The following is a 111,734-nucleotide window of genomic DNA, read 5'->3' on the forward strand; positions in this document are numbered from 1 at the left end:
GCATCGCTCGCTGACCGAGCCGATCTTGATGGGCGGTGCACCGCGCACCGTGGCGATTGCCAACGGCACGCTGGCCGCCGCCGTCGGGCTGGGCCTGCAACTGTGGATTCCGGGCGTGGTGCTCTGGATCGTCGGCCACGCGCTGGCGGTCTGGGGTGCGCGTGTCGATCCGCAGTTCATGGCCGTGTTTGCCCGGCACATCAAGCACCGCCCGCTGCTGGACGTGTGAGGGGACGCCGCCATGCTGAACCTTGCCGAATACCGCCAGCGGCCCGCGCTGCTGGCCGACTGGCTGCCCTGGGCCGGGCTGATCGCGCCGGGCGTCGTCTTGAACAAGGACGGCAGTTTCCAGCGCACGGCGCGGTTTCGCGGGCCTGACCTCGACAGCGCCACGCAAGGCGAGCTGATCGCCACGTCGGCCCGCTTGAACAACGCGCTGCGCCGGATGGGCTCGGGCTGGGCGCTGTTCATCGAGGCCGAGCGCCGCGCTGCGGCCGACTACCCACATTCCGACTTTCCCGAACCGTTGTCTTGGCTAGTGGACGAGGAACGCCGGGCAGCGTTCGAGGAATCGGGCAACCATTTCGAGAGCGGCTACCACCTGACGCTGGTGTACCTGCCGCCCGAGGAATCCCGCGCCCGCGCGGCGGGCATGTTGTACGAGAACCGTCCCACCGAAGGCGTGGACTGGCGCGAGCGACTGACCGCCTTCATCGCGGAAACAGATCGCGTCTTTGACCTGCTTGATGGCGTGATGCCGGAGATTGCCTGGCTGGACGACAGCCAGACGCTGACCTACCTGCACGCGGCTATCTCGACGCGGCGCTACCGTGTGGGCGTACCTGAAGTGCCGTTTCACCTCGATGCGCTGCTGGCCGATGCCCCGCTGGTCGGCGGCCTCGCGCCGATGCTGGGCGACCAGCACCTGCGTATTGCGACAGTGCGGGGCTTCCCGACCTCGACCTGGCCGGGGATTCTGGACGACCTCAACCGCCTGGGGTTTGCGTACCGCTGGAGCACGCGCTTTCTCTGCCTCGACAAATCCGAGGCGGAAAAAGAACTCGCCCGCCTGCGCCGCCAGTGGTTCGCCAAGCGCAAGAACGTCATCGCGCTGCTGCGCGAAACGATCTTCCAGCAGGAAAGCCCGCTGGTGGACACGGATGCCAGCAACAAGGCCGCCGACGCGAACGCCGCCTTGCAGGAGCTGGGCAGCGATCAAGTGGCCTTCGGCTACCTCACCGCCACGGTAACGGTGCTCGATGCCGATCCCGCCGTGGCAGATGAAAAGCTGCGCATGGTGGAGCGCGTCATCCAGGGGCGCGGCTTCGTCACCATCCCCGAAACGCTCAACGCCGTGGATGCGTGGCTGTCCTCGATTCCGGGGCATGCCTACGCGAACGTGCGCCAGCCCATCGTCTCGACGCTGAATTTGGCGCACCTGATGCCGGTGTCCGCCGTGTGGGCCGGGCCGGAGAAGAACGAACACCTCGACGGCCCGCCGTTGATCGTCACGCGCACCGAAGGCGCGACACCGTTCCGGCTGGTGACGCACATCGGCGACGTGGGCCACACGCTGGTGGCCGGCCCGACCGGCATGGGCAAGTCGGTCTTGCTCGCCACCCTGGCGATGCAGTTCCGCCGCTATCGCGGCTCGCGCATCTTCGCGTTCGACATGGGGCGCTCGATGCGCGCCACGATCCTGGGCCTCGGCGGCGAGCACTACGACCTCGGGCTGGATGGCGAGATCGCTTTCCAGCCCTTGGCGCGCATCGACCGCGATGGCTACCGAACCTGGGCCGCCGAATGGATCGAGGGCCGCTTGCTGCACGAAGGTGTCGCCGTCGGCCCCGAAGAAAAGGCGGCGGTCTGGTCGGCACTTGGCAGCCTTGCCGGTGCGCCGGTGGAACAGCGCACCATGACCGGCCTGTCGGTGCTGCTGCAATCGAACGCGCTGCGCCAGGCGCTCGCGCCCTATGTGCTGGGCGGTGCCCACGGCAAGCTGCTGGACGCCGACCGCGACCGACTGGGCATGGCCGACGTGCAAGGCTTCGAGATGGAAGAGCTAATGCACAGCAAGGCTGCGGTGCAGGCGGTGCTGCGCTATCTGTTCGCCCGCTTCGATGAGCGCTTCGACGGGGCGCCGACGCTGCTGATCCTCGATGAGGCGTGGCTGTTCCTCGACGAGCCCGCGTTTGCCGCGCGCATTCGCCAGTGGCTCAAGACGCTGCGCAAGAAGAACGTCAGCGTCATCTTCTCCACGCAGTCGCTCGCGGACATCAAGGATTCGAGCATCGCGCCGGCCATCATTGAGAGCTGCGCCAGCCGCATCTTCCTGGCCAATCCGCAGGCGACAGAACCGCAGATTCGCACGATCTACGAAGGCTTCGGCCTCAACAGCCGGCAGATCGAGATCGTCGCCACCGCGCAGCCCAAGCGCGACTACTACTACCAATCCCGTCTCGGCAATCGCCTGTTCGACCTTGACCTGGGGCCGGCGGTGCTGGCCTTCGCGGGCGCTTCCACGCCGCAAGACCAGCGCGACATCGACGCGGTGCTCACCGTGGCTTCCACCGCTTCTTCCACGTTCGCAGCCGCATGGCTGCGCCACCGCAGCCTCGATTGGGCGGCCGAGCTGCTGCGTGACTTCCCCGGCACGCCGCCGGGCGCCGCCTTTGTTCCCACCCATCCGCAGGAGAACCACCCATGAAAACCCATGCTCCCAAGCTCGCCGCGTTGACCGCCGCCTGCGTGCTCGCCTTCGGCATCGCGCAGCCCGCGCACGCGCTGTTCGGCGTCGGCGACATCGTGCTCGACCCGACCAATCTGGTGCAGAACACGCTCACCGCCGTTCGCACGCTGGAGCAGATCAACAACCAGATCCGCCAGCTCCAGAACGAAGCGCAGATGCTCATCAACCAGGCGCGCAACTTGGCCAGCCTGCCGTCCAGCGTGGTGGGCCAGTTGCGCGCGAACCTGGCGACCACCCAGCGCCTCATCGCGCAGGCCAAAGGCCTGGCCTACGACGTGACGAACATCGACCGCGAGTTTTCGCGCCTGTACCCCGAGAAGTACGCCGCCACGGTGAGCGGCAATCAGATGTACCTCGATGCGCAGGAGCGCTGGAAGAACACGCTCAACGGCCTGCAGACCACCATGCAGATGCAGGCCCAAGCGTCGCAGAACCTGAGCGACGACGAAAGCGTGCTGGCCGACCTCGTGGGCAAGAGCCAGTCGGCGGAGGGCGCGTTGCAGGCGATGCAGGCCATGAACCAGTTGCTCGCCCTGCAGGCCAAGCAGTCGATCCAGACGCAGCGGCTCCAGATCACGCAAGACCGGGCCGCCTCGCTGGAGCTGGCGAGGCAGGCCGCGGCCACGGAGCGCGGGCGCGAGGTGACGCGCCGCTTCCTGGGCGAAGGCACGCCGTACACGCCGCAGCCCGTCCATTTCTACAACCGCTGACGGGGACGGCCATGAAGAACGCGCCCGTCCTGTTCGCTCTCACGTCCCTGTTGGCCGGCTGCGACCGGCCGCCCGCGGTGGATGCACTGGCCGCTGACCCGTCCCGGCTGCACACGCTGCGCGCGCAATGCCGTGCGGGCGAGCACGGCGGCGCGTTCTGCGCGCAGGTGGCGCAAGCCGACCTGCGCCGCTTTCTCTCCGGCAAGGCCGGCCCCGGCGAGTACCAGACGCCCGCCGACCTGCCGCCGATTCCGCCCAGCTTCGATGAGCCCGCCGATGGCAACGGGCCAGGGCAGGAGGACTCGCCATGAACGACGTGACCATCATCGACCGTTTTCTCGATACGTTCTCGCGCTACATCGACTCGGGCTTTGGCCTGCTGCATGGCGAGGTGGCCTTTCTCACTGCCACGCTGATCGTCATCGACATGACCATCGCCGGGCTCTTCTGGGCGATGGGACATGCCACCGGCCAGGGCGAGGACGTGATCGCCAAGCTGATCCGCAAGGTGCTGTACGTCGGCGCCTTCGCCTACATCATCGGCAACTTCAACTGGCTGGCCGGCATCGTGTTCCGTTCGTTCGCGGGCCTGGGCCTGACCGCCAGCGGCTCGACCCTGAGCATGGAGAACTTCCTGCAACCGGGCAGGCTGGCCAAGGTCGGCATCGACGCCGGGGCGCCGATCCTCAAGCAGATCGGCGACATGGCGGGATTTCCTGAGGTGTTCGTGAACATCACGCCCATCGTCGTGATGTTCCTCGCCTGGCTGATCGTCCTGCTGTGCTTCTTCGTGCTGGCGATCCAGCTTTTCATCACGCTGATCGAGTTCAAGCTGACCACGCTCGCGGGCTTCGTGCTGGTGCCGTTCGCGCTGTGGAACAAGACCGCGTTCCTGGCAGAAAAGGTGCTGGGCAACGTGGTGTCCTCGGGCATCAAGGTGCTGGTGCTGGCCGTCATCGTGGGCATTGGCTCGGGCCTGTTCGCCGAGTTCCAGGTGCAGCCGGCCGAGCCATCCATCGACCATTCGGTCGTTGTCATGCTGGCCTCGCTGACCCTGCTGGCGCTGGGCATCTTCGGGCCAGGCATTGCGGCCGGGCTGGTGTCGGGTGGCCCGCAGCTCGGCGCGGGCGCGATGGCCGGTGCCGCGCTGGGCGCGGCCGGCGCTGCGGTTGCCGTGGGTGCAGCGGCCACGGGCGTCGGCGGTGCTGTCGCAGCCGGCGCGCGCATGGCTCCGGCTGCGGCCAAGCTGGCCGGCAGCGGTGCACGTGCCGCCGTCGGGGCCGCCAGCAGCGCGAAGTCGGCGTTTCAGGCCGGCTCCGCGTCCGCTGGCGGTGGCTTCAAAGGCGCAGCCGCCGGCGTGGGCAATGTCGCCAAGACCGGCGCGCAGGCCGCCGGGCAGAAGGTGGCCGATGGCGCGCGCTCGATGAAGGAGCGTGTCGCCGCTGCCTTCCGGCCGGATGACGCCCCTGCATCCAGTGGCCCGCAGAGCGCAGCCGATTCGGCAGCGCCTACCGCTGCCGAACAGCCCGCCTGGGCCAAGCGCCTGCATCGCAGGCAGCAACTGACCCATGCCGCGACGACTGCCGCCCACACGCTGCGCGGTGGCGATGGCGGCAGCTCCAGCCAAGGCCCCAGCCTGCGCGATTCCGACTCATAAGGAGATAGACCATGCGATTCAAAAGACCCCAGGTGCGCTACGCCGACACGTCGCAGCCCGCCACGCCGTACCAAGCCGCAGGCCAGGTCTGGGACGAGCGCATCGGCTCGCCGCGCGTGCAGGCGAAGAACTGGCGCCTGATGGCCTTCGGCTGCCTCGCTCTCGCATTGCTGATGGCCGGTGGCCTGGTCTGGCGCTCGGCGCAGTCCATCGTGACGCCCTATGTGATCGAGGTCGATCAGGCTGGGCAGGTGCGTACCGTGGGCGAAGCCGCCACGCCGTACCGGCCCAGCGATGCGCAGGTGGCCTACCACCTGGGCCGCTTCATCGGCCTGGTGCGCTCGCTGTCCATCGACCCCATCGTGGTTCGGCAGAACTGGCTCGATGCCTACAACTACACCACCGACAAGGGCGCCGTGGTGCTAAACGACTACGCCCGCGTGAACGATCCGTTCGCGCGCATCGGCAAGGAGTCGGTGACGGTGCAGATCACCAGCGTGACCCGCGCCAGCGACACGTCTTTCAACGTGCGCTGGACGGAGACGCGCTACGTCAACGGCGCCCTGGATCGCACCGAGCGCTGGAACGCGGTGATTTCCATCGTGCAGCAGACCCCGCGCACCGAGCAGCGCCTGCGTAAGAACCCCTTAGGCATCTACGTCAACGGACTGTCGTGGAGCCGCGAACTGGAAGGAAACGAAGGAGCAAAACCATGAATGCGATTTTCCGTAAATCCGCCTTGCCGCTGATCTTGCTGGCATCCAGCGTCTTGTTCTCGGGCTGCGCCACGCAGGGCAAGCCGCCGCCGGTCATCTCGCTCGACGAGCCGGTGCAAGCCCAGCCGCTGCCCGAGGCGCCGAAGCCGGTGGAGGTCGTGACCGTGCCCGAGGTGTTGCCGATGCCGGCGCAGATGAAGCCCGTACCGGATGCCAAGTCTGCGGTGGAACCCGCCGATGAAACCGTGCGCGTGGCCCGCGCCAATGCCGAGGCGCGCATCGCGCCCACGCGCGAGGGCTACGTCAATGCGATTCAGGTGTGGCCCTTCACTGATGGCGCGCTGTACCAGGTCTATGCGGCCGTGGGCCGTGTGACGGTGATCGCGCTCCAGCCCGGCGAGGAACTGGTGACGGTCGCCGCTGGCGACACGGTGCGCTGGATCGTGGGCGACACATCGAGCGGCAGCGGTGAGGCGTTGCGCGTCAACGTGATGGTCAAGCCGATCCGCTCGGGCCTGAAGACGAATCTCGTCATCACCACAAGCCGACGCACCTACCTGCTGGAGCTGACCTCGACCGAGAAGACGTGGATGGCGTCGGTGTCCTGGGAGTACCCCAAGGACAAGATGCTGGCCCTGCAGCGCCAGGCGCAGGCGGCCAGCGCCGCTGCGCCGGTCGATGCGGGCCTGTCGCTGGAGAAGATCCGTTTCCGCTACGCGGTCAGCGGCAGCAATCCGCCGTGGAAGCCCCTGCGTGCCTTCGATGACGGTGAGAAGGTCTACATCCAGTTTCCGCCGGGCATTGCCCAAGGCGAGCTGCCGCCGCTGTTCGTGATCGGCGCGCAGGGCGACGGCCAGCTCGTCAACTACCGATTCCGCTCACCGTACTACATCGTGGATCGGCTGTTTGGCGCGGCCGAACTGCGCCTGGGCGGGGACAAGGGCGACGTGGTGCGGATCGAGCGCACGGATGGCACGCGGAGGAACTGACCATGAGCCAGGACGACATTCCCGACCATGCCGCGCCGCAGACCGGCAAGGTGGCGCCCGAGGCAATGGCGCTGCGCGCGCAGCCGCGTCCGGTGACTCGGTTGAATCGGCGCACGCTAGCCATCCTCACCGGCGGCCTGTCGGTCGCCGTGCTTGGGGCCACGATCTGGTCGTTGCAGCCGCATCGGCGCGGCGCGGGCGAGCAAACCGAGCTGTACAACGTGGATCGCGTCTCGAAGTCCGAAGGGCTGGACGGCCTGCCTTCCGACTATTCCAAGCTGCCGGCGAAGGTGCCGGAGCTGGGGCCACCGCTGCCGGGCGACCTCGGCCCGGCCATCGTGAAGTCACAGCAGCCGGTGACACCGGCCTATGCGCCGCCAGGCCACGACCCGGAGGATGCTCGGCGCAAGGAAGCCGATGCCGCTGCGGCCTCGACGGTGTTCTTCCGCTCGGGCAATCCAGGCAAGACCGCTGCACCGGCGACTGCGCAAGCCGCTGCGGCGGGCCCGGCATCGGCCTTGGCGGGCTTTGATCCGCTCGCCGCCGGGCCGGCCTCGACGGCGGCACAAACTCAACAATCCGCGTCCGACCCGACCGCCGTGCAGAACCGACAAGACCAGAAAGAGGCTTTCCTGAAAGGCGCTTCTACGGAAACCCGCAATTCCGGCCAACTGACCCTGCCGGCTTCGCCGTACCAGGTCATGGCCGGAACGGTGATCGCTGGCGCGCTGGTGACGGGTATCAAGTCCGACCTGCCGGGCGACGTGATCGGCACGGTGACGGAGCCTGTCTACGACTCGGCCACGGGTAAGTTCCTGCTGATCCCGCAGGGTTCGCGCCTCATGGGCAAGTACAACAGCCAGGTGAGCTACGGGCAGAGCCGCGTGCAGGTGGTGTGGAACCGCATCATCCTGCCGGACACGTCTTCGCTGACGCTCGACAACCTGGCGGGTACCGACCCGGCCGGCTATGCCGGCCTGGAGGATGGGGTCGATTGGCATTGGGATCGCGTTTTTGCCGGCGCGGCTCTGACCACGCTGCTGGGCGTGGGCGCCGAGCTGGCCGCGCCGCAGAACCGGCAGGACGGCAACCGCGTCATCATCGCCGGACAGGGCAGTTTGCAGGACAGCGTGAACCAGGTAGGCCAGGAGATGACCCGGCGCAACATGAACATCCAGCCGACGTTGACCGAGCGGCCGGGCCTGCCGGTTCGCATCATCGTGAACCGCGATCTCGTGCTTCGGCCGTACCAACCGTTGTTCTTCAACCGGGGAGCGATGCGATGAGCACGACCAAGAAGCTGCGGCTGGGGCCGCTGCCGAAGACCGAGAGTGTCAAGCTGACCTTCGCATGTCCCGCTGGCTTGAAGACAGACCTTGACCGCTATGCCGCGCTACATGCGCAGACCTACGGCGAAACGGTCGATGCGGCGACGCTGATCCCGCACATGCTGGAGGCATTCATGGCGGGGGATCGTGGATTCAGGAAAGGAACGACCGCCAAGGTCGTTCCGCAGAAACAGACCTGACGACCTTGCCGCCACTTCAACGACAAAGCGCAGCCTGAGGCTGCGCTTTGTCGTTCCGGGGGCAGTTGGGCTACTATAGAGAAAGGAGAAAGGCAAGTCGGCCTGCTGTTGGGAAACGTCCCCCGATGCAACGCGCTCCGGCTTTCTTCCTCATCGCTCTTATGTGGCACCTAGCCCACAACGCAGCAGTCAATCCAAACTGCCCGAAACAGAGCTAACCTCGCGTCCCATATAGAGTTTCAAGCCCTGGGCGATTTGCGCTCAGGGCTTGACACGAGCAGTTTTTTATTGCCGATTACAGCAGCGGGATCGAGTAGCTGACGATCAGGCGGTTTTCGTCCTGGGAACGGGTGTTCGCCAGGTCGGTACGCCACATGGCGTTTTTCCAGGCGAAGCCCAGGTTCTTCAGCGGGCCTTCCGGAATGACGTAGGCAACGGTCAGGTCGCGTTCCCACTCGGTCTTGCTGCCCAGGGAGGTATCGATGTTGTTGCCACGCAGGTAGACCGCGTTGGCGGTCAGGCCAGGCACGCCGACCTTGGCGAAGTCATAACCGTAGCGAACTTGCCAGGTGCGCTCGCCAGCACGGGCGAACTTCTGGATCTGCATATCGGTGATGGTGCTGTTGGACGAGCCGTCACCCTGGTTCAGCCAAGGGAAGTCGCTATCGCCCTTGGTGTACTGGTAGCCGGCACCGAAGGTGTGGCCTTCGACCGAGTACAGGGCCAGGTAGCTGTACAGGTCGTTGTCGACCTTGCCTTTGGTGACCTTGTCGCCGTAGTAACCCGTGGTGTAGTAGCCCGCGGTGTCGCCATTACGACCGTCGTCGCGGCTGCGGTAGTAGCGCAGGTCGCTCTTCAGGACGCCCGGGCCGATTGCCCAGTTGTGCACCAGGCCGAGGAAGTTCTGGTTGTAGAAGTTCTTCAGCTCACCGAAGTAGTACGAAGCCGTCAGATCCTTGGTGATCTTGTAGTCGGCACCGGCGTAGTAGAACTTGTTGCTGAACTCGCCTTTCGGGTAGTTCGAGCCAGCGTTGGCGCCCGCGATGGACAGACCTTCGTTGTTGCTCGAGTTACGGCCCTTGGGGATGGTCTGAAGTAGCCATGTATTTCCCCGGCATACCACCTAGCGCAACTTTTAAACTCGCCAAATGATCAAAAAACAATCAATTCGACGAGTATTTCTTACGTTTTCGCCACCCGGACCCCACTCCGGTGGCCATTTCCCGCATTACAGGCGCACCTCTCCTGCATTCGTCAGTAAATGTCGGCGCGCCATCCACAGGTTCGACAGAGCGAACAGTGTCACCAGTTGCGCCGTGTTTTTGGCCAAGCCGCGAAAGCGCACCTTGGTGTAACCGAACTGGCGCTTGATTACCCGGAACGGATGCTCGACCTTGGCGCGCACCTGAGCCTTGGCCTTTTCAATCTTGCGCTTGGCTTTGTACAGCACGCTGCGCTTATCGAGTTTTTTGTAGGTGCTGCGGCGTGCCGCCACCTGCCAGATAACTTCACGTCCTTCATGCTCGGGCCGCTTTTCGACACCGGTGTAGCCTGCATCGGCGCAGACCACGTTTTCGTCGCCATGCAGCAATTTGTCCACCTGGGTGACATCCGCCACATTGGCCGCCGTGCCCACTACGCTGTGCACCAGACCCGATTCGTCATCGGCGCCGATGTGGGCCTTCATGCCAAAATAATACTGGTTTCCCTTCTTGGTCTGGTGCATTTCCGGGTCGCGCTTGCCGTCCTTGTTCTTGGTCGAACTGGGCGCATTGATCAGCGTTGCATCGACGATGGTGCCCTGGCGCAGCGACAGGCCGCGGTCGCCCAGATAGCCATTGATGACAGCGAGGATGCCGGCCGCCAGCTCGTGTTTCTCCAGCAAGCGGCGGAAGTTGAGAATGGTGGTTTCGTCGGGGATGCGCTCCAGGTTCAGCCCGGCAAACTGGCGCAGGATCGTGGTTTCGTACAGCGCTTCCTCCATCGCTGGATCGCTGTAGCCGAACCAGTTCTGCAGCAGATGCACACGCAGCATCGCCATCAACGGGTAGGCCGGACGGCCACCTTCACCTTTCGGATAATGTGGCTCGATCAAAGCAATCAAGCCCTTCCACGGCACCACCCGATCCATCTCGATCAGGAACAACTCCTTGCGGGTTTGCTTGCGCTTGCCAGCGTACTCGGCGTCGGCGAAGGTCATCTGCTTCATCGGGAAACTCGGTGGGTGGGGTCGCGGTATTTTGCCAAATCAGAAAGTCTTTTTCAGAGTTTCCTTGGCGCGCTCGACCTGGCCTGCGGTCAGGGTCAGGTCCTTGATTTCGTTCGAGGTGATCTGGCCGCCCTGGAAGGTTTGTGGCAGCAGGCGACCGTCGTTGTACTTGATCACCGGGTTGTTCGGCAGCAGGGTACCGACCTTCAGCTCGGTCTGGGAAACCTTGACCTTACCGGTCAGGCCCAGGCTGGCGAAGTCATTGACCGCCTTGTTGCCGTCGCTTGGGAAGATGGTGCCGCCGGAAGCGGTGCCGCCAGAGTTGCCGCTCTTGGCCGGCGAGGAATCCAGGCGCAGGCCATACAGCGCAATGGCATCAACGCCGAACTGGACAGTACCCTGGGTGTAACCCGAGGTGAAACGCAGATCGAAGCCTTGGCCCCACTCTTCGTTCTTGTTCGGGCCAGTACCGTCACGGTTATCGGTGTTGATGTAGAAGTTACGCAGCCCCAGGGTGGCCTTGCTGTCTTCGATGAAACCAGCGGCGCCTGCCTGCTGCGCCAAAACCCCTACGGCCACAGCCAGGGCCAAGGTGGACTTGTTCATGTATCGCTCCTCTCGTTTTCTAATTCTTGTGGTTCCTGGCCCCAGATCGAAACGCCCGGGTGCCGCAGATGCGCGATTAGCGCCAGACCGTGACTGATAAGTCAATCGTAACGATCTGTGTCTTCGACCAATGTCTAATCGCAGTTATTTGGTCCATGCAGGTTAATGAATTCCTCATAAACCCAAAAAGAATTATTCCATTCTTTCTCATACCCTTCAGGAATAAAGCTCGCCATCCGCCAGCCAAAAGCTCCAGCGTAGACGCCTGCGAGCCTATTCCTGAAAAATATTTTCCCGCCGCTATTTCTTCCAGGCCCTCGGCCAGATCAATAAATAACGTCATAAGGGATCAAAAAAGCGACGCAATCATGGCTAAGAGCCTATCCTCCCGTCAATTTGTTACAGTTTTAGTATCGAAATGAAATTATTCTGAAATACACAAGGCCGCGCTTCGATTCCAAACCGAAGCGCGGCCTTGTCATTCCGGACACTATTTCACAGGGCTTTTTCGAAGATCTTCGAATTGCGCTGGTAGTTGTACAGCGAGGCTCGGGCCGATGGCAGGCGCTCGACACTGCTGGGCACGAAGCCACGCTCACGGAACCAGTGGGCCGTCCGCGTGGTGAGGACGAACAGCGTCTTGAGGCCCTGGGCCCGGGCACGAGTCTCGATCCGCTCCAGCAGCTCGTCGCCACGCTTGCCATGCCGGTACTCAGGATTGACGGCCAGGCATGCCAGCTCGCCCGCATCGGAATCGGCGATCTGGTACAGCGCCGCGCAGGCGATGATCATGCCTTCGCGCTCGACCACGCTGAACTGCTCGATCTCGCGCTCCAGCACTTCGCGGGAGCGACGTACCAGGATGCCCTGCTCTTCCAATGGGCTGATCAGCTCCAATAGCCCACCAACGTCTTCGATCGCCGCTTCGCGCACCCGCTCGAACTGCTCCTGGGCAACCAGGGTGCCGCCGCCATCGCGGGTAAAGAGCTCGGTCAGCAAGGCACCATCCTCGGCATAGCTGACGATATGGCTGCGCCCTACCCCACCCCGGCAGGCCTCAGCCGCCGCATCCAGCAACTCGGCCTGGTAGTTGGCGCCCAGGCGCTGCAAATGAGCAGGAACCTGCTGCGGGCGTAGTTCACGCACCAACTTGCCATCCTCGTCCAAAAGCCCTGGGTCTGCACCGAACAGCAGGAGCTTGTCGGCGCCCAGGTCGATGGCGGCACGGGTAGCCACGTCTTCACAGGCCAGGTTGAAGGTTTCCCCGGTAGGCGAGTACCCCAGGGGCGAGAGCAGGACGATGGAACGCTCGTCCAGCAGGCGATTGATACCCTTGCGATCGACCCGGCGCACCTCGCCGGTGTGGTGGTAGTCGACGCCTTCGAGCACACCGATCGGACGAGCGGTCACCAAATTGCCGCTGGCCACCCGCAAGCGCGAGCCCTGCATTGGCGAGGACGCCATGTCCATGGACAGGCGCGCTTCGATGGCGATACGCAACTGGCCCACGGCGTCGATCACGCATTCCAGGGTCGCCGCATCGGTGATCCGCAGGCCGTGATGGTAATGGGGCGTCAGGCCACGGGCGGCAAGGCGCGATTCGATCTGCGGGCGGGAACCGTGCACCAGCACCAGGCGCACCCCCAGGCTGTGGAGCAGCACCAGGTCGTGGACGATATTGCCAAAGTTGGGATGTTCAACGCCGTCGCCGGGGAGCATGACTACAAAGGTGCAGTCGCGGTGAGCATTGATATAGGGAGACGCGTGGCGGAGCCAATTGACGTATTCGGGCATGAACCTGAGCCTGTAAATAAAAAGCAGCCTATGAAAGGACGAAACGGAAAACGCACTGCGGGCTGATGGTTATCGTCGGAACAGGCTTGGCAACACGCTTACTCTCCTCATGGGTACGGACAGGAATACCGGCAATTTACTGAAATTGGGCCGGCGTCAGGCAGTAATGTTCAATCAATTCACGCAATAGCTGCACGGTAGGCTGCAAGCGTGACATTTCGAGGTACTCCCCCGGCTGGTGGGCACAGGCGATATCCCCGGGCCCCAGCACCAGGGTCTGGCAACCAAGGCGCTGAAGATAAGGGGCTTCTGTGCCAAACGCCACTGCTTCGGCACGATGTCCGGTCAAGCGCTCCGCCACTCGCACCAATTCGGCATCCTCGGGCTGCTCGAACGGCGGTACGGCAGGAAACAACGGGGCATAGTCGATCTGCACATCGTGCCGTTCGGCCACTGGCCTGAGCCTCTGCCGGATCGCCTCGCGCAGGGCCTGAGGGTCCATGCCCGGCAAGGGACGCAGGTCGAACTCCAGAGAGCACTGGCCACAGATGCGGTTGGGGTTGTCGCCACCGTGGATGCAGCCGAAGTTCAGGGTCGGCTGCGGCACGCCAAATTGCGGATTACGAAATTCACGCTGCCACTGCAGGCGCAGGCCACGCAGTTCGCCGATGGCATCGTGCATGGCCTCCAGGGCGCTGCGGCCAAGGCTCGGGTCCGACGAATGGCCGCTACGACCGAGAATGTCGATACGCTCCATCATCACGCCCTTGTGCAAGCGGATCGGCTTGAGCCCGGTCGGTTCGCCAATCACTGCCGCTCGCCCCAGGGGACGTCCGGCGTCAGCCAGGGCCCGGGCTCCAGCCATGGAGCTTTCCTCGTCGCAGGTGGCCAGGATCAACAGCGGCTGCTTGAACGGCCGCTCGAGCAACGGCCTTACAGCCTCGATGGCCAGGGCGAAGAATCCCTTCATGTCGCAACTGCCAAGGCCGACCCAACGCCCATCGACCTCGGTCAGCTTCAGTGGGTCGGTCTGCCACAGCGCCGCGTCGAATGGCACCGTGTCACTGTGCCCGGACAGCACCAGGCCCCCAGGGCCCGTGCCAAAGCTGGCCAGCAGGTTGAACTTGCCGGGGCTGACCTGCTGGATATCGCAGGTGAAGCCCAGATCGCCCAGCCAGCCAGCGAGCAGGTCGATGACCGGACGGTTGGACTGGTCCAGTGCAGGTTGGGTACAGCTCACCGAGGGGGCGGCGATCAGTGCGGCGAACTGCTCCTTCATGGACGGCAATGGCATGAGCTGGCTCCGGAAATCCCAAGACAAGGCCCATCATAGGGGCTGTTGCCCCGTCGAAGGAACCGCGGCGGCACCTCCAGGCGCCTTGTCCTGTACACTGCACGGCCTTGGCAGCCAATTTTCCCCCGGCTGCGCTCCCGATCCTGGATTGTCCGGCCATGCAGAAAGAAACCGAAATCAAACTCCGTGCCAGTCGCGAGACCCTCGTGGCCCTGCGCGAGCACCCGCTCCTGAAAAAACGCAACAAAAGTGGCTGGGAACGCCGTGAACTGATGAACCAGTACTTCGACACCCCGGACCGCGACCTGGCCCAGGCCAAGGTGGCCCTGCGCATGCGCCGCGATGGCGATGTCGTGATCCAGACCCTCAAGACCCGTGGCCAAAGCGTCGCCGGCCTGTCCGAGCGCAACGAATACGACTGGCAGCTGCCCAAGGCCAAGCTCGACCTGAAGAAACTCGACGGCCAGTGCTGGCCCGAGGCCCTGGCCGAACTGGACAAGAAAACCCTCAAGCCGATGTTCACCACCGATTTCGTCCGCGAACGCGCGGAAATCGCCTGGGGCCGTGGCAAGGCCAAGGTGGTGATCGAGGCAGCCCTGGACCTGGGCCAGGTGATCGCCGGCAAGCACAAGGAAGAAATCTGCGAACTGGAGCTGGAACTGCGCGAAGGCGAGCCGGCGGCCCTGCTGGAGCTGGCAGCGGAGCTGGCCCTCACCCTGCCACTGATGCCCTGCGACATCAGCAAGGCCGAACGCGGCTACCGCTTGTTCGATGCCGGCAGCTATTCCCTGAGCCTGCCAGCCCCACAACTGAGCGCCGAAACGTCGCTGGACGAAGCCTTCGCCGCCCTCGCCTGGCACCTACTGGGCAGCAGCCAGCGCCTGGCCGAACAGTACCGCTTCAACGGCCACTGGCGCCTGCTGCAGGATTGGGTGGACAGCCTCGCCGAATTGCGCGCCCTGGTCAGCAGCCTGGGCCAGGCCGCGCCACGCCAGTCCAGCGCCGAACTGCGCAGCGCCCTGGATGCCCTGCTGGAAGACTGGCGCCCGCTGGTGCAGGCCGGCCTGGATGACGAAGACGTGCGCAAGGCCGCTCCAGAGCAATTCATCGAAGAACTCCAGGACGTGCGCTGGGGCCTGTTCTCGCTGAACACCTCACGTTGGCTGCTGGACCGTACCTGGGCCGCCGAGCGCAACACCCGCGGCAATCGCCAAGGGGCCGCCCAACTCTCCAGCTGGCTGCCGCGCCTGCTGGCCGATGAGGCCTCGTCCCTGCAACTGCCACGCTACCAGCAGCAGCCCGAAGACCTGGCCGAGCAACTGCCGCGTATCGAGCGCATCCAGGCCTGGCTGCACCATGCCCGCAGCGTGCTGGAAATCCCCGAGCTGGATCGTCTCTATGGCGAGTTGAACAAACTGGCACAACTGGCCAACGAGCCCATCACCGAGGACGCCCTGGTCGCCCGCAAGCAGCAAGCCATCGCGGTGTTCCAGAACCGTGCGTGGAAAACCCTGCTGCGCATGTGATCCACGGCGCTCAGCGCAATACCGGCAGGCTGGTGGTGGACTTGATCTCCGACAGGGCAACGATCGAGTTCACCTCCTGGATTCCCGGCACCATGGACAGCTTCTCGAAGAAGAAGCGTTCATAGGCCTCGATATCCGCCGCTACCACCCGCAATAGAAAATCCACCGCCCCCATCAGCACATAGCATTCCAGCACTTCCGGGAAACCACGGATCGCCTCGGTGAACTCGGTGAAGTTGGAGCGGCCGTGGGCATTGAGCTTGATCTCGGCAAAGATCTGCGTGTTCAGCCCGATCTTCTTGCGATCGAGCAAGGTCACCTGGCCCCGGATCACCCCCTCGTCCTTCAAACGCTGGATCCGCCGCCAGCATGGCGACTGGGACAATCCCACCTGCTCGGCGATTTGTGCGCTGGAAAGCGAAGCATCTTCCTGCAACAGCGCGAGAATCCGGCGATCATAAGCGTCCAGCTCGCTATGCATGATTAATCCTCAAATAGGCATATATGCGAATTATTCAATTCAATAAATATAAAAACAGACTCATCTTAGATAAGAAATACCCAGAATCGAATGTAAAAATTTCTCCACTCACCTGGAGATCGCCATGCCCCTTCTCGATACCCCTGGCCAATCGTTGCGCCCCGATGCCTGGAGCCCCAACCAAGCCCATTGCCGCGTGCAATATCAGCTACTGGCCGATATCGAAGCCGACATCCTGTGCCGGGTACTCAACCACTTCGCCTTGCAGTTCCTGATTCCGCAGCGAGTCTCGGTGCAGCAGCAAGAGTCGACCCTGCAGGTGGAAGTGGAACTCGATGGCTTGAGCTGGCATCGGGCCGGGGTCATCGCGGACAAGCTGCGCAACCTGATCAGCGTCAGCTCGGTTGAACTGGCAATGGTTGAGCCATCGCGCCTGCAAGCCGCAGGCTGATCCCCGGTAAAACCCTGCAACCCTTGGCCGACAGGCTCCCGGCCTGGGCTGGCTATCCTTGGCTGTTCGTGGCTGGGCAACCGCGCCTCGTCCATAGCCCAAGGAGGCCAGCATGGCCGCCGTGCACATTCCCCAGGACCGTTGGCTGGAGCTGACCGAACTACTGCGCGACCTGCTGGCCCAGGGCCGTATCAGCCAGGACGCCGCCGAACAGGCGATGACAGCTCGCCACTTGGCAACCGACATCGCCTCGCATCCGCTGGAAACCATCGCCGCCCGCCAGTTGCCGGACCTGCAGCGCCCCGGCCACAGCCTGGACCTGGACAGCCTCACGGCCTGGCTCGCTCGCCAGGCTGGCCTGCCCTACCTGCACCTCGACCCGCTGCAGATCGATGCGGCCAGCATCACGCCCCTGATGTCCTGCGCCTTTGCCCAGCGACATGCAATCCTCGCAGTGGCCGTGGATGCCCAAAGCGTGACGGTGGCCAGCGCCCAACCGTACGTCACGGCCTGGAAAGCCGACCTGGCCCACGTTCTCAAGCGCTCCATAAGACACGTGATCGCCAACCCGGCGCAGATCCGCCGCCTGACCCAGGAGTTCTATCGCCTTGCGCGATCGGTCAGTGGCGCCAGCAACGAGCAGCGAGCCAGTACTCCGGGCGATTTCGAGCAGTTGCTGAAGCTGGGAAGCAGCGACCCGGCAGCGGACACCGACGACGCCCACACCGTCCATATCGTCGACTGGCTGTTCCAGTACGCCTTCGAGCAACGAGCCAGTGACATCCATATCGAACCTCGCCGCGAACAGGGCAACCTGCGTTTTCGCATCGACGGCATGCTGCACCACGTCTACGCGTTTCCAACCCAGGTGACCCTGGCCATCATCAGCCGCCTCAAGAGCCTTGGGCGCATGAACGTCGCGGAAAAACGCCGCCCACAGGACGGTCGGGTCAAGGCCCGCACGCCATCGGGCAACGACGTCGAGCTGCGCCTGTCGACCCTGCCCACGGCCTTCGGCGAGAAACTGGTGATGCGCATCTTCGACCCCCAGGTCCTGCTCAAGGACTTCGACCAGCTGGGCTTCTCCGGCGCGGACATGGAGCGCTGGCAGGCCATGACCACCCAGGCCCACGGCATCATCCTGGTCACCGGGCCCACAGGGTCGGGCAAGACCAGTACCCTCTACGCCACCCTGAGGCAGCTGGCGACACCTGAAATCAATCTCTGCACCATCGAGGACCCGATCGAAATGCTCGAGCCGGCGTTCAACCAGATGCAGGTGCAGCACAACATCGACCTGGACTTCTCCAGCGGCGTCCGCGCCCTGCTGCGCCAGGACCCGGACATCATCATGATCGGCGAAATCCGCGACCTGGAGACCGCCGAGATCGCGATCCAGGCCGCGCTGACCGGCCACCTGGTGCTGTCCACCCTGCACACCAACGACGCCCCGGGCGCCATCAGCCGCCTGCTGGAGCTGGGCGTACCGCATTACTTGATCAAGGCCACGCTGATCGGGGTCATGGCCCAGCGCCTGGTACGTACCCTGTGCGGCCATTGCAAGCAACCTGTGGATCTTAACGCGGACCAATGGCAGAGCCTGGCGCCTGCCGAGCGGCTGCCGGTACCCCTGCACGCCTACTGCGCCATTGGCTGTGTCGAGTGCCGAGGCACCGGCTACCGAGGGCGGGTCGGGGTCTATGAAATCCTGCGCATGAACGATGCCCTCAAGCCCCTGATCCAGCCTGACCTCGACTTGGCCGGACTGCGCCGCCAGGCCGCTGCCGACGGTATGCGCAGCCTGCGCCTGGCCGCCTCGTACCAGGTGACACAAGGGCTGACCAGCCTGGAGGAAGCCCTGCGGGTCACGCCCTGTAACGAGTCCCGATAGCGCCGCCAAAGCGCGCCTCTAGGGCTGGACTACGCTGTAGGCACAGCCAAAACGTGCAAGGAGCCGGGCATGAACATCCGCCAGAACATGATCACCTCGGGCGCCATCAGCCTACTGGCCATCGCCCTGGTGGCCGGCATCGGTCTCTGGGGCCAATCGCGCCTGGCCAGCGCCCTGCACGACAACGAACTCAATGCCAGCGCCCTGCGCAACCACCTGGAAGCCGACATGATGCATGACGCCCTGCGGGCCGATGTGCTGCAAGCGCTGAGCAGCCAGCCTGGTGATGAAGCGGCGGGCAATGAGGTGCGCGACAGCCTGCGCGAGCACGGCGACTGGTTCCGCAAGTCCCTGGCCGAGAATGCCCGGCTGCCACTGGCGTCGGAGATCCGCGAGGCCATCGGTGAACTGCAGCCGGTGCTGGAGAACTACATCCGGGCCGCACAGGACATTGCCGGGCTGGCCCTCAAGGATCCCCAGGCCGCGCGCCTGCAGATGCCGGAGTTTTCCCAGCGGTTCACTGAAGTGGAAACCCGCAACGAGGCCCTGAGCAGCAAGATCGAAGCCAGCAGCGCCCAGACCCGCGCCCGCAGCGAAACGGCGGTACGCCAGGCCGCCGGGTGGCTGATCGGCGGTAGCCTTTGCGCCGCGCTGGCCTTGTGCCTGCTGACCCGGCAACTGCTCAACCGCGTGCTCAAGCCCCTGGAGAAGTCCGTGGCCACGGCCCGGGCCATTGCCCAGGGCGACCTGACCCGCAGCATCAGCGTCGACAGCCATGACGAAGCCGGCCAACTGCAACAGGCTTTGGGCGAAATGCAGAACAACCTACGGCAGATGATCACCACCATCCGCCATGAAAGCGAGGAACTGCGCGGCCGCTCCCACAGCCTCAGCGGCACCTCGTCGCACATCGCCGACGGGGCCAGCGAGCAGGCCGATGGCGCCACCGACATGGCAGCAGCCATGGAACAGATGATCAGCAATATCGCCCAGGTCGCCGAACATGCGCGCAATGCCCAGAGCATTTCGTCCCAGTCCGAATCCCTGGCCGATAGCGGCGGCCAAGTGATACTCGGCGTGGTGGACGGCATGAGCCAGATTGCCGAGGCGGTCAACCAGTCCTCTGAAAGCATCACCGCCCTGGGCCAGTCCTCCGAAGAAATCCACTCGATCATCCAGGTGATCAACAGCATCGCCGAACAGACCAACCTGCTGGCGCTCAACGCCGCCATCGAGGCTGCCAGGGCCGGCGAGGCCGGGCGCGGGTTCGCCGTGGTCGCCGACGAGGTGCGCAACCTGGCGGCCCGTACGGCGCAATCGACCCAGGAGATCACCGGCATGATCCAACGCATCCGGGAAACCACCGAACAGGCGGTCAGCGGCATGCAGACCGGAGTCAGCCGGGTGAACGACGGGGTGAACATGGCCCAGCAGGCGGGCACCTCGATCAACGAGATCCGCCAGGGAGCCCAGCGCTCGGCGCTGATGGTCCAGGAGATCTCCCACACCATCGGCGAACAGTCCAAGGCCAGCGGCGAAGTCGCCCAGCGAGTGGAAATGATCAGCGAGGTGGCCCGGCGCAACAGCCAGGCCATGCGCGACCTGATCCTCACGGTGGAACAGATGGAGAGTTCGGTTGCCACCCTGCAGACCTCGGTCACGCGTTTCCAACTGTGAAGCCAAGGTCGAGACCTCATTGACCCATAGATGAACAGGTGAGCCTGATGCAGATCACAAGCGTGCTGCTACTTTTCGTCGCCCTGGCCGTGGCCCTGGTGTTCATGGGATTCAAGGTGGTACCCCAGGGCTACCAGTGGACCGTGGAGCGCTTCGGGCGCTACACCAACACCCTCAGGCCGGGGCTGAACATCATCATTCCAGTGATGGACCGCATCGGGCGCAAGATCAACGTCATGGAGAACGTGCTGGATATCCCGCCCCAGGAAGTCATCACCGCCGACAACGCCACGGTGCAGATCGACGCCGTATGCTTCTTCCAGGTGGTCAATACCGCCCAGGCCGCCTATGAGGTCAACAACCTCGAGCACGCCGTGCGCAACCTGCTGCAGACCAACATCCGTACCGTGCTCGGCTCCATGGAGCTGGATGCGATGCTCAGCCAACGCGATGCGATCAACGAGAAACTGCTGAAGACCGTGGACGAGGCCACCGCGCCCTGGGGCATCAAGATCACCCGGATCGAGATCAAGGACATCAGCCCACCGGCCGACCTGATGGCCGCCATGTCCGGGCAGATGAAGGCCGAACGGGTCAAGCGCGCGCAAATCCTGGAGGCAGAAGGCCTGCGGGCCGCCGCCATTCTCACCGCCGAAGGCAAGAAACAGGCGCAGATCCTGGAAGCAGAAGGCGAGCGCCAGGCGGCGTTTCTCGAATCCGAGGCCCGGGAGCGCCAGGCCGAAGCGGAAGCCAGGGCGACCCAAGTCGTGTCCGAGGCCATCGCCAATGGCAATGTCCAGGCCATCAACTATTTCGTGGCCCAGAAATACGTCGACGCCCTGGGCAAGCTGGCCTCGGCCAACAACAGCAAGGTGGTCCTGATGCCGCTGGAGGCCAGCCAGGTGATCGGCGCGGTGGGTGGCATCGGCGAAATCGTCAAGGCCACGTTCGACGGCAAGAAACCCTGAGGCAGGCTCCATGGCGACATTCCTGCAAGCACTGTCGTTCTGGGACTGGCTGGCCCTGGGCACCGTCCTGTTGATCCTCGAAGTGTTTGGCGCTGGCGGCTACCTGCTGTGGATCGGCCTGGCGGCAGCCTGTGTCGGGGTGCTGGCCTTCCTGCTCCCGGGCCTGCCGGGGGAAGCGCAGGTCTTGCTGTTCGGCCTGGTATCGGTACTGACCGCCCTGTACTGGTGGTACCGTCAACGCCGCGTGATTCGAACCAGCGACCAGCCGACCCTCAACCTGCGGGGCCAGGAGCTGATCGGCAAGACCTTCGTCGTGCACCAGGCCATCGCCAACGGCCGGGGGCGGATCAAGGTTGCCGACGGGGTATGGATTGCCAAGGGTGCAGACGCGCCGGTGGGCGCCCGGGTCCGGGTGATCGGCCAGGAAGGAAGCATCCTGCTGGTCGAAAACCTTGACTGACAGGCTACGGAACTCAGCCAGGGAATCTAGAATCAAACGGTGTAATTCCCCCTAGTCGGAGTCACCCATCATGCGTCTGAAAATAGCTGTCGTCACACTTGCCCTGCTGTCGTTGCCCATAGGTTCGGCAATGGCCGATACCTTCTGGCGCAACGTCATCTCCTCCGGTGCGACCACAGGCTCTACCTACCTGACCTTCAAGGACCACAAGTTGATCGTCGCCGCCCAGGACGATGCCGGCAGCTTCGTCGCCAGCAACGGCAGTATCCGTGGCCCCTACCTCGAAGCCGCCATGCAGAAGGTCCGTGCCGACAATCCCGGCCTCAAGGCCACCGACATGGAACTGGCCAATGCCATCCTGGCGAAGAATGCCGTCGCCCAGGAATAAACCGGGTCCAGAGATGGCCGATAGGAAAAACGCCGACCCTGGGGTCGGCGTTTTTTTATCCGCGCACCAACAGCGAATCAGCGATAAGCCTCCAGCGGTACGCAAGCACAGAACAGATTGCGATCACCGTAGACATTGTCCACCCGGTTCACCGCGGGCCAGTACTTGTGGGCCCGGGCATGGGCGCTGGGCAGCACCGCTTGCTCGATGCTGTAGGAACGCGCCCAGACCCCAGTGATATCCGCCAACGTATGGGGTGCGCCCTTGAGCGGATTGTCCTCGGCCGGCCAATGGCCGTCCTGCACCTGGGCGATTTCGGCGCGGATACTCAGCATGGCCTCGACAAAACGATCCAGCTCGGCCTTGGATTCGCTTTCGGTGGGTTCGACCATCAATGTTCCCGGTACCGGGAACGACATGGTCGGGGCGTGGAAGCCGTAGTCCATCAGGCGCTTGGCGACGTCTTCCTCGGTAATGCCGGTCAGGGCCTTGAGTGGTCGTAAATCGAGGATGCATTCATGGGCCACGCGACCGTTGCGCCCGCTGTAGAGCACCGGGAAGGCGCCACTGAGCTGGACGGCCAGGTAGTTGGCCGCCAGGATCGCCACCTCGCTGGCGTCGGCCAGCTGCGGCCCCATCATGGCGATGTACATCCAACTGATGGGCAAGATGCTCGCACTGCCCCAGGGCGCCGCACTGACCGCGTCGTTCTGTGGCAGCGGGCCGTCGATCGGCACCACCGGATGGTTGGCGACAAAGGGCGCCAGGTGGGCACGCACGCCGATCGGCCCCATGCCCGGGCCACCGCCGCCGTGGGGAATGCAGAACGTCTTGTGCAGGTTCATGTGGGAGACGTCGGCGCCAATGTCCGCGGGCCGGGCCAGGCCCACCTGGGCATTGAGGTTGGCGCCATCCATGTACACCTGGCCGCCATGCTGGTGGATGACTTCGCAGATCTGGCGAATGCCTTCTTCATAGACGCCATGGGTCGAAGGATAGGTGGCCATCAGGCATGACAGTTGTTCGCCAGCCTCCCGGGCTTTGGCCGCAAGGTCCGCAAGGTCGACATTGCCTGCCTCGTCGCATTCGACGATCACCACCTGCATCCCGGCCATCTGCGCCGATGCCGGGTTGGTGCCATGGGCCGAGGACGGGATCAGGCAGATATTGCGTTGCCCTTGCTGACGGCTCTCGTGATAGCGGCGGATGGCCAGGAGCCCGGCGTACTCGCCCTGGGCACCCGAGTTGGGCTGCATGCAAATGGCATCGAAACCGGTGATCGCGCACAACCAGCGTTCCAGCTCGTCGATCATCAGTTTGTAGCCAGTCGCCTGCTCCCGGGGCGCGAAAGGATGCAACTGGGCGAACTCCGGCCAGGTGATGGGGATCATCTCGCTGCTGGCGTTGAGCTTCATGGTGCAGGAACCCAGGGGGATCATCGACTGGTTGAGCGCCAGGTCCTTGTTCTCCAGCTGCTTGAGATAGCGCAGCATGCGGGTCTCGCTGTGATGGGCACTGAACACCGGATGGCTCAACACCGGGGTGCGACGCAGCAACTCGGCGGGTAATCCGGACTCCAGGTCCTCGGCATCCAGCGCGGCTACGTCCAGTCCGTGATCGGCCCCCAGGAATATATCCAGCAACCGAGCGACGGTGCTCTCGTCGCAGGTTTCGTCCAGGCTCAGGCCCAGCCGGCCACGCCCGAGAATCCGCAAGTTGATCCGCTGCGCCCTGGCACTCTCGATGATCGCGGTCTGGCTACCGCCTACTTCCAGGGTCAGGGTGTCGAAGAAATGTCGGTTGACCCGGACAATGCCGTGGCGTTCGAGCCCAGCGGCGAGGATGCAGGCCAATCGATGCACGCGCTGGGCGATGCGCTTGAGGCCCTGCGGGCCATGGTAGACCGCATAGAAGCCGGCGATGTTGGCCAGCAGGACCTGGGCGGTACAGATGTTGGAGTTGGCTTTTTCGCGGCGGATATGCTGCTCGCGAGTCTGCAGGGCCATGCGCAGGGCCACCTGGCCCCGGGCGTCGCGAGAGGCACCGATGATGCGCCCGGGCATGGCCCGCTTGTACTCGTCGCGACAGGCGAAGAATGCGGCATGGGGCCCACCGTAGCCCATGGGTACGCCAAAACGCTGGGACGAGCCCAGCACCACATCTGCGCCCAGCTCGCCGGGCGGGGTCAGCACCAGCAGGCTCAGCGGGTCGGCAGCGACGCAAGCCAGGGCCTGCCGAGCGTGCAGTTGCTCGATCAACGGGCGCAGGTCGCGGATCTCGCCGTGGGTGTCCGGGTACTGCAGCAGAGCGCCGAAGACCTCATGCCCGGACAGCCGGTCCACGGTATCGACGATCAGCTCGAAACCGAAGGCCTCGGCACGGGTGCGCACGACGGAAATGGTTTGCGGATGGCAGTGTTCATCGACGAAGAACCGGTTGCTCCTGGACTTGGCCACGCGCCTGGCCAGGGCCATGGCCTCGGCCGCCGCGGTAGCTTCGTCCAGCAGCGAGGCATTGGCCAGGTCCAGGCCTGTGAGGTCGATGGTCATCTGCTGGAAGTTCAACAAGGCCTCCAGCCGGCCTTGGGCAATTTCTGGCTGGTAAGGGGTATAGGCGGTGTACCAACCTGGGTTCTCCAGCACGTTACGCAGGATCACCCCCGGGGTCAGTGTGCCGTGGTACCCCATGCCGATCAGGCTGGTCCAGACCTGGTTCTGCGCGGCATAACCCCTGAGCCGGGCCAGGGCTGCTTCCTCGTCGAGAGCCGCTGGCAAGTCCAGTGCCCGATTGAAGCGGATGGCCGGCGGCACCGTCTGCTCGATCAACTCGACCCGACTGCCGAGCCCAAGGCTGGCAAGCATGGCTTGCTGCTCCTCGGCATCGGGCCCCAGGTGCCGGTTGAGAAATGCGTTGGGCTCACGTAGCTGGCTCAGGGATGGCGACCGGGACATGGCAGGCTCCTCCGATAAACGGCGCTCAGCGTCGATGCGACTGGGTGCCAAGCAGCATAGCAGTCGATTTTGCCCATCGACGCTCTAGCATCCCGGGACAATCGGGACCATCATGCGCAGCGTCAACGCACCAAGCCCGGTGCGCCTCAACCCATGCTCTTATCGTCCGCTTATCGGGTGTCCCATCGTCATGAGCCAACTACCTTTCCTGCCGTTCTCCAAACCCACCATCGATGAGTCCACCATCGCCGCCGTCGGCGATGTGTTGCGCTCGGGGTGGATCACCAGCGGGCCCAAGGTCCAGGCCTTCGAAGCCCAGCTCTCGGAATTCTTCGGCGGGCGTACGGTGCGTACCTTCAACTCCGGCACCTGCACCATGGAGATCGCCTTGCGCATCGCCGGCATCGGCCCTGGCGATGAAGTCATCACCACGCCCATCTCCTGGGTGGCCACCGCCAACGTGATCCTCGAAGTGGGCGCCACTGCGGTGTTCGCCGATATCGATCCGGTGACCCGCAACATCGATCTGGCCCAGGTCGAAGCTGCCATCACCCCACGCACCAAGGCCATCATCCCGGTCTACCTGGCCGGCCTGCCGGTAGACATGGACCGCCTGTATGCCCTGGCCAGCAAGCATGGCCTGCGAGTGGTGGAGGATGCCGCCCAGGCCCTGGGCTCGAGCTGGAACGGCCAGCGCATCGGCGCCGGTGGCGACTTCGTGTCCTTCAGCTTCCAGGCCAACAAGAACGTCACCTCCTCCGAAGGCGGCTGCCTGGTGCTCAATACACCGGAAGAAGTGCGCCTGGCCGAGAAGTACCGCCTGCAAGGGGTAACCCGCAGTGGCCAGGACGGCCTGGACGTGGATGTACTGGGTGGCAAATTCAACATGACCGACGTTGCCGCCGCCATCGGCCTCGGACAGTTCGCCCATATCGAGGCGATCACTGCCCATCGTCGCGAACTGGCCCGGCACTACTTCGAATGCTTCGGCAGCGACTTCCAGGAACGCTACGGCGCCCAGCTGCCACCAGCGGACTTCAACAACAGCAATTGGCACCTGTTCCAGCTGGTACTGCCGGAGCGCAAGGACGGTAAGCCCGCACGTGCCACCTTCATGGAGCAGATGCAGGAACGGGGAATTGGCATCGGCTATCACTATCCGCCGATTCACTTGCTGAGCCTGTACCGCGAGCGCGGCTTCAAGGAAGGAATGTTCCCGGTAGCGGAACGGGTTGGTCGCCTGATCGTGTCGTTGCCAATGTTCACGGCGATGAACAAGAGCGATGTGGAGCGCGCGGTAGCCGCGGTGAAGGAAGTCCTGCAAGGTTGAACCCGCGGCCGGCCTGGCATGCCAGGCCGGCCGCAATGCAGCTTACTCGCCGATGGAAGCCTTGTAGCCTGCGGCGTCCAGCAGCTTTTCCAGGTCGGCTGGGTTGGCTGGCTTGAGCTTGAAGATCCAGGCGTCGTACGGCTCGCTGTTGAGCAGTTCAGGGCTGGCGCTCAGCTCCTCGTTGACCTCGATTACTTCACCCGCCACCGGGGCATAGATATCGGAAGCGGCCTTTACCGACTCCACGACTCCGGCCTGGTCCCCTGCCCCGAACACCTTGCCGACTTCGGTCAGCTCGACGAATACCACGTCGCCCAGAGCCTCCTGGGCATGGTCGCTAATACCCACGGTCACGCTGCCATCGGCTTCCAGGCGGGCCCATTCGTGGCTTTCGGCAAAACGCAGGTGGGCAGGGATATCGCTCATGTTCTATGTCCTCAAGAAGAAATGATCAGCGGCGCAACGCCCGCTGCAAAATGTTAGATCAAGGTTTTGCCATGGCGCACGAAGGTCGGCTTGACTACCCGCACCGGGTACCACTTGCCACGGATTTCCACTTCGGCTCGATCACCGGTGGCCATCGGCAGCCGCGCCAGGGCAATCGACTTACTCAGCGTAGGGGAGAAACTACCACTGGTGATCTCTCCTTCGCCAACATCAGCGATACGAACCACCTGGTGCGCCCGTAGAACCCCACGCTCTTCCAGGACCAGACCCACCAGTTTCTGCTTCACGCCGGCCGCTCGTTCGGCCTCCAGGGCAGCACGCCCGATGAATTGGCGCGAGGCCGGTTCCCAGGCGATGCTCCAGGCCATGTTCGCCGCCAGGGGCGAAACCTCCTGGTGGATATCCTGGCCATAGAGGTTCATGCCGGCCTCCAGGCGCAAGGTGTCCCGGGCACCCAGGCCAATGGGCGAGATGCCCGCGCCTACCAGGTCGTTGAAAAATGCCGGGGCCTGTTCGGCAGGCAGGACGATTTCCAGCCCATCCTCACCGGTATAGCCAGTACGGGCGATGAACCAGTCACCGTCGGTGCGCCCCTGGAAGGGCTTGAGTTGCTGGATCAGGGTGGCCCGCGACTGGCTCACCAGCTCGGCGATGCGCTGCCGGGCCTGAGGCCCCTGGATCGCCAGCATGGCCAGTTCCGGGCACTCGCGCAGCTGTACCTGGAAGCTCCCCAATTGCGCTTGCATCCAGGCCAGGTCCTGCTCGCGGGTGGCCGCATTGACCACCAGGCGATAGGTGTCGTCGAGACGGTAGACGATCATGTCGTCGACGATGCCGCCCCGCTCATTGAGCATGGCGCTGTACAACGCCTGGCCGGGGCTGTGCAGGCGTTCGACGTCATTGGCCAATAGATGCTGGAGCCAGGCCTTGGCCTGGGGGCCGTCGACATCGATCACGGTCATGTGGGATACATCGAACACCCCGCAGTCACGTCGCACCTGATGGTGCTCCTCGACTTGCGAGCCGTAGTGCAAGGGCATATCCCAACCGCCAAAATCGACCATTTTCGCGCCAAGGGCGAGATGCAGGTCATACAGAGGCGTACGCTGTCCCATGGGTTTCTCCTTCCGGGCGTGGCGAGGGTGCGGGCTGGCGCTGCAAAGGTGAAAGCCTTGAAAAACAAGGCCTACAGCCGGTTTCAGCGTCCCGGCCAAACAACAGACCGCACCGAATGCCGCGCATTGTAGCCGCAAGGTGCAGGGCTGGCACCTAACCGATTCGATGGGCCGAGCGGCGGATCAGGCCGATCACCGGCAACAGCCCCACCAGCACCAGGGTCAGGGCCGGCAGCGAAGCCCGTGCCCATTCCCCTTCACTGGTCATTTCAAAGATCCGTACCGCCAGGGTGTCCCAGCCGAACGGGCGCATGAGCAACGTAGCGGGCATTTCCTTGAGCACGTCGACGAACACCAGCAGGGCGGCGCTCAAGGTCCCGGGCAACAGCAGCGGCAGATACACTTTGAAAAACAGTCGCGGACCACCGACCCCCAAGCTGCGAGCGGCCTCAGGCAGCGACGGGCGAATCCGTTCCAGGCTGGTTTCCAACGGGCCATAGGCCACGGCAATGAAGCGCACCAGATAAGCCAGCAGCAATGCACAAAGGCTGCCCAGCAGCAAAGGCTTGCCAGCGCCCCCCAGCCAACTGGAAAGCGGGATCACCAGTTCACGGTCCAGGTAACTGAAAGCCAGCATGATCGATACCGCCAGCACCGAGCCCGGCAACGCATAACCGAGGTTGGCCAGGCTCACGCCACTGCGGATGCCACGGGTTGGCGCCAGGCGCCGGGCAAAGGCCAGCATCAGCGCGACGCTGACGGTAATCAGCGCGGCCATGCCCCCCAGGTACAGGGTATGGACGATCAACCCGGCATAACGCTCATCCAGGTCGAAGCGACCGCGCTGCCAGAACCAGGCCAGCAATTGCAGCAGCGGGATCACGAAGGCACAGGCGAATACCAGCAGGCACCAACCCGTGGCCGCCAGGGCCTTGATGCCACGCAGCGGATACAAGGCCTTGCCCCGGGGCCGTTCGTTACCCGTGCGGCTGGCGCCCCGGGCGCGCCGTTCGCCATACAGCACCAGCATCACGGCCAGCAGCAACAGGCTGGCCAGTTGGGCGGCACTGGAGAGGCTGAAGAAGCCATACCAGGTCTTGTAGATCGCCGTTGTGAAGGTGTCGAAGTTAAAGACCGCCACCGCGCCGAAATCCGCCAGGGTCTCCATCAGGGCCAGAGCTACCCCGGCGCCGATGGCCGGTCGGGCCATGGGCAGCGCCACGCGCCAGAACGCTTGCCAGGGCGATTGCCCGAGCACCCTCGCAGCCTCCATCAAGCCCTTGCCCTGGGCCAGGAAGGCGTTGCGCGCCAGCAGGTAGACATAGGGATAGAACACCAGGACCAGGACCAGGATCACCCCACCGGTGGAACGCACCCTCGGCAACCTGAGGCCACTACCGAACCACTCCCGCAACAGGGTCTGCACCGGCCCGGAAAAATCCAGCAGGCCAACGAAGACAAAGGCCAGCACATAGGCCGGGATCGCAAACGGCAGCATCAGCGCCCAGTCCAGCCAGCGTCGCCCCGGGAACTCGCAGAGGCTGGTGAGCCAGGCCAGGCTCACTCCCAGCAACGTGACCCCGACGCCGACCCCGAGCACCAGGGTCAGGGTATTGCCGAGCAGACGCGGCATCTGGGTTTCCCACAGGTGGGACCAGATCTGCTGGTCGACGGCCTGCCAGGAAAACAGCAGCACACTCAGAGGCAACAGCACCAGGGCCGCGACGGCAAAAACCAGGGGATACCAGCGACGTTGGGCAGGGTGGGCCACGGAAAACTCTCAGGTCAGGGGAAGGGCTTCAAGGCTGGGCCGCGAAAGAAAACGCCCCGCAAAGGCGGGGCGCAGTATAACGGCAGGCTCAGTTCCAGCCCGCGCGGTCCATCAGGCGAATGGCCTCGGCCTGGCGCTTGCCGGCAATCTCCACCGGCAGGGTATCGGCGACGAACTTGCCCCAGCTGGCCACTTCCGCAGACGGTGCCACCGCTGGGTTGGCCGGGAACTCCTGGTTGACGTCGGCGAAGATCTTCTGCGCTTCAGGGGTGGTCATCCACTCCACCAGCGCCTTGGCGGCCTCCGGATGCGGTGCATGCTTGGTCAGGCCGATCCCCGACAGGTTCACGTGTACCCCACGATCGCCCTGGTTCGGCCAGAACAGTTTCACCGCCAGGTTCGGCTTCTGCTTGTGCAGGCGGCCGTAGTAGTAGGTGTTGACGATCCCCACGTCGCACTGGCCAGCGTTGATGGCTTCCAGCACGGCGATGTCGTCGGAGAACACGTCGGTGGACAGGTTGTTGACCCAGCCCTTGAGGATCTCCTCGGTCTTGTCCGCGCCATGGGTCTCGATCAGCGTGGCGGTCAGCGACTGGTTGTAGACCTTCTTCGCCGTGCGCAGGCACAGGCGGCCTTCCCACTGCTTGTCGGCCAGGGCTTCATAGGTGGTCAACTCGCCCGGCTTGACCCGTTCGGTGGAGTAGGCCAGGGTCCGCGCCCGCAGGCTCAGGCCGGTCCAAGCGTGGTTGGAGGAGCGGTATTGCAGGGGAATGTTGCTGTCGATGACCTTGGAGGTGAAGGGCTGCAGGATGCCCATCTGTTCGGCCTGCCAGAGGTTGCCGGCGTCCACGGTCAGCAGCAGGTCGGCGGTGGCGTTCTCACCCTCGGCCTTGATGCGCTGCATCAGCGGCGCTTCCTTGTCGGTGATGAACTTGATCTTCACCCCGGTCTTCTGGGTGTAGGCATCGAACACCGGCTTGATCAGCTCGTCGATACGGGAGGAGTAGACCACCACTTCGTCGGCGGCCTGGGCAGTGCCGGCGATGAGGGTGAGTGCCAGGGCGGTCAGTAGACGCTTCGGTGCCAACATGGGAGCAGTCTCTCGTATGCAAAGTGAGGCGAAATGATAAGGACTACCATTTGCTGGCTCAACCGAACCCGGAGCCGAGGAGTAACCAGATGTTGCGCGGGAAAAACGCGACCCGCCTTGCAGCGGCGCCTGCCCCGGCAGGCACCATCGGGGGCCCGGATCACTCGGCCCGGGCCAGCTCCGGCAGGTCGCCACTCAGGCCCAGTGCCTGGCGCACGAACAGGGCCTTGGCCTCGGGCATCTGGTCGACCACCTTCAAGCCGGTGTTGCGCAGCCAGCGCAGCGGCAACGGATCGGCCTGGAACAGCCGCTCGAAACCCTCCATGGCAGCCATCAGCGCCAGGTTATGAGGCATGCGCTTGCGCTCGAAACGGCTCAGCACCTTGACCTCGGCCAGGCGCTCGCCACGTCCGGTAGCCTCCAGCAACACCTGGGCCAGTACCGCGGCGTCGAGGAACCCCAGGTTGACCCCCTGCCCCGCCAGCGGATGGATGGTGTGGGCCGCATCGCCGATCAGCGCCAGGCCCTCGGCCACATAGCGCTTGGCATGGCGCTGGCGCAACGGCACGCAAAGCCGTGGATCGGCGCCGAGCACCTGGCCCAGGCGCCCCTCAAAGGCCCGTTCCAGCTCGGCACAGAAGCTTGCGTCGTCCAGCGCCATCAGGCGCTCGGCCTCGGCGGGCGTGGTGGACCAGACGATGGAGCACCAGTCGTGCTGGCCATCCCGCACCAGAGGCAGGAAGGCCAGTGGGCCGGTGTCGGTGAAGCGTTGCCAGGCCGTCAGTTGGTGAGGCTGGCTGCTGCGCACGCTGGTAACGATGGCGTGGTGCAGGTAATCCCATTCGCGGGTGGCGCAACCGGTGAGGCGGCGCACCGCCGAGTTGGCACCGTCGGCAGCGACCACCAGTGGCGCCCGCAGCGTGCGGCCATCGGCCAGGGTCAGCAGCCAGTCTTCGCCGGAGCGGCGCATCTGCTCCAGCCGCGCATTGGCCAGCAGACCGATATCACACTCATGCAAGCGCTCTAGTAGGGCATCCTGGACTACCCGGTTCTCAACGATGTGCCCCAGCACTTCGGCATGCACGCTGGCCGCCGAAAAGTGGATCTGGCCAGTACCACTGCCGTCCCAGACCTGCATATCGCGATAAGGGCTGCTGCGCCGGCCAGCGATGCCATCCCAGGCGCCGAGACGCTGCAAAATCCGCTGGCTAGCCGCCGACAGGGCACTGACCCGGGGTTCGAATGGCGACTGCTCGTCGAAAGGCTTGACGCTCAGGGAGCCGCCATCGAGCAACAGCACTTCCAGACCGCTACCCTGCAACGCCAGGGCCAGGGCACTGCCGACCATGCCGGCTCCGACAATCAGCACATCTGCGCGCATTTCCATGCCTTAGGCCTATCTCGCTTGCGGCTTGAGCCGCACATAAAGGGTTTTGTCGACCCGCGCCACCAGGGTGCCGGAGCCATCGTGAATCTCTACCTGCAACTGCGGCAGGTACTTTTCTCCGGCAGCGGTGTGCTGGCGGATCTGGTCGATCAGGGCCTGGTCGATGTTGAACCGGGCGAACACCGGGCCCTTGCCCGGCGCGATGAAATCAATGGCTGCGGCCTTGTCCCAGACGATGTAGTCGCGCCCCAGGTTCTCCATCAGCATCAGCATGAAGAACGGGTCCACCATCGAATACAGGCTGCCGCCGAACTGGGTGCCGACATAGTTGCGGTTGTACCAGCCCAGGCCCATGGACACCTGGACCTCGCGAAAGTCCGCGGCGATGTGGCCAATCCGCACTCCTGCCCCGAAATAGGGTGGGTACAGGTTCAACACCCAACGCAACAGGCGCGCCTTGCCGACGCGTCGGGCCAGCCACTCACGCATCCGGACGAACGCCCAGGCCCATGGCCTGGCGGGCGAACCAGCGCTTGGCCGGCGGCAGCAGGTCCAGGCCGAGCAAGCCCAGGTTACGCCCCACCGAGAGCAGTGGCAGCTTGCTGCCGAACAGTCGCGTCACCTGGTCCGAGAATCCCACGGTCAGGTTCTGGTCCAGGCGCTGGCGCTCACGATAGGCCTGCAGGACCGTAAAGTCGCCCGGCGCACGCTCGCTGCCGAGCAGGGCATCGGCCAGGGCCTGGGCGTCACGCAACGACAGGTTGAAACCCTGGCCGGCGATCGGGTGCAGGCTATGGGCGGCATTGCCCAGTACCACCAGGTGCGGGCGCACCTGTTCCTCGGCCTCCACCAGGGACAACGGGTACAGGTGCCGGGCGCCCACTTGCCTGAGGGTGCCCAGGCGATAGCCGAATACTCCCTGCAACTCACTGAGGAAGCTGCGTTCGTCCAGCGCGGCCAGGCGCTGGGCGTCCATCCCCTGGCGGGTCCAGACCAGCGCACAGCGGTTTTCCGGCAGCGGCAGCAAGGCCATCGGGCCATCATCGGTGAAGCGCTCGAAGGCCATGCCCCCATGGGCTTCGCTGGGCGTGATGTTGGCGATCAATGCGCTCTGGTCATAGGGTCGGTTCCTGACCCCGATACCCAGTTGCTCGCGCAAACCGGAACGACCGCCATCGGCGAGCACCGCAAGATCGCACTCAAGGGTGGTTTCGTCATTCAGGGTCAGGCGGTAGCCACCTTCCAGCGGCTCCAGGCGAGTCACCTCGGCCGGACAGCGCCAACTGATCACATCCTTGTCCAGCCCCTGCCACAGGCATTGGCCGAGCCAGGCGTTTTCCACTACATAGCCCAGGGCCGGAACGCCTTCTTCCATCGCCGACAAGCGCGCAGTGGAGAAACGGCCACGGTCGGACACATGAATCTGCTTGATCGGCTCGGCGCGCCGGGAAATCGCCTGCCACAGGTCCAGGCGCTGGTAGATCTGCCGGGCGCCGAAGGACAACGCCGAGGAGCGTGCGTCATAGCTGGGCTGGAAACTGTCGCCAGGAGCGAATGGCTCGATCAGCACGATCTTCCAGCCACGAGCCTTGGCCCCGGCCTGCAGGGCCAAAGCCAGGCTGGCACCGACCAGGCCGCCACCGATGATGGCCAGGTTGACCCGGCTCATGATGCCCGGACCTGGGCAGCGGCCATCAGCGCCTCGATCTCGGCGACGCTCTTGGGCACGCCTCCTGTCAGAATTTCACAGCCCTGCTTGGTCACTACCACGTCGTCCTCGATGCGCACGCCAATGCCGCGCCACTTCTTCGCTACTTGCTGGTTGTCCGGGGAGATGTAGATGCCCGGCTCCACGGTCAGCGCCATGCCGACCTCCAGTACCCGCCACTCGCCGCCGACCTTGTACTCGCCGACATCGTGTACATCCATGCCCAGCCAGTGCCCGGCACGGTGCATGTAAAACGCCTTGTAGGCCTCGCTGGCGATCAGCTCGTCAACATTGCCTTCCAGCAGGCCCAGCTTCACCAGACCGTTGGTGATGACCCGAACCGTCGCTTCATGGGCCTGGTTCCAGTGTTTTTCCGGGGCGATCTCGGCGAAGGCGGCTTCCTGAGATGCCAGCACCAGTTCGTAGATCGCCTTCTGCTCCGGGGAAAACCGGCCATTGACCGGCCAGGTACGGGTGATATCGCTGGCATAGCAGTCGATTTCACAACCGGCATCGATCAGCACCAGGTCACCGTCCTTGAGCAACGCATCATTTTGCTGGTAGTGCAGGATGCAGCTGTTACGACCCGCCGCGACGATGGAACCGTAGGCCGGCATCTTCGCCCCGCCCTTGCGGAACTCATAGTCCAATTCGGCTTCCAGGCTGTACTCATGCAACCCTGGCCGACCGGCCTGCATCGCCCGGATATGCGCCTGGGCGGAAATCCGCGCGGCCTCGCGCATCACCTTCACTTCCGCCGCCGATTTATACAGGCGCATGTCGTGCAGCAGATGATCCAGGGCAACGAATTCGTTCGGTGGCTGGGCGCCGAGATGGGCCTTGGAACGGATTACGTTGATCCAGTCCATCAGGTGGCGATCGAACTCGGGGTTGCTGCCCATGGCCGAATAGACCCGGTCGCGCCCCTCGATCAAACCAGGAAGGATGTCGTCGATATCGGTGATGGGAAAGGCATCGTCCGCCCCATAGTCGCGGATCGCGCCTTCCTGGCCGGCCCGCAGGCCATCCCAGAGCTCGCGCTCGGCGTTGCGCTCACGGCAGAACAGCACGTATTCGCCATGCTCGCGACCGGGCATCAGCACGATCACCGCCTGGGGCTCGGGGAAGCCGCTGAGGTACTGGAAGTCGCTGTCCTGGCGGTAGACGTGTTCCACGTCGCGGTTGCGAATGGCCACGGCCGCCGCCGGCAGGATCGCGATGCTATTGGGCTCCATCTGCGCCATGAGCGCCTTGCGGCGCCGACTGTATTCCGCTTTCGGGATATGAATCATGGGCAGGCCGGCTCCCGTCAGATCAATGCAGAGACGGCTTGGCGGCCGGTACGGCGGCCTTGTTGGTTTCGGTGAACAGCAACAGCGGCGCGACCCGCAGGTACTCCATCACTTCCATGTAGTCGTTTTCACCGTCGTCGGATTCTTCCAGGGCGTCCTGGACCTGAGCGATGGCTGCAAGGTCCTGCAACACTTCCGTAGCTTCGGCGCTCAGGGCGCTGCTATCGCGGGAGTTGAGGCCAAAACCGGCGAGGAATCCCTGGCACCATTGGCCCAGGGCAGCGGCGCGTTCGGCCAGCGGCGCGTCATCGCTGGGCAGCAGCAGGACCACGGTCATGTCGTCGCTGGTCAGCTCGCCTTTGACCATTTCCTGCAGGCCGATCAAGGCATTACGTACGTTATCCTGAGGCTCGCCTTCGAGCAGCTCGGTGGCATCCACCAGCCAGCCGTCGGCGTCGAACCCGGCGCCGGCACAGCTACGACCTAGCAACAGGCCGTGCAGTTCGGCAGGGGAAACAGGATGGCCATTGCTGCTGAGCAGGGTGGCGAAAGCACTATAAGGGGAGTTCTGAATGGGCATGGGCAGCTAGGCGCCAAGCGGCGCAATGTCTAGAATGAAGGCCTTGTATCGTAGGGCGTGTCACCGTTCATTGCCAGCGTCGCGTTGTGCTTTGCGCCCCGCTACAACGGTCCACAGGGCCTCGGGCAAGGGACAGTCCACCGACCGGCAGCACCAGACGGCCAGGAGCGTCCAGGTTGTCCGGGGGCAGCCAAGCCAGTTGCCACTCATCAGACCAAATTCAGTGGGACACAATGGAAGACACCGACCTGCACGCACTGATGGCCAGACTCGAACTGCTTATTACCCGGGTCGAGCAACTAAAGAGTCAAAACGCACTCTTATTAGCTCAGGAAAAAACCTGGCGCGAGGAACGCGCGCACCTCATTGAAAAAAACGAAATCGCCCGGCGTAAGGTCGAATCGATGATTTCGCGCCTCAAGGCCCTGGAGCAAGACTCATGAGTTCAAGCAATAGCGTTACCGTGCAGATCCTCGACAAAGAATATTCGATCATCTGCCCCCAGGAAGAACGTAGCAATCTGGTGAGCGCCGCCCGTTACCTGGACGGCAAGATGCGCGAGATCCGCAGCAGCGGCAAGGTCATCGGGGCCGACCGCATCGCCGTGATGGCCGCCCTGAACATTACCCACGACCTGCTGCACCGCCAGGAACGCCCGGACGTCCAGAGCAGCGGGACGACCCGCGAGCAAGTGCGCGACCTGCTGGAGCGTGTCGACCTGGTCCTGGCCACCGATTCGGACACAAGCAAAGCTGATTCCTGACAGCGGTTGCGGTATACTCCCGCCACTCCCTGGGGTGCTTGCCAGTTGGCGATGTCCCTGAGCCGATTTGCACTACCCTGGAAGTTGCACGTTGGGCTGGTGTGCATGTCCGCTAGACGGAAAGCCTTAAAGCCTGCTGCATCTCCCGCCTTGAACTCTCGGGTTCAAGGGCTAAGTCGACAGCGGTTCGCCTGGGGAGCCTGAATTGCCAATCAATGCCAGTTAGCCAAGCTGGCATTGGTTTTTCCGGGTAGGCTGTCCTGCCATCCCGACTGCCAATAGCTGCCTCCATGACCGAACCTGCGCCGCTCTCCCGCCCGCAACTTCGCCGCATGCTGCGTAAAACCCGCCGTGCCCTGACCCCTGCCCAGCAGCGCCAGGCCGCCCGTGGTTTGTATCGACAGTTGGCGCAAGACCCGGTGTTTCGTCGCGCGCGGCACCTCTCGCTGTACCTGCCCACCGACGGAGAGATCGATCCACGTCTACTGTTGCGTGCCGCCCAGCGCCGGGGCAAGGCCACCTACCTGCCGGTACTCAGCGCCTGGCCACGGACCAAGATGGTCTTCCAGCGCATTCGGCCAGGAGAGCAGCTGCGCCCCAATCGCTTTCGTATCCTCGAACCCAAAATCAATGTCGCCCGGCAACGCAAGGTCTGGGCCCTGGACCTGGTACTGCTGCCCCTGGTGGGGTTCGATGAAGAAGGTGGGCGCCTGGGAATGGGCGGGGGCTTCTATGACCGCAGCCTGGCCTATCTCGCGCGCCGCCAGAGTTGGCGCAAGCCGAAGCTGCTGGGGCTGGCCCACGAGTGCCAAAAGGTCGGGAAACTGGATCAGGCCAGTTGGGATGTACCGCTACACGGCACGGTGACCGATCGGGGATGGTACGGGGCCAGGTAGGCACCGAACCCGATCAGTAGCGATTCAACGCTTGAGAGGTTGCGATTGCTGCTGTGCGATCTCGACGGGAGCATCGGTCTTGCTGGCCCATAAGCTCTGCGCATAACCGGTGGTCACAACGCCCAAACCGAACAAAATAACCAAAATCCATAGCAAATCCGGTTGGCGTTTCATCGATTGCCCCCCCTCAGGCAAATCACACACTGGTGGTAACGGCGTCCATGACAGGCCGAACAGCAGCGTCAAGCTTAAAATCCCGGCATTTTGCGATAACGTGAACCGACACGCAAATGCTGGCGTCAACCGACCGTCGGTTTGTCATAAAATTGCCAGATCACCCGTTCACTCACCTTGTCGGAGGGCAAGAACATGGCCTATTGGCTGATGAAATCCGAGCCGGACGAGCTCTCCATCGAGGGTTTGCAAGCCCTTGGCCAGGCCCGCTGGGACGGCGTGCGCAACTACCAGGCACGCAACTTCCTGCGCGCCATGGCCGAGGGCGACGAGTTCTTTTTCTATCACTCAAGTTGTCCCGAACCGGGCATTGCCGGGATCGGTCGGATCGTCAAGGGCGCCTACCCGGACCCGACGGCCCTGGAGCCGGAAAGCGTCTATTTCGATCCCAAGTCCAGCGCCGAGAAGAATGCCTGGAGCGCTATCGACGTGGCCCATGTACAGACCTTCGGCAGGGTCCTGCGCCTGGACTATCTCAAGCAACAGGCGGCCCTCGCCGACATGCCCCTGGTGCAAAAAGGCAGCCGCCTGTCGGTCATGCCCGTGACTGCCGAGCAATGGGCCGCGGTACTCACCCTGCGCTGACCCGCGACACTGCCACGGCCATGCAAGCCATGGCAGCATCGGCGGTTTTTTGCCTGGCACCCCATGCAGCCCGCGAACAATGGGGTTAGGCTAGCGCCCTTTACATTTGACGAGCATCAAGCCGCCCAGGCCCAGGGTTCGTCAGACTAGGACGCTATAGCCGCAGGACGCAGAACCCATGTCGACGAACCATCGTTCTTCCCGCCTCTTCGCTGTTTCCCTCTTGATTCTGTTGCTCGCCGCCGGTGGTTTCGGCTACTGGAAATCCCTCCAGGACCGCCTGCCCGAAGGCCTGAGCATGGGTAACGGCCGGCTCGAGGCCACTGAAGTACAGATCGCCAGCAAGATTCCGGGGCGCCTGGCCGAGGTCCGGGTCCATGAAGGTGACAAGGTGCTCCAGGGGCAGTTGCTGGCGCGCATGGATACTCGCACCCTGGAGGCCCAGCGCGCCCAGGCCGAGGCCGAAGTGGCCCGGGCCCGGGAAAACCTCAGTGCCGCCGAAGCTAACGTGCAACTGCGCCAGAGCGAACTGCTGCTGGCCAACCAGGAGCTCAAGCGCTCACAGGAATTGTTCCGCCGTGGCTTCGCCAGCCAGCAGATCATCGACCAGCAGCAAGCCCGCCTGAGCACCGGCAACGCCGCCGTGCTGGCGGCCCAGGCCCAGGTCGCAGCGGTCAAGGCGGCAATTGGCGCGGCCCAGGCCCAGGTGGCCCAACTCACCAGTGAAATCGACGACAGCAGCCTGCGGGCCCCCATCGACGGCATCATCCAGCTGCGCCTGGCCGAACCTGGCGAAGTGCTGGGCGCCGGTGGCCGGGTACTGTTGCTGATCGACCCCAACGACCAGTACATGAATCTCTACCTGCCGGCTTCGGTCACCGGTCGCCTGACCGTTGGCGACGAAGCGCGGATCATGCTCGACGCCCTGCCCAACCAGCCATTGCCGGCGAAGATCAGCTTTGTCGCGGCCAAGTCGCAGTTCACTCCCAAAGAAGTGGAAACCCGGGATGAGCGCCAGAAGCTGGTGTTCCGGGTCAAGGTGCACCTCACCCAACCTGCTGCGGTACCACAAGCCAAGCCAGGCATGCCTGGCGCCGGCTATGTGCGCACGGCTCCCGTGGACTGGCCGGCCAACCTGAAATGAGCGCCCTGGCGCTGCACGCGACGGGCATCGGCCATCGCTACGGTTCCCAGCAGGCGCTGGTGGACATCGCCTTCAGCCTCCCGGCAGGTACCCGCTGCGGCCTGATCGGGCCTGACGGCGCCGGCAAATCCAGCCTGCTGGGGCTGATCGCCGGGGTCAAGAAACTCCAGCAGGGCGATCTCCAGGTACTCGGTGGCGATATTACCCAGCGCCGCCATCGCAGCAGCCTGTATCCGCGCATTGCCTTCATGCCTCAGGGCCTGGGCGGCAACCTGTACCCGGAGCTGTCCATCAGCGAGAACATCCGCTTCTTCGCCACCCTGTTCGGCCTGCCGGCCAAGGAATGCGAACAGCGCATGCACAGCCTGCTGCAGGCCACCGATCTGCTGCGTTTCGCCGAACGCCCGGCCGGCAAGTTGTCGGGCGGGATGAAACAGAAGCTTGGGCTGTGCTGTGCGCTGATCCATGAACCGGACCTGCTGATCCTCGACGAGCCCACCACAGGGGTCGATCCGCTTTCGCGCCGGCGTTTCTGGGAACTGGTGGAGGACGTGCGCCGGCAACGCCCACAACTGACGCTCCTGGTCGCCACCGCCTACATGGAGGAAGCCGAGCAGTTCGAGCATTGCCTGATGCTCGACCGGGGCCGGTTGATTGCCCAAGGCCTGAGCCGGGAACTGGCCGGAGTGACCGCCAGCGGCAAGCTCGACGACGCCTTTACCCATTTCCAGGGCGACGCCCGCCACGACAGCCAGCCGCTGGTGATTCCGCCCCGCTCCAGCGACAACCAGGACATCGCCATCGAGGCCCATGAACTGACCCTGCGCTTCGGCGACTTCACCGCCGTGAACAAGGTCAGCTTCGCCATCGGTCGCGGGGAAATCTTCGGTTTCCTGGGCTCCAATGGCTGCGGCAAGACCACCACCATGAAGGTCCTCACCGGCCTGATGCCGGCGACCGAAGGCAGCGCCAAGCTGCTGGGCAACCCGGTGAATGCCAAGGACCTGGCCACCCGCAAGCGGGTCGGTTTCATGTCCCAGAGCTTCTCGTTGTACGGCGAGCTCAGCGTGCGCCAGAACCTGGAACTGCACGCCCGGCTGTTCGACCTGCCTAAAGACCAGAGCGCCCCGCGTATCGAGGAGCTGATCCAGCGTTTCGACCTGGGGGAAATCGCCGAACAGCAGTCAGGCGCCCTGCCACTCGGCTTGCGCCAGCGCCTGTCATTGGCGGTGGCGGTGCTGCACCGCCCGGAGGTGCTGATCCTCGACGAGCCCACCTCAGGGGTCGACCCGGCAGCTCGCGACGACTTCTGGCGGCTGTTGATCGAGCTGTCCAGGGAACAGGGCGTGACCATCTTCCTGTCCACGCACTTCATGAACGAAGCCCAGCGCTGCGACCGTATTTCCCTGATGCACGCAGGCAAAGTACTGGCCTGCGACACCCCGGCGGCACTGCAGCAGCAGTTTGCCGGCGACACCCTGGAGGCCGCCTTCGTGCGTTGCCTGGAAGAGGCCCAGGGCACGGCGGATACACCGGCGCCAGCACAGCCAGAGCCTCCCGCCGCGCCCACTGCCATCGCTCCCGTACGCTCGGGCCTGAGCCTGGCTCGCCTGCTGGCAGTGGCCACCCGTGAAGGCAAGGAACTGCTGCGCGACCGGGTACGCCTGGGCTTCGCCTTGCTCGGGGCGCTCTTCATGATGGTGATCTTCGGCTACGGTATCTCCCTGGATGTGGAGAAGCTGGCCTTCGCCGTCTACGACCAGGACCAGACCCCACAAAGCCGCGCCTACCTGGAGGCCTTCCGCAGCTCACGCTATTTCGAGGAAAAACCCGGCATCCGCAACTCCAGCGAGCTGCATCGACGGCTGCAACGCTCGGAAATCAAGCTGGCCCTGGAGATCCCCCCGGGCTTTGGCCGCGACCTGTATGCCGGGCGCCAACCCGCCGTCGCCGCCTGGCTGGATGGCGGCATGCCGTTTCGCGCGGAAACCAGCCGCAACTATGTGGAGGCGGTGCACCAGGCCAACCTGGAGCGGTTGGCGGAGCAAAGCAGCCTGCCCCGCGGCCCGAGGCCTGCAGCCAAGCTGGAGACCCGCTTTCGCTACAACCAGGATGTGGTCAGCGTGAACGCCATCGGTCCGGGCGTCATGGCCCTGATCCTGGCCTTTATCCCGGCCATGCTCACGGCCCTGGGCATCGTTCGCGAGAAAGAGCTGGGCTCGATCACCAACTTCTATGCCACGCCCCTGACCCGCCTGGAGTTCCTCCTGGGCAAGCAGGCGCCCTACCTGGCCGTCAGCCTGATCAACCTGGGACTGCTGGTGGCCATGAACCGCTGGTTGTTCGGTGTGCCCTTCAAGGGCAGCGGCCTGACCCTGGCCCTGGGCGGCGTGCTCTATGTACTGGCGACCACCAGCATGGGCCTGTTGATCTCGGCCTTCACCCGTACCCAGATCGCCGCAATCCTCGGCACCATGATCATCACCAGCCTGCCGACCATCCAGTTTTCGGGGCTGATCGTGCCACGCTCGTCCCTGGACGGTTCGGCGGCGATCATGGGGCAGCTGTTCCCGGCCGGGCACTTCCTGGACATTGCCGTCGGCACTTTCACCAAGGCCCTGGACGTGCGCGAACTCTGGCCCCAGTGCCTGGCCCTGGTGGGGTTCTTCCTCGGTTTCACCGGGCTGAGCCTGGTCATGTTGAAAAAGCAGGAGGTCTGATGAACCGGCTTGCCCATATCCTGCGCCTGGGCCTCAAGGAACTGACCAGCCTGCGCCACGACAGCGTCTTGCTGTTGTTCCTGATGTACGCCTTCACCGTGGCCATCTACCTGCCCGCCGCCGGCTCGGTCATCGGTGTACACAACGCCAGCGTGGCCGTAGTGGACGAAGACCATAGCGCGCTGTCGCGCCTGCTGGCACAGTCACTGCAACCGCCGGAGTTCCAGCCCCCGGTCGCCCTGCCTTATGACCGCCTGGACACCGTGATGGACCAGGGCCAGTACACCTTCGTGATCAACGTTCCAGCCAGCTTCCAGAGCGACCTGCTGGCCGGCCGCCAGCCAGCGGTGCAAGTCAATGTCGATGCCACGGCCATGAGCCAGGCATTCATGGGGGCCGGCTACATCGGCCGGATCTTCCAGCGTGAATTGCTCAACTACGCCGACCAGGGCGATGTCGCAAGCAAGGCTCCGGCCCGGCTGACCACTCGCGCCCTATTCAATACCAACCTGGAGGGCGGCTGGTTCCTGGCAGTGATCCAGATCGTCAACAACATCACCATCCTGGCCATCGTGCTCACCGGCACCGCCCTGCTGCGCGAACGCGAGCACGGTACCCTCGACCACTTGCTGGTGCTGCCGCTCACGGCGCTGGAAATCATGCTGGCGAAGGTCTGGAGCAACATGCTGGTGGTGGTGCTGTGCACCTGGATATCGCTGGAAGTGGTTGTCAAAGGCTTGCTGGGCGTGCCGCTGGCGGGCTCCCTGGGGCTGTTCCTGATGGTGACCGCACTCTATCTGTTCGCCAGCACGGCCTTGGGCATCTTCCTCGCTACCCTGGCCCGCTCGACCCCGCAGTTCGGCTTGCTGGCGATCCCGGTGATCATTCCGATGCTGTTGCTGTCTGGTGGCAGCACACCGCTGGACAGCATGCCGCAATGGCTGCAATGGGTGATGCAGGGTTCACCCTCGACGCATTTCGTCAGCCTGAGCGCGGCGATCCTGTTTCGCGATGCGGGCGTCAGCGTGGTCTGGCCCGACCTGCTGGCCCTGGCCGGGATCGGCCTGGCGTTCTTCGCCATCGCCCTGGCACGCTTTCGCAAGAGCCTGGCGTCCTGAACCCGACCGGCACACGGGCCCGCAAGGGCGCCGTGGCTGGCCGAAGGGAGGTGGGTGTTACTGGATGATCAGGTTGTTGAACAGCAGGTCCTCGACCACCGGCTTGCCGGTCTCGTCGCTCATCACCTGCTGCACCTGCTTGAGGGCTTCCTGACGCAGTTTTTCCTTGGCCTCGACGTTGTTCATGGTCTCGGTGGTCTGCTGGGCGAACAGCGCCACCAGTTGGTTGCGAATCAATGGCTCATTGGCCTTGACGGCCTGGGCCGCAGGGTCGCCGGTCACCCGCAGGGCTACGTCGGCCTTGTAGACCTTGAGCTTGGGACCGCCATCCAGGCCATAGTTGCCCACGAAGGGTGGGTTCAGGCTGATGTAGCTGACTTTCGGTGCTTCGCCTTCTTTAGCCTCTTCGGCCATCGCTGCCACAGGCAGGGAGAGGGCCAGCAGCAACATGATCCACGCTTTCACAATTCGCTCCTTAATCCGGTTTGCGGCCTAGCATAAAGGCCCGTCCGCCTGAGCCCAAGCACAAGCTTATAGCTGGCTATCAGGGCCGGGCATGCTCGTTGACCGCCTGATTCACACTCCTACACTTATCGGCCACCACTCCCAAAGGAATAGCCCTGATGAAAGCCGTGCTGTGCAAAGCCTTCGGCCCCGCCGAAACGCTGGTGCTGGAAGAGGTTGCAAGTCCAGAGCCGAAGAAGAACGAGATCCTGCTGGATGTACATGCTGCTGGGGTCAACTTCCCGGACACCCTGATCATCGAGGGCAAGTACCAGTTCAAACCGCCATTTCCCTTCTCCCCAGGTGGCGAGGCGGCCGGCGTGGTCAGCGCGGTGGGCGAGAAAGTCGGGCATCTCAAGGTGGGCGACCGGGTGATGGCCCTGACCGGCTGGGGCAGTTTCGCCGAGCAGGTGGCGGTACCGGGCTACAACGTACTGCCGATTCCACAGGCCATGGACTTCAACACCGCAGCGGCCTTCAGCATGACCTACGGCACCTCGATGCACGCCCTCAAGCAGCGGGGCAACCTGCAGCCCGGCGAAACCCTGCTGGTGCTCGGCGCTTCGGGTGGCGTAGGCCTGGCAGCGGTGGAGATCGGCAAGGCCATGGGGGCCCGGGTGATCGCCGCCGCTAGCAGCGCCGAGAAACTCGCGGTGGCCAAGGCCGCCGGTGCCGACGAATTGATCAACTACAGCCAGGCCAGCCTCAAGGACGAGATCAAGCGCCTGACCGGCGGCAATGGCGTCGATGTGATCTACGATCCGGTGGGCGGCGACCTGTTCGACCAGGCCATCCGCTCCATCGCCTGGAACGGCCGCCTGCTGGTGGTGGGGTTCGCCAGCGGGCGCATCCCCGAACTACCAGTGAACCTCGCCCTGCTCAAGGGCGCTGCGGTAGTGGGCGTGTTCTGGGGCTCCTTTGCCCAGCGCCAGCCCCAGGACAATGCGGCGAACTTCCAGCAACTGTTCGCCTGGCACGCCGAAGGCAAGCTCAAGCCCCTGGTGTCCCAGGTCTATCCCCTGGCCGAGGCGGCCCGGGCCATCGACGATCTCGGCCAGCGCAAGGCTGTGGGCAAGGTGGTAGTACAGGTTCGCTGAAACCAAGCCGGCGCGCCTTTTCCGGCCCCTTGGCCTTGCGACGATTCATCGGCTTCAATCAATGCGGATGATCTGCCGCTGCGAATCCGCAGCGGCTTTCCCATGGAGAGGCCAAATGATGATGAGCACATTGCACAGACTGGTGATGGGACTTTTGGCATTGCCGCTGTTCGCCGGCGCCCTGCAGGCCTGCGCCCACGACAGCGCCGGGCTCAGGAACACGACGGTGCTGATCGTGCGCCACGCCGAAAAGCCCGAACAGGGCAGCGGGCTGAGCCCCCGGGGCGAAGAACGGGCCAAGGCCTACGCACAGTACTTCGATCCGCTGCGCCTTGCCGACGAGCAGTTGCTGCCACAACGCTTGATCGCCACCCGTGACAGCAAGGAAAGCGCGCGTCCACGGCTGACCCTGACACCTCTCTCCCAGCGCCTGAACCTGCCCATCGAACAACCCTACGACGACCAGGATGTGGACAAACTGGCCAAATCCCTGGGCAAGGACAACCAGGCCCGGGTGGTCCTGATCGCCTGGCACCACGGCAAGATCTACAAGTTGATCAAGGCATTCGGCGGCGACGGCGAAAAACTCACCGGACAACAGTCCTGGCCGGGGTCGGTCTACGACTGGCTGATCGTCCTGCGCTTCGATGACAAGGGACAACTGATGGAGTCCCGCAGCCAGAAGGTGCAGGAGCATCTGCTGCCGGGAGATGGCAACTGAGCGATCCGGCTTGTCAGGCCCCTACAGCCCGGCAGCGCTTGAGCCGCGCCTCCAGGTTGCGATCCGGCATGGCGTGGCTGCGCAGGGCCTGGACCGTCTGCTCGACATAATCACGAGTGGTGCCATAGCGCCCGCAAGCGCTCTCGAACACCTGGTTGAGCACATGATCCGGCAGGTTGCCAGCGTAGCTGGGCAGGTGTCGCTCCAACACGAAGCCCAGCGCCTGGACCAGGTTGCCATCGGCCAGGCGGCAATTGAGCCAATGGGGTCGGTAGGAAGGGAACGGCATTTCCCGTTGCCATAGGGCGTACAGGGAATCTTCCAGGCGCTCCTCGGGCAAGCGATAGGCGAATCCGCTGCAGGAGCCGCCACGGTCCAGGCCAAACACCAGGCCGGGTAACTCAGGCGTGCCCCGGTGCTCGTGGGACCACAGGTAAAGGCCACGATGGTAGCCATGCACCCGCCCCCGGATGCGCTCGACTGCCGAGCACTCGGGGCGCCAGATCAACGAACCATAGGCGAACAGCCAGACCGGCCCACCCTTGTGCCGGGCCATGGTGGACTGCATGGAGCTTAGGAGTTGCTCGTGCGTCAACTGCGGCCCCAGATCGAGCCGTGGAGGATAGGCCAGGTTCAGATAACCGGATTCAAGGGCTGTCATGGCGAATAGCGTTCGGCTCCCCGCGTATAAGAAGTTACTTAGTAGAACGCCTGGCAGTAACGACAAGACACATGACTTTCAAACAAGCCAAGTACAAGTAACTAGAACGACTTAACTTTAACGACTGATATATAACTTACCGATATCCATTCAATTACATAAATATCGATAAGTTATATAAGGAGTTATAAAGCCAGTTGCCGCCTTGTGGCACTCAGGGACGCGGGGCGTAGGCAAATACATCGGCACGCATCTGGTGGGCATCCATACCTGCATTCACCAGGGCATCCAGGGTGGCATAGATCATCGCAGGCGAGCCGCTGGCGTAGACATGCACCGACGCGAGGTCGGCGATGTCCTCGCAAACCGCCTCGTGCAGCATGCCGCAACGCCCTTCCCAGCCACACAGGTCGCTGACCACTTTGTGCAGATAGAGGTTGGGCAACTGCTGCCATTGTTCCCAGTGTTCCAACTGGTAGAAATCTTCAGGGCGGCGTACTCCCCAGTACAGGTGCACCGGATGCTTGAAGCCCTTGGCCCGGCAATGCTCGATCAGGCTGTGCATCTGGGCCATGCCGGTGCCCGCGGCGATCAGTACCAGCGGCCCATCGGGCAGCTCCGACAAATGGGTGTCGCCAAACGGCAGCTCCACCCGCGCCATGCGGTTGCGTTGCAGTTGCTCGATCAAGCTTTGCGCACTGTTTTCACGAGCCAGGACATGCAGCTCCAGATCGCGCCCGTCGTGAGGCGCCGAAGCCAGGGAGAAAGCCGATTTCTCGCCATTTTCCCGCTCCAGCATCAGGTACTGGCCTGCGTGATAGCGAGGGGGCTTGCCGGCCGGCGCCCGCAACCGAATCCGCCAGACATCGCCGCCGACTTCCAGGCACTCAATCAGCTGACACGACAAGCTGCGCACCGGCAACTCTCCCAGCGCAAGGACGCCATCCCACAGCACGATGCAGTCTTCCAGCGGCTCTGCAATGCAAGTGTAGAACTCGCCGTGATCATGTACATCGCCGGCTTGCTGCACGCTGCCCTCGACCAGCAGGGCAGCACACACATGGCAGTTACCGTTGCGGCAGCTCTGCGGGCAGTCATAGCCCAAGCGCCTCGCCGCATCGAGAATCCGCTCTCCGGGCAGTGTCTCGAGCACTGCTCCGGAGGGCTGCAGGGTTACACGCATCAATCTATTCCTAACTGATTCCAGATGGCATCGATCCGGCGGGTGACCGCCTCATCCTTGACGATGACCCGGCCCCACTCTCTGGTGGTTTCTCCGGGCCACTTGTGAGTGGCGTCGAGCCCCATTTTCGAACCCAGGCCGGATACCGGCGAGGCGAAGTCGAGGTAGTCGATCGGGGTGTTGTCGATCATCACCGTGTCGCGCTTGGGGTCCATGCGCGTGGTGATGGCCCAGATCACATCGTTCCAGTCCCTGGCATTGATATCGTCGTCGGTGACGATAACGAACTTGGTGTACATGAACTGTCGCAGGAACGACCACACGCCCAGCATTACGCGCTTGGCGTGGCCAGGGTATTGCTTTTTCATGGTCACCACCGCCATGCGGTACGAGCAGCCCTCGGGCGGCAGGTAGAAGTCGGTGATCTCCGGGAATTGCTTCTGCAGGATCGGCACGAACACTTCGTTGAGCGCCACGCCGAGGATCGCCGGCTCATCCGGCGGACGACCGGTGTAGGTGCTGTGGTAGATCGGCTTGGTGCGATGGGTGATGCGCTCCACGGTGAACACCGGGAAGCTGTCCACTTCGTTGTAGTAGCCGGTGTGGTCGCCGTAGGGGCCTTCCGGGGCCATCTCGCCCGGATGGATCACGCCTTCGAGGATGATCTCGGCGGTGGCCGGGACCTGCAGGTCATTGCCACGGCACTTCACCAGCTCGGTGCGATTGCCCCGCAACAGGCCGGCGAAGGCGTATTCGGAGAGGGTGTCGGGCACTGGGGTCACGGCGCCGAGGATGGTAGCCGGGTCAGCGCCCAGGGCCACGGCGACCGGAAACGGCTGGCCGGGGTTCTTCTCGCACCACTCACGGTAATCCAGTGCGCCACCGCGGTGGCTGAGCCAGCGCATGATGACCTTGTTGCGGCCGATGACCTGCTGGCGATAGATCCCCAGGTTCTGGCGATCCTTGTTGGGGCCGCGGGTCACGGTCAGGCCCCAGGTGATCAGCGGTGCCACATCGCCTGGCCAGCAATGCTGGATCGGCAACTGCGAAAGATCGACGTCGTCGCCTTCGACCACCACTTCCTGGCACACCGCGTCCTTGACCACCTTCGGCGCCATCGACACGACCTTCTTGAAGATCGGCAGCTTGGACCAGGCGTCCTTCAGCCCCTTGGGCGGCTCGGGTTCCTTGAGGAAAGCCAGCAGCTTGCCGATCTCGCGCAGCTCGTCGGTGGACTCGGCGCCCATGCCCATGGCCACTCGCTCGGGGGTGCCGAACAGGTTGCCCAGTACCGGGATATCGAAACCCGTGGGCTTTTCGAACAGCAATGCCGGGCCCTTGGCGCGCAGGGTGCGGTCGCAGACTTCGGTCATTTCCAGGACAGGAGAGATGGGAACCTGGATGCGCTTGAGTTCACCGCGCTGTTCCAGGCCGCGGATGAAGTCGCGCAAATCGCGATACTGCATGCAAGAGCCTCGTGTTGGCCGTATCGGTCGGGGTGCAGAGTGTAGCGCCGTTCAGGTCGCAATGGCCAAAGTGCAGACAGCAAAAAGCCGGGTTGCCCCGGCTTTTGCTCGACCCGTGGATGTTACTTGCGCTTCATCGACAGGAAGAATTCATCGTTGGTCTTGGTCTGCTTCAGCTTGTCGACCAGGAACTCGATAGCGGCGACCTCATCCATCGGATGCAGCAGCTTGCGCAGGATCCACATGCGCTGCAGCTCGTCGTCGGCAGTCAGCAGCTCTTCGCGGCGGGTACCGGACTTGTTGATGTTGATGGCCGGGAATACGCGCTTCTCGGCGATACGACGGTCCAGGGGCAGCTCCATGTTGCCGGTACCCTTGAACTCTTCGTAGATCACTTCGTCCATCTTCGAGCCGGTTTCGACCAGCGCGGTGGCGATGATGGTCAGCGAGCCGCCTTCCTCGATGTTCCGCGCGGCGCCGAAGAAGCGCTTCGGCTTCTCCAGGGCGTGGGCATCGACACCACCGGTCAGGACCTTGCCGGAGCTCGGGATCACGGTGTTGTAGGCGCGAGCCAGACGGGTGATGGAGTCCAGCAGGATCACTACGTCCTTCTTGTGCTCGACCAGGCGCTTGGCCTTCTCGATCACCATCTCGGCCACTTGCACGTGGCGGGTTGGCGGCTCGTCGAAGGTGGAAGCGACCACTTCGCCACGCACGGTGCGCTGCATTTCGGTCACTTCTTCCGGGCGCTCGTCGATCAGCAGGACGATCAGGTGGCACTCGGGGTTGTTGCGGGTGATGTTGGCCGCGATGTTCTGCAGCATGATCGTTTTACCCGCTTTCGGCGGAGCGACGATCAGGCCACGCTGGCCCTTGCCGATCGGGGCACACAGGTCGATGACGCGACCGGTGAGGTCTTCGGTGGAACCGTTGCCGGCTTCCATCTTCAGGCGATCGTTGGGGAACAGCGGGGTCAAGTTCTCGAACAGGATCTTGTTCTTGGCGTTCTCGGGACGGTCGTAGTTGATGGTATCGACTTTGAGCAGCGCGAAGTAACGCTCGCCTTCCTTCGGAGGGCGGATCTTGCCAACGATGGTGTCACCGGTGCGCAAGTTGAAGCGACGGATCTGGCTTGGCGACACGTAGATATCGTCCGGGCCGGCCAGGTAGGAGGCGTCGGAGGAGCGAAGGAAGCCGAAGCCGTCCTGGAGGATCTCCAGCACGCCATCACCGGAGATTTCCTCACCGCTTTTCGCGTGCTTTTTCAGCAGGGAGAAAATCACGTCCTGCTTGCGCGAACGGGCCATATTTTCTATGCCCATCTGTTCGGCCAATTCGAGCAGTTCGGTAATCGGCTTTTGCTTGAGTTCAGTCAGGTTCATATAGGAATGACGTAATCATTTATAGAGGGGGAAATTAAGCTTTTGGCTTAATGAGGCCGCGCCGCGGAGAAGGCGACAGGATCGCGTACTTATTCGAAAAGGAGAGCGTCGGCGACGGCTTGCAGGGGGCACTGGAGAAACCAGTGCGGGGCCGAATGTAACACCTGAGTTTCGGAGCGTCTAGCCCTCAATTACGAAAAAGCCCCGCATTTTGCGGGGCCTTTTCAATCACGCTGAAACCGAGGTTCAGATGTTGGCGTCGAGGAATGCCGCCAGTTGCGACTTCGACAGCGCACCGACCTTGGTGGCTTCAACGTTGCCGTTCTTGAACAGCATCAGGGTCGGGATACCACGCACGCCATGCTTGGCCGGGGTTTCCTGGTTTTCGTCGATGTTCAGTTTGGCAACGGTGAGCTTGCCCTTGTAGGTCTCGGCAATTTCGTCCAGAACCGGAGCGATCATTTTGCATGGGCCGCACCACTCAGCCCAGTAGTCGACCAGTACAGCGCCTTCAGCCTTGAGTACATCGGCCTCGAAGCTGGCGTCGCTGACGTGTTTGATGAGATCGCTGCTCATGGAATTCTCCAGGTTGTAAGCAAAAAAACGTGGCCCATCATATCTGCCCTTCCCTCGTTCAGGAAGCCGCAGATGATTGACTCTAACTATAGTGCCCCATGAGTTTGGGTATAGCTCAGGCCGGCGCAAAGCGAGAATCCCACAGATACCTGCAAAGCCGGGACAACGTCGCGCCGCGCATCCTATTAATGTCACCGAGGCCGCTACACACGCCTTTGGGCTCGATCTACGCGCTCCCCCGCAGCCCTGGATGCGCAACACGGCCGGATGAGCGGTAGCACTGCATCCTCAAGACCCTCATGGCGCATCTGGAAATGCACGCTGGCGCAAGGTTTCATGCGATGAATCAACGCATTGGCCACTGCGCGTTGGCGCGAGCCGTTGATCGTGGCAGGATGACGAGGTTATCGACCGAGACCCCCTGCCATGCCCCAATCCCAAGCCAAGAATCTGTCCTTGATCGCCGCGATCGATCTAGGCTCCAACAGCTTTCACATGGTCGTGGCCAAGGCCCGGAACGGTGAAATCCGCATTCTCGAGCGATTGGGTGAAAAGGTTCAGTTGGCCGCCGGCATCAATGAAGAACGCCAGCTCAACGAAGAATCCATGCAGCGCGGGCTTGATTGCCTCAAGCGCTTCGCCCAACTGATCAACGGCATGCCCCAGGGCACTGTGCGCATCGTTGGTACCAACGCCCTGCGCGAGGCTCGCAACCGTGGCGAGTTCATTCGCCGCGCCGAGGAAATCCTCGGCCACCCGGTGGAAGTCATCTCCGGTCGCGAAGAAGCCCGCCTGATCTACCTCGGGGTTTCCCATACCCTCGCCGACACCCCGGGCAAGCGCCTGGTGGCCGATATCGGCGGTGGCAGCACCGAGTTCATCATTGGCCAACGTTTCGAGCCCCTGCTGCGCGAAAGCCTGCAGATGGGCTGCGTGAGCTTCACCCAGCGCTATTTCCGCGACGGCAAGATCACCCCGGCCCGCTACGCCCAGGCCTATACCGCCGCTCGCCTGGAGATCATGAGCATCGAGCACGCGCTGCACCGCCTGACCTGGGACGAAGCCATCGGCTCCTCCGGCACCATTCGCGCCATCGGCCTGGCCCTCAAGGCCGGCGGCCAAGGCAGCGGCGAGGTCAATGCCGAAGGCCTGGCCTGGCTCAAGCGCAAGCTGTTCAAGCTCGGCGATGCCGAGAAGATCGACTTCGAAGGCATCAAGCCCGACCGCCGGGCCATCTTCCCTGCTGGCCTGGCGATCCTCGAGGCGATCTTCGATGCCCTGGAATTGCAGCGCATGGATCACTGCGAAGGCGCCCTGCGCGAAGGCGTGCTCTACGACCTGCTGGGCCGCCATCACCATGAAGACGTCCGTGAGCGCACCCTCGGCTCGCTGATGGAGCGCTACCACGTGGACCTGGAGCAGGCTTCGCGGGTCGAAGGCAAGGCCCTGCGCTCCTTCGACCAGGTAGCGGCCGACTGGGACCTGGAGGACGGTATCTGGCGCGAACTGCTGGGTTGGGCCGCCAAGGTGCACGAAGTCGGCCTGGACATTGCCCACTACCACTACCACAAGCACGGCGCCTACCTGATCGAGCACTCGGACCTGGCCGGTTTCTCCCGCGAAGACCAGCAAATGCTGGCCCTGCTGGTACGCGGGCACCGGCGCAACATTCCCAAGGAGAAGTTCGCCGAGTTCGGCGACGACGGCATCAAGCTGATCCGCCTTTGCGTGTTGCTGCGCTTTGCCATCCTGTTCCACCACATCCGTGGCACCCAGCAGATGCCCCAGGTGAAACTCAGCGCCAGCGGCGACCAGCTGGACGTGAAGTTCCCGGCCAACTGGCTGGATGAAAACCAGCTGACCCAGGCGGACTTCGCCCTCGAGGCCGAGTGGCTGACCCGGGTTGGCATCGTGCTCAACGTCAGCTGAGCCCGCTGCCGGTCAAACAAAAAAGGCCAGCCCGATCACTCGGGCTGGCCTTTTTCATGGGCGCCGGCTGAACCTAGCGCACCGGCAACACCGGGCTACCGAGACGCTCCAGCAAGGTGGCCTGGGCGCTGCGCGGGTTCTGGTTGCCGGTCGGCGTGTTACGGATGTAACGACCGTCGGACTGCAGGCTCCAACTGTGGGTGTTATCGGTGAGATAGCTCTCTAGCTCCTTCTTGACCCGCAGGATCAACTTCTTGCCTTCCACCGGGAAGCAGGTCTCGACTCGCTTGTCGAGGTTGCGCTCCATCCAGTCGGCACTGGAGAGGAACATCTGCTCCTCGCCGCCATTGAGGAAGTAGAACACCCGGGTATGCTCCAGGAAGCGGCCGATGATCGACCGTACATGGATGTTGTGCGACACCCCCGCGATCCCTGGACGCAGGCAGCACATGCCACGCACCACCAGGTCGATGCGCACGCCAGACTGGCTGGCCTTGTACAACGCGCGAATGATCTTCGGATCGGTCAGCGAGTTGAACTTGGCGATGATGTGCGCCGGCTTGCCATCCAGGGCGAACTGGGTCTCCCGGGCAATCATGTCGAGCATGCCCTTCTTCAGGGTGAACGGCGCATGCAAGAGCTTCTTCATGCGCAAGGTCTTGCCCATGCCGATCAACTGGCTGAACAGCTTGCCGACGTCCTCGCACAGGGCGTCATCGGAGGTCAGCAGGCTGTAGTCGGTATACAGGCGGGCATTGGCTGCGTGGTAGTTACCCGTACCCAGGTGCGCATAGCGCACGATCTCGCCCTGCTCGCGCCGCAGGATCAGCATCATCTTGGCGTGGGTCTTGAAGCCCACCACGCCGTAGATCACCACTGCACCGGCCGCTTGCAGGCGGCTGGCCATCTGCAGGTTGGACTCTTCGTCGAAGCGCGCACGCAGCTCGATCACCGCGGTGACCTCCTTGCCGTTGCGCGCCGCGTCCACCAGGGCGTCGACAATCTCCGAGTTGGCCCCGGAGCGGTACAACGTCTGGCGCACCGCCAGCACATGGGGGTCCTTGGCGGCCTGGCGCAGCAGGTCGACCACCGGAGTGAAGGACTCGAACGGGTGCAGCAACAGGATGTCCTGCTTGCTGATGACGCTGAAGATGTTCTCGCTGTTCTGCAAGAGCTTCGGAATCTGCGGGGTGAACGGCGGATGCTGGAGCTCCGGGTGGCTGTCCAGGCCGGTGATGCTGAACAGGCGCGTGAGGTTCACCGGGCCATTGACCTGGTACAGCTCGGTCTCGTGCAGGTTGAACTGCTTGAGCAGGTAGTCCGACAGGTGCTTGGGGCAAGTGTCGGCAACTTCCAGGCGCACCGCATCACCATAGCGGCGGGAGAACAGCTCGCCACGCAGGGCACGAGCCAGGTCCTCGACATCCTCGGTGTCCACGGCCAGGTCGGCGTTTCGAGTCAGGCGGAACTGATAGCAGCCCTTTACCTTCATGCCCTGGAACAGGTCATCGGCATGGGCATGGATCATCGACGACAGGAATACATAGTTGTCGCCAGGGCCACCGACTTCCTCCGGCACCCGGATGATCCGCGGCAGCAGGCGCGGAGCCGGGATGATCGCAAGGCCGGAGTCACGGCCGAACGCATCGATACCTTCCAGCTCGACGATGAAGTTCAGGCTCTTGTTCACCAGCAGCGGGAACGGGTGCGTCGGGTCCAGGCCGATGGGCGTGATGATCGGGGCGATCTCGTCACGGAAAAAGCGTCGTACCCAGGTCTTGAGCTTGGCGGTCCAGTGACGGCGACGAATGAAGCGGATCTGGTGCTTCTCCAGCTCCGGCAACAGGATGTCGTTGAGGATCGCGTATTGGCGGTCGACCTGACCGTGTACCAGGTCGCTGATGCGAGCCAACGCCTGGTGCGGCTGCAAGCCATCGGCCCCGGCCTGCTCACGGGCGAAAGTGATCTGTTTCTTCAGGCCGGCGACCCGGATCTCGAAGAACTCGTCCAGGTTACTGGAGAAGATCAGCAGGAACTTCAGGCGTTCCAGCAACGGGTAGGACTCATCCAGCGCCTGCTCCAGCACGCGGATGTTGAATTGCAGTTGCGACAGCTCGCGATGGATATACAGGCTGCTGTCGTCCAGGTTGGGAATGACGATGGTCGGTGCCGGTTGCGTTTCGGCCTGGACGGCCGCAGGTACCGGCTCCAGCTCGGGCGGGGTCTCGACCACTTGCTCGACCACTGGCTGAGCTTCTTTTACGGCAACTTCTGAGAGTCCTTCAGTATTCATCGCGTGTTCCTGGGAGGGCTATTTTTGCTCTCGTAACAATTGAGCAGCACGAACGGCAAAGTAAGTCAGGATGCCATCGGCACCCGCACGTTTGAAAGCGGTCAGGGACTCGAGAATAACCCCTTCACCCAACCATCCATTCTGGATCGCCGCCATGTGCATGGCGTATTCGCCGCTGACCTGATAGACAAAGGTCGGCACCTTGAATTCATCCCTGACCCGCCAAAGGATGTCCAGATAAGGCATGCCCGGCTTGACCATGACCATATCCGCCCCTTCCGCCAGGTCCGCAGCGACTTCATGCAGGGCTTCCTGGGCATTGGCCGGGTCCATCTGGTAGGAGGCCTTGTCGGCCTTGCCCAGGTTCAGCGCCGAGCCCACCGCGTCGCGAAAAGGCCCGTAGTAGGCACTGGCGTACTTGGCCGAATAGGCCATGATCCGCACATTGACATGCCCCGCCAGCTCCAGGGCCTCGCGAATCGCCTGAACACGACCGTCCATCATGTCCGATGGCGCCACCACCTGGGCCCCCGCTTCGGCATGGGACAGCGCCTGGCGCACCAGGGCATCGACGGTAATGTCATTCTGTACATAGCCCTGGTCGTCGAGAATGCCGTCCTGGCCATGGGTCGTGAAGGGGTCCAGGGCGACGTCGGTGATCACCCCAAGACCTGGGAAGCGCTCGCGCAGGGCCCGGGTGGCGCGCTGGGCAATGCCATCCGGGTTCCAGGCTTCGGCAGCATCCAGGGATTTGAGTTGCCCAGGAGTCACCGGAAACAATGCCAGGGCAGGAATCCCCAACTCGACCCAGTGCACCGCCGCCTCCAGCAGCAAGTCGATGCTCAGGCGCTCGACCCCGGGCATCGAGGCCACCGCCTCACGACGATTCTCGCCGTCGAGCACGAACACCGGCAGGATCAGGTCGTCCACGCTCAACCGGTTCTCGCGCACCAGACGTCGGGAAAAATCATCACGGCGATTACGGCGCAAGCGAGTGGCGGGAAACAGGCGATTGGCAGCGGCAAAGCTCACGACGGACTCCATGGCCCGCGCTAACGGGCGAGCGTGACAGTTATAAGCGGGCATTATGACGAACAGATGACAGTTCTGCTCAAGCTGTTGACCGACAGCAACACTCATTGTCATTGAGGGGAATTGTTCACGTCGAGACACATTTCGATACTTTCCCCAACGTCGACGAAGGGGTAGGCTGCGCGTTCATTTCGCCAGCATCCAGACAATGCTCCAACAATTTCTTCAGGATTTCGGCTACTTCGCCCTCTTTCTCGGTACGTTTTTCGAAGGCGAAACCATTCTGGTTCTCGCCGGGTTTCTCGCGTTCCGTGGATACATGGATATCAACCTGGTCATGGTGGTCGCCTTCTTTGGCAGCTACGCCGGCGACCAACTGTGGTACTTCCTGGGGCGCAAGCATGGCCGCAAGTTGCTGGCGCGCAAACCGCGCTGGCAGATGATGGGTGACCGGGCGCTGGAGCATATCCGCAAGCACCCGGACATCTGGGTATTGAGCTTTCGCTTCGTCTACGGCCTGCGCACCGTGATGCCGGTGGCCATCGGCCTTTCCGGTTATCCGCCGGCCCGCTACCTGCTGCTCAACGGCATTGGCGCGGCCATCTGGGCCGTAGCCCTGGCGCAAGCGGCCTTCCACTTCGGCGCCGTGATGGAAGGCATGCTCGGCAGCATCAAGAAGTACGAGCTCTGGGTCCTGGGCGCGTTGCTGGTCGTGGGCCTGTGCCTGTGGCTGCGGCGGCGCTTCAAGAATGCGCGCCTGGCCAAGCAGATCTACGAAGCCGAGCAGGCCGAGCTGAACAAAAAGCCCGCCGAGTAAGCCCCTGCCCTGCGCGGCGACTTCCACTGGGTCGCCGCCCTGCCGTCACCCCCACCGCTCTTCGAGCGCTGAACTCGCCCTCCCAACCGTTTTCCAAACCCATGCCCCCGGCAGACTCCTGGCTTGCAGTCTCGATACCCCTTCCTGGCCACAGGTGACAAACTGGTGGGCATTTAGCGCGATGAACCTGGAGAAAACCCCATGAGCAAAAAAGTTGCAGTGATCCTTTCCGGTTGCGGTGTCTTCGACGGTGCCGAGATCCATGAAAGCGTGATCACCCTGTTGCGCCTCGACCAGCGCGGCGCCCAGGTGCAGTGCTTCGCCCCGGATATCCCGCAGATGCATGTGCTCAACCACCTGACCGGCGAAGCCATGCCCGAGACCCGCAACGTGCTGGTGGAATCGGCGCGTATTGCCCGGGGCCAGGTCAAGGATGTGCGCGAGGCCAATGTCGATGATTTCGATGCGCTGATCATTCCCGGGGGCTTCGGCGCCGCCAAAAACCTGTCCAGCTTCGCCACCGAAGGTGCCGCCTGCTCGGTGCAGGCGGACGTGCTGGCCCTGGCCGAAGCCTTTGCCGAGGCAGGCAAGCCGGTAGGCCTGATGTGCATCGCCCCGGCCATGGCGGCGAAAATCTATGGCCCCGGCGTGACCTGCACCATCGGCAACGATGCCGACACCGCGGCGGCGTTGGGCAAGATGGGCGCCACCCACGCCGAGTGCGCGGTGGACGACATCATCGAGGATCCAGCGCGCAAACTGGTGACCACCCCGGCCTACATGCTGGCGCAATCCATCAGCCAGGCAGCCTCGGGCATCAACAAGCTGGTGGACCGGGTACTGGAGCTGACCCACCAGGACCAGCAGTAGTCCCATCTTCCACAGCCAGGGATACGCTCCCTGGCCACATCAGGCCTGGCGCGCCAGCCTGGTCAGGATGCGGTCCAGGGCGTTGGCGAACGCCTGCTTCTCCCGATCGCCATAAGGTGCCTGGCCACCGCTGACCTGGCCCTGCTCGCGCAGATCGGTGAACAGGTTGCGCACCGCCAGGCGCTCGCCCATGTTCTGCGCATCGAACTCCTTGCCCCTGGAGTCGAGAGCCGACACGCCCTTCTTCACCAGGCGATCCGCCAGCGGTACATCGCTACAGATCACCAGTTCGCCGGGCACCGCGTGCTCCACCAGGTAATCGTCCGCGGCATCCGGGCCACTGGGCACCACGACCAGCTTGACGCAGGCGAATGCGGGCTTGATCTGCGGCTGGCCAGCCACCAGCACCACCTCGAACTGCCGCTTGAGGGCAAAACGCACCACCTGCTCCTTGGCGGCCTTGGGACAAGCGTCGGCATCGATCCAGACACGCATTGATGTTTTCCTCGCTAAATGCAAAACGGGCAAGCCATCCCAAAGGGACAAGCTTGCCCGCAATCAACCCGCCCCGAGACTCAGGAAGCCTGCAGGCGTTGTTTTTCGCTCATCCGGCTACGGGTGTAGAGCACCACGATCGCCACGATCGCCACCACCTGGGCACCAAGCGAATAGGCGTCGGCATGAATGCCCAGCCAGTCGAAATCGAAGAACGGAACCGGCCGAGTACCAAAGATCCCTGCCTCTTGCAGCGCCTTGACGCCATGGCCAGCGAACACCACCGACAAGGCGCACAACAGCGCGGCGTTGATGCTGAAGAACAACGTCAGCGGCAACTTGGCCGAACCCCGCAGGATCACCCACGCCAGGCCCACCAGCAGCACCAGGGCGGTGGCGCCACCGGCCAGTACCGCGTTGTGCCCGGCAGGACCAGCCTGCAGCCACAGGGTCTCGTAGAACAGGATCACTTCGAACAGCTCGCGATAGACCGAGAAGAACGCCAGCACCGCAAAACCGAAGCGGCCACCGCCTCCCACCAGGCTGCTCTTGATGTAGTCCTGCCAGGCCGCCGCATGCCGGCGGTCATGCATCCACACACCGAGCCACAACACCATGACGCTGGCGAACAAGGCCGTGGCGCCCTCCAGCAACTCTCGCTGGGAGCCGCTGACATCGATCACATAGGCTGCCAGGGCCCAGGTCCCCAGCCCGGCGAGCAGGGCCAGGCCCCAACCGACGTTGACACTGCGTACCGCCGACTGCTGGCCGGTGTTGCGCAGGAATGCAAGGATCGCCGCCAGCACCAGGATGGCCTCCAACCCCTCACGCAGAAGGATCAACAGGCCGGAAATGAAGCTCAAGGACCAGCTCAGGCTATCGCCGCCCAGCAGTCCGGCGGACTCCTTGAGCTTGGCCTTGGCCGCCTCCAGGCGCTGCTCGGCCTGCTCCACCGGCAGGCCATCCTGCAGCGACTGACGGTAGGCCATCAGGGCTTTTTCGGTGTCCTTGCGCACGGCGGCATCGACGTTGTCCAGGGAGCTTTCCACCAGCTCGAAGCCTTCCAGGTACGCGGCGACCGAGAGATCGTAGGCCTGTTCGTGATCGCCGCTGCGGTAGGCCGCCAGGCTCTTGTCCAGGGTCGAGGCGGTGTAGTCCAGCAATTGCCCCGGGCCACGCTTGGCCTGGGGTGGCTGGGCGCGCTGGGCACGGAAGGTCGCGGCGGCCTGCGGTCCCTGGGCCGCCAGGACTTCGCCTGGGGTCTGCCGGGCCAGATCGGCCAGGTTGAAACCCTGCTCGCTCTTGGCCGCCGCCGGATCGGCACTGAAACCGGCGATATAGGTCGCCAGGTCCCAACGCTGGCGATCATCCAGTTGATCGGCGAACGACGGCATGTCAGTGCCTTCCACGCCCAGGCCCAGGGTGTTGTAGATGGCATACAGGCTCAGGCGGTCCAGACGCGCAGCGTCCCGCAGGTTGGCCGGTGGTGGCGTCATGCCGACACCCGCCGGGCCGTCACCGGCCCCCTGCTGGCCATGGCACACCGAGCAGTGCTGGGCGTACAAGGGAGCCCCACGAGAAGGGTCCGGAGTGATGATCGGTGCCTGGCTGACCTCATAGGCCACCGCCAGCCGAGCGCCCATCTGCCGGGCCAGGCGTGCGACCTGATTGCCATCCACACGCTCATCGACGGCCTTGCGCAGGCTGGCGATGCCCTGTTCCAGCTCGGCCTTCTCGGGCTTGGCAGGCAGATCGGCGATCAGCCCCTGCAATACCCCGAGAAACTCCACCTGCTCGCGATACTCGGAGTCATCGATGACCTTGCCATCCTCCACCGTGGCCGGATAGTCCGCGCCGATGTAGTCCAACAAGTGCAGTGCCTTGGGAGCACCGTCGACGGTATCGGCCAGGAGGTTGAAGCTGCAGAACACCAGTACCGGCAGTACCAGCAACGCCAGTAAACGGGAAGGGGCAGTCATGAACGATTCTCAAAGGGAAATACGAAGTAACATATTGTTCCCTCCCAATCGGTTTCACTCAAGGCTTATCGACCCACGGAAACATCTTCGAAAGCCGAGCAATGGCTCTGGCCCTTGGTTTCATTAGTCGGCCCGCCTTCTCCAGGTGCAATCCAGCGGGTTCAAGCGGCTATTACAGCCCGGTAAAAATCATCCTGGATCAAACGTTTCAGCCCTGGCCATGACCCAAGCCGAGATGCATCTTGCCCACCCCAAGCGCTGCTCAAAGTCCGTGTGCAACAGCTCACATAGTGGCAATAGCAAATCAAAACGGCGTTAAAAAGCCATTACATAGCCAAAACCCACGTCTATAATGCCGCGCCCTCGTTATCGCGAAATGGCATTTTAGCTCCTCTTTTTATGAGGAATTGGCAGGATCGCCAGTGTTCCTGCCAGAGGGTTCGTCCAGCCCGACCCGCTGCCAGGCTGTCTCACTCAGGGAAGAAGAAGTACCCATGGCATCCCGCGCCCTCCCCACGATTGCGCTCGGCGCAGTCACTCTGCTCGCCGGCTGCTCGGCCTTTCGCAGCTACGACAACGAGCTTCAGGAAACCAACCAGCAGCTGCGCGCCGGCAACATCGACGCCGCCCTGACCCTGCTGGAGAAGCACAACCAGGGTGAAGACAAAGACCTGCTCTATTACTTCGAAAAGGGCGAGTTGCTGCGGTCCAAGGGCGACCTGAACGGCAGCCAGGCAGCCTGGGGCCATGCCGACCAGGTAGTGGGCACCTGGGAAGACTCGGTCAAGCTCGATACCGACAAGTACCTGGCCCAGTTCGGCAGTTTCCTGATCAACGACAAGGTTCGTCGCTACGAAGGTTATGACTACGAAAAAGTCATGCTGACCACCCAGATGGCCATGAACCTGCTGGCCAACAACGACTTCGACGGCGCCCGCATGGCGATCAAGAAGACCCACGAGCGCGAGGCGGTGATCGCCGAACTGCGGGACAAGGAATACCTCAAGCGCGAAGACGAAGCCGAGAAGCAAGGGATCAAGACCCAGTACAAGGACCTCCAGGGCTACCCGGTCGAAGCCCTCGATGCACCAGATGTGGTTAACCTGAAAAACAGCTACCAGAGTGCCTTCAGTCACTATCTGTCAGGCTTCGTCTACGAAGCCCTGGGCGAAAAGGACCTGGCCGCGCCCGGCTATCGCAAAGCCGCTGAACTGCGCCCCAACACACCCTTGCTGGAACAGGCCCTGCTGAACCTCGACGCCCCCGTAGAGGTGCCTCAGGTCCAGGCCCCTGCCAAGTCCAGGCACAAGAGCGCCGCCAAGACTCCAGCCAAGGCACCGGCGATTGCCGCCCTGGCAGCGGATGAGAGCGACGTCCTGATCGTGGTGCAAAGCGGACTGGCACCGGCCCGTGACTCGGTGCGCATTCCCCTGCCTATCCCGATCCGCGACAAGCTGGTGATCACCCCGCTGTCGTTCCCGGTGATCAAGGCCGATAACTCGACCCAGGCCTTCGCCCAGATCGGCATCGATGGCCAGCAACAAGAGCTGACCCTGCTCAACAGCACCACCGCCATGTCACGCCGTGCCCTGCGCGACGACATGCCAGGCATCATCCTGCGCACCACCGTGCGCGCCGTGAGCCGCGGCGTGGCGCAAAAGAACCTCAACGAGGTCAACCCGCTGGCCAGCCTGGCGGTCGGCCTGGCTTCGGCCGTGACCGAGGGTGCCGATACACGTACCTGGCGCACCCTGCCGGACTACACCCAGGTCACACGCCTGCGCCTCAAGCAAGGCGAGCACAAGCTCAGCTTGCCCAATGCGCTTGGTGGCACCCAGGTGCAGGTCAAGGTCGACCAGCGTTACCAGGTGATCGCCCTGCGGGTGGTTGGCAACCAGGTATTCAGCAGTGGCCTGGCCGCCCAGGTCATCCCGAACCACGTCGGCCAGAACATGGCCAGCAACCAACGCCCCTGAGCAGAGACTCCCATGCGCTTGAAACTTCTCGCCGTCGCCGCCCTGGCCCTCCTGGCCGGTTGTGCCACCCCTCCGCCCCCTGCTCCCGGCAGCGCCGCCAGCAAGGTGGTGGTCATGAACAAGTTCAACAACATCGCCATCGGGGCGATGCGGGTTGCCCGTGAAAACGGCTTCCTGACGGTCAAGGTGGCGCTGAACAACACCAGCCACACCAACATGACCATGTACTACCGCTTTGTCTGGCTGGGCGACGACGGCTTCCCGGTCGCCGATGAAGAAAGCTGGAAGGTCTTCAACCTGTACGCGGCCCAGGCCACCTTCCTGCCTGCCATCGCACCGGTCCCCAAGGCCACCGACTTTCGCATGGAAGTCAAAACCCAATAAGCCGTCCCTGAAACCCGATCAAGAGAACCCATCATGTTTGCACGCTTTTCCTTCCTCGCCGTGGTCGCCCTGCTGGCCAGCGGCTGCGCCAACAACTCCCCGGTCCTGGGTGGCAAGAACATCAGCTACGGCGATAGCAAGGCCGTGGAACTGGTGACCAACGAGTTCGGCTCCACCGACCTGCAGATGATCGCCGAGTCCATGACCCGCTCCCTGGCCCAGTCCGGCATCCTCCAGGGCCGCCCGGTGGTCCAGGTCTACGACGTGAAGAACAAGACCAGCGAGTACATCGATACCCGTGAGATCACCACGTCGATCAAGACCCAGTTGATGAAGTCCGGCACCGCACGTTTCGCCAGCGACAACAACGCCATGCAGAGCCAGGTCGACCAGCTCAAGCTGCAGAACCAGAGCGGCCTGTACAAGAAGTCCACCGTGGCCAAGACCGGCAACATGGTCGCCGCCAAATACCGCCTGGAAGGCTCCATCAGCTCCATCGTCAAGCGCAGCAGCGACTACAAGGACGTCTTCTACAAATTCAGCCTGCAACTGATCGACGTCGAGAGCGGTCTGGCCGAATGGATGGACGAGAAAGAGATCCGCAAGACCACGGAGCGCTAAGCAATGCGTGCATGGATTGGCATCCTGGCCCTGGCCTGCGCGTTCGGCGCACAGGCGGCCCCTAAAGTCGCAGTCATGGACCTGGCCTACCAGGAGCGCGTAGAAGAATACATCCACGTGGTCTCTGCCCAGCAGAACTACCGCGAGGGCTACTACAGCGCCAGCGGCTCATCCAGCTACAACGAGCTGGAAGCCAGCACCAGCTACATCGAGGAAGGCGAGCTGCGCAAGTTCACCGGCGACATCAAGGGCGGGATCCTCAAGTCCGGGATGTTCCAGCTGGTGCAGGGTTCGCCCCACACCGAGTCGTCCAAGGCCAACGTCTACGACGTGATCAAGCGCATCAAGGCTGGCAACTTCAAGGGTGCCGACTACGTGCTGTTCGGCACGGTGTCGGACATCGACTTCACCCAGGACATCAACGAGATTGCTGAAACCAACAGCTACTCGGCGGTCCTGGGCCTGACCCTGGTGGCGGACTTCAGCCTGATCAACACCCGCACCTTCGAGATCACCTCGGCGTTCACCGCCATGGGCGAAGGCCAGGACACCAAGCTGGTGAACAGTCGCGACATTCGTGTCTCGCTGAACCGCCCACGGGTGGTACGCGAAGTCTCCAAGGCCCTGGGCGAGGATGTCACCCGGCAGATGGCCGAGCAACTGGGCCGCGGCGGCTACGCGCCCCAGGGCCAGGCGCCGGCCCGCAACAACCTGCCAGCGGACACCGCTCCGGTGATCCTGCGCTGAGCAGGCAGGCAATGAAAAAGGCGACCCGCAGGTCGCCTTTTTTTTTGCCGGGACAACTAGACCGCAGCCTTGCGGATGGTCGCCAACAAGCCCGCCGCGCCCAGGAACAGGCCGGCGAAGGTACGGTTCATACGCCGCTGCTGGACCGGGGTGCGCAACAGACGCAGGACCTTGGAAGCCAGCCCGGTATAGCCGGCCATGACGATCAGGTCGACGACGATCATGGTGGCGCCAAGGATCAGGTACTGCTTGAGCAACGGCGCATGGGGGTCAATGAACTGCGGCAATACCGCCAGCATGAACACCAGGGCCTTGGGGTTGCTGATGTTCACCAGGAAACCGCGGAACACCAGGGCCAGGGGCTTGCCGATCGGCCGGATGGCCGCGTCGTCGCTAAGATCGCTGGGCACGGAGCGCCATTGCTTGACCGCCAGGTACACCAGGTAGGCCACGCCGAACCATTTGATGGCGTAGAAGGCCGTGGCGGAAGCGGCCAGGATCGCGCCGACACCCGCCGCGACGATGGCGATCTGCATGGCCAGGCCCAGTTGCAGTCCCAGGGCGTTCCAGTAACCGCGCCAGAAGCCATATTGCAGGCCACAGGACATCGACGCGATCGCGCCGGCTCCCGGAGAAAGACTGATTACCCAACTGGCGGCGAAGAACGCCAGCCATGTCTCAAGCACCATCGCACACCTCGGATCGAATTGGACGTGACTGCCTAAGCTAATCCTCCGATCCGCAGCTGACCATGTTTTTTTATCGGGAAGTGCTGCCGGCCCAGCCGCTGCCGTCACCCCTCAGGAGCTTGGTGGCCCCCAGGGCCGTGCCTGCTGCGCAGTGGTTCGCAGCCTTCGCCAGCGCTACAGGGGTTGGCTATTTTTCGTCCAGGCCTACAGGCAGCACATCAGTGCCACGCCAGCGGCGTACCGAACGCTGGAAGAACAAGCTGTTGGGCACCTGCACCATGGCACTGCCGGTACCGGCTTCCTCGGGCTCGATCAACGTGGTGTACAGCAGGTTGATGGCCACCACCCGGCCCTTGATTCCCGGCTTGTCGAGGGTATCCACCAGCTCCACCACATCGCCCAGGCGGAACGGGCCGACGGTGAAGATCAGGATCGCGCAGAGCAGGTTGGAGAGCACGCTCCACATGGCGAAGAACGCCACGGCTGCCACCGCGACAAAACCGGACAACGCGGTCCACAACACCGTGGCCGATACGCCCAGGCGCTCCAGCACGAAGATCACCGCGCTGCCCATGATCAGCCAACGCAGGCCACCCCGCAGGGGCATCAGCAACTGCGGCGGGAACGGATAGCGCTGGCCCAGGCGGGTCAGGCCTCGGGCCACGAAACGCTGGGCCAGGTAGCCTGCCAGGAGGATCAGCAGGATCTGCACGCCAAGCCACAACGGGCCGATCCACTGCGCCGGCAACGGCAGTTGCAGGGTCTCCATCAGGACAACGCCTCCAGCTCCGCCTGCATGCTCTCCAGCAGTTCCAAGGCTTCCATCCAGGCTTCTTCCAGCTCGGCTTCGCGGATCTTGAGCTTGGCCTGCTCGGCCAGCAGGTCGCGCAGCTCATCCTTGCGGGCCGCCTCATAGAGCCCGCTGTCACCAAGGCTGGTCTCGATCTGGGCCAGGCGCACATGCACCTTGCCCAGTTCGGTCTCAAGCTTCTCAGCTTCGCGCTTGTGCGGTGCCAGTTGCTGGCGCAAGGCAGCGGCAGCCTGGCGCTGGGCCTTCTTGTCGGTCTTGTCGGCGTTCACGACAGAGGGGCTGACCGGAGCATTGCGCAGGCGGTAATCCACCAGCCAGCGGGCGTAATCGTCCAGGTCGCCGTCGAACTCCTCGACCTTGCCGTCGGCCACCAGCAGGAAGTTGTCGGTGGTGCTCTTGAGCAAGTGACGATCGTGGGAGACCACCAGTACCGCGCCACTGAACTCTTGCAAGGCCATGGTCAGGGCCAGGCGCATCTCCAGGTCCAGGTGGTTGGTGGGTTCGTCGAGCAGCAACAGGTTGGGCCGTCCCCAGGCAATCAGTGCCAGGGCCAGGCGGGCTTTTTCGCCACCGGAGAAATTCAGCACCGGTTCGTCGATACGGGCTCCCCGGAAGTCGAAGCCGCCGAGGAAGTCGCGCAGGGTCTGCTCACGCTCGGTGGGCGCCAGGCGCTGCAGGTGCAGCAACGGGCTGGCCTTGGAGTCCAGAGAGTCCAGCTGGTGCTGAGCGAAGTAGCCGACCACGGTGTTCTCGCCGCGAGTCAGGCGCCCGGCCAGCGGCGACAGCTCACCGGAGAGGTTCTTGATCAGGGTCGACTTACCAGCACCGTTGGGGCCCAGCAGGCCGATCCGCGCTCCCGGAGTGAGCTGCAGCTTGACCTTCTCCAACACGGTCTTGTCGCCATAGCCCAAGCGAGCATCGGACAGGTCGAGCAGCGGGCTGGAAATCTTCTGCGATTCGCGGAACACGAAGTCGAAAGGCGAATCGACGTGGGCCGCCGACAGCTCTTCCATGCGCTCCAGGGCCTTGATCCGGCTCTGGGCCTGGCGGGCCTTGGTGGCCTGGGCCTTGAAGCGGGCGATGTACTTCTCCATATGCGCGCGCTGGGCCTGCTGCTTCTCGTAGGCTTGCTGCTGTTGGGCCAGGCGCTCGGCGCGAGCGCGCTCGAAGGCACTGTAGCCACCGCGATAAAGGGTGAGCTTGCGCTGCTCGACATGGGCCACATGATCGACCACGGCATCGAGGAAATCGCGGTCGTGGGAGATCAGCAGCAAGGTGCCGGGATAACCCTTGAGCCAGTCTTCCAGCCAGAGGATCGCATCCAGGTCCAGGTGGTTGGTGGGTTCGTCGAGCAGCAACAGATCCGATGGGCACATCAGGGCCTGGGCCAGGTTCAGGCGCATCCGCCAGCCCCCGGAGAAATCGCCGACCTGACGATCCATCTGTTCGTTGGTGAACCCCAGCCCGGCCAGCAGCTTGCGCGCCCGGGCGTCGGCGGTATAGCCATCGGCGCTGTCGAGCTCGGCATGCAGGCGTGCCTGGGCAGCACCGTCCTGGGCCGCTTCGGCGGCGGCCAGGTCGCGCTGCACCTCGCGCAGGCGCAGGTCGCCATCGAGCACATAGTCCACCGCCAGGCGTTCGAGGGTATCGACCTCCTGGCGCATGTGGGCGATGCGCCAGTCGGCGGGCAGGAAGCAGTCACCCGAATCCGGATGCAGCTCACCGCGCAGCAAGGCGAACAGGCTGGATTTGCCGGCGCCGTTGGCACCGATCAGACCGGCTTTCTGGCCGGCGTGCAGGGTCAGCTCGGCGTCTTCTAGCAGACGTTGCGGGCCACGCTGTAAAGTCAGGTTCTGAAGTCGAATCATAATGGCGGCGGAGTCTACCAGCTTCGCTCGCAACTGGCGCGAGTAGCACTATGTCCTCGGACCTGTGGAGTTTTTCCCTCAAGACCTACGCCCTGCCCGGCGTGCAGGAGGCCTGCCTGCGCTTGCAGGATGGCGGCGCCGATGTCTGCCTGCTGCTCTGCGGCGCCTGGCTTGGCTGGCGGGGCGTGGAGTGCGATGGGCAGCGCCTGGAGCGGCTCAAGGCATTGGCCGGGCCGTGGCAGCGCGAAGTGATTCAACCGCTGCGGGCCTTGCGCATCGACTGGCGCGCGGCAGCTGCCACCGATAGCGACCTTGGCCTGTTGCGTGAGCAGCTCAAGTCCCTGGAACTGGAGGCCGAACGGCAGTTGCTGTTGCGCCTGCAAGAGCAGGTCAGAAGTTGGCCTGCAGCCCAGGCAGGAAGCCTGGACCACTGGCTGGAAGGACTGGCGACCGAAGCCGCCGACCGCGACGCGTTGCTGGTGCTGCGCACCGCGGTGAATGGCGCTTAGGAAGCGCTGGAGGTAGTACCGGTAGCGGTGGTCGCTGGAGCGGCGGCCGGGGTACTTGCGGCGCCTGGAGCGGGTGAAGCTGCAGGGGCGGCCGGGGTTGGCTTGGCTGCAGCAGGGGTAGCCGGTTTGGCGGCAGCAGGCTTGGCAGCGGGTTTGGCAGCTGCAGGTTTGCTGGCAGGCTTCTTCGCTACTGGCTTTGCCGCAGGCTTGGCAGCGGCAGGCTTGGCTGCCGAGGACGCTGCTGGCTTGGCCGCAGCAGCCGGCTTGGCCGCAGGTTTGGCTGCTGGTTTGGCCGCAGCCTTTACCGGTGCCTTGGCCGCAGCGGGCTTGGCTGCGGGCTTCGCGGTAGCAGGCTTGGCGGCAGCGGTCTTGGTCGCCACAGGCTTGGCCGCTGGTTTTGCAGCAGGTTTGGCTGCTGGTTTCGCTGCGGCCTTGGCAGCTGGTTTAGCTGGCGCCGGTTTGGCGGCCGCAGGTTTGGCAGCGGCAGGCTTGGCTGCAGGTTTTGCAGCAGGCTTGGCAGCGGCGGATTTGGCTGGAGCGGGCTTGGCAGCCGCGGCGACCGGTTTCTTCGCTGCAGGCTTGACAGCCGTCTTGACGGCAGGCTTGGCTGCGGCAGGCTTGGCTGGCGAGGACGCGGCTGGCTTGGCATCGCGTGTGTTCAGCGCCTTGGCTGCAGCTTCCTTCACTTTGCCAACGCCCTGGGCCAACTTCAGGCTTTCCTGGGCATCACGCTTGAGCTGCAGAATGTAGCCGCGAGTTTGTGCCTGGCGCTCTTTCAACGCATCGAGCAAATCTTCGAGTTCCTGCACTGCAGCCTTGGCCTTGGCTTGGGCCTTGGCTTTGCCAGCTGCCGCTGCGTCCTGCAATTTGGTACGTGACTTGTGCAGTTTTTCCTGGGCCTTGCCGCGTTGTTTCTCCAGCTTGGCGAGCAGTTTTTCAGCATCAGCCAGGGCTTGGGAACAAGCGTTTTCCAAGTGTTCGAGCAAGCTGCTCGACAGCTGTTGGAGCAAGTGCAACGGAGTATTTACAGGCTTCTTATTGGCCGACATGGTTTACCTCCTGGCTGACGTGAGTTGCGGCTCATACTAGACCTCTGCTGTTACCGCCGCTAGGCCATGTTGACAGTATCGAAAGCCCAGCGTTGCAGCCGATTGAAAATGTTCTTCACCCCCTTCGAAGTTGCCCACCAACGAGTCCTTCGTCGCTGGCATAATCCACCGCTACTCAGGCCGGAGAGTGCCCATGTCGCGTTACCTGTTTTTGTCCTTGAGTCTGTTCTTGCCGCTGGCCCAGGCCGCGGTCGAACCGACATCCGACGACGCCCACGATCTGGCCTACAGCCTGGGGGCGAGTCTTGGCGAACGCCTGCGCGACGAAGTACCCGACCTCAAGATCCAAGCCCTGGTGGAAGGCTTGAAAGCGGCGTACCAGGGCAAGCCACTGGCCCTCAAGAACGAACGTATCGAGCAGATCCTCGCCCAGCACGATGCCCAGATCAGCGAGCAATCGCTGAAGTCGCAAACTGAAGCTGCACTGGAAAACGAACGCCGTTTTCTCGATCAGGAAAAAGCCAAGCCCGGGGTTCGCCAACTGGCGGACGGCATACTCCTGACTGAACTGGCGCCTGGTAGCGGCAACAAGCCCAGCCCCAATGGTTCGGTCCAGGTTCGTTACACCGGACGCCTGCCCGACGGCACCGTGTTCGATCAGAACCAGCAGCCGCAATGGTTCCGCCTGGACAGCGTGATCGCTGGCTGGCGCAGCGCACTGCCACAGATGTCGACCGGCGCCAGATGGCGCCTGGTGATTCCATCGAACCAGGCCTACGGAACCGAAGGTGCCGGCGATCTGATCGCCCCCTATACGCCCCTGGTATTCGAAATCGAGTTACTGGGCACTGCTGGCTAGCACTGCGCAAACGAAAACGGCACGCCAAGGCGTGCCGTTTTTCATGGTCCCCCACGCTCAGGCCTGGGCTGCCACTTCCTGCTTGTGGGCGTTGTGCAGCACTTCGATCAAGCAGTCCTCAAGCTCGAAGCGCTCATGCAACAAGCCACCCAGTTCCTTGAACTTCTGCGCTACGCATTGCCCGGCATCGCACAGGTCATTGAAAGCCAGGAGCTTCTCGGTGATCACGTCGATGCGTGGATAGAGGGTATCGGCCAACTCCAGCCCGCGCTTGTCGCCAAAGGCCTTGGCTTCGCTGGTGAGTTGTTCGTAGATTTCAAAATGACCGGCGGAGACATAGTCCACCAGGATCGCGCAGAACTCTTGCAAGGGCTTCTTGCTCTCACTCAGCGACTCGGGTTCGGCGCCAAGCACATCATAGGCTCGAACCAGTTCGTGACGCTCCTGCAACCAGCGGTCGATCAGCAGATGAACTCCACCCCAGCGTTCCTGAGCATTCTGACAACTTTCGAGCATGGTGATCTCTCTTCCCTCAAGGGTCATGCCATTCGCCCGAGGCCCAATGGAACCCAGGACCAAGTCAGGCGCAACAGCATCGAGCAAGCGAATTCCAATGACAGGTGCGGGCCAGATTATGCCCGCTCGACAACAGCTTCAAGGTACGCAGGAGATAAAGTTCATACAAGCGTTTAATCCGCTGACACTGACTCAGGGCAATGCCGTGACCTTGCGCGCAGCGCGTAGCCAGCGCTGCAAACGATAGGCGCTGAAGCCCAGGACGATCAGGAAAAACAGCAAGCTCCACTCCGGCAGGCTCATGTCCAGCAGCGTCCAGGTGATTTCGGCGCAGTCCGCGGTCCCGACGAACAGCAACTGCAGAACCTGCCACCAGGACAGGTTGCGCAGCATGAAGGGCATGTCCGGCAAGCAGGCCAAGAGTTGTTCGGAGGGAATGTTCTGCAACAGCACATGGCGCCCGGCGGTCATCACACCGATGCCCCCCAGCAGCAGGTTGAGCCCCCAATACACCGCGCGCGCCCAGCGGGCAGGCCCGTGCAACGCCGCCAGCAGGTTGACACCGCCGAACATCACTATCAGGACTCGTTGCACCGCCCACAGCGGGCAGGCCTCAAGGCCACCGCCGGCCTGCAAGCTGAATGCCGCCCACGAGGCCAAGGCCCCCACCAGGAACACCAGGGAGAACAGCGAGCGCGAGCCGGCCAGCAACATGAGATATCCGTAACGGAAGAACAGGCAGCCACGGTAGAGAAAGCGCTCGTCGCTTTCAAGAAGCGCCATGCCAGCCTCGGCTGCAAAGAGTTGGCAGGGAACCGTGCATCCGGGTCAAGAAAAGGCCGATAGCCCTAGCAGGCTACCGGCCCCGATGAGACGTCAGGCCCGCGCCGGAACCGGCAACGGCGATGCCAGCAAGCGCTCATCCAGCAATCCCAGGCCCTCCTGGAACAGCTGGTTACTACGCTCGGTGTCCCCCAGCTGCGCCAGGAGACGCGCCAGTTCGGCACAGGCTTCGGGATTGCGCTGCAGGCGAAGGCTGCTTTCCAGGTAGTCGCGGGCCTTGCCCCACAAGCTGTTCTGCAGGCACAGGCGGCCCAGGGTCAACAGCAGGCTCGGATCATCCGCATGCTCCTTCAGCCAATGCTCGGCCGACTGCAACTGCCGTGCAGGGTCACTACCACGCACCAGCCCGTAAAGCCGTGCCAGGTGGCTTTCGTACTTGCGCTTGAGGGCTGTACGCAGCGCTTCTTCAGCCGCCGCTCCAGCGCCCAGCTGCCGTAGTTGCTCGGCATAGGCCAGCACCAGTTGTGGCTCCTGGCGCTGAGCCGCGGTCAATTGCTGCCATGCCCGATCGAGGGATTGCTGGGCGCTGGCCTGATCCTCTTCGCGGCGCGCAGCCAGCCCCAGGTTCTCGCCCCAGGCACGACGCTCCAGCTCTTGCAGCTCGCTGGCCGGCAGGGCCTTGTCCTTGCGCAGCTCAGGCAACAGGCGGATCAGCGCTGACCAATCACCACGCTGTTGATGCAGGCGCTGCAACTGGCGCAACACCTGCACGCTGTGGGGATGACGCTCGTGCATGGCCTGCAAGGTGCTGAGCGCACCTTCGGTATCGCCTCGATCGGTCTGCAACTGGGCATGGCTCAAGGCCACGGCCAGTTCAGCCTGGGGCTGGCGGGTCAGGGCCCGCTCCAGGAGGTTGTCGCACTCTTCATAATGGCCTTGCTCGTTGGCCGCCCGGGCTGCGCCCAGGTAGTACAGCAGCGGCTGGCGCTCGGCTTCGGCGGCACGATGCAAATGTTTCTGCGCGCTGGCCCAGCGACCTTCAGCAAGATCCATCTGACCCTGCTCGATGGCAATCTGCACTCGGCGACTACGATTGCGCCGGGACCAGGGATTGACCACGCCACCGGAAACCATCACCAGCTCTACCAGCAGCTTGATGCCCCAGATCACCAGCCAGATCAGCGCCACCAGGGCCAGCGTCGCCCACAGGCTCGATTCGAAGCGGAAGTTGCTATAGGCGATCAGCACGTACCCGGGGTGCTCGGCAATGGCCAAGCCCAGCAGGCCGACGGCGGCAATCAGCAGCAGGACAATCACATAGGCGCGCTTCATGGGCTGGTCTCCTGGGCCGTATTCGCCGCAGGCTTGGCCACAGGTTTGACCGACTCTTCAACACTCAGGTTGCGCCGCTCCAGATAGGCCTGGACGGTGCTCAAGGTCTTGGTCAGGTCTGGAGTCGCCACGGTGACCGGCTGCTTGCTCAACTCAGCCAGGCGCTGGAGCATGAGCTTGCTCTGGGGGTTGTCCTGGTTGAAGTGGCTGGTCAGTACATCGCGGGCTTCGGTCAGGGCCTGGGTATAGACCGGCGCCTGGCCATTGAGCGCCGCCCACTGGGCCTGCTCCAGCGCCAGGCTCAGGGCCAGGCGTACTTGGGTCAATCCCTGGCCGGCCAGCAGAGGGCGAATGTTCTTGTCGGCATTGAAGTCGATGCGGAAATAGCGAGAGATCTGGTCCCACCACTGCGCCCAGCGACTGGCGCCGTCGCCATCGGCGGTCAGGCCCAGCAAGGAGTCGCCGCGATCCTTGTACTCCGGAGCCACCGCACTGAGCTCCAGCACCTGGTCGCGCAAGGCACCCAGCTGCAGGAACAACCCGGTGCGGTCGGGCTGTTCGGTGCTGCGCAGGGCCGCCAGGGTCTTGGCCAATTGCTCGCGGGCCGCAAAAGCGCCCGGGTCGTTCTGCTCGCGCAGGATATCGTCCGCACCCTGGACCAGGGCCTGGGCACTGCTGATGTCCTGCAGCGCGGACAACCGCAGGCTGGCCAGGCGCAGCAGGTGCTCGGCCTCGGCCAGACGCCAGTCCTTGCGGCTGGCACCGAGCACGGTCTCCAAGCGCTGGCTCAGACGCTGCTGGTCGCCCTGCAACTGCGCCACCAGGCGACGCCGGTCCTCCAGCTCGTCGGCTGCAGGTAGCTGCTCCAGCCGGGTACTCAGGCGCTGCTCGCTAAGCTTGAAGCTCTGGGCCTGGTCACCCAGGGCCTGCAACTGGCTCAACTGCTGCTGGTTGTTGGCTTGCAGGCTGCGCACCTGCCAGATTCCCCAGCCACCTACAGCGATACCCGCCGCCCCCAGTAACAGGGCCAGTATCGCCAACCCGTTGCCACGACGCTCAACAGTTGGGGCCGTGGGTACAACCGGTGCCTCGGACACCGGTTGGACTTCATCTTTAGGCAAGGCTGTTTCGCTCACGTATCCATCCTTTGTGTTAGAGAACGGGCACGGGTTGCTCCCGTAGCGCCGTTAGCAAAGCCGCGGCACTGGCGCCGCGGCAATCCACAACTTTTTCCGCCCCGGCGGCACGCGCTATTTCAGCGACCCGGGGACTTGGAACAAACAATGGCATCTTCGCCAACTGCGGCCAGGCCGGACCGGCCAGTTGCTGCAGGTGGCTGAAACCCTGTCCACTGCTGACCACCAGCCCGTTCAAGCGTTCCCCCAGAATCCGCTGGGGCAGCGTACCTTCGGCGTAGTGCGGCAAGCATCGACGATAGAGTTCCAGATAATCGACACTAGCACCTTGGCTGCGCAAACGCTCAGAGAGCAGTTCGCGCCCTCCTTCTCCACGCACGATCAGCACTCGTGGCTCGGACCGAGCGATAGCCTCGCGCAATTGGGGAAGTTCTAGCAAGGCTTCGCTGTCATCACCGGCCTGTGGATAAAACACCTGCAACCCGGCATCCGCCAGGATCTGCCCCGTTCCAGCCCCGACGCAGAACCAACTCTGTGCCGGTGGCTGCGGCCAGTATTCACGCAGCAGTTCCAGGACCAGGCTCGCAGCTGGCTTGCTGACCACGATCACCGCACAATAATGCTCCAGCTCAAGCAGGCACGAGCGCTGGATGTCTGTGACAGGCAAGGCCTGGATCTCAAGCAATGGCAGGCAACTGCTGGAAACACCGGACTCGGCCAGGACCGCTGCCAGCGCGGCACAGTCTTCGGTCGGCCGGGTCAGCAGCAGGCGCCAATCGGTCACTCTTCTCCCGCCTCGCCATAAACGGCGCGCAGGATGTCACCAGCACCCTGGGACAACAGTTCGTCCGCCACTTGTACACCCAGTTCGGCAGCACGCTCGCGCGAGCCGCGGGCCTGGGCACTGAGCAACATGCCACCGCTGGGCTCGCCTACCAGGCCACGCAACCAGAGCTGCTCGCCCTCCAATACGGCGTAGCAGGCGATCGGCACCTGGCAGCCGCCATTGAGATGCTTGTTCAGCGCTCGCTCGGCCGTGACCCGGCTGGCGGTGTCGGCGTGATGCAAGGGCGCCAGCAAGGCGTGGATTTCTGTGTCGGCACTGCGACATTCGATGCCTACGGCACCCTGGCCACCCGCCGGAAGGCTGTCCTCGACACTGATGGAGGAACGAATACGACCTTCAAAGCCCAGGCGGATCAGGCCAGCCGCGGCGAGGATGATCGCGTCATATTCACCGGCATCCAGCTTGGCCAGGCGAGTGTTGACGTTGCCACGCAAGAAGCGAATCTGCAGGTCCGGGCGGCGCGCCAGGAGCTGGGCCTGGCGACGCAGGCTGGAGGTGCCGACCACGCTGGCGGGCGGCAATTCGTCGAGACTGGCGAAGGTATTGGAGACAAAGGCGTCGCGCGGGTCTTCACGCTCGCAGATGCAAAACAGGCCCAGGCCTTCGGGGAAGTCCATGGGCACATCTTTCATCGAGTGCACGGCGATATCGGCCTGGTTCTCCAGCAGCGCGGTCTCCAGCTCTTTGACGAACAGGCCCTTGCCACCGATTTTCGACAGGGGCGAGTCCAGCAGTTTGTCACCGCGACTGACCATGGGCACAAGAGTCACGGCAAGGCCTGGATGAGCCTCTTGCAGACGGGCTTTGACGTATTCGGCCTGCCACAAGGCCAAGGCACTTTTGCGGGTAGCGATGCGGATTTCGCGAGAGGACATGGATCAATCCGTACTGAATAGATACGGCAGATGATAACAGCTCAGCCAAAGCTGCTTTGACTTGTATCAGAAAGCCAGCGTCCTCCCGCTGCCAGGCCTCTTGCCGCTACCCTCGCATTCGCGGCCTAGAGCTGCTGCATCATCTTGCGCACACCTGCGACATGGCGCCGGCTGACGATCAACGCATCGCCATTGAGCCCCTTGAGATACAGCTGGAAGTGCCCCAGGGGCGTGCGCTGCAGGCGTTCGATGCGCTCACGGGCCACCAGCGCGTTACGGTGAATGCGCACGAAGCGCTCGCCAAACTCGTCTTCCAGGGCTTTCAAGGGCTCGTCCAGCAGCACCTCGCCATGCTCATGGCGCAGAGTCACGTACTTGTGATCGGCGATGAAATACACCACCTGGGCCAACGGAATCAGCTCGATCCCCTTGCGGGTACGAGCACTGATATGACTGCGCGGACCCGTGCCCGACTCTGCTGCAGGCCGGGTCAGGGCAGCCAGTTGCACACGGGTGGGCTTGTCGGCCTTTTTCAGGGCTTCGAGCAGTAGTTCGGGGCGGACCGGCTTGGCCAAGTGACCGACGCCACTGCCATTGAAGGCTTCAAGGGCAAATTCGTCCGGTGCTGCGCAAAACACCAGGGCCGGGGGTGTCTCGCGCTCGCACAGCTTGCCGGCGACCTGCAGGCCATCCAAGCCAGGCATGCGCACATCAAGCAGGACGATATCCGGCTTCAGGCTGTCGATCAGGCTCAATGCCTCTTCGCCACTGGTGGCGCTGGGCTCCAGGACACTGTATCCCTCAAGCTCGCCGACCATGCGGCTCAGGCGCTCACGGGCTAGGGGTTCGTCATCAACGATCAGGACATTCATATTGCGCTGGATTCCTGCGTGAGTCTCGCACAAGGATAGCGTAGACAGGTGGAGTGACGTCCGTCACGGCGATCCACGCTAAGACTAGTGCGAAGGCCAAAAAGTGCCGCAAGTCGGGCATCAATATTTACCCGGACCTGCCCGATACCGCCCAAGACCGTTGAATGCGCGACGACGTCGCAGGGAATGCTGATACTCAACACAAAGCCCCCCTCGTTGTGTGGCCGCCGCCCACCCTGGCCGCACCCGCCTCGTTTCATGGACGGATTGCTTGCCCTGCGCGGAGTGAACTCGTTGGTCGGCCCCACGGCGAGCACCTGGCTGGCGCTACGCAATTGTGCCGATCCTCCTGTCCAACTGTAGACGGTTGCCAAGACGATATTGCTCAATCGAGAAATATCGTTTGATCGATATCACCTTCGGCACCCAGGCAACCGACCTCGCCCAGGCGCACCGGTTCCAGTCTCCGCGCCACCAGGACCGCCAGCAAGCGGTCCAAGAGTCGCAGGTAAAAAGCTGCCGACCAGTGCCAGCGCCAGCCTGGGCAACCCTGCTATCATCGGCGCCTGTTTTTCACGCCATCTTCCTTCAGCAGATCACGAGCGAATTCATGAGCACTGACAAGACCAATCAGTCCTGGGGCGGCCGCTTCAGTGAACCCGTCGACGCCTTCGTCGCCCGCTTCACCGCCTCTGTCAATTTCGACCAGCGCCTGTATCGCCACGACATCATGGGCTCGATCGCCCACGCCACGATGCTGGCCAAGGTCGGTGTACTCACCGATGCCGAACGCGACAGCATCATCGACGGCCTGAAGACCATCCAGGGCGAGATCGAGGCCGGCAGCTTCGACTGGCGCGTGGACCTTGAAGACGTACACATGAACATCGAGGCACGCCTGACCGACCGCATCGGAATCACCGGCAAGAAGTTGCACACCGGGCGCAGTCGCAATGACCAGGTGGCCACCGATATCCGCCTGTGGCTGCGCGACGAGATCGACCTGATCCTCGGCGAAATCACCCGCCTGCAAAAAGGCCTGCTGGAGCTGGCCGAGCGTGAAGCCGACAGCATCATGCCGGGCTTCACCCACCTGCAGACCGCCCAGCCTGTGACCTTCGGCCACCATATGCTGGCCTGGTTCGAGATGCTCAGCCGCGATTACGAACGCCTGGTGGACTGCCGCAAGCGCACCAACCGCATGCCACTTGGCAGTGCGGCCCTGGCGGGTACCACCTACCCGATCGACCGCGAACTGACCTGCCAACTGCTGGGCTTCGAAGCAGTAGGCGGCAACTCCCTGGACAGCGTGTCGGACCGTGACTTCGCCATTGAATTCTGCGCCGCCGCCAGCGTGGCGATGATGCACCTGTCGCGTTTTTCCGAAGAGCTGGTGCTATGGACTAGCGCGCAGTTCCAGTTCATCGACCTGCCGGACCGCTTCTGCACTGGCAGCTCGATCATGCCGCAAAAGAAGAACCCCGACGTGCCGGAACTGGTACGCGGCAAGAGCGGCCGGGTATTCGGTGCACTGATGGGCCTGCTGACCCTGATGAAGGGCCAGCCCCTGGCCTACAACAAGGACAACCAGGAAGACAAGGAGCCGCTGTTCGACGCCGCCGACACCCTGCGCGATTCGCTGCGCGCCTTCGCCGACATGATTCCGGCCATCAAGCCCAAGCACAGCATCATGCGCGAGGCGGCCCTGCGCGGCTTCTCCACCGCCACGGACCTCGCCGACTACCTGGTCCGCCGTGGCCTGCCGTTTCGCGACTGCCACGAGATCGTCGGCCATGCCGTGAAGCATGGCGTGGACACCGGCAAGGACCTGGCGGAAATGAGCCTGGAAGAACTGCGCCAGTTCAGCGACCAGATCGAACAGGACGTGTTCGCCGTGCTGACGCTCGAAGGTTCGGTCAATGCCCGCAACCACATCGGTGGCACGGCTCCGGCCCAGGTCCGGGCCGCCGTGATCCGCGGCCAGGCCTTGCTGGCCAGTCGCTGAGTCATTGCGCCAGCCTGGGGTGGTAGATCGCCCCAGGCTGCCAGCAAAGCCGCACCCGCAAGGGCGCGGTTACTTCCTGGCCGCCACCATGGCCAGGAACTGCGGCATCGCTGCCTCCCTGTCTGCCGCAATACGCTGGACATTGGGCAACTGCTCCAAGCGCTCCAGCAGGGCCTTCGCCTCCGGCATCGCCGCCAGGAAATCCACCTCGAACAATTTCTGCCCAACCGTCCGGGCCAGGCTCACGCTGTAGAGAAAGTACAGGTCCGCCACAGTCAGGCTATCGCCAGCGACATAAGGCGAGAACCGAGCATGCCGCGCCAACGCGGAAAAACCGAGCTGCAAGTCAGCCTTGGCCTTCTGCTTGATTGCCTCCGGCACCGTCATGCCGAAAAAAGCCTCGGGGTAACAGGTGCGTGCCGGCAACTCGATGTACAACTCGATTTCCCTGGCCAGCGCCAGCACCTGGGCCCGCTGGAACGGCTCGCCCGGCAACAGCGCCGGTCCCGATCGGGTCTGCTCGAGGTATTCGAGGATGACGCTGGTTTCATTGATGAACCCTTGGGCCACCTGCAAGACCGGTACCTTGCCACGAGGACTGATAGCCAGCGCCTCTGGCGCCTGGCCGGCGTAGAACGCCACCTCCTCGAAAGTCAGTCCTTTTTCCAGCAGCGCCAGCTTGACCATGTTGTAGTAGTTACTGACACAAAAACCATAAAGCTTGAGCATCACTTAGCCTCCAGGCCGTTCAGGGGTTGGCAGCATTTTTTATAGAAGGTCCCTGCCACTCTGGCCAGCAGCATCACTTCCCTGAATGCGAGTAGACTGGCGTCCTTTCCTTGAGGAGCCTGCCATGAGCGAGCCAACCGATATCGACAACGACGAAGAAGAGTTCGCCGAAAATACCCTGGTCGAAGCGATCGAGAACCAGATTGAAAGCGACAACCCGCCGGCTGCCAAGGCCACCTTCAACAAGCTGACCCTGGTGGGCTACGAACGGGACGAAATCCTCAACCTGATGGCCCATGTCCTGGCCATCGAGATCGATGCGATCCTCGAGGAGGACCGGCCTTTCGACACCCAGTGGTACGAAGCGGCCTTGCGTGCCCTGCCGGACCTGCCTCCCGAGAAACAGTGAAGCTCCCGCCGGAGCGTTGCCCCCTGCAACGCTCCATGCACCTGATACGACCTTTCGCCCAGCGCCTGACTACACTGCAACCACCCTGCGGCCAAACACCGCTGCCATTGGCTGCAAAAGTACTCAGCGAACGCTGGACACACCGCCCTTGTGCGGTCACCTTAAGAACGCTGACCTCTCATTCCTAGAAAGTCTGGAGTCCTTATGTCGTATACCCCTGAGTTGGTTGCCGAACTGGAAATCCTTGCACTCTTCAACCTGGACAGTTCCCAGGAAGGCCTGAAGATCCATCAGACCGCTACCCCCAGCGCTATCGCAGCCGCCAAGCGCCTGCATGCCAAGGAACTGATCACCCAGCCCGATGGTGGCTACCTCACCAGCCTCGGCCGGGATGCCGCCGAACATGCCCAGGGCCTCCTGACCATCCTCAACGTCGCCGAAACCGCCTGAAGACTTCCCTTGCCTGCGGGACTCCCGTCCGTCGGGATTCCGTAGGCTGCCTTGCACCAATGCGTTAGAAATCTGGCGTCAAAAATAAAATCAGCTTAAGAGTCAGCCCTGTCTGCCGGTAGACTGGCTACACCCTGACTCCGCCACGTTCGAGCTCCGCTTGAAATGCCCCATACCCATGAAATCCGTCCCGACCTGGATGAAGGAATCGATCGCAAGGTTCTAAGCAAGCTCCGTGCACGCTTTCTCACCCTCAACGAAGGACGCATGACCCGGGCCATGGAGGGCTTGTCGGCCCGCCAGCAACTGGTCCTCAACCTGCTGCCGCTGTTCTTTCACGTCAATCACCCATTGCTCCCCGGCTATGTCTCCGGTGCAACTCCTGCGGGCCTGTCCAACTATGAGCCCGACCCGGCTGCACTGGCCGAGGCCCAGCGCCTGACCCGTTCCTTTTCCTACAAGACGCGCCACGGCAACCCACCGCGACCGATCCATGGCCTGTTCCTCATGGGCAGCCTGGGCACCCTGGCCCAAGCCGACCAGAGCGATATGGACGTATGGGTCTGCCACGCCTCGAACCTGAGTGAAAACGAACTGGCCGAGCTGCAGAAGAAATGCCAGTTGCTGGAAACCTGGGCCGAGAGCCAGGGCGCCGAAGCGCATTTCTTCCTCATCGATCCGAGCCGCTTCGTCCGTGGCGAACGCGATACCCAGCTCAGCTCGGACGATTGCGGCACCACCCAGCACTACCTGCTGCTGGATGAGTTCTATCGCACCGCCATCTGGCTGGCCGGGCGCACCCCCCTGTGGTGGCTGGTGCCGGTGTACGAGGAGTCTCGCTACGAGCAGTACATCCACACGCTGCTGTCCAAGCGCTTCGTCTCTGCCGAGGAAAACCTCGACCTGGGGCACATGGCGCGGATTCCTCCCGGGGAATTCATCGGAGCCGGGCTCTGGCAGTTGTTCAAGGGCATCGAGTCGCCCTACAAGTCCGTACTCAAGCTATTGCTGATCGAGGTCTATGCCAGCGAGCATCCGCAGGTCCAGTGCCTGAGCCTGCGCTTCAAGCAGGCCGTGTTCGCCAATCGCCTGGACCTGGACGAGCTGGACCCGTACATCGTGGTCTACCGGCGCATAGAGGAGTACCTCAAGGCCCGCGGCGAACCCGAGCGCCTCGAGCTGGTACGTCGCAGCCTGTACCTCAAGGTCAATCGCAAGCTGACTGCCGGCAATGGCTCTCGCAGCCCGAGCTGGCAACGGGCGCTGCTGGAGCGCCTGGCTGACGAATGGGGCTGGGACCACCGCCAGCTGGCACTGCTCGACAGCCGTAGCCAGTGGAAAGTGCGCCAGGTCGGCAGCGAACGCCGCGCCCTGGTCAACGAGCTCAACTACAGCTATCGCTTCCTGACCCAGTTCGCCCGCACCGAGCAAGCTGCCAGCCTGATCAACAAGCGCGACCTCAACGTGCTGGGCCGGCGCTTGTACGCAGCCTTCGAACGCAAGGCGGGGAAAATCGAATTCATCAACCCGGGCATCGCCCCGGACCTGGCGGAAGATACCCTGACCCTGGTGCAATCGCCCAACCGCAGGGAACCCGGCCAGACGCACTGGGGCCTGTACAGCGGCAACCTGACGGCCCTGGAATGGGAACACTTCGCCCCGATCAAACGCAGCCGCGAGCTGCTGGAACTGCTCACCTGGTGTCATCGCAACGGAGTGATCGACAGCAGTACCCGCCTGGCCTTGCATCCCGGCAGCAGCGACCTGAGCGAGTTCGAGCTGTTCAACCTGCTGGGCAGCCTGCAGCAAACCGTCGCCCTCCCGCTCAATGCCGCCAGCGAAGATCAACTGCTGCATGCCAGCGTGCCCAGCGAAGTGCTGGTCCTGGTGAACGTGGGGGTCGATCCGCTCAAGCACCATCGTGAGCTGAACATCCACATGACCACCGAGCGAACCGATTCCCTGAGCTACGCAGGGGTTCGCGAGAACCTGGTGCTGACCCTGGACCAGGTCACCCTCAATAGTTGGAACGAAGTCATGGTGGGTCGCTACGACAGCGAGCATGCCCTGCTCGATTGCCTGCGCGACTACCTGAACAACCTGCCTGCCGGCCCCCAGCCACGGCTGCGGGTCCGTTGCTTCTGCCACAACCGTGCGCAATTCATCGCCCGCCGGGTGGAAGAGCTGTTCGAGACTGCACAGAACCTGCTGCTCAGCCAGCTCAACTATCGCTACCTGATCCAGGTCCAGCAGCACTATCACGTGCTCGAACTGGTGCCCGGCCAGGTTCGGCACCGGGCCCTGGCAACCCCCGCCGCGCTGCTGGACTACCTGGGACAGGAACAGACCCGCTACAGCCCCCTGCACCTCGACCCCATGGCCCTGGAGGATCACGACCTGGCACTGATCCTGCCCATGGGCCAACCGGACTGCATCCAGGTGTTCTACCGAATCAGCGAAGACCAGGCCGAGCTCTATGTCCTGGACGAGCACAATGCCCTGTGGCAACAGACCCTGCCCTACCACGACGAGCAGAGCCTTCTGGTGCCCTTGCAGCGCTTCCTGCAGTCGATCCTTTATCGGCGCGAGGCCCTGCTGCCCATGGACAGCATTCCAAGCGAGAAACCTTTAGACACACTCTACTTCCAGATACTGCCCTCAGGCACCGCCCGAGCACGCCGGGTAGAGGCCCGGCCGGCACCACTGACTCCGGTCGACAAGGCTTTTTATGATGTGCAGGCAATCGTCGGCAAGGCGGCACCGGGTCAGGTGCAAGTCTCGCTGTACTGCAATCAAAGGGAGTTTTCCGAGCTGGAATATGGCGACCAACTGTTCAGCACAGTCGTCCAGGAGATCGTCGAGCAGCGCCGCGAACCGGAGCGTTACCGCTGCTACATCACCGATCTGGACCTGTCCGGCCTGCTCGGTGATGGGCAAGGTTCGAGCATTCTGTATCTGCGTTACAAGGCCAGCCTGGAGCGTGCCTTGAACGACGCGCTCGAACAGGTCTAGACAGGAATCAGAGGTGGAAGTCGCCTGCGGCTTCCGGCTGGTATTCCACTTCCAGCAACGTCAGTTTCAGGGTCTTTCCGCCCGGGGCCGGCCAGTCGATGTACTGCCCTACCTGCAGCCCCAACAAGGCGCTGCCCACCGGCGCTAGGATGGAGATCTTGCCTTCGTCGGCATTGGCATCCTGGGGATAGACCAGTGTCAGGTGGTAGTCCTTGCCGCTGCTTTCTTCACGGCAGTGCACCCGCGAGTTCATGGTTACGACACCGGCCGGGACCTCATCGTGGCCCACCAGTGTTTCGGCACGATCCAGCTCGGCTTGCAGTGCAATGACGCCTGGCAGCGAGTCGTCCAGACTGTCGATCAGGCGCTCCAGACGTTGCACGTCAAGGCGGGTAAGGATGATGGATGGTGCAGTACTCATGATCCTGGCTGACTCCTGTTTTTTCTGCACAAAAAAGCAAAACCCCGCCAAATAAGACGGGGTTCTCACCAGCCTCGAGGTAGCGAGGCGAAGTCGGACACTATCACAGCGAACCGAATAAACAAACCGTGCGGACCAGAACTACACCCCCCCTGGTATCGCCGCCTGTTTACGCTGCAACGCCTGGTCGCAGATCACTCGACGGCGTTCGTCGTCAGCCGAGCGCCACTCGCGAATATCCTCCACGTGCCGGAAACAGCCCCGGCAGATTTTCTCCTCGTCGAGGCGGCACAGGCTGATACAGGGCGAGCGCACCGCCGGACTGACATTGCTGAACAGCGGCTTGGGCGGGCGGACCGTACTGGGCTGGCTCACGAAATCAAAGCCCTTCGAACTCGAGCTTGATATCCGCCTGTTCGAACACGATGCGCTCCAACATCTCGCCCAGTTGTTCTTCGCTCTTGTCGCACATCCAGCGCTCGCTCTCCTCGTCATAGTCGAAGTGGAAACCGCCCGAACGCGCAGCCAGCCACAGCTGGCGCAGAGGCTCCTGGCGACTGAAGATCACCTGGCTGCCATTATCGAACTTGACGGTGAGCACCCCGGCCGAGCTTTCCAGGTCGATGTCCAGGTCACTCTCATCGAAAATATCCTCCAGCGCCTGCTGGGTGGCATCCACCAGGTCGTGGAAACGGGCTTCGGTCAAACTCATTGCAGGAACCTCGGTCAGTATCTAGTCACGCTCAAGCGCCGCAAGATACGGGCGCTTCCCGGTGAATGCAAAGAATACCGGAGCGGCCGATACCTGCCACGACCAATCCGCCAACACTGCCAGCCGGTCACCGGCAAAGGCCCGCCAGGCGGGATTTTCCTTGCATAGGCAAGCTGCCGGGTGGCCGGTATACTCGGGCGCAATTTACGCATTCTCAAGGATTTCGCCATGAAGCGCCTGATCTCCGCCCTCGCTGCGCTTGTCGCGGTTGCCTGCCTCGTGACCGCCTGCGGCCAGAAAGGCCCGTTGTACCTGCCAGATGACAGCAAATCCCCCGAGGAACAGTCGAAGGCGCACAAGCACGACACTTTCGACACCTACTAAGGGCTCGCCATGGACGCTTTCAACTACCGCGACGGCGAGCTGTTCGCGGAAGGCGTAGCCCTGTCCGCCATTGCCGATCGTTTCGGTACGCCCACCTACGTCTATTCCCGCGCGCACATCGAGGCCCAGTACCTGGCCTACGCCGAGGCGTTGGCCGGCATGCCGCACCTGGTCTGCTTCGCGGTGAAGGCCAACTCCAACCTTGGCGTACTCAATGTCCTGGCGCGCCTGGGCGCCGGTTTCGACATCGTCTCCCGAGGTGAGCTGGAACGGGTGCTGGCCGCGGGCGGGCAAGCGGACAAGATTGTCTTCTCCGGCGTTGGCAAGACCCGCGACGACATGCGCCGCGCCCTGGAAGTCGGCGTCCATTGCTTCAATGTCGAATCTGCCGAAGAACTGGAGCGCCTGCAGGAAGTGGCAGCGCAGATGGGCGTACGTGCACCGGTATCCCTGCGGGTCAATCCCGATGTGGATGCAGGCACTCACCCCTACATTTCCACCGGGCTCAAGGAAAACAAGTTCGGCATTGCCATTGCTGCCGCCGAGGATGTGTATGTTCGCGCGGCCCAGCTGCCCAACCTGGAAATCGTCGGTGTCGATTGCCACATCGGCTCGCAACTGACCAGCCTGGCGCCCTTCATCGATGCCCTCGAGCGCCTGCTGGACCTGGTAGACCGCCTCGCCGAGTGCGGCATCTATTTGCGGCACATCGACCTGGGCGGAGGCCTGGGAGTGCGGTATCGCGACGAGGAACCACCCCTGGCAGCCGACTACATCAAGGCCGTGCGTGAGCGCCTGGCCGGGCGCGACCTGGCCCTGGTGTTCGAGCCCGGACGCTTCATCGTCGCCAATGCCGGGGGGTTGCTGACTCGGGTCGAGTACCTCAAGCACACCGAACACAAGGACTTCGCCATCGTCGACGGCGCCATGAACGACCTGATCCGTCCGGCGCTGTACCAAGCCTGGATGGATGTCAGTGCCGTGCGCCCACGAGATACCGAACCCCGAACCTACGACATCGTCGGCCCAATCTGTGAAACCGGCGATTTCCTCGCCAAGGAGCGCGCCCTGGCCCTGGCCGAGGGCGACCTGCTGGCGGTGCATTCGGCCGGTGCCTATGGTTTTGTCATGAGTTCGAACTACAACACCCGCGGCCGCGCCGCCGAAGTCCTGGTCGATGGTGACCAGGCTGTGCAAGTGCGCCGTCGCGAGACGCTAGCCGAGTTATTCGCTGGCGAAAGCCTGTTGCCGGAGTAAGACCATGCTGCTGCGTTTTACCAAGATGCACGGCCTGGGCAATGACTTCATGGTCCTCGACCTGGTCAGCCAGCACGCGCATATTCAACCCAAGCACGCCAAGCAATGGGGGGATCGCAATACCGGGATCGGTTTCGATCAATTGTTGATCGTCGAGGCCCCGACCAATCCGGATGTGGACTTTCGCTACCGGATCTTCAATTCCGACGGTTCGGAAGTGGAGCAATGCGGCAATGGCGCTCGCTGCTTTGCCCGTTTCGTGCTGGACAAGCGCTTGACCACCAAGCGCCGGATCCGCGTAGAAACCAAGAGCGGCGTCATCGAACTCGATGTGCGCAACGACGGCCAGATCAGCGTCGATATGGGACCACCGCGCCTGGTACCGGCGGATATCCCATTTCAAGCACCAGCCCAGGCCACCAGCTATACGCTGGACGTCGAGGGTCGCCAGGTCGAGTTGGCCGCCATTTCCATGGGTAATCCCCACGCCGTGTTGCGGGTGGATGACATCAACAGTGCACCGGTCCATGAACTGGGTCCGAAGATCGAACATCACCCGCGCTTCCCGGCCCGGGTCAATGTCGGTTTTATCCAGGTACTGGACCGTCAACGCGCGCAGTTGCGGGTGTGGGAACGTGGCGCCGGGGAAACCCAGGCCTGCGGCACCGGCGCCTGCGCCGCTGCAGTGGCCGCGATCAGCCAGGGGTGGATGGATTCGCCGCTATTGATCGACCTGCCAGGCGGGCGCCTGTCCATCGAATGGGCGGGCCCAGGCCAACCGGTGATGATGACCGGCCCGGCAGTACGCGTATACGAAGGACAGGTGCGTCTATGAGCGAGCGAAATCCATGACCGATCAGCCACAGGTTCCCACGACAACGCCCGACGAATCTCCCGTCCAGAGCCTGGAGGCGGCAGCCGTTGCCGCCTACCTGGAGGCTCATCCGGACTTTTTCGTCGCCCACGAAGAACTGCTCCCGGCCTTGCGCATCCCCCACCAGCGCGGCGATACCGTTTCCCTGGTGGAACGGCAGATGAAGATCCTGCGCGAGCGCAATATCGAAATGCGCCATCGCCTGTCACAACTGATGGACGTGGCCCGAGACAATGACCGCCTGTTCGACAAGACTCGGCGCCTGATTCTTGCGCTGATGGACGCCAGCAGCCTCGAAGAGGTGGTGATGAGCGTCGAGGACAGCCTGCGCCAGGAGTTCCAGGTACCCTTCGTCAGCCTGATCCTGTTCAGCGACAGCCCCATGCCCGTTGGCCGCTGGGTCTCCGCCGCCGAGGCCCAGGGGGCTATCGGGGGCCTGCTGGCCGAAGGCAAGAGCGTCGCTGGCGCCCTGCGCGAACATGAGCTGGATTTTCTCTTCGGAGAAGAACAGCGCAAGCAGATCGGCTCCACAGCCGTGGTTGCCCTGGCTCATCAGGGGATGCATGGCGTGTTGGCCATCGCCAGCCGCGATCCGCAGCACTACAAGAGCTCGGTGGGCACCTTGTTCCTCAACTACATCGCCGAAGTCACCGGTCGCGTGCTACCGCGCTTCACCCACTCACTGCGCTCGGTACGCTGAACATGCAGCAACAACTGGACGCCTACTGCGCACACTTGCGCAGTGAGCGCCAGGTGTCGCCCCATACCCTGGAAGCCTACCGGCGCGACCTGGGCAAGGTGCTGGGGTTCTGCGAGAAGCAACAGGTGCACAGCTGGACCGACCTGGACATCCAGGGCCTGCGCAGCCTGGTGGTACGCCTGCACCAGCAGGGCCAATCCTCCCGCAGCCTGGCCCGCTTGCTGTCCGCGGTACGCGGGCTCTATCACTACCTGAACCGCGAAGGGCTATGCGATCACGATCCGGCCAATGGCCTGTCCCCGCCCAAAGGCGAACGACGACTGCCCAAGACCCTGGATACCGACCGTACCCTGCAACTGCTCGACGGCGCAGTAGAAGACGACTTCCTGGCTCACCGCGACCAAGCCATCCTGGAGCTGTTCTACTCCTGCGGGCTGCGCCTCTCCGAACTCACCAGCCTGAATCTCGAACAACTGGACCTGGCCGATGGCCTGGTGCAGGTCCAGGGCAAGGGCAGCAAGACCCGAGTCCTGCCAGTAGGCAGGAAAGCCCGCGAGGCCCTGGCACTATGGTTGCCGCTACGGGCCTTGAGCAATCCACCGGACACAGCCCTTTTCGTCAGCCAGAAAGGCCGCCGCCTGGGCCCCCGCGCCATCCAACTGCGAGTCAAGGCAGCGGGCGAACGCGAATTGGGCCAGAACCTGCACCCGCACATGCTGCGCCACTCCTTCGCCAGCCACCTGCTGGAATCCTCCCAGGACCTGCGCGCCGTGCAGGAACTGCTGGGGCACTCGGATATCAAGACCACGCAGATCTACACCCACCTGGACTTCCAGCACCTGGCAGCGGTCTACGACAGCGCCCATCCACGGGCCAAACGCAATAAAGGCGGTGAGTAATGACCATCAAGCTGATCACCTTCGACCTCGACGACACCTTGTGGGATACCGCCCCGGTGATCGTCAGTGCCGAGGCCACCTTGCGCCAATGGCTGGCAGAGCACGCTCCGAACCTGGGTGGCGTACCGGTGGAACACTTATGGGCCATTCGTGAACGAGTACTGGCACGTGAGCCCGGCCTCAAGCACCGGATCAGCGCCCTGCGCCTTCGAGTACTGTTCCATGCCCTGGAAGAAGCCGGGTATGACCAGGCCCAGGCCAGCCAGCTGGCCGAAGCAGGCTTCGAAGCATTCCTGCACGCCCGGCATCAACTGAATGTCTTTCCTGAGGTACAGCCAACCCTGGAGGCCCTGGCCAATCACTTCGCCCTTGGAGTGATCACCAACGGCAACGCCGACGTGCGTCGCCTAGGCCTGGCGGACTACTTCACGTTCGCCCTGTGCGCCGAGGACATCGGCATTGCCAAGCCCGATGCCCGGCTATTTCAGGAGGCCCTGCAACGCGGGGGCGCCACTGCCGACACCGCCGTGCATATCGGCGACCACCCGGGCGACGACATTGCCGGGGCCCAGCAGGCCGGCTTGCGCGCCATCTGGTTCAACCCGGGTGGCAAGGCCTGGGAGGCCGAACGCGCACCCGATGCGCAGATCCGCAGCCTGACCGAGCTTCCAGCCTTGCTCGGGCGCTGGAAGTCCCTGTAACACTGGCATCGCGCCCGATCCGCAGCTGTTTGCCCAGGCATGAAAAAACCCGCAGCGACGGCGGGTTTTTTCAGCAAGCAAGTAGCAAGGCTCAGATAGGCCGGCTGCCGTACTTGTTATCAGGCTTCTTGGGCGGATCGGCGACCACGTTGGCCTCGACTTCCTGCACTTTACCGCCACGGGCCAGGAACTCCTCCATGGCACGCGCCAGTGCATCGCGCTCCTTGTTCTTGGCTTCGACGCTCGGCAATTCGTCTACCGAGACGGCCGCCTTGGACTTGCCTTTGGCGGTCGGAGCAGGAACATCACTGCCATCGTCTTCCGCCACATCGTCGGCGGCCGCTTCCAGACCTTCTTCGGTTTCGTCTTCGTCACCTACTTCGAGGTCGTCGTTTTCCAGATCATCGTCGCTCATGTTCTACCTCATGACTTGCGAAAAGCAGATTAGTTATAGCCCAGCTCGGCCGACTGTCGAAGGCCGCCGGAAAAAAATCAACGTCCACTGATACTCAGCGGCTTATGCCTTATCACCCTGCAAGGTGGCAAGGACTTTGCGAGCACCGCCGTGATCACGATGCTCGCCCAGATAGACGCCTTGCCAGGTGCCCAGCGCCAGGCGTCCCGCCGAGATCGGCAAAGTCAACTGGCAGCCTAGCAAACTGGCCTTGAAGTGCGCCGGGAGGTCGTCCGCGCCTTCGTCGTTATGTTCATACCCAGCCATGCCTTGCGGCACCAGGGCGTTGAAGAAACGTTCGAAATCGCGCCGAACCGCCGGATCGGCATTCTCGTTGACGGTCAACGAGGCCGAAGTATGTTGTAGCCACAAATGCAGCAGACCCACCCGACATGCCTTCAACTCAGGCAGACCGGCGAGCAACTCGTCCGTTACCAGGTGAAAGCCCCGGGGCCTGGCCCGCAGGGTAATCAGGGTCTGTTGCCACATACCTATCTCCGCGCTTCGGCGCGCATTCTAGCGCGCTCAGGAAAAAAACAAAGCGCCTAATAATCCTGCTTTAGTGTAAGCATTTGCCCTACTAAAAATCGCCATGGCAAACATGCCAAGGCTTACCAGAAAAACCTTTCAGCCTTCCCCGAGATCAAAACCCAGGCAAAAAAAAGCCCGGCCAGTGCCGGGCTTTTTCGTTGGCGCCGTTACAGGTTGTAGCCACGCTCGTTGTGCTGCGCCAGGTCGAGGCCGACCGCTTCCTCTTCCTCGGTCACCCGCAGCCCGATGATGACGTCCAGCACCTTGAGGATGATGAAGGTAGCAATGGCGGTGTAGATCACCGTCAGGCCCACGCCCTTGGCCTGGACCCAGACTTGGGCGGCAACGTCGGTCACGGTGCCGAAGCCACCCAGGGAAGGCGCGGCAAACACACCCGTCAGGATCGCTCCGAGAATACCGCCGATACCGTGCACGCCGAAGGCATCCAGGGAGTCGTCGTAGCCCAGTTTGCGCTTGAGGCTGGTTGCGCAAAAGAAGCACACCACACCCGCCGACAGGCCAATGATCAAGGCGCCCATCGGGCCCACGGTACCCGCCGCCGGCGTGATCGCCACCAGGCCGGCCACTACGCCCGATGCGATCCCCAGGGCGCTGGGCTTGCCATGGGTGAACCACTCGGCAAACATCCAGCCCAGGGCTGCGGCAGCGGTGGCGATCTGGGTCACCAACATCGCCATGCCGGCAGTGCCATTGGCCGCGGCAGCTGAACCGGCGTTGAAGCCGAACCAGCCGATCCACAGCATCGCCGCGCCCATCAGGGTGTAACCCAGGTTATGCGGAGCCATCGGCGTGGTAGGAAAACCCTTGCGCTTGCCCAGCACCAGGCAGGCTACCAGCCCGGCGACACCGGCATTGATGTGCACCACCGTACCACCGGCGAAGTCCAGCACCCCCCAGTCGCCCATCAGCGAACCCGGACCGCTCCAGACCATGTGTGCGATCGGTGCATACACCACGGTGAACCAGATACCCATGAAGATCAGCATGGCCGAGAACTTCATCCGCTCGGCGAAGGCCCCAACGATCAGCGCCGGGGTGATGATGGCGAAGGTCATCTGGAAAGTGACGAACACCGCCTCGGGAAACAGCGCTGCCGGACCGGTTACGCTGGCCGGGGTGATACCGGCGAGGAAGGCTTTGGACAGCCCGCCAACGAACGAATTGAGATTGACCACGCCAGCTTCCATCCCGCTGGTGTCGAACGCGATGCTGTAGCCATAGATGAACCACAGGACGGTAATCAGGCCAGTGATGGCGAAGCACTGCATCATGACCGAAAGAATGTTCTTGGAACGCACCATGCCGCCGTAGAACAGCGCCAGCCCGGGGATGGTCATGAACAGTACCAGGGCGGTGGAGGTCAGCATCCAGGCGGTGTCGCCGGAATTCAGGACTGGAGCAGCCGCTTCGTCTGCCGCCATGGCCAAGCCAGGCATTACGAGGGGCAAAAGGGCTCCTAGCCCTGCGAATTTACGCAGAGTCATGTTGTTTTCTCCTGGGGCGTTGGGTTTGGGGCGGCTTAGATTGCGTCGGTATCGGTTTCGCCGGTACGGATGCGAATAGCCTGTTCCAGATTGACCACGAAGATCTTGCCGTCACCGATCTTGCCGGTGTTGGCAGCCTTGGTGATGGCCTCGATGACCCGGTCCAGATCCTTGTCGTCGATGGCGACATCGATCTTCACCTTGGGCAGGAAATCGACCACGTATTCCGCGCCGCGGTACAGCTCGGTATGGCCCTTCTGCCGACCGAAGCCCTTGACCTCGGTGACGGTAATGCCCTGCACGCCGATTTCGGACAGCGACTCGCGCACGTCGTCCAACTTGAACGGCTTGATGATGGCGGTGACTAGCTTCATGAAACTCTCTCCCGAATTGGTGGACTTGCCCCAGGAAAACAAACCCGACTCAAGTCTAAGCGCAGTGCCTGGCTTTGTAACGCATCGTCGGCCTTCCTCAGCCGGACCGACGCTAGCCGCCCTGACGAAACACTCCCCCGTTTCGTCGGTCGCACTGCATTCGTCACAGCGACTGCATCAGTGCATGGGTCACCAGGGTCTAAGCAGAAAGCTTGCCAGGTCGGGAAATGCCAACGATTTCAGCCCCTTGCTGGCGTTCAGCCTGCAGGGCCATGAAACAGTGCCGCAGATACGCACAATAACGGTGCGCCAGCATTCGGCCAGATGCGCAAAAAACGTGCAGCCTCCGCCGCGCCAAGCCCTCGGTTCGTGCGTGATACACTGCGCCCCATCAGCTCTTCAGGACATTCCCATGCTCGCCCCCAAAGACCTCCTCGACACCCTGAGCGGCCACGCCTCACGCTTGTTCAGTGGCGAAACGCCTCTGCCCCGCAACGAAATCGAAAGCCAGTTCAAGGCCCTGCTGCAAAGCGGCTTCAGCAAGCTGGACCTGGTCAGCCGGGACGAGTTCGATAGCCAGATGGTCGTCCTGGCCCGCACCCGGGCTCGCCTGGAGAGCCTGGAAGCCAAGGTCGCCGAGCTGGAAGCCAGGCTGGAACCGAAGGATCAATGAGCTGACACCCTCCTCGCCGGCCGCGCGCCTTCAGCACAGCTGAAGGGCAGGCCGGCGACACATCCTGTCTGCATTGCCCAGCGCTTGCGCTGCCCCCCTCGCCTATCCTTGCAACACCGCAGGACGCGGTTCCCGCCGCTGCAAGGAAGAACGTCGCATGTCCCTGGCCATCATCCACAGCCGCGCCCAGGTGGGCGTGCAAGCACCTGCAGTCAGCGTCGAAGTGCACCTGGCCAACGGCCTGCCTAGCCTGACCCTGGTGGGCCTGCCCGAAACGGCAGTCAAGGAAAGCAAGGACCGGGTCCGCAGCGCGATCCTCAATGCCGGGTTCGACTTCCCCGCCCGACGCATCACCCTCAACCTGGCACCCGCTGACCTGCCCAAAGATGGCGGGCGCTTCGACCTGGCGATCGCCCTGGGCATCCTCGCCGCGAGCCGGCAACTGCCGACAGAGGCGCTGGACAACGTCGAATGCCTCGGGGAGCTGGCCTTGTCCGGCACTGTGCGCCCGGTACGTGGTGTCTTGCCGGCCGCGCTGGCGGCACGCGATGCCGGGCACCGCCTGCTGGTGCCCCGGGCCAACGCCGAGGAAGCCTGCCTGGCCTCGGGCTTGACGGTGATCGCGGTGGACCACCTGCTGGAAGCGGTGGCTCATCTCAATGGGCAGGCACCGATCCCGCCATGCGCGCCCCAAGGCCTGCCGCTCAACCACACGCCCTACCCCGACCTCAGCGAAGTCCAGGGTCAACTGGCTGCCAAGCGCGCCCTGCTGGTCGCCGCATCCGGCGCCCACAACCTGCTGTTCTGCGGCCCTCCCGGCACCGGCAAGACCTTGCTCGCCAGCCGCCTGCCCGGCTTGCTGCCGCCCCTGGAAGAACACGAGGCGCTGGAGGTGGCGGCCATCCAGTCGGTGAGTAGCCTCGCACCGCTCACTCATTGGCCACAACGCCCATTTCGCCAGCCTCACCACTCGGCGTCGGGGCCCGCCCTGGTCGGTGGAGGCTGTAGGATTTTGAAATAAATGCGACTTTTCGGAAATTAATGCGACAACGAGTAAAGTCGCCATTTCACATTACTGCGTACTCCAATCTATAGAAGTTATGGGGATATTCTGTCGCACAGATCTTCCCCAAGCGACCGGGTGCACTGCTCTGACGCCAGGCGCCGTTGTATGCTGAACCTGCTCTCTAGTGAACCTGCCGCTCTGCGTAAGACAAGTCCTAACCAGATATACCAAGTCACTTCCGCGCATGTCGCAACACCTGTCCACCTCCCGCACAATCTTTTCCCAGCAGAAAATTAGGAAGGCTTCATCATCAGTCATAACGATCTCCTGATTTTGTCTTTCGCGAAAGTAGCGTCCACCAAAGTCACCTTGCACGATTCAGACAGATACCAAACAGTTGGCTGGACGCCAACCCCACAAGCTTCGGTCGCGTATCATTGCAACGGCAGCAACTATACGACGAGCGGCTCCAAGCATCAGCAGCATGGCGGTATAGGCGCAAGTTCCCCTCAACACGTCAGGAGCGTTGAGAACAGCTAGCATCGATGGAGACTTATGTATTGTGCTTCAGAGTCCAAACCCTATTGTTTAGCAAAACACTTCGTCGCATAACTCGTCGATCAACCAAAAAAGGATTTTCAGATGGTAAAAAAGACTAAAAAATCCGCTCGAGCTGAGCGTGAAAAGAAAAGAAATAAACGCGAACGGGAGCAACGACTACGTAGCCATTACGCTCAGTTTAGCTCCGCACACAAAGATCCAGTTGTAATAAGCATTAAAGCGGCCGTTGAGCACTTCAAGTCTTTTATGACTGACGAGCAATGGACCCGCAGAAAGTCTGGCGTTGACAGATACTTTTCCAACATGACGAAAACTATCGTCGAGACCCGCACAAAAGACACCGGCCAGTACAATAATAGAATGGCTTATTATGCTAAATGGGTTGACTGGTATCTTTACCTTGCGGAAGCCTCCTCAGTATCAGGGCATAGCCTCGATGAGGCACAGTGGTCACGAGTGAAACCATTTTTCCAAAAAATTGGTAGCTCAATAGAACTACTCAAAAGCGTCGCCGGGGCGGACCAGCGAATTGTCAGTATGCTGCACGGTAAAGATAACAACGCTGATTCCGTACTATTTGAGCTAATCGTCGCCATCGCTTACGCGGAGCGAGGATGGCAGGTTGAATTCATTCCTGAGATAAAAGGTGGCCCTAAAACTCCCGACTTTAAAGCTGTCAGAGGAGCTGACACGGTATTCGTTGAGTGTAAACGTCTACAAAAAGTGACGGATTACGTCAAGCATGGTTACTTCAATGGAAAGAACTACCAGAGCTAATAAAAAGCCAATCGTTGTGGCAAGCCAATCGGTTACTTCAATGGAAAGACCTACTGAATCAATTCCAGCTCCTCGATTAGCCAAAAAATGTCATTTCGGCAAGCCAATCGTTGTAACTGGTGCCAAGCGAATGTTCCAAACCTGTTTGATTATTTATCTAAATACTCTGTAAAGTTCCCTTCAGCTCAGCTGAACTCATTGATCGACTTTAATTGGGAACCTCATGCTTCATACACAATGGTCATGGATGCAAAATTTGCAGAGCTGAACCATGTACGATGGAGGCTCAATTCTAAACCGCTTTGTAGAATTAGTCGGGCGCATATACTGCGCGCGCTGGGAATGCACCGCAGAGGCATCAATCGACAAAAAGGCTAAAGACGTTAAAGGATTGTTGGCTAAAGCTGTCGCACAAGCGCCGGTGGACGCTAAAACAATTGTACACATCGCCTTTGAAACACTGCATGGACCTGAAGTCGAGTTTAAAAGAGACTGGAAAATTTGCGAACTCGTCGACTCGTATGACTATGGTCAAAAAGACATTGGTTGTGTTTTTTGTCATGCCATGCAACCAGCGGTACTTCCTGATGGCTACATCGAGTTTGCAGAAACTACCCGATTCTTTGATCGCTCAGTGAAAGCTCAGGATATTCTGCCCGGCCACCAGTTGCTATTTGCAGGGGAAGGGGCGGCGATAAAGTTCAATGAAACGCACTGGATGCAAGATGCAATTAAATCGCTAAGCGAAGAGCATTAACAGCTTGGTAGTGCGCAGATTCGATCAATGCTCACCTCGTAACAACGTGGCTCTGGCCGATCCTGTCGTCCAGAGCCGCAGACTTTAACCTCTGATAATCACTTGCTCTCTGGCGACCACAGTCTCCCCCAGCAAATCACGCTTTAGTGGACACGTGCCTCCGCCTCGCGGGCAAAACAGGCGGTGTGGCGCTGCGTGCAGCATAAGCTCGCTGTAGGAACACGCATCAGGGAGTTTCGGTGACGCCAGGGAATGAGCTGTCCTCAACATGCCATAGACCTACCGGCTCAACGGCTTCTCGGTTTGTCCGATGAAGGTAGTGCCATGCAGGAACGTATTCCTTTCTTGCGTGGTGGTGAGAGGAAACCTGGCGTAGTGCGTGTGTGCCATTTGCTTCAACTGCTCTTGCAACTGTTCCTTCATGCCTTCGTCCTCAAGATTGCGGCCGTCTAGAACCTCGGCCGGCATGATCTCCGTAAGGTCGATGGGCACCGCGTGAACTGTACCGATCCGCGACCGTAAATTTACCGAGCAAAGCTCCACCACCAGGCCGGCAATCCCCTTCTTCAACAGCTGTTTCAAAACCTTGAGCTTGTCCTTCGAGGAGAAGTTATTCGTCTTGATCAGGGTGTTGTAGTACGGTTTGAAGTAGTTGATCAGCCCCGCCTCAGCCAAGGACACAACCTCCTTTCTATTCAACCGAACGTTTCGCAAGCGATCCATATGAGCAGAATCTTGTTCATCAGAGGCCTGGGCCCCCACATTGAAATCGCCTCCGTTACTGATGATCGTTCTGCCGTGCTCGAATCGATACAGCAACAGCAGGACCTCGCGTTCGGGGAAATGCGTTGAGGTTTCGGCGAGGATCTGCTGGAGCTTGTTGTGCGATAGCAGGCGATCCAGAGCATTGCGAGACTTAGTCCGGCCAACAGCCTGCCCCACATAGAGCACCTCAAGATCGGTGTCGTGCGGCGTGAGCACGCTTCTCGCTACGGCGATAATCGCGTTCACCGCAATGAACTGTTTTCCTGCGGGCGTCATGATGATGAGTGACGTGCCGTTGAGAGCTACCGCGACATCTTCGATGGGTACGTCGTCAGGGATCGACGAATCGCTGATCTCGTAGACAAAGGGGACCGCGGTCATAGCGTGTTCACGCAGCACCAAAAACTCGCCGGTGATCGTTCGACCGTTCAAGGCAAATCCTTCCGGCTTAATGTAAATCCGTGGGCGGTGAGCGATGAGGTAAATGTTGCATGCTAAAAGTGCTTCTTTATGCACTGGATTGTCTTTGACGCGATAAAGATCCGCCGGTGTGAGCATGGCTGGTAAGCTGGAATAGAGGTGTGTAGCGCCTTCCATAGAAAACTGCCGGGTGATGTCCCCAAGGTCCTTCATGCATTACTCCTCGTTACGTGATGCCAGTGTTCGGTCAGGTAGTTGACGTCTGTGTCCTATGGAGGGGACTGGTAAAAATTTCGGCCCAAGGATGGCTCACTATGATTTCAATACCGGAGTTGCTCACATCATCGAAAACTGTTTTCTCCCCCTCTCCTATATCTGCACCGCCAATCCTGATAGCTCTCTGATGATCAAAGTGTTTGAGCCCGTGACAGGTCGCGTAGAGCTCCTGGTGACCGCGACGGCATAACCCCCAACCAGACGCTCGTTGGCCAGACCAGGCACCGTATTGATTGCGTGCGCCATGTCGCCGGTGGTGACAAGGTGTGCGGTTTCAGCAATCAGCTGTGCGTCAGCGCTAGCCGCTACAACCTGAACAGCATCGGAAGGTTGGTGTGCAACAGAGACGCAAGCATTACCGCTACGCTAGCTAAAGCAATGCCTTCGCCGGCGACACGCACGGTGTTGAAGATGCCCGCCGCCATACCCGCGCGTTCCGTCGGTACAACGCTTACCGACAGATCATCCATCAGCGCCCAAGGCAGGCTAGCACCGATGCCAATCAACAGCATTGGTCCTACCAAACCGAATTTCGGCTCACCTACGTTGTACAGGCTCAACCAGTGCAGACCGATGGAGGCAATCAGGAAGCCAACGCCAGACAGAATGCCTGCGGAGATGAAGCGAATCAGTGCAGCGGCAAGCATCGGAACAACCAGCATCGGAGCCGAGAGCGCCAGCAACAAAAGACCCGCATCGATCTCGCTGAGGCCTTCTACACCTATAGAGGACACACTTGTCCATGCTTGCGCGCAGAGCTCATTCAGTCATCAGGTACCCGCGCCAAACGGTGATTTTTCCCATTATTGCGACAGATTACGACATTGATAGGCAACACAATGCTACGGGCTGCGGATGGCGTCACTATCGCCCAACAGCATTCGTCCAGAGCCAGGTATCCGAACAGTCACTGGGTAACCAGGAACGACTCAGTCGGCCCATGTAGATGCACAACTCTCGATGAGTGGGTTTCTACAAAGCCTGACCTAAATTTTCAGAGGCATTTCTAAAACACTACACAAGCATCAAATGCTTGACAGGCGATTTCGGCTCGCGCTATAAATCACAACGCTTGTAATGTTTAAGCAATAATGTAAGGCACTCGACAGAGTAGTAATGCTCATCAACTCGGAAGTTGATGATGAGGTCCTGAAAGCTTCGTGCTTTCAGTAGTGCAATGGTTGCGGTTATTCCTCTAACTTTTTTGGCCTTACATATGCTATATAGGAATTTATTAGTGGTTGGCGGCTCAAGTGAAATTGGGGCCGCCATAATTCGGTGCGCCGAAAGTAACAGCTATAAAGTCTTCAGCACCCAACGATCTGTCGACAGTTCTGGGTTGCTCATGGATGTAACGTCGGATGAGAGCGTAAAGTCCGCAATAGATCAGGCAATTGCCATTTCTGGCACTATCGATGCAGTTGTTTACGCTCCTGCACTTTCTATCGACGGCCTGATCCATACATTGAGCGACGAAGCGTGGTCAAAGACATTTGACGTTAACCTCTTCGGCGCCGCGCGCGTGGTCCGCCACCTACTTCCTCACTTCATCAAAGCACGTAAAGGTGTTTTCCTGTTCGTGTCCTCTACCGCAGCTGTACGCGGTGCCACGGGGGCTGCGCCTTACTCTTGCTCCAAGGCAGCTCTGAACGCACTAGCGTTAAACATCGCGCACGACTACGGCCGATTCAATATCCGCGCCTATACGGTCATGCCCGGTTATGTCGACGGTGGAATGCTGGCTCATCTGCCTGATGAAAAGAAGGTCGTACTGGCCAGGGAAGCATCACTCAAGCGCTTGGCCACTCCTGATGAAGTCGCTCACTTCTGCGTTGCAACACTCGACTCGACCTACCTTACAGGCACGGCACTCGCGCTCGATGGTGGTTTGACCAGCTGATACTGATCGATCCCCACTGGAACCTCTCATACAAGGAAGGTATGACGTAATGACGACCTTGGGAACAGCCTTTGCTAAAACGCAGGACACAGTACTAGACAACGCTCGGTCCGCAGCAAATCAACTTTACCGCGAACGGATCGCTTCACGAGATGACCCCTCGACTCTTCCATGGCTGAACCGCCTGCTCAAGCATGGAATACTGGAGCTGGATCACATCGAAAACCCGATGTACCTGACGCTGCTGGACGGAAAAATGTCATCCCGCGCCTTAGGATCCTTTCTGTGCACCTATTACTGGGGCTCCAGCCAAGGCTTTAACAAGAAGGTACTACCGGCCGCATTGAAAGCTCACACAAATGAAAGCTGGCGTGCCTGTTGCCGCTGACCGAAAACTGACCCAGTAAAGGCTGTTCTGCCGACTGAAAACTGACCCAGGTGTTCAACTGCTTCTGCTCACTTTTCGAGCAGGAGAACACAGGGTGATCAGCATGGAAATGTTGGGAAAAATCCGGCGGATGTACTTCCGCGACAAGCTCTCGCTGCATCAGATAGCCAAGCGTACCGGACTGTCGAGAAACACCATTCGAAAATGGGTCAGAGCACCCGAAGCCACCCAGCCGGCGTACCAACGGTGCGCAACCTTCAACAAACTCAGTCCATTTCACGAGACGCTGGAGCAGGCGCTCAAGGCCGATTCGTTTCGGGCAAAGCACAACCGCAGGAGTGCCAAAGCACTCTTCGAACAGATCAAGGCCGAGGGGTACGACGGCGGCTACAGCCAACTCACCGCCTTTATACGCTCGTGGCGCGGCGAGCAAGGCAAGTCTTTACGAGCCTTTGTGCCGCTGACCTTTGCACTCGGGGAGGCCTTTCAATTCGACTGGAGCGAAGAAGGTCTGCTGATCGGCGGCCTGTTCCGACGCATCCAGGTCTCCCATATGAAGCTGTGCGCCAGTCGCGCATTTTGGTTGGTTGCGTATCCCAGCCAAGGCCACGAGATGTTGTTCGATGCCCATACCCGCTCGTTTGGCGCGTTAGGTGGGGTGCCGCGTCGCGGCATCTACGACAACATGAAGACCGCTGTCGACAAGGTCAACAAGGGTAAGGGCCGCACGGTCAATGCTCGGTTTGCCGTGATGTGTGCGCACTACCTGTTCGACCCGGACTTCTGCAACGTCGCTTCCGGCTGGGAAAAAGGCATCGTTGAAAAGAACGTCCAAGACAGCCGACGGCGCATCTGGCTCGATGCTCAAAACTGCATGTTCCACACCTTCGAGGAATTGAATGCCTGGCTCGGCCAACGCTGCCGTGCGCTCTGGGGCGAACTGCTGCACCCGCAGTACAACGGGCTGACCGTGGCGGACGTCCTGGAGCTGGAACGCGCTGAATTGATGCCGATGCCGACTGCCTTTGATGGCTACGTCGAGCGCACCGTACGGGTCTCCAGCACCTGCCTGATCAGCGTGGCGCGAAATCGCTATTCGGTGCCGTGTGAGCGGGTCGGCCAGTGGGTCAGCAGCCGTTTGTATCCTTCCCGGGTGGTGGTCATCGCCGATGAAACGACGATTGCCAGCCACGAGCGTCTGTTTGATCGAGATCAGGTCAGTTTTGACTGGCAGCATTACATCCCGCTTATCGAGCGCAAGCCTGGAGCGCTGCGCAATGGCGCTCCGTTTGCTGATCTGCCGAAGCCGTTGCAGCTGCTAAAACGCGGTCTGAGGCGTCACGCCAATGGTGATCGAGTCATGACGCAGGTACTGGCGGCTGTTCCCATCGCCGGGCTCGACGCCATATTGGTGGCTGTGGAGTTGGTACTTGAATCAGGCAGCTTGAGTGCTGAGCACATCCTGAATGTCCTGGCTCGACTGACATCGACAGCAGCCCCTCCGTCCGCCGAAACCAGCCTTCAACTCAAGATAGCGCCTGTCGCCAATACGGCACGCTACGACCGGCTCCGTACCACCGATGAGGAGACTCGCAATGCGTGATCTTATGGCGGAACTCAAAGAACTGCGTCTGCATGGCATGGCCAGCGCCTGGGAAGAACTAGCCTCGCAAGGAGAAGCTTCGACGGCATCCTCGAAATGGCTACTTGAGCATCTTCTCCAACAAGAACATGCGGATCGAGCGGTGCGCTCAGTGAACCACCAGATGAACATGGCCAAACTCCCCATGCATCGTGATTTGGCCGGCTTCGACTTCAGCGCTTCCAGCGCAGATGCCCGCCTGATCAGGGATCTGTCCAACCTGGAGTTCACCGATACCGCGCAGAATGTCGTGTTCATCGGCGGGCCTGGAACAGGCAAAACACACCTCGCCACCGCCTTGGCTGTGTCCGGGATCACGACGCATCACAAACGCGTGCGCTTCTACTCCACGGTGGATCTGGTCAATCTGCTGGAACGCGAAAAGTACGACGGCAAGACGGGCCGCATCGCTCAAGGGCTGCTACGAACAGACCTGGTGATACTCGATGAACTGGGGTATTTGCCCTTCAGCCAGAGCGGTGGTGCCCTGTTATTTCACCTGCTGTCCAAGCTGTACGAGCACACCAGCGTGGTGATCACCACCAACCTCAGCTTCTCGGAATGGTCGAGCGTGTTTGGTGACGCCAAGATGACAACGGCGTTGCTGGATCGGCTGACACACCACTGCCACATCGTCGAAACGGGCAACGAGTCCTACCGCCTGCAACACAGCAGCTTGGTCGCCCAGACGAAGATCATGTCACGTGAACGAAAGCGCAAAGACAATGATGGTGCCGAGGACGATGAGCTGTTTTGATCCGCACCAAAAATACCCTGCCGCATGCCCACATGCGGTGGGGGCTTAATGCCTCTTCCACCGGGACACGACTGCTAAGCTTATCCACAATTGCTGATGCCAAAATCAGCAATCCGCCCTGGGTCAATTTTCAATCGGCAGGGTGGGTCAGTTTTCAATCAGCGCCGACAGTCTAGTCTTAGTCGTGTGGGCCTCAGCATTCGCGACGAGCTCTCGGTTCTCCAGGATGTAGCGCTTGAGCAGCGGCTCGTTGATAGCATCATGCCCTTCGTCGATCGCACGCTTCTTCGCGGCTTTAAACTCGAAAATACTGGCGGCAGGAAAAGCCTGGTTCGACGCTGGGACCTTAAAGTATTGTTTGAGTAGCGGGTCGAAAAACCAGATGTAACTGATGTCTCGAGGATCGCGACGGAAGACAAATGTCCGCGCTTTTCCTGTGTCCTTATCCTTAGCATTGATCCATGGCCGCAAAGCTTCGGAGTAATACATTAGGTCGATCTGGACACCGTAATGCTGAACGGTGCGATCAAAGGAGGGCAGAAAGTCCCTTTGCAGTGTGAAAGGATCAGTTGGCCTCGGCGGGATACCAACCAGAGGATCCTGGTCGGAGTTGCCAAAAATCCCAATGTGCCACTTCCGGCTAGGGCTCATGTAGATTTTCGAGTGATATTCCTCGTTGTAGATCAGAATCTCTCTAATCAACCACGTTTCGAACTCGTCGAAGGTTAGCGCCGAATGCTTCTCGGAGTCGTAGCCCGCGCGATCAGCTTGATTGCTGTAGGTCCTTCCAGGCATGTCTTTCAAGGTTTGCGCGAACGTTCCCATCAGGCGCTCAATATGGGCTCCGTAGCGGGGGCGCTTCACGGGGCGAAACTGATTTTCGATGCCGATGTTGGAGCACGATCGTTTGACGTCCTCGCTCTGAAAATCGGGACCGTTATCGGCATGCAAAATTTTGGGTATCCCCCAAACCGGCCATTCTCCGTCGACCCCATGAGCAATCAGCCAGTTTTCCTTAGGCAGAATGGAATGAGCAACGCACATTGCCACCGATATTCCGGCAGGGGCATCCAGTGATAGGTAGTAGCCCGTTATCATTCGGGAATAGACGTCAATCGCGAAGGTAATCCACACCCTACCGATAGGACGCCTATGAACATCATCAACCAAGATGATATCCATCGGAGTGTGGTCGATTTGCACAACGGCAAGGGGATAGTCCGCACCCGGAAACGAGCCAGGCGTCGGCGTATACTTGTTACGAGCCAATTCCGCATAGCCTCGACCACGGAGGTAAGCCTTGTCAGGTACACCTTTGATTCGTGCACGAATTGCAGTCACTCCAGGCGGGGGGATCTGCGCGGCTTCACAGGTTTCGACTATTTTGTTGATCGTCGCCAACACCGTTGGGCGATGAGTTTTCAGGAAGAAATTACGAATCACATCCTCGATGATCTTGTTGGCTTCATCTGAAAGGCGTGAGTTACCTCCCTTCCATCCCCTCCTACGTGGAATAAGAGCGAGCTTCTCTCCCCAATCCCTGTAACGCTTGATCCAGCGATACAAAGTCGCGACATCAACGCCAACCGTGGCGCTTCTCGCTTCAACGTCTCGCCGACCAATAACTACGCTTCCGAGAAGCGGCTCGATGGCGGCAAAGCGCCTCTGTGCTTCGGCCCAGTCCTCACTGCCGATCAGTGCGATATCGTAATTGGCGTAGAGCCCCTCGACTTTCTCGCGCTTGATTGCGCGCAAGCCTTCAATTGGCAACGCGGCAGCTTTACCCGACTCCAGTTCAATCCCGACCACAGTTCGAAAATCCAGGATCTGGGAAATCCGGTAAGCAGAATCGCCGTGAGCGACGACCGACCCCACCTCAATTATTACCTGAAGCCTGTCAGGCTCGTATGGGGTCAGTTGGGCATCCAGTGAATTGTCGTCCGTCATCACGCCACCCAAACGTCAAGGAAATTGTTTAGCGGAAGACGTATGTCACAGGCCAGCCTTCGCGTAGCGATGAGATGCCATAGATGACTGATCCCCTCACCTCGATACCGATCGCAGGAATGCAATGCCAGTAGGTAGTGGACCGGAGCCACACCCATCTCCCTTACCGTGTTGATGATCCAGTCGCTGTCTTCTGGCGCAAAAGTCATCCGTGCATACCGCTCCAGAAACTTGATGTTCTGCAGCGCGGTATCACGAATTCTCGATTCGTCATATATGTGGAAAATCCAGCCCCGCTCATTTGCATATCGCCAAGCAGCCTTCCACTTGGGAAACCAGGCTCGCCAGTTCTTGCGCCAATCGACCTCTGGCTTCACCTCAACCAACAACGGCTTGGGCCAGTTGTCGAGGCTTCGATCTCCGAGATCAAAATGGACGAGAAAATCTGGGGTGTATTTGTAAGGGCGACCGTTGCTGATGAAGGGAATGCTGACCGGCTGCGAGGTGATGCTGCGGACATCCTTCGAGAACTCAGTTCGAACAATGAAATCCCGCTCAAGCGTGGATTCATACGAGATGCCACCTTCGCCACGGAATGGAAACACTCCAGAGACGCTTCGTTTCGTGGGTTTGATGGGACGAACCGAAGCATGTTTAGTTTTATCGCGGCTATTTCCGACCATTTATAGGACCGTCGCAGCTATTTAGGTTTAGCGTCGCAGCTATTGCTGAACGCTGTTCCGATGTATCAAGGCCTCAAGTATGGCGGTGTCGCAGTAAATTAGGAATCCTACAGAGGCTCGAAACCGCAGCCCGGGGAGATCACCCTGGCGCATCACGGGGTGCTGTTTCTCGATGAATTGCCGGAGTTCGACCGCAAGGTCCTCGAAGTACTGCGCGAGCCCATGGAGTCGGGGCAAATCGTCATCGCCCGGGCCCGTGACCGGGTGCAGTTTCCAGCACGCTTCCAACTGGTCGCGGCGATGAATCCCTGCCCTTGTGGTTACCTGGGCGAACCCAGCGGTCGCTGCCGGTGCACAGCGGAACAGATCCAGCGTTATCGCAACAAGCTCTCCGGCCCGTTGCTGGACCGCATCGACCTGCACTTGACGGTGGCTCGCGAAGCCACCGCGCTGAATCCCACCCCCCAGCCAGGCGACGACAGCGCCAGCGCCGCTGCCCGGGTAGCCCGGGCCCGCGAGCGACAGCTACAACGCCAGGGTTGCGCCAACGCCTTGCTCGATCTGCCCGGCCTGGGTCGTCATTGCAAGTTATCCACAGCCGACGAGCGCTGGCTGGAAAGCGCCTGCGAGAACCTGGGGTTGTCGCTGCGCGCGGCCCACCGCCTGCTCAAGGTGGCACGGACCCTGGCCGACCTGGAGCAGGCCAGCGTCATCGGCCGCGAACACCTGGCGGAGGCGCTGCACTATCGGCTCGCAAGTGGCTGAGGAGCCTGCGTCGCAAACCCCAGGAGCAGCCCGGCGACTTCCATCACCTCATCCAGCGCTGCCTGTTCCGCTTCGCCGGAGGCCAGCAGCAACAGGTCATCGGTGTACCCCATGGTCTGGGCGAAGATCTGCCGGGCTGCCCGTTCCGCATCGGCACAACGGAACACCTCAGCCTGGACACCCTTGGCGATGATCGATGCCAGCAGTGCCTGCCACTGGCCGTTGATCTGCAGGTAGACCTCAGCCAGTTCGGCGTCGTGCATTGCTTCATCCCAGGCGTCGAGCCACAGCCCCCAACCGATGCTGCTGGAGGCCGTCAGGCAATCGAGGAGGAACATTCGCAGGGCCTGTGCAGGCTCTGCATCGCGCACCAGGTCGGCCACCGCCTCCAGCTGGCCATTGGCGAACCGCACGAAGGCTTCGCGGCGCAACTCCTTCCAGTCACGGAAGTAGTGGTAGATGTGACTGCGAGACAACCCGGCATGCTCGGCCAGGTCACGGGTGGATACCTCGGCGAAACCCTTGCTGTGAAACAGTTCCAGGGCAGCGCTGATGATCTGCTCCTTACGGTCGTTACGGGACATCGGTAGCTGGACCTCTTGGCGCCGGAATGAACGGCACTTGCGTTTTGAGCGGTCGCTCAAAGATAATTGAGCACTCGCTCAATATTAACCGTTATCACACTTGTGGTGCAGTCATGTCTGTCGTCACCCGTTCCAATATCGCGGACCCAACCCAGAAACTCGGCCAGCAATCCGCTGGCCAGACCCTCAAGGCCATCGCTCGCGCGTACCCGGGCAAACTGTTCGTCACCTTGTCCCTGGTGGCCCTGGAGAACGCCCTGCTGCTGGCCTACCCGCTGTTCGCCGGGTTCGCCGTGGACTCGATCCTGCGCGGCGATACCACCCATGCCCTGGTCTACGCCATGGTGGTGCTGGGCTTCTGGATCGTCGGCGCAGCACGGCGTGCCGTGGATACCCGGACCTTCACTCGCATCTATGCGGACCTGGCCGTACCGGTGATCCTCAACCAGCGCCAGCAACAACAGAACACCTCCACCGCGGCAGCGCGAGTGGTGCTGGCCCGGGAGTTCGTCGACTTCTTCGAGAAACACGTACCGATCATCGCCACGGCCCTGGTGTCGATCATCGGCGCAGCGGTGATGCTCTTGGTGATCGAACCCTGGATTGGTCTGGCCTGCCTGGTGGCATTGCTGCTGTGCATCACCCTGCTGCCACGCTTCGCCCGACGCAACCAGCAGTTGCACGAGCGCCTGAACAACCGCCTGGAAAAGGAAATCGGCCTGGTCGCCAAAGTGGGTGCCCAATCCCTGCAGCGTCATTACCGGTTGCTGTCGCGGCTGCGGATCTGGCTATCGGACCGGGAAGCGGTGGCCTATCTGTTTCTTGGCGTCATGGCAGCGGTGCTGTTCGTGATCGCCATCACCCAGCTGTCGCTGTCGCCCGAGATCAAGGCCGGGCATGTGTATGCGGTCATGACTTACCTGTGGACCTTCGTCAGCAGTGTCGACGAGGCCCCGAGCATGGTCGACCAGCTGGCGCGCCTACGGGATATCGGCAAGCGCGTGGACCCGGGACTCGACGACACCGCCGAGCCCCGCTGAACGTCAGAACGGCCGAATGCGGAAACCGCCAGCGCCCTGGTCGGCGAACTTGTAGTACGCCGACAGGTTGATCTGTTCAGCGATGTGTTGGGCGAACGACACACCGTCATCACCCCAGACTCGCCCGATATGGCTATAGGCAAAGGCTTGGGCCGCCCATTTCTTGTCACCCTTGCCCATGTTGTTCATGGCCACATAACCCGATGACTGGTCGGACATGCCACTGACCTTGCCGCTGACATCGTTCTGGCCATTGGTCACCGGTGAGATGAACACCTTGGCGCTGGAGGTCCGGGCTTCGGCGTACTGCGAAAGTTTCTGGTTCTCCGAATGGTTGAGCACCAGCAAAACCTTGCCCTGCAATTGGCTGGCGGTGGGCCAGGCCTTGCCCTTGAGGTTGTTCTGCAGGGCTCCGGCACTGCTGCCGATATGGGTCGCCAGGTCCTGGGGGGTGTACAGCTTGCCCTGGAAGATCCGGCTCACCAAGTCGTCGAAGTCCTGTGGCGTGCGCCCCGAGCTGGCTTTCGACCAACCCTGCTTCTTGTCCAGGATCACGGTGATGGGGAAATGCCCCGGATGGTTGTCGCTCCAGAGCTTGATGTCGTTCAGGCAGGCTTCCAGGTCGTTCTTGCCGGTGCCGTCGCCCGTGCAGTTATTGTCGTTGCCGGACTGGAACAGGGTGCCCGGGTTGTGCCGCACGAACCAATGCCGTGGCGAACCCCCGGTTACCGCGTCGCGCTGGTCCCAGAAATCCAGCTCCAGGGTGCGCACACTGTCGAGCACGCTGCTGAAGGTGCCCGCGTACTGCTTTTCATAGCAGTTGTGACAGGCCACTTGGGCAATCCGGTTAAATGGCGTGCTCCAGGACGCCGGGTCGATGAACGCCGGGCTTTCCTGGCCAAAGGCTGCGTGGCTGAGCAAGAACATCGACACAGCCAATGCACGGGGAACGAAACGAGAAAGATGAGTCATGCCAGCTCCTGCTAAAAGGTCAGTCCTTGAAGGGCAATCAACTGCTCATCTGTTTTAGTCCAATCATGTGTCATTGCAACCATGGCCCTCCAACACCTCGCCGGAGGGCGGGTGCAGTCAACGGAAGCGGTCGACTTCGTGGCGCAGGTCGGCGGCCAGGGCTTCCAGCTCACGCGCGGTGACGGCCAGGTTGGACACCACCTCGCGCTGTTCGCTATTGGCCTGGGCAATGCTCTGCAGGTTGCGGCTCAGGACCGTGGCGGTGCTGCTCTGCTCCTGGGTCGCGGTAGTGATCGCGGCGAACTGTTCGCCGGCACTCTGGCTCTGCTCGTCGATCAGGGCCAAGGCCGACGCCACACCAGCGTTGCGCGACAAACCTTCCTGCATCAGGCGGTTGCCCTGCTCCATGGTCTGGATGGCATTGCCGGTTTCCTGCTGGATGCTGTTGATCATCTGCGAGATTTCCGCCGTGGCCTCGCGGGTGCGCGATGCCAGGTTGCGCACCTCATCGGCCACCACCGCGAAACCGCGACCCTGCTCCCCGGCGCGGGCCGCCTCGATGGCCGCGTTGAGGGCCAGCAGATTGGTCTGGTCGGCGATGGCGGTGATCACCCCAACGATCCCGCCGATTTCCTGGGAGCGCTGCCCCAGGGTATCGATCACGGCTGCCGTGCTGCCCAGGGCCCCGGCGATCTGCTCAAGCGACGAAGAAGCCTGCTCCATGGACTCACGACCGATATGGGTCTGCTCGGCATTTTCCTGGGCCAGGCGCTGGGTACTGCCCATGTTGTCGGCGATGTTCAGCGAAGTAGCGCTGAACTGTTCTACCGCCCCGGCCATGCTGGTGATTTCCCCGGATTGCTGTTCCATGCCTTCGTAGGCCCCGCTGGACAGCCCGGACAACGCCTGGGCCCGGCCACTGACCTCGGTGGCGGAGCGACGGATGTGCTCGACCATGGTCGACAAGGCCTCGCCCATCTGGTTGAAGCTGCGGGCCAGCTGGCCGATCTCATCGTGGCTGGAAACATTCAGCCGCGCGCTCAGGTCGCCACCGCCCAAGGCCTGGGCCTGGCGCACCAGGTCGCCCAGGGGCGCCAGCTTGCTGCGCAACAACCATACCGTGGCTCCCACCGCCAGCAGCATCGCCAGCAGGCTGCCAATCACCAGGCGTAGCCCAACGCTCCAGGTCACCTGGCGGATCTCGGCCTTGGGCATGCTCGCCACCACCGACCAGGGACCATCGGCAAAAGGCACCGCCAGGCTGTAGAAGTCCTCGCCTCCATCGCTCCAGAAACGCCCCTTGCCCGGCTCCTTCGCCACGTCCACCAGGAGCTGCGCGGCCTGGTCCAGGGCTTGTACGCCAGCCGGCGGCACCAGCCATTTGTGTTGCTCGTCGAGCAGGGCCAGGGAACCACTCTGGCCGATGCGGAAGCGCTTGAGGTTGGCGAACTGGGCGTTCTGCGCGTCGGTGTAGTCGAAACCCACGAACAGCACCGCGATTACCCGACCACTGCGGTCCATCACCGGGGTGTACTGGGTCATGTAGAAACGCTCGAACAGCAGCGCGCGGCCAACGTAGCCCTGCCCGGCCATGAGTTTCTGATAGGCCGGATGGCCGTGGTCGAGCAGGGTGCCGATGGCGCGGCTGCCATCCTGCTTGCTCAGGGAAGTGCTGACACGGATGAAATCGTCACCGCTGCGCACGAACAGGGTCGCAACCCCGGCGGTCATCTGCTTGAACTGGTCCACTTCATCGAAGTTGTTGTTCAGCACCACGTTGCCCAGGTGCAAGCCAGGAGTCTGCACCCCGGCCACGGTCACCGGCTCGTCGGGGTGTAGGCTCAGGCCGCTGCGAAAACGGTTCTCGAACAGGCCGCTCAGGCGCTGGGTACTCTCGCGCAGGCTGCCATGGAAGGTATTGAGCTGGTCCGCCAGCAGGCGGGCTTCACTGGCCAGGTGTTCTTCACGGGTGTCGAGGTTGGCCGAATCCAGCGAACGCAGGGCAAAAAGAGTACTGCCACTGATCACCAGGGCGAGTACCAGGGCAAGGGCAAGCCCTAGCTGGGAGGCTATCCGGGCACGGGGTTGGGACATGATGGCTCCTGGCCGAGAAGGCGGATCATCCTGATCAAGTGGCACGCTCGGCAGCAATAATTCCAAGATTTTCTAATGAGTTAGGACCTTCCTGAACGCTGGTTCCATATCCCAGGATTCGGCGGCATCCGGCAATACTTGAGCGGTTTGCAAGGATATATCTCACGGCCTGCCAGCCAGGAGCTTCAACGTTTCAGCCAAGACGCTCCACAGCTGGCAATTGCATGGCCCCAACCTCCCCTTGCAGGAAGTCGCTCAGGCGCCGCAGGCGTTCGCCACCGGGCCGGGTCCTGGGCCACACCAGATAGTAGTCCAGGCCACTGGCCACCGCCGTCGGCCAGGGCAGGCTCAAGCGCCCTTGGGCCACGTCTTCGGCCACCATGAGCAAGTCGCCCATGGACACGCCGTAGCCCCGTGCGGCGGCGATCATCCCCAGCTCCAGGGTGTCGAAGACCTGCCCGCCCTTGAGCGAGACCTGATCGGCCAACCCCATGTGCTCGAGCCAACTGCGCCAGTCACGACGATCCGGGGTCGGGTGCAGCAACTCGGTGCTCGCCAGGCGCGCCACATCCCAGGGCTGGTCGTTGAGCAGGTTCGGCGCGCCCACAGGGATCAGCAGCTCCGGGAACAGGCGGCTGGACTCCCAGTCAGCGGGAAAGTGGCCGTTGCTCAGCAGTACCGCGCAGTCGAAAGGCTCCTGGTTGAAGTCCACCGAATCCACATCCATCCAGGCACTGGTGAGTTGCACCTCGTTGCCCGGTTGCAAGTGGCGAAAGCGACTGAGCCGCGCCAGCAGCCAGCGCATGGTCAGGGTCGAGGGCGCCTTCATGCGCAGGATGTCGTCTTCGGCCCGCAGGGTGGCGCAGGCCCGCTCCAGGGCGGCGAACCCCTCGCGCACCCCCGGCAATAGCAGGCGCGCGGCTTCGGTCAACAAGAGGTTGCGTCCGCTACGCTGGAACAACCGGCAGGCGAAATGCTCCTCCAGCGTGCGCACATGGCGACTGACAGCACTCTGGGTAATCGACAGTTCTTCACCGGCCCGGGTGAACGAGCTGTGCCGGGCTGCGGCTTCGAAGGCCCGCAGGGCATAGAGAGGAGGTAGACGACGGGACATGGACAGACTCCGGCAGCGCAATGCAGCCAAGCTACCAGAAAGCGCTTCGCATGAGTTTTTATCATGTCAGCACGTATTTTTATCCCTTTGTGCTATGGGCCAAGAGCGCCGAGAATCAGCGTTTTTCCCGCTTTCCACCTGACCGAGCCTGATGACCATGCAGCATCCAGCACGTACCGAACTCTGGGCCATCCTGCGGCTGGCAGGGCCATTGATCGCCTCGCAGCTGGCCCATATGTTGATGGTCCTCACCGACACTTTGATGATGGCCCGCCTGAGCCCCGAGGCGCTGGCCGGCGGCAGCCTGGGCGCAGCCAGCTACTCCTTCGTCTCGATCTTCTGCATTGGCGTGATCGCCGCGGTAGGCACCCTGGTAGCGATCCGCCAGGGCGCCGGCGATATCGAGGGCGCAGCGCGCCTGACCCAGGCCGGCTTGTGGCTGGCCTGGCTGATGGCCCTGGTAGCCGCCTTGCTGCTGTGGAACCTCAAGCCGCTGCTGTTGCTGTTCGGCCAGACCGCAAGCAACGTCCAATCAGCCGGTCAGTTCCTGCTGATCCTGCCCTTCGCCTTGCCCGGCTACCTGAGTTTCATGGCCTTGCGCGGCTTCACCAGCGCCATCGGACGGGCCACGCCAGTGATGGTCATCAGCCTGGGCGGCACGGTGGCCAACTTCCTGCTCAACTATGCGCTGATCACCGGAATGTTCGGACTGCCGAAGCTCGGCTTGGTCGGTATCGGCCTGGTCACCGCCATCGTCGCCAACTGCATGGCCGTGGCACTGGCCTGGCATATCAAGCGACACCCGGCCTATACCGCCTATCCCTTGCGCCAGGGCCTGTTCCGGCTCAATACCCAGTACCTGCGGGAGCTGTGGCGCCTGGGCCTGCCCATCGGCGGTACCTATGCCGTGGAGGTCGGATTGTTCGCCTTCGCCGCCCTGTGCATGGGGACGATGGGCAGCACCCAGCTGGCGGCACACCAGATCGCCCTGCAGATCGTTTCGGTGGCGTTCATGGTGCCGGCGGGGGTTTCCTACGCCATCACCATGCGCATCGGCCAGCACTATGGCGCCGGACAGCTATTGGATGCGCG

Annotated in this window: 106 protein-coding genes, 1 other RNA gene and 7 pseudogenes (2 of these 114 cut by a window edge); 59 read left to right on the plus strand and 55 right to left on the minus strand. The window is 62.2% G+C overall.

The annotated features are described in order from the left end of the window. The 9 genes in view from ATY02_RS35250 to ATY02_RS35290 are tightly spaced (at most 12 nt apart) and all read left to right on the plus strand, a layout consistent with a single transcriptional unit that may run on beyond the window. Positions 1–229, plus strand: the 3' portion of a protein-coding gene (locus tag ATY02_RS35250) for a VirB3 family type IV secretion system protein (protein WP_034112276.1). 44 nt of this gene lie to the left of the window's left edge; only the last 229 of its 273 coding nucleotides appear in the window; its start codon lies beyond the left edge, outside the window; the stop codon is at positions 227–229. Positions 230–241: 12 nt separating this feature from the next. Next, positions 242–2,707: a conjugal transfer protein TrbE gene (gene trbE, locus ATY02_RS35255; RefSeq protein WP_034112274.1), complete on the plus strand. Its 2,466-nt coding sequence runs from the start codon at positions 242–244 to the stop codon at positions 2,705–2,707. Beyond that, positions 2,704–3,459 (plus strand): P-type conjugative transfer protein TrbJ, encoded by a 756-nt coding sequence (gene trbJ / locus ATY02_RS35260; protein ID WP_019726306.1) that lies wholly within the window; start codon positions 2,704–2,706, stop codon positions 3,457–3,459. Before trbE ends, trbJ begins: the two co-directional genes overlap by 4 nt. An 11-nt stretch (positions 3,460–3,470) precedes the next feature. Further along, a complete protein-coding gene (locus tag ATY02_RS35265; RefSeq protein WP_019726307.1) occupies positions 3,471–3,770 on the plus strand; it encodes a hypothetical protein in 300 nt (99 codons plus the stop codon). Beyond that, positions 3,767–5,116 carry a P-type conjugative transfer protein TrbL gene (trbL, locus tag ATY02_RS35270; protein ID WP_019726308.1) on the plus strand — a complete coding sequence of 450 codons (1,350 nt, stop codon included), beginning with the start codon at positions 3,767–3,769 and terminating at the stop codon, positions 5,114–5,116. The genes ATY02_RS35265 and trbL overlap by 4 nt, the downstream gene beginning before the upstream one ends. A gap of 11 nt (positions 5,117–5,127) precedes the next feature. Next, positions 5,128–5,832: a conjugal transfer protein TrbF gene (trbF, locus tag ATY02_RS35275; RefSeq protein ID WP_019726309.1), complete on the plus strand. Its 705-nt coding sequence runs from the start codon at positions 5,128–5,130 to the stop codon at positions 5,830–5,832. Beyond that, positions 5,829–6,821: a P-type conjugative transfer protein TrbG gene (gene trbG / locus ATY02_RS35280; RefSeq protein ID WP_019726310.1), complete on the plus strand. Its 993-nt coding sequence runs from the start codon at positions 5,829–5,831 to the stop codon at positions 6,819–6,821. The genes trbF and trbG overlap by 4 nt, the downstream gene beginning before the upstream one ends. 2 nt (positions 6,822–6,823) lie before the next feature. Further along, on the plus strand, positions 6,824–8,107 hold the full coding sequence (locus ATY02_RS35285; RefSeq protein WP_019726311.1) for a TrbI/VirB10 family protein: 1,284 nt from the start codon (positions 6,824–6,826) through the stop codon (positions 8,105–8,107). Next, positions 8,104–8,349, plus strand: coding sequence for a DUF2274 domain-containing protein (locus ATY02_RS35290; protein WP_019726312.1), 246 nt, complete (start codon positions 8,104–8,106; stop codon positions 8,347–8,349). Before ATY02_RS35285 ends, ATY02_RS35290 begins: the two co-directional genes overlap by 4 nt. Before the next feature lie 295 nt (positions 8,350–8,644). Here the strand turns inward: ATY02_RS35290 and ATY02_RS35295 are convergent. The 5 genes and pseudogenes from ATY02_RS35295 to argE form a co-directional block, all read right to left on the minus strand. After that, positions 8,645–9,430, minus strand: a pseudogene (locus ATY02_RS35295) (OprD family outer membrane porin); the annotation flags it as partial. 147 nt (positions 9,431–9,577) lie between these two features. Then, a complete protein-coding gene (locus ATY02_RS35300; protein WP_010466230.1) occupies positions 9,578–10,558 on the minus strand; it encodes an IS5-like element IS1384 family transposase in 981 nt (326 codons plus the stop codon). A gap of 63 nt (positions 10,559–10,621) precedes the next feature. Further along, positions 10,622–11,164 (minus strand): annotated as a pseudogene (locus tag ATY02_RS35305) (OprD family outer membrane porin); the annotation flags it as partial. A gap of 495 nt (positions 11,165–11,659) precedes the next feature. Then, the gene (argA, locus tag ATY02_RS35310) at positions 11,660–12,958 is read right to left on the minus strand and encodes an amino-acid N-acetyltransferase (RefSeq protein WP_068576058.1); all 1,299 of its coding nucleotides are present in this window, start codon (positions 12,956–12,958) and stop codon (positions 11,660–11,662) included. 136 nt (positions 12,959–13,094) lie between these two features. Next, the gene (gene argE, locus ATY02_RS35315) at positions 13,095–14,252 is read right to left on the minus strand and encodes an acetylornithine deacetylase (protein ID WP_068576056.1); all 1,158 of its coding nucleotides are present in this window, start codon (positions 14,250–14,252) and stop codon (positions 13,095–13,097) included. 158 nt (positions 14,253–14,410) lie between these two features. Here argE and ATY02_RS35320 point away from each other — a divergent pair, with 158 nt between their 5' ends. Beyond that, positions 14,411–15,778: an inorganic triphosphatase gene (locus tag ATY02_RS35320; protein WP_068576054.1), complete on the plus strand. Its 1,368-nt coding sequence runs from the start codon at positions 14,411–14,413 to the stop codon at positions 15,776–15,778. Positions 15,779–15,788: 10 nt separating this feature from the next. Here the strand turns inward: ATY02_RS35320 and ATY02_RS35325 are convergent, their stop codons facing one another. Then, on the minus strand, positions 15,789–16,259 hold the full coding sequence (locus ATY02_RS35325) for an Lrp/AsnC family transcriptional regulator (protein WP_068576052.1): 471 nt from the start codon (positions 16,257–16,259) through the stop codon (positions 15,789–15,791). Between the two features lie 124 nt (positions 16,260–16,383). Between ATY02_RS35325 and ATY02_RS35330 the strand changes: the two genes are divergently transcribed. The 7 genes and pseudogenes from ATY02_RS35330 to ATY02_RS35355 all read left to right on the plus strand — a co-directional run bounded on the left by ATY02_RS35330 (position 16,384) and on the right by ATY02_RS35355 (position 22,094). Next, entirely contained in the window at positions 16,384–16,710 is a 327-nt protein-coding gene (locus tag ATY02_RS35330) for a hypothetical protein (protein ID WP_068576050.1), read from the plus strand. 112 nt (positions 16,711–16,822) lie between these two features. Next, a complete protein-coding gene (locus ATY02_RS35335) occupies positions 16,823–18,601 on the plus strand; it encodes a GspE/PulE family protein (RefSeq protein ID WP_068576048.1) in 1,779 nt (592 codons plus the stop codon). A 495-nt stretch (positions 18,602–19,096) separates the two neighbouring features. Next, a pseudogene (locus ATY02_RS36780) lies at positions 19,097–19,423 on the plus strand (HAMP domain-containing protein); the annotation flags it as partial. Between the two features lie 141 nt (positions 19,424–19,564). Beyond that, positions 19,565–20,278, plus strand: a complete 714-nt coding sequence (locus ATY02_RS36785) for a methyl-accepting chemotaxis protein (RefSeq protein WP_416220702.1) — start codon at positions 19,565–19,567, stop codon at positions 20,276–20,278. Positions 20,279–20,325: 47 nt separating this feature from the next. Further along, positions 20,326–21,246: an SPFH domain-containing protein gene (locus ATY02_RS35345; protein WP_068576044.1), complete on the plus strand. Its 921-nt coding sequence runs from the start codon at positions 20,326–20,328 to the stop codon at positions 21,244–21,246. A gap of 10 nt (positions 21,247–21,256) precedes the next feature. Then, on the plus strand, positions 21,257–21,706 hold the full coding sequence (locus ATY02_RS35350; protein ID WP_068576042.1) for an NfeD family protein: 450 nt from the start codon (positions 21,257–21,259) through the stop codon (positions 21,704–21,706). A gap of 70 nt (positions 21,707–21,776) precedes the next feature. Then, complete coding sequence (locus ATY02_RS35355) at positions 21,777–22,094, plus strand: DUF2388 domain-containing protein (protein ID WP_068576040.1); 318 nt, start codon at positions 21,777–21,779, stop codon at positions 22,092–22,094. Positions 22,095–22,171: 77 nt separating this feature from the next. On the opposite strand, the gene gcvP is transcribed toward ATY02_RS35355, so the two are convergent. Then, positions 22,172–25,045 carry an aminomethyl-transferring glycine dehydrogenase gene (gene gcvP / locus ATY02_RS35360; protein ID WP_068576038.1) on the minus strand — a complete coding sequence of 958 codons (2,874 nt, stop codon included), beginning with the start codon at positions 25,043–25,045 and terminating at the stop codon, positions 22,172–22,174. A gap of 190 nt (positions 25,046–25,235) precedes the next feature. Between gcvP and ATY02_RS35365 the strand changes: the two genes are divergently transcribed. After that, positions 25,236–26,375, plus strand: a complete 1,140-nt coding sequence (locus ATY02_RS35365; protein WP_068576035.1) for a DegT/DnrJ/EryC1/StrS family aminotransferase — start codon at positions 25,236–25,238, stop codon at positions 26,373–26,375. A 42-nt stretch (positions 26,376–26,417) separates the two neighbouring features. On the opposite strand, the gene gcvH is transcribed toward ATY02_RS35365, so the two are convergent. From gcvH to ATY02_RS35410, 9 genes are all read right to left on the minus strand, one after another. Further along, entirely contained in the window at positions 26,418–26,801 is a 384-nt protein-coding gene (gcvH, locus tag ATY02_RS35370; RefSeq protein WP_068576033.1) for a glycine cleavage system protein GcvH, read from the minus strand. Positions 26,802–26,854: 53 nt separating this feature from the next. Beyond that, positions 26,855–27,937, minus strand: a complete 1,083-nt coding sequence (gcvT, locus tag ATY02_RS35375) for a glycine cleavage system aminomethyltransferase GcvT (protein ID WP_068576031.1) — start codon at positions 27,935–27,937, stop codon at positions 26,855–26,857. Between the two features lie 154 nt (positions 27,938–28,091). Beyond that, positions 28,092–29,708, minus strand: a complete 1,617-nt coding sequence (locus ATY02_RS35380) for an ABC transporter permease (RefSeq protein WP_068576029.1) — start codon at positions 29,706–29,708, stop codon at positions 28,092–28,094. 88 nt (positions 29,709–29,796) lie between these two features. Beyond that, positions 29,797–30,798, minus strand: coding sequence for an extracellular solute-binding protein (locus ATY02_RS35385; RefSeq protein ID WP_068576027.1), 1,002 nt, complete (start codon positions 30,796–30,798; stop codon positions 29,797–29,799). 160 nt (positions 30,799–30,958) lie between these two features. Further along, positions 30,959–32,179 carry a 2-octaprenyl-3-methyl-6-methoxy-1,4-benzoquinol hydroxylase gene (locus tag ATY02_RS35390; RefSeq protein WP_164823761.1) on the minus strand — a complete coding sequence of 407 codons (1,221 nt, stop codon included), beginning with the start codon at positions 32,177–32,179 and terminating at the stop codon, positions 30,959–30,961. Between the two features lie 15 nt (positions 32,180–32,194). Next, positions 32,195–32,674: a DUF4442 domain-containing protein gene (locus ATY02_RS35395; protein ID WP_068576023.1), complete on the minus strand. Its 480-nt coding sequence runs from the start codon at positions 32,672–32,674 to the stop codon at positions 32,195–32,197. After that, positions 32,667–33,854 (minus strand): 2-octaprenyl-6-methoxyphenyl hydroxylase, encoded by a 1,188-nt coding sequence (ubiH, locus tag ATY02_RS35400; RefSeq protein ID WP_068576020.1) that lies wholly within the window; start codon positions 33,852–33,854, stop codon positions 32,667–32,669. Before ubiH ends, ATY02_RS35395 begins: the two co-directional genes overlap by 8 nt. Continuing rightward, positions 33,851–35,185 carry a Xaa-Pro aminopeptidase gene (gene pepP, locus ATY02_RS35405; protein WP_068576018.1) on the minus strand — a complete coding sequence of 445 codons (1,335 nt, stop codon included), beginning with the start codon at positions 35,183–35,185 and terminating at the stop codon, positions 33,851–33,853. The genes ubiH and pepP overlap by 4 nt, the downstream gene beginning before the upstream one ends. A 22-nt stretch (positions 35,186–35,207) precedes the next feature. After that, complete coding sequence (locus ATY02_RS35410) at positions 35,208–35,765, minus strand: YecA family protein (RefSeq protein ID WP_068576016.1); 558 nt, start codon at positions 35,763–35,765, stop codon at positions 35,208–35,210. Positions 35,766–35,998: 233 nt separating this feature from the next. On the opposite strand from ATY02_RS35410, the gene ATY02_RS35415 reads away from it, so the two are divergent. The 4 genes from ATY02_RS35415 to ATY02_RS35430 all read left to right on the plus strand — a co-directional run bounded on the left by ATY02_RS35415 (position 35,999) and on the right by ATY02_RS35430 (position 37,424). Beyond that, a complete protein-coding gene (locus ATY02_RS35415; protein ID WP_011064144.1) occupies positions 35,999–36,208 on the plus strand; it encodes a TIGR02449 family protein in 210 nt (69 codons plus the stop codon). Continuing rightward, entirely contained in the window at positions 36,205–36,528 is a 324-nt protein-coding gene (locus ATY02_RS35420; protein WP_068576014.1) for a cell division protein ZapA, read from the plus strand. The genes ATY02_RS35415 and ATY02_RS35420 overlap by 4 nt, the downstream gene beginning before the upstream one ends. A 23-nt stretch (positions 36,529–36,551) precedes the next feature. Beyond that, a non-coding RNA gene (gene ssrS, locus ATY02_RS35425) (6S RNA) lies at positions 36,552–36,730 on the plus strand. Between the two features lie 88 nt (positions 36,731–36,818). Then, a complete protein-coding gene (locus ATY02_RS35430) occupies positions 36,819–37,424 on the plus strand; it encodes a 5-formyltetrahydrofolate cyclo-ligase (protein ID WP_068576012.1) in 606 nt (201 codons plus the stop codon). Positions 37,425–37,448: 24 nt separating this feature from the next. On the opposite strand, the gene ATY02_RS35435 is transcribed toward ATY02_RS35430, so the two are convergent. Next, positions 37,449–37,670, minus strand: coding sequence for a hypothetical protein (locus tag ATY02_RS35435; protein WP_124347124.1), 222 nt, complete (start codon positions 37,668–37,670; stop codon positions 37,449–37,451). Between the two features lie 123 nt (positions 37,671–37,793). Here ATY02_RS35435 and ATY02_RS35440 point away from each other — a divergent pair, with 123 nt between their 5' ends. From ATY02_RS35440 to ATY02_RS35455, 4 genes are all read left to right on the plus strand, one after another. Then, positions 37,794–38,243, plus strand: coding sequence for an EVE domain-containing protein (locus ATY02_RS35440; RefSeq protein WP_068576010.1), 450 nt, complete (start codon positions 37,794–37,796; stop codon positions 38,241–38,243). A 178-nt stretch (positions 38,244–38,421) separates the two neighbouring features. Then, the gene (locus ATY02_RS35445; RefSeq protein ID WP_068576008.1) at positions 38,422–39,387 is read left to right on the plus strand and encodes an HlyD family secretion protein; all 966 of its coding nucleotides are present in this window, start codon (positions 38,422–38,424) and stop codon (positions 39,385–39,387) included. After that, a complete protein-coding gene (rbbA, locus tag ATY02_RS35450; RefSeq protein WP_068576005.1) occupies positions 39,384–42,107 on the plus strand; it encodes a ribosome-associated ATPase/putative transporter RbbA in 2,724 nt (907 codons plus the stop codon). The genes ATY02_RS35445 and rbbA overlap by 4 nt, the downstream gene beginning before the upstream one ends. Then, entirely contained in the window at positions 42,107–43,225 is a 1,119-nt protein-coding gene (locus ATY02_RS35455; RefSeq protein WP_068576003.1) for an ABC transporter permease, read from the plus strand. Before rbbA ends, ATY02_RS35455 begins: the two co-directional genes overlap by 1 nt. A 57-nt stretch (positions 43,226–43,282) precedes the next feature. Here the strand turns inward: ATY02_RS35455 and ATY02_RS35460 are convergent, their stop codons facing one another. Beyond that, the gene (locus ATY02_RS35460; protein ID WP_068576001.1) at positions 43,283–43,690 is read right to left on the minus strand and encodes a flagellar basal body-associated protein FliL; all 408 of its coding nucleotides are present in this window, start codon (positions 43,688–43,690) and stop codon (positions 43,283–43,285) included. Positions 43,691–43,848: 158 nt separating this feature from the next. Here ATY02_RS35460 and ATY02_RS35465 point away from each other — a divergent pair, with 158 nt between their 5' ends. After that, positions 43,849–44,826, plus strand: a complete 978-nt coding sequence (locus ATY02_RS35465) for an NADPH:quinone oxidoreductase family protein (RefSeq protein ID WP_068575999.1) — start codon at positions 43,849–43,851, stop codon at positions 44,824–44,826. 118 nt (positions 44,827–44,944) lie between these two features. Continuing rightward, the gene (locus ATY02_RS35470; RefSeq protein ID WP_068576064.1) at positions 44,945–45,547 is read left to right on the plus strand and encodes a flagellar basal body-associated protein FliL; all 603 of its coding nucleotides are present in this window, start codon (positions 44,945–44,947) and stop codon (positions 45,545–45,547) included. A gap of 13 nt (positions 45,548–45,560) precedes the next feature. Here ATY02_RS35470 and ATY02_RS35475 read toward each other — a convergent pair whose 3' ends face one another. The 5 genes from ATY02_RS35475 to trxA all read right to left on the minus strand — a co-directional run bounded on the left by ATY02_RS35475 (position 45,561) and on the right by trxA (position 50,815). Then, positions 45,561–46,208: a gamma-glutamylcyclotransferase gene (locus ATY02_RS35475; RefSeq protein WP_068575997.1), complete on the minus strand. Its 648-nt coding sequence runs from the start codon at positions 46,206–46,208 to the stop codon at positions 45,561–45,563. Positions 46,209–46,422: 214 nt separating this feature from the next. Then, positions 46,423–47,391, minus strand: coding sequence for a CDP-6-deoxy-delta-3,4-glucoseen reductase (locus ATY02_RS35480; protein WP_068575995.1), 969 nt, complete (start codon positions 47,389–47,391; stop codon positions 46,423–46,425). Further along, a complete protein-coding gene (gene ubiD, locus ATY02_RS35485) occupies positions 47,391–48,857 on the minus strand; it encodes a 4-hydroxy-3-polyprenylbenzoate decarboxylase (protein ID WP_068575993.1) in 1,467 nt (488 codons plus the stop codon). The genes ATY02_RS35480 and ubiD overlap by 1 nt, the downstream gene beginning before the upstream one ends. Before the next feature lie 122 nt (positions 48,858–48,979). Further along, positions 48,980–50,239 carry a transcription termination factor Rho gene (gene rho / locus ATY02_RS35490; RefSeq protein WP_022641764.1) on the minus strand — a complete coding sequence of 420 codons (1,260 nt, stop codon included), beginning with the start codon at positions 50,237–50,239 and terminating at the stop codon, positions 48,980–48,982. A 246-nt stretch (positions 50,240–50,485) separates the two neighbouring features. Further along, positions 50,486–50,815 (minus strand): thioredoxin TrxA, encoded by a 330-nt coding sequence (gene trxA, locus ATY02_RS35495; protein WP_003206727.1) that lies wholly within the window; start codon positions 50,813–50,815, stop codon positions 50,486–50,488. 426 nt (positions 50,816–51,241) lie between these two features. On the opposite strand from trxA, the gene ppx reads away from it, so the two are divergent. Beyond that, positions 51,242–52,744 (plus strand): exopolyphosphatase, encoded by a 1,503-nt coding sequence (gene ppx, locus ATY02_RS35500; RefSeq protein WP_068575991.1) that lies wholly within the window; start codon positions 51,242–51,244, stop codon positions 52,742–52,744. A 73-nt stretch (positions 52,745–52,817) separates the two neighbouring features. Here the strand turns inward: ppx and ppk1 are convergent, their stop codons facing one another. Next, positions 52,818–55,037, minus strand: coding sequence for a polyphosphate kinase 1 (ppk1, locus tag ATY02_RS35505; RefSeq protein WP_068575989.1), 2,220 nt, complete (start codon positions 55,035–55,037; stop codon positions 52,818–52,820). An 18-nt stretch (positions 55,038–55,055) separates the two neighbouring features. Further along, positions 55,056–56,069, minus strand: coding sequence for a porphobilinogen synthase (gene hemB / locus ATY02_RS35510; RefSeq protein WP_068575987.1), 1,014 nt, complete (start codon positions 56,067–56,069; stop codon positions 55,056–55,058). Between the two features lie 208 nt (positions 56,070–56,277). On the opposite strand from hemB, the gene ATY02_RS35515 reads away from it, so the two are divergent. Both ATY02_RS35515 and elbB read left to right on the plus strand, forming a co-directional pair. Next, positions 56,278–56,886, plus strand: coding sequence for a DedA family protein (locus tag ATY02_RS35515; protein ID WP_068575985.1), 609 nt, complete (start codon positions 56,278–56,280; stop codon positions 56,884–56,886). Positions 56,887–57,087: 201 nt separating this feature from the next. Next, a complete protein-coding gene (gene elbB / locus ATY02_RS35520; protein WP_068575983.1) occupies positions 57,088–57,756 on the plus strand; it encodes an isoprenoid biosynthesis glyoxalase ElbB in 669 nt (222 codons plus the stop codon). Between the two features lie 39 nt (positions 57,757–57,795). Here elbB and ATY02_RS35525 read toward each other — a convergent pair whose 3' ends face one another. Both ATY02_RS35525 and ATY02_RS35530 read right to left on the minus strand, forming a co-directional pair. After that, positions 57,796–58,251, minus strand: a complete 456-nt coding sequence (locus tag ATY02_RS35525) for a YaiI/YqxD family protein (RefSeq protein WP_068575982.1) — start codon at positions 58,249–58,251, stop codon at positions 57,796–57,798. 80 nt (positions 58,252–58,331) lie between these two features. Continuing rightward, a complete protein-coding gene (locus tag ATY02_RS35530; protein ID WP_068575980.1) occupies positions 58,332–60,230 on the minus strand; it encodes an FTR1 family protein in 1,899 nt (632 codons plus the stop codon). A 494-nt stretch (positions 60,231–60,724) separates the two neighbouring features. On the opposite strand from ATY02_RS35530, the gene ATY02_RS35535 reads away from it, so the two are divergent. The 4 genes from ATY02_RS35535 to ATY02_RS35550 are packed head-to-tail and all read left to right on the plus strand — an operon-like array spanning position 60,725 to position 63,958. Further along, complete coding sequence (locus ATY02_RS35535) at positions 60,725–62,206, plus strand: COG3014 family protein (RefSeq protein WP_068575978.1); 1,482 nt, start codon at positions 60,725–60,727, stop codon at positions 62,204–62,206. A 12-nt stretch (positions 62,207–62,218) separates the two neighbouring features. Further along, positions 62,219–62,590 (plus strand): YcfL family protein, encoded by a 372-nt coding sequence (locus tag ATY02_RS35540; protein WP_068575976.1) that lies wholly within the window; start codon positions 62,219–62,221, stop codon positions 62,588–62,590. 33 nt (positions 62,591–62,623) lie between these two features. Further along, on the plus strand, positions 62,624–63,211 hold the full coding sequence (gene lpoB / locus ATY02_RS35545; RefSeq protein ID WP_068575974.1) for a penicillin-binding protein activator LpoB: 588 nt from the start codon (positions 62,624–62,626) through the stop codon (positions 63,209–63,211). A 3-nt stretch (positions 63,212–63,214) separates the two neighbouring features. Continuing rightward, positions 63,215–63,958, plus strand: a complete 744-nt coding sequence (locus tag ATY02_RS35550) for a penicillin-binding protein activator LpoB (RefSeq protein ID WP_068575972.1) — start codon at positions 63,215–63,217, stop codon at positions 63,956–63,958. 56 nt (positions 63,959–64,014) lie between these two features. On the opposite strand, the gene ATY02_RS35555 is transcribed toward ATY02_RS35550, so the two are convergent. The 3 genes from ATY02_RS35555 to ATY02_RS35565 all read right to left on the minus strand — a co-directional run bounded on the left by ATY02_RS35555 (position 64,015) and on the right by ATY02_RS35565 (position 67,326). Continuing rightward, a complete protein-coding gene (locus ATY02_RS35555) occupies positions 64,015–64,647 on the minus strand; it encodes a LysE family transporter (protein WP_031320684.1) in 633 nt (210 codons plus the stop codon). A 187-nt stretch (positions 64,648–64,834) separates the two neighbouring features. Continuing rightward, positions 64,835–65,416: a mechanosensitive ion channel family protein gene (locus ATY02_RS35560; RefSeq protein ID WP_068575970.1), complete on the minus strand. Its 582-nt coding sequence runs from the start codon at positions 65,414–65,416 to the stop codon at positions 64,835–64,837. Beyond that, positions 65,416–67,326: an ATP-binding cassette domain-containing protein gene (locus tag ATY02_RS35565; protein WP_068575968.1), complete on the minus strand. Its 1,911-nt coding sequence runs from the start codon at positions 67,324–67,326 to the stop codon at positions 65,416–65,418. The genes ATY02_RS35560 and ATY02_RS35565 overlap by 1 nt, the downstream gene beginning before the upstream one ends. Positions 67,327–67,376: 50 nt before the next feature. On the opposite strand from ATY02_RS35565, the gene ATY02_RS35570 reads away from it, so the two are divergent. Beyond that, a complete protein-coding gene (locus ATY02_RS35570) occupies positions 67,377–67,835 on the plus strand; it encodes a TIGR02444 family protein (protein WP_068575966.1) in 459 nt (152 codons plus the stop codon). Here ATY02_RS35570 and ATY02_RS35575 read toward each other — a convergent pair. After that, positions 67,832–68,884, minus strand: a complete 1,053-nt coding sequence (locus tag ATY02_RS35575; RefSeq protein ID WP_068575965.1) for an AlgP family protein — start codon at positions 68,882–68,884, stop codon at positions 67,832–67,834. The genes ATY02_RS35570 and ATY02_RS35575 overlap by 4 nt on opposite strands. A 193-nt stretch (positions 68,885–69,077) precedes the next feature. Here ATY02_RS35575 and ATY02_RS35580 point away from each other — a divergent pair, with 193 nt between their 5' ends. Beyond that, a complete protein-coding gene (locus ATY02_RS35580) occupies positions 69,078–69,743 on the plus strand; it encodes an FKBP-type peptidyl-prolyl cis-trans isomerase (protein WP_068575962.1) in 666 nt (221 codons plus the stop codon). A 57-nt stretch (positions 69,744–69,800) separates the two neighbouring features. Here the strand turns inward: ATY02_RS35580 and ATY02_RS35585 are convergent, their stop codons facing one another. The 7 genes from ATY02_RS35585 to ATY02_RS35615 all read right to left on the minus strand — a co-directional run bounded on the left by ATY02_RS35585 (position 69,801) and on the right by ATY02_RS35615 (position 76,104). Further along, positions 69,801–70,259 (minus strand): Rsd/AlgQ family anti-sigma factor, encoded by a 459-nt coding sequence (locus tag ATY02_RS35585; RefSeq protein ID WP_068575960.1) that lies wholly within the window; start codon positions 70,257–70,259, stop codon positions 69,801–69,803. Positions 70,260–70,451: 192 nt separating this feature from the next. Then, positions 70,452–71,042: a disulfide bond formation protein B gene (locus tag ATY02_RS35590; protein ID WP_225926546.1), complete on the minus strand. Its 591-nt coding sequence runs from the start codon at positions 71,040–71,042 to the stop codon at positions 70,452–70,454. Positions 71,043–71,135: 93 nt separating this feature from the next. Beyond that, entirely contained in the window at positions 71,136–72,374 is a 1,239-nt protein-coding gene (locus tag ATY02_RS35595) for a heme biosynthesis protein HemY (RefSeq protein WP_068575956.1), read from the minus strand. Beyond that, positions 72,371–73,510: a uroporphyrinogen-III C-methyltransferase gene (locus tag ATY02_RS35600; RefSeq protein ID WP_068575954.1), complete on the minus strand. Its 1,140-nt coding sequence runs from the start codon at positions 73,508–73,510 to the stop codon at positions 72,371–72,373. Before ATY02_RS35600 ends, ATY02_RS35595 begins: the two co-directional genes overlap by 4 nt. A 16-nt stretch (positions 73,511–73,526) precedes the next feature. Continuing rightward, positions 73,527–74,294 carry a uroporphyrinogen-III synthase gene (locus tag ATY02_RS35605; protein WP_068575952.1) on the minus strand — a complete coding sequence of 256 codons (768 nt, stop codon included), beginning with the start codon at positions 74,292–74,294 and terminating at the stop codon, positions 73,527–73,529. After that, positions 74,291–75,232: a hydroxymethylbilane synthase gene (gene hemC, locus ATY02_RS35610; RefSeq protein ID WP_068575950.1), complete on the minus strand. Its 942-nt coding sequence runs from the start codon at positions 75,230–75,232 to the stop codon at positions 74,291–74,293. Before hemC ends, ATY02_RS35605 begins: the two co-directional genes overlap by 4 nt. Positions 75,233–75,357: 125 nt before the next feature. After that, positions 75,358–76,104, minus strand: coding sequence for a LytR/AlgR family response regulator transcription factor (locus ATY02_RS35615; protein WP_068575948.1), 747 nt, complete (start codon positions 76,102–76,104; stop codon positions 75,358–75,360). Positions 76,105–76,714: 610 nt separating this feature from the next. On the opposite strand from ATY02_RS35615, the gene argH reads away from it, so the two are divergent. After that, complete coding sequence (gene argH / locus ATY02_RS35620) at positions 76,715–78,109, plus strand: argininosuccinate lyase (protein WP_068576062.1); 1,395 nt, start codon at positions 76,715–76,717, stop codon at positions 78,107–78,109. A gap of 69 nt (positions 78,110–78,178) precedes the next feature. Here the strand turns inward: argH and ATY02_RS35625 are convergent, their stop codons facing one another. Next, the gene (locus ATY02_RS35625; RefSeq protein ID WP_068575947.1) at positions 78,179–78,838 is read right to left on the minus strand and encodes a glutathione S-transferase family protein; all 660 of its coding nucleotides are present in this window, start codon (positions 78,836–78,838) and stop codon (positions 78,179–78,181) included. A gap of 124 nt (positions 78,839–78,962) precedes the next feature. Between ATY02_RS35625 and ATY02_RS35630 the strand changes: the two genes are divergently transcribed. From ATY02_RS35630 to ATY02_RS35640, 3 genes are all read left to right on the plus strand, one after another. Further along, complete coding sequence (locus tag ATY02_RS35630; RefSeq protein ID WP_068575944.1) at positions 78,963–79,247, plus strand: hypothetical protein; 285 nt, start codon at positions 78,963–78,965, stop codon at positions 79,245–79,247. Positions 79,248–79,451: 204 nt separating this feature from the next. Beyond that, positions 79,452–79,697 (plus strand): TIGR02647 family protein, encoded by a 246-nt coding sequence (locus ATY02_RS35635; RefSeq protein ID WP_068575942.1) that lies wholly within the window; start codon positions 79,452–79,454, stop codon positions 79,695–79,697. Positions 79,698–79,862: 165 nt separating this feature from the next. Next, complete coding sequence (locus tag ATY02_RS35640; protein ID WP_068575939.1) at positions 79,863–82,709, plus strand: class I adenylate cyclase; 2,847 nt, start codon at positions 79,863–79,865, stop codon at positions 82,707–82,709. A 7-nt stretch (positions 82,710–82,716) separates the two neighbouring features. Here the strand turns inward: ATY02_RS35640 and rnk are convergent, their stop codons facing one another. From rnk to cyaY, 3 genes are all read right to left on the minus strand, one after another. Beyond that, positions 82,717–83,130: a nucleoside diphosphate kinase regulator gene (gene rnk / locus ATY02_RS35645; RefSeq protein WP_022641793.1), complete on the minus strand. Its 414-nt coding sequence runs from the start codon at positions 83,128–83,130 to the stop codon at positions 82,717–82,719. Positions 83,131–83,271: 141 nt separating this feature from the next. Beyond that, a complete protein-coding gene (locus tag ATY02_RS35650) occupies positions 83,272–83,505 on the minus strand; it encodes a DUF1289 domain-containing protein (RefSeq protein WP_083235632.1) in 234 nt (77 codons plus the stop codon). A gap of 4 nt (positions 83,506–83,509) precedes the next feature. After that, positions 83,510–83,842: an iron donor protein CyaY gene (gene cyaY, locus ATY02_RS35655; protein ID WP_068575937.1), complete on the minus strand. Its 333-nt coding sequence runs from the start codon at positions 83,840–83,842 to the stop codon at positions 83,510–83,512. A 228-nt stretch (positions 83,843–84,070) separates the two neighbouring features. Here cyaY and lptM point away from each other — a divergent pair, with 228 nt between their 5' ends. From lptM to ATY02_RS35685, 6 genes are read left to right on the plus strand one after another with little or no spacing between them, the layout of a single operon-like run. After that, complete coding sequence (gene lptM / locus ATY02_RS35660) at positions 84,071–84,226, plus strand: LPS translocon maturation chaperone LptM (protein WP_083235631.1); 156 nt, start codon at positions 84,071–84,073, stop codon at positions 84,224–84,226. A 9-nt stretch (positions 84,227–84,235) separates the two neighbouring features. Continuing rightward, complete coding sequence (gene lysA / locus ATY02_RS35665; protein WP_068575935.1) at positions 84,236–85,483, plus strand: diaminopimelate decarboxylase; 1,248 nt, start codon at positions 84,236–84,238, stop codon at positions 85,481–85,483. A gap of 4 nt (positions 85,484–85,487) precedes the next feature. Beyond that, complete coding sequence (dapF, locus tag ATY02_RS35670) at positions 85,488–86,318, plus strand: diaminopimelate epimerase (protein WP_068575934.1); 831 nt, start codon at positions 85,488–85,490, stop codon at positions 86,316–86,318. 13 nt (positions 86,319–86,331) lie between these two features. Further along, complete coding sequence (locus tag ATY02_RS35675) at positions 86,332–87,057, plus strand: DUF484 family protein (protein WP_068575932.1); 726 nt, start codon at positions 86,332–86,334, stop codon at positions 87,055–87,057. 2 nt (positions 87,058–87,059) lie between these two features. After that, the gene (xerC, locus tag ATY02_RS35680; protein WP_068575930.1) at positions 87,060–87,956 is read left to right on the plus strand and encodes a tyrosine recombinase XerC; all 897 of its coding nucleotides are present in this window, start codon (positions 87,060–87,062) and stop codon (positions 87,954–87,956) included. Next, complete coding sequence (locus ATY02_RS35685; RefSeq protein WP_068575928.1) at positions 87,956–88,657, plus strand: HAD family hydrolase; 702 nt, start codon at positions 87,956–87,958, stop codon at positions 88,655–88,657. The genes xerC and ATY02_RS35685 overlap by 1 nt, the downstream gene beginning before the upstream one ends. A 91-nt stretch (positions 88,658–88,748) precedes the next feature. Here the strand turns inward: ATY02_RS35685 and sutA are convergent, their stop codons facing one another. The 4 genes from sutA to glnK all read right to left on the minus strand — a co-directional run bounded on the left by sutA (position 88,749) and on the right by glnK (position 91,521). Beyond that, positions 88,749–89,072, minus strand: a complete 324-nt coding sequence (sutA, locus tag ATY02_RS35690) for a transcriptional regulator SutA (protein WP_068575926.1) — start codon at positions 89,070–89,072, stop codon at positions 88,749–88,751. Between the two features lie 102 nt (positions 89,073–89,174). Next, positions 89,175–89,600, minus strand: a complete 426-nt coding sequence (locus ATY02_RS35695; protein WP_068575924.1) for a secondary thiamine-phosphate synthase enzyme YjbQ — start codon at positions 89,598–89,600, stop codon at positions 89,175–89,177. Positions 89,601–89,809: 209 nt separating this feature from the next. After that, positions 89,810–91,147 carry an ammonium transporter gene (locus tag ATY02_RS35700; protein WP_068575922.1) on the minus strand — a complete coding sequence of 446 codons (1,338 nt, stop codon included), beginning with the start codon at positions 91,145–91,147 and terminating at the stop codon, positions 89,810–89,812. A 35-nt stretch (positions 91,148–91,182) separates the two neighbouring features. Next, complete coding sequence (glnK, locus tag ATY02_RS35705; protein WP_002555808.1) at positions 91,183–91,521, minus strand: P-II family nitrogen regulator; 339 nt, start codon at positions 91,519–91,521, stop codon at positions 91,183–91,185. Between the two features lie 412 nt (positions 91,522–91,933). Here glnK and ATY02_RS35710 point away from each other — a divergent pair, with 412 nt between their 5' ends. From ATY02_RS35710 to ATY02_RS35725, 4 genes and pseudogenes are all read left to right on the plus strand, one after another. Beyond that, positions 91,934–92,194 (plus strand): accessory factor UbiK family protein, encoded by a 261-nt coding sequence (locus tag ATY02_RS35710; protein ID WP_068575920.1) that lies wholly within the window; start codon positions 91,934–91,936, stop codon positions 92,192–92,194. A 157-nt stretch (positions 92,195–92,351) separates the two neighbouring features. After that, positions 92,352–93,203 (plus strand): annotated as a pseudogene (locus ATY02_RS35715) (YifB family Mg chelatase-like AAA ATPase); the annotation flags it as partial. A 639-nt stretch (positions 93,204–93,842) separates the two neighbouring features. Then, complete coding sequence (locus tag ATY02_RS35720; protein WP_164823740.1) at positions 93,843–94,538, plus strand: hypothetical protein; 696 nt, start codon at positions 93,843–93,845, stop codon at positions 94,536–94,538. 271 nt (positions 94,539–94,809) lie between these two features. Continuing rightward, positions 94,810–95,295, plus strand: a complete 486-nt coding sequence (locus tag ATY02_RS35725) for a hypothetical protein (protein WP_068595464.1) — start codon at positions 94,810–94,812, stop codon at positions 95,293–95,295. Positions 95,296–95,574: 279 nt separating this feature from the next. On the opposite strand, the gene ATY02_RS35730 is transcribed toward ATY02_RS35725, so the two are convergent. Continuing rightward, positions 95,575–96,693 carry a hypothetical protein gene (locus ATY02_RS35730; RefSeq protein WP_068580350.1) on the minus strand — a complete coding sequence of 373 codons (1,119 nt, stop codon included), beginning with the start codon at positions 96,691–96,693 and terminating at the stop codon, positions 95,575–95,577. 91 nt (positions 96,694–96,784) lie between these two features. On the opposite strand from ATY02_RS35730, the gene ATY02_RS35735 reads away from it, so the two are divergent. Then, positions 96,785–96,946 (plus strand): DUF1652 domain-containing protein, encoded by a 162-nt coding sequence (locus ATY02_RS35735; protein ID WP_083236040.1) that lies wholly within the window; start codon positions 96,785–96,787, stop codon positions 96,944–96,946. Here ATY02_RS35735 and ATY02_RS35740 read toward each other — a convergent pair. After that, positions 96,934–97,481 (minus strand): annotated as a pseudogene (locus tag ATY02_RS35740) (MFS transporter); the annotation flags it as partial. The gene ATY02_RS35735 and the pseudogene ATY02_RS35740 sit on opposite strands and share 13 nt — an antisense overlap. A gap of 491 nt (positions 97,482–97,972) precedes the next feature. Here ATY02_RS35740 and ATY02_RS35745 point away from each other — a divergent pair. From ATY02_RS35745 to istB, 4 genes are all read left to right on the plus strand, one after another. Beyond that, entirely contained in the window at positions 97,973–98,656 is a 684-nt protein-coding gene (locus ATY02_RS35745) for an SDR family NAD(P)-dependent oxidoreductase (protein ID WP_228022334.1), read from the plus strand. A 49-nt stretch (positions 98,657–98,705) separates the two neighbouring features. Beyond that, positions 98,706–99,044, plus strand: coding sequence for a hypothetical protein (locus ATY02_RS35750; RefSeq protein ID WP_164823741.1), 339 nt, complete (start codon positions 98,706–98,708; stop codon positions 99,042–99,044). 103 nt (positions 99,045–99,147) lie between these two features. Further along, on the plus strand, positions 99,148–100,647 hold the full coding sequence (istA, locus tag ATY02_RS35755; protein ID WP_115284415.1) for an IS21-like element ISPpu27 family transposase: 1,500 nt from the start codon (positions 99,148–99,150) through the stop codon (positions 100,645–100,647). Next, positions 100,640–101,443 (plus strand): IS21-like element helper ATPase IstB, encoded by an 804-nt coding sequence (gene istB, locus ATY02_RS35760; protein WP_020300922.1) that lies wholly within the window; start codon positions 100,640–100,642, stop codon positions 101,441–101,443. The genes istA and istB overlap by 8 nt, the downstream gene beginning before the upstream one ends. A gap of 147 nt (positions 101,444–101,590) precedes the next feature. Here the strand turns inward: istB and ATY02_RS35765 are convergent, their stop codons facing one another. Further along, positions 101,591–103,390: a Mu transposase C-terminal domain-containing protein gene (locus ATY02_RS35765; RefSeq protein WP_228022246.1), complete on the minus strand. Its 1,800-nt coding sequence runs from the start codon at positions 103,388–103,390 to the stop codon at positions 101,591–101,593. Then, positions 103,390–104,073, minus strand: coding sequence for a heteromeric transposase endonuclease subunit TnsA (locus tag ATY02_RS35770; RefSeq protein ID WP_068577737.1), 684 nt, complete (start codon positions 104,071–104,073; stop codon positions 103,390–103,392). Before ATY02_RS35770 ends, ATY02_RS35765 begins: the two co-directional genes overlap by 1 nt. 114 nt (positions 104,074–104,187) lie before the next feature. On the opposite strand from ATY02_RS35770, the pseudogene ATY02_RS35775 reads away from it, so the two are divergent. Next, positions 104,188–104,838: pseudogene (locus ATY02_RS35775) on the plus strand (ATP-binding protein); the annotation flags it as partial. Here ATY02_RS35775 and ATY02_RS35780 read toward each other — a convergent pair. Continuing rightward, the gene (locus tag ATY02_RS35780; protein WP_068577735.1) at positions 104,817–105,422 is read right to left on the minus strand and encodes a TetR/AcrR family transcriptional regulator; all 606 of its coding nucleotides are present in this window, start codon (positions 105,420–105,422) and stop codon (positions 104,817–104,819) included. The pseudogene ATY02_RS35775 and the gene ATY02_RS35780 overlap by 22 nt on opposite strands. Before the next feature lie 26 nt (positions 105,423–105,448). Between ATY02_RS35780 and ATY02_RS35785 the strand changes: the two genes are divergently transcribed. Beyond that, a complete protein-coding gene (locus tag ATY02_RS35785; RefSeq protein ID WP_068577734.1) occupies positions 105,449–106,462 on the plus strand; it encodes an ABC transporter six-transmembrane domain-containing protein in 1,014 nt (337 codons plus the stop codon). A gap of 3 nt (positions 106,463–106,465) precedes the next feature. Here the strand turns inward: ATY02_RS35785 and ATY02_RS35790 are convergent, their stop codons facing one another. The 4 genes and pseudogenes from ATY02_RS35790 to ATY02_RS35800 all read right to left on the minus strand — a co-directional run bounded on the left by ATY02_RS35790 (position 106,466) and on the right by ATY02_RS35800 (position 110,642). Then, positions 106,466–107,434 carry a Ca2+-dependent phosphoinositide-specific phospholipase C gene (locus tag ATY02_RS35790; RefSeq protein WP_068577733.1) on the minus strand — a complete coding sequence of 323 codons (969 nt, stop codon included), beginning with the start codon at positions 107,432–107,434 and terminating at the stop codon, positions 106,466–106,468. A gap of 117 nt (positions 107,435–107,551) precedes the next feature. After that, the gene (locus ATY02_RS36790) at positions 107,552–108,412 is read right to left on the minus strand and encodes a methyl-accepting chemotaxis protein (RefSeq protein ID WP_416220703.1); all 861 of its coding nucleotides are present in this window, start codon (positions 108,410–108,412) and stop codon (positions 107,552–107,554) included. A 42-nt stretch (positions 108,413–108,454) separates the two neighbouring features. Further along, positions 108,455–109,528, minus strand: a pseudogene (locus tag ATY02_RS36795) (Cache 3/Cache 2 fusion domain-containing protein); the annotation flags it as partial. Between the two features lie 193 nt (positions 109,529–109,721). Beyond that, positions 109,722–110,642 carry a LysR substrate-binding domain-containing protein gene (locus tag ATY02_RS35800; protein ID WP_068577721.1) on the minus strand — a complete coding sequence of 307 codons (921 nt, stop codon included), beginning with the start codon at positions 110,640–110,642 and terminating at the stop codon, positions 109,722–109,724. Positions 110,643–110,793: 151 nt separating this feature from the next. Between ATY02_RS35800 and ATY02_RS35805 the strand changes: the two genes are divergently transcribed. Then, positions 110,794–111,734: the 5' portion of a NorM family multidrug efflux MATE transporter gene (locus tag ATY02_RS35805; protein ID WP_068577720.1), read on the plus strand. 457 nt of this gene lie beyond the right edge of the window; the window shows 941 of its 1,398 coding nt (coding positions 1–941); its start codon is at positions 110,794–110,796; its stop codon lies off the right edge, out of view.

The organism is Pseudomonas sp. BIOMIG1BAC (assembly GCF_001705995.2).
In the GTDB taxonomy this organism is placed as follows: domain Bacteria; phylum Pseudomonadota; class Gammaproteobacteria; order Pseudomonadales; family Pseudomonadaceae; genus Aquipseudomonas; species Aquipseudomonas sessilinigenes.

Bases quoted from the DNA above. Each gene is read 5' to 3' on its own strand.
- trbE (WP_034112274.1), top strand. From the start codon at position 242: ATGCTGAACCTTGCCGAATACCGCCAGCGGCCCGCGCTGCTGGCCGAC.
- trbJ (WP_019726306.1), top strand. From the start codon at position 2,704: ATGAAAACCCATGCTCCCAAGCTCGCCGCGTTGACCGCCGCCTGCGTG.
- ATY02_RS35265 (WP_019726307.1), top strand. From the start codon at position 3,471: ATGAAGAACGCGCCCGTCCTGTTCGCTCTCACGTCCCTGTTGGCCGGC.
- trbL (WP_019726308.1), top strand. From the start codon at position 3,767: ATGAACGACGTGACCATCATCGACCGTTTTCTCGATACGTTCTCGCGC.
- trbF (WP_019726309.1), top strand. From the start codon at position 5,128: ATGCGATTCAAAAGACCCCAGGTGCGCTACGCCGACACGTCGCAGCCC.
- trbG (WP_019726310.1), top strand. From the start codon at position 5,829: ATGAATGCGATTTTCCGTAAATCCGCCTTGCCGCTGATCTTGCTGGCA.
- ATY02_RS35285 (WP_019726311.1), top strand. From the start codon at position 6,824: ATGAGCCAGGACGACATTCCCGACCATGCCGCGCCGCAGACCGGCAAG.
- ATY02_RS35290 (WP_019726312.1), top strand. From the start codon at position 8,104: ATGAGCACGACCAAGAAGCTGCGGCTGGGGCCGCTGCCGAAGACCGAG.
- ATY02_RS35300 (WP_010466230.1), bottom strand. From the start codon at position 10,558: ATGAAGCAGATGACCTTCGCCGACGCCGAGTACGCTGGCAAGCGCAAG.
- argA (WP_068576058.1), bottom strand. From the start codon at position 12,958: ATGCCCGAATACGTCAATTGGCTCCGCCACGCGTCTCCCTATATCAAT.
- argE (WP_068576056.1), bottom strand. From the start codon at position 14,252: ATGCCATTGCCGTCCATGAAGGAGCAGTTCGCCGCACTGATCGCCGCC.
- ATY02_RS35320 (WP_068576054.1), top strand. From the start codon at position 14,411: ATGCAGAAAGAAACCGAAATCAAACTCCGTGCCAGTCGCGAGACCCTC.
- ATY02_RS35325 (WP_068576052.1), bottom strand. From the start codon at position 16,259: ATGCATAGCGAGCTGGACGCTTATGATCGCCGGATTCTCGCGCTGTTG.
- ATY02_RS35330 (WP_068576050.1), top strand. From the start codon at position 16,384: ATGCCCCTTCTCGATACCCCTGGCCAATCGTTGCGCCCCGATGCCTGG.
- ATY02_RS35335 (WP_068576048.1), top strand. From the start codon at position 16,823: ATGGCCGCCGTGCACATTCCCCAGGACCGTTGGCTGGAGCTGACCGAA.
- ATY02_RS36785 (WP_416220702.1), top strand. From the start codon at position 19,565: ATGGAACAGATGATCAGCAATATCGCCCAGGTCGCCGAACATGCGCGC.
- ATY02_RS35345 (WP_068576044.1), top strand. From the start codon at position 20,326: ATGCAGATCACAAGCGTGCTGCTACTTTTCGTCGCCCTGGCCGTGGCC.
- ATY02_RS35350 (WP_068576042.1), top strand. From the start codon at position 21,257: ATGGCGACATTCCTGCAAGCACTGTCGTTCTGGGACTGGCTGGCCCTG.
- ATY02_RS35355 (WP_068576040.1), top strand. From the start codon at position 21,777: ATGCGTCTGAAAATAGCTGTCGTCACACTTGCCCTGCTGTCGTTGCCC.
- gcvP (WP_068576038.1), bottom strand. From the start codon at position 25,045: ATGTCCCGGTCGCCATCCCTGAGCCAGCTACGTGAGCCCAACGCATTT.
- ATY02_RS35365 (WP_068576035.1), top strand. From the start codon at position 25,236: ATGAGCCAACTACCTTTCCTGCCGTTCTCCAAACCCACCATCGATGAG.
- gcvH (WP_068576033.1), bottom strand. From the start codon at position 26,801: ATGAGCGATATCCCTGCCCACCTGCGTTTTGCCGAAAGCCACGAATGG.
- gcvT (WP_068576031.1), bottom strand. From the start codon at position 27,937: ATGGGACAGCGTACGCCTCTGTATGACCTGCATCTCGCCCTTGGCGCG.
- ATY02_RS35385 (WP_068576027.1), bottom strand. From the start codon at position 30,798: ATGTTGGCACCGAAGCGTCTACTGACCGCCCTGGCACTCACCCTCATC.
- ATY02_RS35390 (WP_164823761.1), bottom strand. From the start codon at position 32,179: ATGCGCGCAGATGTGCTGATTGTCGGAGCCGGCATGGTCGGCAGTGCC.
- ATY02_RS35395 (WP_068576023.1), bottom strand. From the start codon at position 32,674: ATGCGTGAGTGGCTGGCCCGACGCGTCGGCAAGGCGCGCCTGTTGCGT.
- ubiH (WP_068576020.1), bottom strand. From the start codon at position 33,854: ATGAGCCGGGTCAACCTGGCCATCATCGGTGGCGGCCTGGTCGGTGCC.
- pepP (WP_068576018.1), bottom strand. From the start codon at position 35,185: ATGATTCATATCCCGAAAGCGGAATACAGTCGGCGCCGCAAGGCGCTC.
- ATY02_RS35410 (WP_068576016.1), bottom strand. From the start codon at position 35,765: ATGCCCATTCAGAACTCCCCTTATAGTGCTTTCGCCACCCTGCTCAGC.
- ATY02_RS35415 (WP_011064144.1), top strand. From the start codon at position 35,999: ATGGAAGACACCGACCTGCACGCACTGATGGCCAGACTCGAACTGCTT.
- ATY02_RS35420 (WP_068576014.1), top strand. From the start codon at position 36,205: ATGAGTTCAAGCAATAGCGTTACCGTGCAGATCCTCGACAAAGAATAT.
- ATY02_RS35430 (WP_068576012.1), top strand. From the start codon at position 36,819: ATGACCGAACCTGCGCCGCTCTCCCGCCCGCAACTTCGCCGCATGCTG.
- ATY02_RS35440 (WP_068576010.1), top strand. From the start codon at position 37,794: ATGGCCTATTGGCTGATGAAATCCGAGCCGGACGAGCTCTCCATCGAG.
- ATY02_RS35445 (WP_068576008.1), top strand. From the start codon at position 38,422: ATGTCGACGAACCATCGTTCTTCCCGCCTCTTCGCTGTTTCCCTCTTG.
- rbbA (WP_068576005.1), top strand. From the start codon at position 39,384: ATGAGCGCCCTGGCGCTGCACGCGACGGGCATCGGCCATCGCTACGGT.
- ATY02_RS35455 (WP_068576003.1), top strand. From the start codon at position 42,107: ATGAACCGGCTTGCCCATATCCTGCGCCTGGGCCTCAAGGAACTGACC.
- ATY02_RS35465 (WP_068575999.1), top strand. From the start codon at position 43,849: ATGAAAGCCGTGCTGTGCAAAGCCTTCGGCCCCGCCGAAACGCTGGTG.
- ATY02_RS35470 (WP_068576064.1), top strand. From the start codon at position 44,945: ATGATGAGCACATTGCACAGACTGGTGATGGGACTTTTGGCATTGCCG.
- ATY02_RS35475 (WP_068575997.1), bottom strand. From the start codon at position 46,208: ATGACAGCCCTTGAATCCGGTTATCTGAACCTGGCCTATCCTCCACGG.
- ATY02_RS35480 (WP_068575995.1), bottom strand. From the start codon at position 47,391: ATGCGTGTAACCCTGCAGCCCTCCGGAGCAGTGCTCGAGACACTGCCC.
- ubiD (WP_068575993.1), bottom strand. From the start codon at position 48,857: ATGCAGTATCGCGATTTGCGCGACTTCATCCGCGGCCTGGAACAGCGC.
- rho (WP_022641764.1), bottom strand. From the start codon at position 50,239: ATGAACCTGACTGAACTCAAGCAAAAGCCGATTACCGAACTGCTCGAA.
- trxA (WP_003206727.1), bottom strand. From the start codon at position 50,815: ATGAGCAGCGATCTCATCAAACACGTCAGCGACGCCAGCTTCGAGGCC.
- ppx (WP_068575991.1), top strand. From the start codon at position 51,242: ATGCCCCAATCCCAAGCCAAGAATCTGTCCTTGATCGCCGCGATCGAT.
- ppk1 (WP_068575989.1), bottom strand. From the start codon at position 55,037: ATGAATACTGAAGGACTCTCAGAAGTTGCCGTAAAAGAAGCTCAGCCA.
- ATY02_RS35515 (WP_068575985.1), top strand. From the start codon at position 56,278: ATGCTCCAACAATTTCTTCAGGATTTCGGCTACTTCGCCCTCTTTCTC.
- elbB (WP_068575983.1), top strand. From the start codon at position 57,088: ATGAGCAAAAAAGTTGCAGTGATCCTTTCCGGTTGCGGTGTCTTCGAC.
- ATY02_RS35525 (WP_068575982.1), bottom strand. From the start codon at position 58,251: ATGCGTGTCTGGATCGATGCCGACGCTTGTCCCAAGGCCGCCAAGGAG.
- ATY02_RS35530 (WP_068575980.1), bottom strand. From the start codon at position 60,230: ATGACTGCCCCTTCCCGTTTACTGGCGTTGCTGGTACTGCCGGTACTG.
- ATY02_RS35535 (WP_068575978.1), top strand. From the start codon at position 60,725: ATGGCATCCCGCGCCCTCCCCACGATTGCGCTCGGCGCAGTCACTCTG.
- ATY02_RS35540 (WP_068575976.1), top strand. From the start codon at position 62,219: ATGCGCTTGAAACTTCTCGCCGTCGCCGCCCTGGCCCTCCTGGCCGGT.
- lpoB (WP_068575974.1), top strand. From the start codon at position 62,624: ATGTTTGCACGCTTTTCCTTCCTCGCCGTGGTCGCCCTGCTGGCCAGC.
- ATY02_RS35550 (WP_068575972.1), top strand. From the start codon at position 63,215: ATGCGTGCATGGATTGGCATCCTGGCCCTGGCCTGCGCGTTCGGCGCA.
- ATY02_RS35555 (WP_031320684.1), bottom strand. From the start codon at position 64,647: ATGGTGCTTGAGACATGGCTGGCGTTCTTCGCCGCCAGTTGGGTAATC.
- ATY02_RS35560 (WP_068575970.1), bottom strand. From the start codon at position 65,416: ATGGAGACCCTGCAACTGCCGTTGCCGGCGCAGTGGATCGGCCCGTTG.
- ATY02_RS35565 (WP_068575968.1), bottom strand. From the start codon at position 67,326: ATGATTCGACTTCAGAACCTGACTTTACAGCGTGGCCCGCAACGTCTG.
- ATY02_RS35570 (WP_068575966.1), top strand. From the start codon at position 67,377: ATGTCCTCGGACCTGTGGAGTTTTTCCCTCAAGACCTACGCCCTGCCC.
- ATY02_RS35575 (WP_068575965.1), bottom strand. From the start codon at position 68,884: ATGTCGGCCAATAAGAAGCCTGTAAATACTCCGTTGCACTTGCTCCAA.
- ATY02_RS35580 (WP_068575962.1), top strand. From the start codon at position 69,078: ATGTCGCGTTACCTGTTTTTGTCCTTGAGTCTGTTCTTGCCGCTGGCC.
- ATY02_RS35585 (WP_068575960.1), bottom strand. From the start codon at position 70,259: ATGCTCGAAAGTTGTCAGAATGCTCAGGAACGCTGGGGTGGAGTTCAT.
- ATY02_RS35590 (WP_225926546.1), bottom strand. From the start codon at position 71,042: ATGGCGCTTCTTGAAAGCGACGAGCGCTTTCTCTACCGTGGCTGCCTG.
- ATY02_RS35595 (WP_068575956.1), bottom strand. From the start codon at position 72,374: ATGAAGCGCGCCTATGTGATTGTCCTGCTGCTGATTGCCGCCGTCGGC.
- hemC (WP_068575950.1), bottom strand. From the start codon at position 75,232: ATGTCCTCTCGCGAAATCCGCATCGCTACCCGCAAAAGTGCCTTGGCC.
- ATY02_RS35615 (WP_068575948.1), bottom strand. From the start codon at position 76,104: ATGAATGTCCTGATCGTTGATGACGAACCCCTAGCCCGTGAGCGCCTG.
- argH (WP_068576062.1), top strand. From the start codon at position 76,715: ATGAGCACTGACAAGACCAATCAGTCCTGGGGCGGCCGCTTCAGTGAA.
- ATY02_RS35625 (WP_068575947.1), bottom strand. From the start codon at position 78,838: ATGCTCAAGCTTTATGGTTTTTGTGTCAGTAACTACTACAACATGGTC.
- ATY02_RS35630 (WP_068575944.1), top strand. From the start codon at position 78,963: ATGAGCGAGCCAACCGATATCGACAACGACGAAGAAGAGTTCGCCGAA.
- ATY02_RS35635 (WP_068575942.1), top strand. From the start codon at position 79,452: ATGTCGTATACCCCTGAGTTGGTTGCCGAACTGGAAATCCTTGCACTC.
- ATY02_RS35640 (WP_068575939.1), top strand. From the start codon at position 79,863: ATGCCCCATACCCATGAAATCCGTCCCGACCTGGATGAAGGAATCGAT.
- rnk (WP_022641793.1), bottom strand. From the start codon at position 83,130: ATGAGTACTGCACCATCCATCATCCTTACCCGCCTTGACGTGCAACGT.
- cyaY (WP_068575937.1), bottom strand. From the start codon at position 83,842: ATGAGTTTGACCGAAGCCCGTTTCCACGACCTGGTGGATGCCACCCAG.
- lptM (WP_083235631.1), top strand. From the start codon at position 84,071: ATGAAGCGCCTGATCTCCGCCCTCGCTGCGCTTGTCGCGGTTGCCTGC.
- lysA (WP_068575935.1), top strand. From the start codon at position 84,236: ATGGACGCTTTCAACTACCGCGACGGCGAGCTGTTCGCGGAAGGCGTA.
- dapF (WP_068575934.1), top strand. From the start codon at position 85,488: ATGCTGCTGCGTTTTACCAAGATGCACGGCCTGGGCAATGACTTCATG.
- ATY02_RS35675 (WP_068575932.1), top strand. From the start codon at position 86,332: ATGACCGATCAGCCACAGGTTCCCACGACAACGCCCGACGAATCTCCC.
- xerC (WP_068575930.1), top strand. From the start codon at position 87,060: ATGCAGCAACAACTGGACGCCTACTGCGCACACTTGCGCAGTGAGCGC.
- ATY02_RS35685 (WP_068575928.1), top strand. From the start codon at position 87,956: ATGACCATCAAGCTGATCACCTTCGACCTCGACGACACCTTGTGGGAT.
- sutA (WP_068575926.1), bottom strand. From the start codon at position 89,072: ATGAGCGACGATGATCTGGAAAACGACGACCTCGAAGTAGGTGACGAA.
- ATY02_RS35695 (WP_068575924.1), bottom strand. From the start codon at position 89,600: ATGTGGCAACAGACCCTGATTACCCTGCGGGCCAGGCCCCGGGGCTTT.
- ATY02_RS35700 (WP_068575922.1), bottom strand. From the start codon at position 91,147: ATGACTCTGCGTAAATTCGCAGGGCTAGGAGCCCTTTTGCCCCTCGTA.
- glnK (WP_002555808.1), bottom strand. From the start codon at position 91,521: ATGAAGCTAGTCACCGCCATCATCAAGCCGTTCAAGTTGGACGACGTG.
- ATY02_RS35710 (WP_068575920.1), top strand. From the start codon at position 91,934: ATGCTCGCCCCCAAAGACCTCCTCGACACCCTGAGCGGCCACGCCTCA.
- ATY02_RS35720 (WP_164823740.1), top strand. From the start codon at position 93,843: ATGGTAAAAAAGACTAAAAAATCCGCTCGAGCTGAGCGTGAAAAGAAA.
- ATY02_RS35725 (WP_068595464.1), top strand. From the start codon at position 94,810: ATGTACGATGGAGGCTCAATTCTAAACCGCTTTGTAGAATTAGTCGGG.
- ATY02_RS35730 (WP_068580350.1), bottom strand. From the start codon at position 96,693: ATGAAGGACCTTGGGGACATCACCCGGCAGTTTTCTATGGAAGGCGCT.
- ATY02_RS35735 (WP_083236040.1), top strand. From the start codon at position 96,785: ATGGCTCACTATGATTTCAATACCGGAGTTGCTCACATCATCGAAAAC.
- ATY02_RS35745 (WP_228022334.1), top strand. From the start codon at position 97,973: ATGCTATATAGGAATTTATTAGTGGTTGGCGGCTCAAGTGAAATTGGG.
- ATY02_RS35750 (WP_164823741.1), top strand. From the start codon at position 98,706: ATGACGACCTTGGGAACAGCCTTTGCTAAAACGCAGGACACAGTACTA.
- istA (WP_115284415.1), top strand. From the start codon at position 99,148: ATGGAAATGTTGGGAAAAATCCGGCGGATGTACTTCCGCGACAAGCTC.
- istB (WP_020300922.1), top strand. From the start codon at position 100,640: ATGCGTGATCTTATGGCGGAACTCAAAGAACTGCGTCTGCATGGCATG.
- ATY02_RS35765 (WP_228022246.1), bottom strand. From the start codon at position 103,390: ATGACGGACGACAATTCACTGGATGCCCAACTGACCCCATACGAGCCT.
- ATY02_RS35770 (WP_068577737.1), bottom strand. From the start codon at position 104,073: ATGGTCGGAAATAGCCGCGATAAAACTAAACATGCTTCGGTTCGTCCC.
- ATY02_RS35780 (WP_068577735.1), bottom strand. From the start codon at position 105,422: ATGTCCCGTAACGACCGTAAGGAGCAGATCATCAGCGCTGCCCTGGAA.
- ATY02_RS35785 (WP_068577734.1), top strand. From the start codon at position 105,449: ATGAACGGCACTTGCGTTTTGAGCGGTCGCTCAAAGATAATTGAGCAC.
- ATY02_RS35790 (WP_068577733.1), bottom strand. From the start codon at position 107,434: ATGACTCATCTTTCTCGTTTCGTTCCCCGTGCATTGGCTGTGTCGATG.
- ATY02_RS36790 (WP_416220703.1), bottom strand. From the start codon at position 108,412: ATGGGCGAGGCCTTGTCGACCATGGTCGAGCACATCCGTCGCTCCGCC.
- ATY02_RS35800 (WP_068577721.1), bottom strand. From the start codon at position 110,642: ATGTCCCGTCGTCTACCTCCTCTCTATGCCCTGCGGGCCTTCGAAGCC.